The 115,116-nt window shown below is 35.9% G+C and carries 97 protein-coding genes; 56 read left to right on the forward strand and 41 right to left on the reverse strand.

Features of this window, described 5'->3' with window-relative positions; translation table 11 throughout:
• The first annotated feature begins 286 nt into the window (after positions 1-286).
• Positions 287-1,093, forward strand: coding sequence for a nucleoside triphosphate pyrophosphohydrolase (mazG, locus tag VB264_RS12115; RefSeq protein WP_323249702.1), 807 nt, complete (start codon positions 287-289; stop codon positions 1,091-1,093).
• A gap of 165 nt (positions 1,094-1,258) precedes the next feature.
• Here the strand turns inward: mazG and VB264_RS12120 are convergent, their stop codons facing one another.
• Both VB264_RS12120 and VB264_RS12125 read right to left on the reverse strand, forming a co-directional pair.
• Positions 1,259-2,647, reverse strand: coding sequence for an alpha-L-fucosidase (locus VB264_RS12120; RefSeq protein ID WP_323249703.1), 1,389 nt, complete (start codon positions 2,645-2,647; stop codon positions 1,259-1,261).
• 63 nt (positions 2,648-2,710) lie between these two features.
• Positions 2,711-3,574 (reverse strand): glycoside hydrolase family 16 protein, encoded by an 864-nt coding sequence (locus VB264_RS12125; RefSeq protein ID WP_323249705.1) that lies wholly within the window; start codon positions 3,572-3,574, stop codon positions 2,711-2,713.
• Between the two features lie 175 nt (positions 3,575-3,749).
• Between VB264_RS12125 and uvrB the strand changes: the two genes are divergently transcribed.
• From uvrB to VB264_RS12165, 8 genes are all read left to right on the forward strand, one after another.
• Positions 3,750-5,780 (forward strand): excinuclease ABC subunit UvrB, encoded by a 2,031-nt coding sequence (uvrB, locus tag VB264_RS12130; RefSeq protein WP_323249707.1) that lies wholly within the window; start codon positions 3,750-3,752, stop codon positions 5,778-5,780.
• 215 nt (positions 5,781-5,995) lie between these two features.
• Entirely contained in the window at positions 5,996-7,426 is a 1,431-nt protein-coding gene (locus VB264_RS12135; RefSeq protein ID WP_323249708.1) for an amidohydrolase, read from the forward strand.
• Between the two features lie 113 nt (positions 7,427-7,539).
• Positions 7,540-8,085 carry a hypothetical protein gene (locus VB264_RS12140; protein WP_323249710.1) on the forward strand — a complete coding sequence of 182 codons (546 nt, stop codon included), beginning with the start codon at positions 7,540-7,542 and terminating at the stop codon, positions 8,083-8,085.
• 43 nt (positions 8,086-8,128) lie between these two features.
• Positions 8,129-8,470 (forward strand): ArsC family reductase, encoded by a 342-nt coding sequence (locus VB264_RS12145; protein WP_323249711.1) that lies wholly within the window; start codon positions 8,129-8,131, stop codon positions 8,468-8,470.
• A gap of 1 nt (position 8,471) precedes the next feature.
• Positions 8,472-8,966, forward strand: coding sequence for an MOSC domain-containing protein (locus VB264_RS12150; RefSeq protein WP_323249713.1), 495 nt, complete (start codon positions 8,472-8,474; stop codon positions 8,964-8,966).
• A 472-nt stretch (positions 8,967-9,438) separates the two neighbouring features.
• A complete protein-coding gene (locus VB264_RS12155; protein ID WP_323249715.1) occupies positions 9,439-12,006 on the forward strand; it encodes a TonB-dependent receptor in 2,568 nt (855 codons plus the stop codon).
• A 573-nt stretch (positions 12,007-12,579) separates the two neighbouring features.
• Positions 12,580-13,377, forward strand: a complete 798-nt coding sequence (locus tag VB264_RS12160) for a Rossmann-like and DUF2520 domain-containing protein (protein WP_323249717.1) — start codon at positions 12,580-12,582, stop codon at positions 13,375-13,377.
• Positions 13,374-13,889, forward strand: coding sequence for a KdsC family phosphatase (locus VB264_RS12165; protein ID WP_323249719.1), 516 nt, complete (start codon positions 13,374-13,376; stop codon positions 13,887-13,889). Before VB264_RS12160 ends, VB264_RS12165 begins: the two co-directional genes overlap by 4 nt.
• A 200-nt stretch (positions 13,890-14,089) precedes the next feature.
• Here the strand turns inward: VB264_RS12165 and trpB are convergent, their stop codons facing one another.
• The 4 genes from trpB to VB264_RS12185 all read right to left on the reverse strand — a co-directional run bounded on the left by trpB (position 14,090) and on the right by VB264_RS12185 (position 17,320).
• The gene (trpB, locus tag VB264_RS12170) at positions 14,090-15,280 is read right to left on the reverse strand and encodes a tryptophan synthase subunit beta (protein ID WP_323249721.1); all 1,191 of its coding nucleotides are present in this window, start codon (positions 15,278-15,280) and stop codon (positions 14,090-14,092) included.
• Complete coding sequence (locus VB264_RS12175) at positions 15,277-15,924, reverse strand: phosphoribosylanthranilate isomerase (RefSeq protein ID WP_323249723.1); 648 nt, start codon at positions 15,922-15,924, stop codon at positions 15,277-15,279. The genes trpB and VB264_RS12175 overlap by 4 nt, the downstream gene beginning before the upstream one ends.
• A gap of 245 nt (positions 15,925-16,169) precedes the next feature.
• Positions 16,170-16,628: a MaoC family dehydratase gene (locus VB264_RS12180; protein WP_323249725.1), complete on the reverse strand. Its 459-nt coding sequence runs from the start codon at positions 16,626-16,628 to the stop codon at positions 16,170-16,172.
• A gap of 311 nt (positions 16,629-16,939) precedes the next feature.
• Entirely contained in the window at positions 16,940-17,320 is a 381-nt protein-coding gene (locus VB264_RS12185) for a DUF6249 domain-containing protein (protein ID WP_323249727.1), read from the reverse strand.
• A 145-nt stretch (positions 17,321-17,465) separates the two neighbouring features.
• Here VB264_RS12185 and VB264_RS12190 point away from each other — a divergent pair, with 145 nt between their 5' ends.
• Positions 17,466-18,035, forward strand: a complete 570-nt coding sequence (locus VB264_RS12190; RefSeq protein WP_323249729.1) for an RNA polymerase sigma factor — start codon at positions 17,466-17,468, stop codon at positions 18,033-18,035.
• Positions 18,036-18,064: 29 nt separating this feature from the next.
• Positions 18,065-18,541, forward strand: coding sequence for a hypothetical protein (locus VB264_RS12195; RefSeq protein WP_323249730.1), 477 nt, complete (start codon positions 18,065-18,067; stop codon positions 18,539-18,541).
• 143 nt (positions 18,542-18,684) lie between these two features.
• Here VB264_RS12195 and VB264_RS12200 read toward each other — a convergent pair whose 3' ends face one another.
• Complete coding sequence (locus tag VB264_RS12200) at positions 18,685-20,133, reverse strand: rubredoxin (protein WP_323249732.1); 1,449 nt, start codon at positions 20,131-20,133, stop codon at positions 18,685-18,687.
• Positions 20,134-20,590: 457 nt separating this feature from the next.
• On the opposite strand from VB264_RS12200, the gene VB264_RS12205 reads away from it, so the two are divergent.
• Positions 20,591-20,989, forward strand: coding sequence for a hypothetical protein (locus VB264_RS12205; protein ID WP_309923703.1), 399 nt, complete (start codon positions 20,591-20,593; stop codon positions 20,987-20,989).
• A 102-nt stretch (positions 20,990-21,091) separates the two neighbouring features.
• Here the strand turns inward: VB264_RS12205 and VB264_RS12210 are convergent, their stop codons facing one another.
• The 7 genes from VB264_RS12210 to cobA form a co-directional block, all read right to left on the reverse strand.
• A complete protein-coding gene (locus VB264_RS12210) occupies positions 21,092-24,721 on the reverse strand; it encodes a molybdopterin-dependent oxidoreductase (RefSeq protein ID WP_323249734.1) in 3,630 nt (1,209 codons plus the stop codon).
• Between the two features lie 475 nt (positions 24,722-25,196).
• On the reverse strand, positions 25,197-26,054 hold the full coding sequence (locus VB264_RS12215) for an ABC transporter ATP-binding protein (protein WP_309923698.1): 858 nt from the start codon (positions 26,052-26,054) through the stop codon (positions 25,197-25,199).
• Positions 26,055-26,106: 52 nt separating this feature from the next.
• Complete coding sequence (ntrB, locus tag VB264_RS12220) at positions 26,107-26,895, reverse strand: nitrate ABC transporter permease (RefSeq protein ID WP_323249736.1); 789 nt, start codon at positions 26,893-26,895, stop codon at positions 26,107-26,109.
• Positions 26,896-26,968: 73 nt separating this feature from the next.
• Positions 26,969-28,177, reverse strand: a complete 1,209-nt coding sequence (locus VB264_RS12225) for a CmpA/NrtA family ABC transporter substrate-binding protein (RefSeq protein WP_323249737.1) — start codon at positions 28,175-28,177, stop codon at positions 26,969-26,971.
• 160 nt (positions 28,178-28,337) lie between these two features.
• The gene (locus tag VB264_RS12230) at positions 28,338-29,957 is read right to left on the reverse strand and encodes an alginate export family protein (RefSeq protein ID WP_323249739.1); all 1,620 of its coding nucleotides are present in this window, start codon (positions 29,955-29,957) and stop codon (positions 28,338-28,340) included.
• A 236-nt stretch (positions 29,958-30,193) separates the two neighbouring features.
• On the reverse strand, positions 30,194-31,489 hold the full coding sequence (locus tag VB264_RS12235) for an MFS transporter (RefSeq protein ID WP_323249741.1): 1,296 nt from the start codon (positions 31,487-31,489) through the stop codon (positions 30,194-30,196).
• 115 nt (positions 31,490-31,604) lie between these two features.
• A complete protein-coding gene (cobA, locus tag VB264_RS12240) occupies positions 31,605-32,363 on the reverse strand; it encodes a uroporphyrinogen-III C-methyltransferase (protein WP_323249744.1) in 759 nt (252 codons plus the stop codon).
• Between the two features lie 398 nt (positions 32,364-32,761).
• Between cobA and nirB the strand changes: the two genes are divergently transcribed.
• The 4 genes from nirB (at position 32,762) to VB264_RS12260 (ending at position 38,114) form a co-directional block, all read left to right on the forward strand.
• Positions 32,762-35,269 carry a nitrite reductase large subunit NirB gene (nirB, locus tag VB264_RS12245; RefSeq protein WP_323249746.1) on the forward strand — a complete coding sequence of 836 codons (2,508 nt, stop codon included), beginning with the start codon at positions 32,762-32,764 and terminating at the stop codon, positions 35,267-35,269.
• Between the two features lie 79 nt (positions 35,270-35,348).
• Positions 35,349-35,696 (forward strand): nitrite reductase small subunit NirD, encoded by a 348-nt coding sequence (gene nirD / locus VB264_RS12250; RefSeq protein WP_323249747.1) that lies wholly within the window; start codon positions 35,349-35,351, stop codon positions 35,694-35,696.
• 164 nt (positions 35,697-35,860) lie between these two features.
• Positions 35,861-37,339 (forward strand): ATP-binding protein, encoded by a 1,479-nt coding sequence (locus tag VB264_RS12255; RefSeq protein WP_323249748.1) that lies wholly within the window; start codon positions 35,861-35,863, stop codon positions 37,337-37,339.
• 130 nt (positions 37,340-37,469) lie between these two features.
• Positions 37,470-38,114: a response regulator transcription factor gene (locus tag VB264_RS12260; protein ID WP_309923678.1), complete on the forward strand. Its 645-nt coding sequence runs from the start codon at positions 37,470-37,472 to the stop codon at positions 38,112-38,114.
• Here the strand turns inward: VB264_RS12260 and VB264_RS12265 are convergent, their stop codons facing one another.
• The 5 genes from VB264_RS12265 to VB264_RS12285 form a co-directional block, all read right to left on the reverse strand.
• The gene (locus VB264_RS12265) at positions 38,115-38,813 is read right to left on the reverse strand and encodes a DNA alkylation repair protein (RefSeq protein ID WP_323249749.1); all 699 of its coding nucleotides are present in this window, start codon (positions 38,811-38,813) and stop codon (positions 38,115-38,117) included.
• Positions 38,773-39,459 (reverse strand): hypothetical protein, encoded by a 687-nt coding sequence (locus VB264_RS12270; protein ID WP_323249751.1) that lies wholly within the window; start codon positions 39,457-39,459, stop codon positions 38,773-38,775. The genes VB264_RS12265 and VB264_RS12270 overlap by 41 nt, the downstream gene beginning before the upstream one ends.
• A 34-nt stretch (positions 39,460-39,493) precedes the next feature.
• Positions 39,494-40,864 carry a DEAD/DEAH box helicase gene (locus VB264_RS12275; protein ID WP_323249754.1) on the reverse strand — a complete coding sequence of 457 codons (1,371 nt, stop codon included), beginning with the start codon at positions 40,862-40,864 and terminating at the stop codon, positions 39,494-39,496.
• A gap of 363 nt (positions 40,865-41,227) precedes the next feature.
• Positions 41,228-42,229, reverse strand: a complete 1,002-nt coding sequence (locus VB264_RS12280) for a hypothetical protein (RefSeq protein WP_323249756.1) — start codon at positions 42,227-42,229, stop codon at positions 41,228-41,230.
• 200 nt (positions 42,230-42,429) lie between these two features.
• A complete protein-coding gene (locus VB264_RS12285) occupies positions 42,430-43,113 on the reverse strand; it encodes a hypothetical protein (RefSeq protein ID WP_323249757.1) in 684 nt (227 codons plus the stop codon).
• 600 nt (positions 43,114-43,713) lie between these two features.
• On the opposite strand from VB264_RS12285, the gene VB264_RS12290 reads away from it, so the two are divergent.
• From VB264_RS12290 to VB264_RS12310, 5 genes are all read left to right on the forward strand, one after another.
• Positions 43,714-44,112, forward strand: coding sequence for a hypothetical protein (locus tag VB264_RS12290; protein ID WP_323249760.1), 399 nt, complete (start codon positions 43,714-43,716; stop codon positions 44,110-44,112).
• 262 nt (positions 44,113-44,374) lie between these two features.
• Positions 44,375-44,986, forward strand: coding sequence for a hypothetical protein (locus VB264_RS12295; protein WP_323249761.1), 612 nt, complete (start codon positions 44,375-44,377; stop codon positions 44,984-44,986).
• A gap of 169 nt (positions 44,987-45,155) precedes the next feature.
• Positions 45,156-45,986 carry a 5-dehydro-4-deoxy-D-glucuronate isomerase gene (kduI, locus tag VB264_RS12300; RefSeq protein ID WP_323249763.1) on the forward strand — a complete coding sequence of 277 codons (831 nt, stop codon included), beginning with the start codon at positions 45,156-45,158 and terminating at the stop codon, positions 45,984-45,986.
• Positions 45,987-46,022: 36 nt separating this feature from the next.
• Complete coding sequence (locus VB264_RS12305; protein WP_323249765.1) at positions 46,023-47,198, forward strand: glycoside hydrolase family 88 protein; 1,176 nt, start codon at positions 46,023-46,025, stop codon at positions 47,196-47,198.
• A 247-nt stretch (positions 47,199-47,445) separates the two neighbouring features.
• The gene (locus VB264_RS12310) at positions 47,446-50,823 is read left to right on the forward strand and encodes a ThuA domain-containing protein (RefSeq protein WP_323249766.1); all 3,378 of its coding nucleotides are present in this window, start codon (positions 47,446-47,448) and stop codon (positions 50,821-50,823) included.
• A gap of 92 nt (positions 50,824-50,915) precedes the next feature.
• On the opposite strand, the gene VB264_RS12315 is transcribed toward VB264_RS12310, so the two are convergent.
• Complete coding sequence (locus VB264_RS12315) at positions 50,916-51,569, reverse strand: thioredoxin family protein (protein ID WP_323249767.1); 654 nt, start codon at positions 51,567-51,569, stop codon at positions 50,916-50,918.
• Between the two features lie 95 nt (positions 51,570-51,664).
• Entirely contained in the window at positions 51,665-52,195 is a 531-nt protein-coding gene (locus tag VB264_RS12320; protein WP_323249769.1) for a TlpA family protein disulfide reductase, read from the reverse strand.
• Positions 52,196-52,458: 263 nt separating this feature from the next.
• On the opposite strand from VB264_RS12320, the gene rplU reads away from it, so the two are divergent.
• The 3 genes from rplU to VB264_RS12335 all read left to right on the forward strand — a co-directional run bounded on the left by rplU (position 52,459) and on the right by VB264_RS12335 (position 53,705).
• Positions 52,459-52,770 carry a 50S ribosomal protein L21 gene (gene rplU, locus VB264_RS12325; RefSeq protein WP_309923648.1) on the forward strand — a complete coding sequence of 104 codons (312 nt, stop codon included), beginning with the start codon at positions 52,459-52,461 and terminating at the stop codon, positions 52,768-52,770.
• Between the two features lie 79 nt (positions 52,771-52,849).
• Positions 52,850-53,104 carry a 50S ribosomal protein L27 gene (rpmA, locus tag VB264_RS12330; protein WP_323249771.1) on the forward strand — a complete coding sequence of 85 codons (255 nt, stop codon included), beginning with the start codon at positions 52,850-52,852 and terminating at the stop codon, positions 53,102-53,104.
• A gap of 451 nt (positions 53,105-53,555) precedes the next feature.
• Positions 53,556-53,705: a hypothetical protein gene (locus VB264_RS12335; RefSeq protein ID WP_309923646.1), complete on the forward strand. Its 150-nt coding sequence runs from the start codon at positions 53,556-53,558 to the stop codon at positions 53,703-53,705.
• A gap of 52 nt (positions 53,706-53,757) precedes the next feature.
• Here VB264_RS12335 and pdhA read toward each other — a convergent pair whose 3' ends face one another.
• The gene (gene pdhA, locus VB264_RS12340) at positions 53,758-54,765 is read right to left on the reverse strand and encodes a pyruvate dehydrogenase (acetyl-transferring) E1 component subunit alpha (RefSeq protein ID WP_309923645.1); all 1,008 of its coding nucleotides are present in this window, start codon (positions 54,763-54,765) and stop codon (positions 53,758-53,760) included.
• Between the two features lie 257 nt (positions 54,766-55,022).
• Here pdhA and recF point away from each other — a divergent pair, with 257 nt between their 5' ends.
• Positions 55,023-56,108 (forward strand): DNA replication/repair protein RecF, encoded by a 1,086-nt coding sequence (gene recF / locus VB264_RS12345; protein WP_309923643.1) that lies wholly within the window; start codon positions 55,023-55,025, stop codon positions 56,106-56,108.
• A 30-nt stretch (positions 56,109-56,138) separates the two neighbouring features.
• Here the strand turns inward: recF and VB264_RS12350 are convergent, their stop codons facing one another.
• Genes VB264_RS12350 through VB264_RS12360 form a run of 3 tightly spaced genes read right to left on the reverse strand, consistent with a single transcriptional unit; the run spans position 56,139 to position 58,687 of the window.
• On the reverse strand, positions 56,139-57,467 hold the full coding sequence (locus tag VB264_RS12350) for a hypothetical protein (RefSeq protein ID WP_323249773.1): 1,329 nt from the start codon (positions 57,465-57,467) through the stop codon (positions 56,139-56,141).
• 26 nt (positions 57,468-57,493) lie between these two features.
• Positions 57,494-58,069 carry a hypothetical protein gene (locus VB264_RS12355; RefSeq protein ID WP_323249775.1) on the reverse strand — a complete coding sequence of 192 codons (576 nt, stop codon included), beginning with the start codon at positions 58,067-58,069 and terminating at the stop codon, positions 57,494-57,496.
• Positions 58,070-58,123: 54 nt separating this feature from the next.
• Entirely contained in the window at positions 58,124-58,687 is a 564-nt protein-coding gene (locus VB264_RS12360; RefSeq protein WP_323249777.1) for an RNA polymerase sigma factor, read from the reverse strand.
• A gap of 234 nt (positions 58,688-58,921) precedes the next feature.
• Between VB264_RS12360 and parS the strand changes: the two genes are divergently transcribed.
• The 3 genes from parS (at position 58,922) to VB264_RS12375 (ending at position 60,454) form a co-directional block, all read left to right on the forward strand.
• Positions 58,922-59,371: a type II RES/Xre toxin-antitoxin system antitoxin gene (gene parS / locus VB264_RS12365; RefSeq protein ID WP_323249779.1), complete on the forward strand. Its 450-nt coding sequence runs from the start codon at positions 58,922-58,924 to the stop codon at positions 59,369-59,371.
• A gap of 119 nt (positions 59,372-59,490) precedes the next feature.
• On the forward strand, positions 59,491-59,958 hold the full coding sequence (locus tag VB264_RS12370; protein ID WP_323249781.1) for an RES family NAD+ phosphorylase: 468 nt from the start codon (positions 59,491-59,493) through the stop codon (positions 59,956-59,958).
• On the forward strand, positions 59,945-60,454 hold the full coding sequence (locus VB264_RS12375; protein ID WP_323249783.1) for a cupin domain-containing protein: 510 nt from the start codon (positions 59,945-59,947) through the stop codon (positions 60,452-60,454). The genes VB264_RS12370 and VB264_RS12375 overlap by 14 nt, the downstream gene beginning before the upstream one ends.
• Positions 60,455-60,468: 14 nt before the next feature.
• On the opposite strand, the gene VB264_RS12380 is transcribed toward VB264_RS12375, so the two are convergent.
• Positions 60,469-61,053 (reverse strand): DUF4136 domain-containing protein, encoded by a 585-nt coding sequence (locus tag VB264_RS12380; protein WP_323249785.1) that lies wholly within the window; start codon positions 61,051-61,053, stop codon positions 60,469-60,471.
• A gap of 237 nt (positions 61,054-61,290) precedes the next feature.
• Here VB264_RS12380 and VB264_RS12385 point away from each other — a divergent pair, with 237 nt between their 5' ends.
• Positions 61,291-61,986: a DsbA family oxidoreductase gene (locus tag VB264_RS12385; protein ID WP_323249787.1), complete on the forward strand. Its 696-nt coding sequence runs from the start codon at positions 61,291-61,293 to the stop codon at positions 61,984-61,986.
• Positions 61,987-62,066: 80 nt separating this feature from the next.
• Here VB264_RS12385 and VB264_RS12390 read toward each other — a convergent pair whose 3' ends face one another.
• From VB264_RS12390 to mutL, 4 genes are all read right to left on the reverse strand, one after another.
• Entirely contained in the window at positions 62,067-62,771 is a 705-nt protein-coding gene (locus tag VB264_RS12390) for a 2-phosphosulfolactate phosphatase (RefSeq protein WP_323249789.1), read from the reverse strand.
• Positions 62,772-62,799: 28 nt separating this feature from the next.
• Complete coding sequence (gcvT, locus tag VB264_RS12395) at positions 62,800-63,897, reverse strand: glycine cleavage system aminomethyltransferase GcvT (protein ID WP_323249791.1); 1,098 nt, start codon at positions 63,895-63,897, stop codon at positions 62,800-62,802.
• A 294-nt stretch (positions 63,898-64,191) separates the two neighbouring features.
• Complete coding sequence (locus VB264_RS12400) at positions 64,192-65,202, reverse strand: M28 family peptidase (protein ID WP_323249793.1); 1,011 nt, start codon at positions 65,200-65,202, stop codon at positions 64,192-64,194.
• Between the two features lie 37 nt (positions 65,203-65,239).
• A complete protein-coding gene (gene mutL, locus VB264_RS12405) occupies positions 65,240-67,129 on the reverse strand; it encodes a DNA mismatch repair endonuclease MutL (RefSeq protein ID WP_323249795.1) in 1,890 nt (629 codons plus the stop codon).
• A gap of 440 nt (positions 67,130-67,569) precedes the next feature.
• Here mutL and VB264_RS12410 point away from each other — a divergent pair, with 440 nt between their 5' ends.
• From VB264_RS12410 to VB264_RS12425, 4 genes are all read left to right on the forward strand, one after another.
• Positions 67,570-68,160 carry a NifU family protein gene (locus VB264_RS12410; protein ID WP_323249797.1) on the forward strand — a complete coding sequence of 197 codons (591 nt, stop codon included), beginning with the start codon at positions 67,570-67,572 and terminating at the stop codon, positions 68,158-68,160.
• An 89-nt stretch (positions 68,161-68,249) separates the two neighbouring features.
• The gene (gene recJ, locus VB264_RS12415; protein WP_323249799.1) at positions 68,250-69,974 is read left to right on the forward strand and encodes a single-stranded-DNA-specific exonuclease RecJ; all 1,725 of its coding nucleotides are present in this window, start codon (positions 68,250-68,252) and stop codon (positions 69,972-69,974) included.
• Between the two features lie 90 nt (positions 69,975-70,064).
• Positions 70,065-70,796, forward strand: a complete 732-nt coding sequence (gene lptB, locus VB264_RS12420) for an LPS export ABC transporter ATP-binding protein (protein WP_323249801.1) — start codon at positions 70,065-70,067, stop codon at positions 70,794-70,796.
• A gap of 27 nt (positions 70,797-70,823) precedes the next feature.
• Positions 70,824-71,693, forward strand: a complete 870-nt coding sequence (locus VB264_RS12425; RefSeq protein WP_323249802.1) for a hypothetical protein — start codon at positions 70,824-70,826, stop codon at positions 71,691-71,693.
• A gap of 73 nt (positions 71,694-71,766) precedes the next feature.
• Here VB264_RS12425 and recO read toward each other — a convergent pair whose 3' ends face one another.
• Positions 71,767-72,468 (reverse strand): DNA repair protein RecO, encoded by a 702-nt coding sequence (recO, locus tag VB264_RS12430; protein WP_323249804.1) that lies wholly within the window; start codon positions 72,466-72,468, stop codon positions 71,767-71,769.
• Positions 72,469-72,472: 4 nt separating this feature from the next.
• Positions 72,473-73,285 carry a lysophospholipid acyltransferase family protein gene (locus tag VB264_RS12435; RefSeq protein ID WP_323249806.1) on the reverse strand — a complete coding sequence of 271 codons (813 nt, stop codon included), beginning with the start codon at positions 73,283-73,285 and terminating at the stop codon, positions 72,473-72,475.
• Positions 73,286-73,484: 199 nt separating this feature from the next.
• On the opposite strand from VB264_RS12435, the gene VB264_RS12440 reads away from it, so the two are divergent.
• A complete protein-coding gene (locus tag VB264_RS12440) occupies positions 73,485-74,390 on the forward strand; it encodes a TIGR01777 family oxidoreductase (protein WP_323249808.1) in 906 nt (301 codons plus the stop codon).
• A gap of 28 nt (positions 74,391-74,418) precedes the next feature.
• On the opposite strand, the gene VB264_RS12445 is transcribed toward VB264_RS12440, so the two are convergent.
• Complete coding sequence (locus tag VB264_RS12445; protein ID WP_323249810.1) at positions 74,419-75,510, reverse strand: acyltransferase family protein; 1,092 nt, start codon at positions 75,508-75,510, stop codon at positions 74,419-74,421.
• A gap of 545 nt (positions 75,511-76,055) precedes the next feature.
• Between VB264_RS12445 and VB264_RS12450 the strand changes: the two genes are divergently transcribed.
• Positions 76,056-76,637 carry an LOG family protein gene (locus VB264_RS12450; RefSeq protein WP_323249812.1) on the forward strand — a complete coding sequence of 194 codons (582 nt, stop codon included), beginning with the start codon at positions 76,056-76,058 and terminating at the stop codon, positions 76,635-76,637.
• A 119-nt stretch (positions 76,638-76,756) separates the two neighbouring features.
• Entirely contained in the window at positions 76,757-78,346 is a 1,590-nt protein-coding gene (locus VB264_RS12455) for an OmpA family protein (RefSeq protein ID WP_323249814.1), read from the forward strand.
• Positions 78,347-79,424: 1,078 nt separating this feature from the next.
• Here the strand turns inward: VB264_RS12455 and VB264_RS12460 are convergent.
• The 3 genes from VB264_RS12460 to VB264_RS12470 are packed head-to-tail and all read right to left on the reverse strand — an operon-like array spanning position 79,425 to position 81,366.
• Positions 79,425-80,234, reverse strand: a complete 810-nt coding sequence (locus tag VB264_RS12460) for a sensor histidine kinase (RefSeq protein ID WP_323249816.1) — start codon at positions 80,232-80,234, stop codon at positions 79,425-79,427.
• Positions 80,216-80,854, reverse strand: a complete 639-nt coding sequence (locus VB264_RS12465; RefSeq protein ID WP_323249818.1) for a hypothetical protein — start codon at positions 80,852-80,854, stop codon at positions 80,216-80,218. Before VB264_RS12465 ends, VB264_RS12460 begins: the two co-directional genes overlap by 19 nt.
• Before the next feature lie 11 nt (positions 80,855-80,865).
• A complete protein-coding gene (locus VB264_RS12470) occupies positions 80,866-81,366 on the reverse strand; it encodes a hypothetical protein (protein WP_323249820.1) in 501 nt (166 codons plus the stop codon).
• Between the two features lie 254 nt (positions 81,367-81,620).
• On the opposite strand from VB264_RS12470, the gene VB264_RS12475 reads away from it, so the two are divergent.
• The 3 genes from VB264_RS12475 to gldJ all read left to right on the forward strand — a co-directional run bounded on the left by VB264_RS12475 (position 81,621) and on the right by gldJ (position 89,059).
• Positions 81,621-84,122 (forward strand): S9 family peptidase, encoded by a 2,502-nt coding sequence (locus VB264_RS12475; RefSeq protein ID WP_323249822.1) that lies wholly within the window; start codon positions 81,621-81,623, stop codon positions 84,120-84,122.
• A gap of 148 nt (positions 84,123-84,270) precedes the next feature.
• Positions 84,271-87,627, forward strand: a complete 3,357-nt coding sequence (gene mfd / locus VB264_RS12480; RefSeq protein WP_323249865.1) for a transcription-repair coupling factor — start codon at positions 84,271-84,273, stop codon at positions 87,625-87,627.
• A gap of 208 nt (positions 87,628-87,835) precedes the next feature.
• Positions 87,836-89,059, forward strand: a complete 1,224-nt coding sequence (gldJ, locus tag VB264_RS12485) for a gliding motility lipoprotein GldJ (protein ID WP_323249824.1) — start codon at positions 87,836-87,838, stop codon at positions 89,057-89,059.
• A 50-nt stretch (positions 89,060-89,109) separates the two neighbouring features.
• On the opposite strand, the gene VB264_RS12490 is transcribed toward gldJ, so the two are convergent.
• Positions 89,110-89,787 (reverse strand): ComF family protein, encoded by a 678-nt coding sequence (locus tag VB264_RS12490; protein ID WP_323249826.1) that lies wholly within the window; start codon positions 89,785-89,787, stop codon positions 89,110-89,112.
• 88 nt (positions 89,788-89,875) lie between these two features.
• Here VB264_RS12490 and VB264_RS12495 point away from each other — a divergent pair, with 88 nt between their 5' ends.
• The 12 genes from VB264_RS12495 (at position 89,876) to VB264_RS12550 (ending at position 106,274) form a co-directional block, all read left to right on the forward strand.
• Complete coding sequence (locus VB264_RS12495) at positions 89,876-90,223, forward strand: carboxymuconolactone decarboxylase family protein (protein WP_323249827.1); 348 nt, start codon at positions 89,876-89,878, stop codon at positions 90,221-90,223.
• Positions 90,224-90,384: 161 nt separating this feature from the next.
• Positions 90,385-90,732 (forward strand): hypothetical protein, encoded by a 348-nt coding sequence (locus VB264_RS12500; RefSeq protein WP_323249828.1) that lies wholly within the window; start codon positions 90,385-90,387, stop codon positions 90,730-90,732.
• On the forward strand, positions 90,729-91,493 hold the full coding sequence (locus VB264_RS12505) for an exodeoxyribonuclease III (protein WP_323249829.1): 765 nt from the start codon (positions 90,729-90,731) through the stop codon (positions 91,491-91,493). Before VB264_RS12500 ends, VB264_RS12505 begins: the two co-directional genes overlap by 4 nt.
• Positions 91,494-91,641: 148 nt before the next feature.
• Entirely contained in the window at positions 91,642-94,992 is a 3,351-nt protein-coding gene (locus tag VB264_RS12510) for a DUF4175 family protein (protein ID WP_323249830.1), read from the forward strand.
• Between the two features lie 167 nt (positions 94,993-95,159).
• Positions 95,160-95,579 carry an rRNA maturation RNase YbeY gene (ybeY, locus tag VB264_RS12515; RefSeq protein ID WP_323249831.1) on the forward strand — a complete coding sequence of 140 codons (420 nt, stop codon included), beginning with the start codon at positions 95,160-95,162 and terminating at the stop codon, positions 95,577-95,579.
• 498 nt (positions 95,580-96,077) lie between these two features.
• Complete coding sequence (gene mnmG / locus VB264_RS12520; protein WP_323249833.1) at positions 96,078-97,940, forward strand: tRNA uridine-5-carboxymethylaminomethyl(34) synthesis enzyme MnmG; 1,863 nt, start codon at positions 96,078-96,080, stop codon at positions 97,938-97,940.
• Positions 97,941-98,036: 96 nt separating this feature from the next.
• A complete protein-coding gene (locus VB264_RS12525; protein WP_323249835.1) occupies positions 98,037-98,921 on the forward strand; it encodes a class I SAM-dependent methyltransferase in 885 nt (294 codons plus the stop codon).
• A gap of 182 nt (positions 98,922-99,103) precedes the next feature.
• Positions 99,104-100,738, forward strand: a complete 1,635-nt coding sequence (locus VB264_RS12530; RefSeq protein ID WP_323249837.1) for an Ig-like domain-containing domain — start codon at positions 99,104-99,106, stop codon at positions 100,736-100,738.
• A 10-nt stretch (positions 100,739-100,748) separates the two neighbouring features.
• On the forward strand, positions 100,749-100,883 hold the full coding sequence (locus tag VB264_RS12535) for a hypothetical protein (RefSeq protein ID WP_323249839.1): 135 nt from the start codon (positions 100,749-100,751) through the stop codon (positions 100,881-100,883).
• Between the two features lie 293 nt (positions 100,884-101,176).
• Complete coding sequence (locus VB264_RS12540) at positions 101,177-103,009, forward strand: tetratricopeptide repeat protein (protein WP_323249841.1); 1,833 nt, start codon at positions 101,177-101,179, stop codon at positions 103,007-103,009.
• Positions 103,010-103,212: 203 nt separating this feature from the next.
• The gene (locus VB264_RS12545) at positions 103,213-104,286 is read left to right on the forward strand and encodes a hypothetical protein (RefSeq protein ID WP_323249843.1); all 1,074 of its coding nucleotides are present in this window, start codon (positions 103,213-103,215) and stop codon (positions 104,284-104,286) included.
• Positions 104,287-104,501: 215 nt separating this feature from the next.
• Positions 104,502-106,274: an AMP-dependent synthetase/ligase gene (locus VB264_RS12550; protein WP_323249845.1), complete on the forward strand. Its 1,773-nt coding sequence runs from the start codon at positions 104,502-104,504 to the stop codon at positions 106,272-106,274.
• 448 nt (positions 106,275-106,722) lie between these two features.
• Here VB264_RS12550 and thrC read toward each other — a convergent pair whose 3' ends face one another.
• Positions 106,723-108,030, reverse strand: coding sequence for a threonine synthase (gene thrC, locus VB264_RS12555; protein ID WP_323249847.1), 1,308 nt, complete (start codon positions 108,028-108,030; stop codon positions 106,723-106,725).
• A gap of 252 nt (positions 108,031-108,282) precedes the next feature.
• On the opposite strand from thrC, the gene VB264_RS12560 reads away from it, so the two are divergent.
• From VB264_RS12560 to VB264_RS12570, 3 genes are all read left to right on the forward strand, one after another.
• Entirely contained in the window at positions 108,283-109,266 is a 984-nt protein-coding gene (locus tag VB264_RS12560) for a ComEA family DNA-binding protein (protein WP_323249849.1), read from the forward strand.
• 311 nt (positions 109,267-109,577) lie between these two features.
• On the forward strand, positions 109,578-110,210 hold the full coding sequence (locus VB264_RS12565) for a LysE family translocator (protein WP_323249851.1): 633 nt from the start codon (positions 109,578-109,580) through the stop codon (positions 110,208-110,210).
• 67 nt (positions 110,211-110,277) lie between these two features.
• Positions 110,278-110,928: a tetratricopeptide repeat protein gene (locus tag VB264_RS12570; RefSeq protein ID WP_323249853.1), complete on the forward strand. Its 651-nt coding sequence runs from the start codon at positions 110,278-110,280 to the stop codon at positions 110,926-110,928.
• 4 nt (positions 110,929-110,932) lie between these two features.
• Here the strand turns inward: VB264_RS12570 and VB264_RS12575 are convergent, their stop codons facing one another.
• The 3 genes from VB264_RS12575 to VB264_RS12585 all read right to left on the reverse strand — a co-directional run bounded on the left by VB264_RS12575 (position 110,933) and on the right by VB264_RS12585 (position 112,842).
• Positions 110,933-111,205: an Ada metal-binding domain-containing protein gene (locus VB264_RS12575; protein ID WP_323249855.1), complete on the reverse strand. Its 273-nt coding sequence runs from the start codon at positions 111,203-111,205 to the stop codon at positions 110,933-110,935.
• Positions 111,202-111,909: a 2OG-Fe(II) oxygenase gene (locus VB264_RS12580; protein ID WP_323249857.1), complete on the reverse strand. Its 708-nt coding sequence runs from the start codon at positions 111,907-111,909 to the stop codon at positions 111,202-111,204. Before VB264_RS12580 ends, VB264_RS12575 begins: the two co-directional genes overlap by 4 nt.
• An 87-nt stretch (positions 111,910-111,996) precedes the next feature.
• Entirely contained in the window at positions 111,997-112,842 is an 846-nt protein-coding gene (locus VB264_RS12585) for a bifunctional helix-turn-helix domain-containing protein/methylated-DNA--[protein]-cysteine S-methyltransferase (RefSeq protein ID WP_323249859.1), read from the reverse strand.
• Positions 112,843-113,191: 349 nt separating this feature from the next.
• Between VB264_RS12585 and pruA the strand changes: the two genes are divergently transcribed.
• On the forward strand, positions 113,192-114,817 hold the full coding sequence (pruA, locus tag VB264_RS12590) for an L-glutamate gamma-semialdehyde dehydrogenase (protein WP_323249861.1): 1,626 nt from the start codon (positions 113,192-113,194) through the stop codon (positions 114,815-114,817).
• Positions 114,818-114,911: 94 nt separating this feature from the next.
• Positions 114,912-115,116, forward strand: a 205-nt coding sequence (locus tag VB264_RS12595) for a hypothetical protein (RefSeq protein WP_323249863.1), incomplete at its 3' end; no start/stop codon positions are given.

The raw sequence follows: 115,116 nt of genomic DNA on the forward strand, positions 1-115,116 counted from the left end.
AAAGTGGGTAAAAGTATATCAAACTTCTCAATACTTAGAGAGGTCAAAGATTTAAATTGCCGTGGGTTGTTGCGAGCTTTTTCGTAGGCTGTCATAGCTTTTTGTACAAAGTTCGCACGTACACACGACAATATAAATAATTAGTATTCAAAATGTCTATTGGTCTTTCACTTATAAAATACGAGCAACGAAAATACTTTGTATTCTTCTTAAACATTTATTGGTTTTAAAAAGCTTCAAATTTAATCCTCACAATCCCTTACTTTTGTATTCAAAAATATAGCACATGAATTTTGACACTTTATCAGCAACACGACAAAATCAATTAATAGCTTTCGACCGTATCCTTACTATTATGGACGAGCTCAGAGAGCAATGTCCTTGGGATAAAAAACAGACGATTGAATCTCTCAGACATCTAACGATTGAGGAAACTTATGAGCTTTCAGATGCCATTATTGAAGGCGATATGAAGGAAATTAAGAAGGAAATCGGAGATGTGATGTTGCATTTGGTGTTTTATTCAAAAATTGCTTCAGAAACGAATACTTTTGATATTGCAGATGTGTTGAATGGACTTTGTGAAAAACTAATTCATCGCCACCCACATATTTACGGGGATGTAAAGGTTGAAAACGAAGAACAGGTTAAGCAAAATTGGGAGGCTTTAAAGCTGAAAGAAGGGAATAAATCGGTGCTAGAAGGTGTCCCAAAATCATTGCCATCCTTGGTAAAAGCCATGAGGATTCAGGAAAAAGCAAGGGGTGCGGGCTTTGATTGGGAAGAAAAACATCAAGTGTGGGAAAAGGTAGAGGAGGAAATGGATGAATTCAAGAATGAATTTAATGTTATTGACAATCAAGCAATTAACATCGATAAAGCTGAAGCTGAATTTGGAGATTTACTTTTTTCTTTGGTAAATTACGCAAGGTTTATTAACATTAATGTAGAAACTGCTTTGGAGCGAACTAACAAAAAGTTTATCAAGCGTTTTCAACATTTAGAATTAAGAGCAAAACAACAAGGCAAAGCCTTACAAGATATGACCTTAGCTGAAATGGATGTGTATTGGGAAGAAGCCAAACGCCTATAATCAGCGAAGGACGAAGAGTCAAAATTTAATTTTGAGAGTGAAACAAACAAACCCGTCAGTCTTTGACCGACGGGTTTTTGATTGTTAACGTATATATACCTTTGTAAAACAATATGCTATCGCTATAAGTGTTTTTCATTTTTGGTCATCAACGTATATATACATTTACAATACTCCTTCAATTTTATATACCCACGCATAGTCTGAAGGGTTTGTCGCAGGCGAAAGTGCTGGGGGGATAATGGTTAATTTATCTCCTTTAATACTTGTTTTTATAGCTCCCTTAAAACCTAACATTTGTACTTTGCCTATTTTAATGCCTGCTACTACAATGGGACTATCTTGCCATTTCGTAGCAATTACATACAAATCTTTTCCTTTGGCTGTAAAATACACTTTTGTGTCTTTATCGACCTTCGGGCTATTCGCCCATTTTCTAGTACCATAAATAGCATCTCCGTTTACTTTCAGCCATTTACCAATGTCACGCAAACGTTGTTGCATAATTACGGGAATGGTACCGTCGGCAGCAGGGCCAATGTTTAATAACAAATTACCTCCACGTGCTACTTTATCTACCAAAATATGAATTAACTGTTCTGACGTAGAATAATCATCTAACATTTCATTTCTACTAAAGCCGAAAGATGAACCTATTCCTCTGCATTCCTCCCAAGGATGATTTATTTCCATACCTGTAGCGTTTTGGTCATGTACTAAATCATACTCTGTTGTATAAATCCCTCCGTGTTTGGCTCTTGTTTCTTTTCCCCAACGGTCGTTTACTACAATATCATTTTTGGCTGGCGATTCATTATATAGCCATGATAGAAATTCTGTACTTTTCCACGTTTCAGATGGATGATCCCACTCGCCATCTGTCCACAATACATCTGGTTTATAGCGAGTCACCAAATCTTTCATTTGCGGTATCATGTGGTCATCAACATATTTATTCACATTCGCTTTATAAAGCGGATTGAACCATTCGTACAATGAGTAATAATAACCCATGCGCAAACCTTTATTACGGACAGACTTCATCAAATCTCCTGCTAAATCACGATGAGGATTCAAATCAACTGAATTCCAATTCCATGATTCTTTACTTGGCCAAAGGGTATATCCTTCATGATGCTTCGACGTCAACACTACATATTTTGCTCCTGCATCTTCAAATACTTTTGCCCATTCGTTAGGGTCAAAAAGTTCGCATTTAAAATCCTTGGTAAAGTCTTGGTACTGAAAATCTTTACCATAAGTATTGTTATGAAACTTTGTGAAAGCCGCATAGCTTTTACGGTTTGGGTCAGATATTCCTTTCCAATACCATTCTGAATAACGGTCATAAATACCTACGCCATCTTTAGCAGTAGGTCCCCAAGCAGGTACTGAGAAAAGTCCCCAGTGAATAAAAATACCGAATTTAGCATCTTCAAACCAAGCAGGAACTGGTCTGGAATCGATGGATTCCCAATTGGCTTCATACTTTTTTTGGGCAAGTATGTTATTGGAAATCAGGGCGAATAAGCAAACGATTAATATTTTTTTCATAATTACGGTTGAGTAAGTTTTAGTTTTTACAATTGCTAAAGCCAAATGTTATTAAAAAATACCCTATTTCTTCAAAGCATAAATACGCACATAATCTACTTCCATGCGTTGCGGGAAAACACTTTCATCAACCCCTTTTACTCCTCCCCAATTTCCACCAACCGCTAGGTTGAGTAGTAGATGGAATTTTTTATCGAATGGATATTCTGCAAAACCTTTCCCAGTATTCTCAAAAGTAAAATATAGCTTAGCGTCTATGTACATTTCTATTTTATTGGGCGTCCAATCTAGCCTATACTCATGAAAAGCCTTATCGAAATCATCCACCATCATATTGGTTGTTACCTGTGTGCCAATTACATGGTTAAATGATTTTGTATGTATCGAGGCGTGTACTCTACCTGGGTCATAACCAACGTGTTCCATAATGTCTATTTCACCATTATCAGGCCAATACTTATCACTATAACTTTGCTCGGTTGCCAACATCCAAATAGCAGGCCAAGTACCCCTTCCTGCCGGTAGCTTGGCTTTGATTTCAAAACGACCATATAAAAAATCGCCCTTGCCTTTTGTTACTAATCGAGCAGAGGTATAACTATTGCCATTAAAGTTTTCTTTGATAGCTTCAATGACTAGCTTTCCATTTTCTACCCTAGCATTTTTAAGGTTTTCTTTGGTATAATATTCTAGTTCATTGTTGCCCCAACCGCTACCTCCTACGTCATAATTCCACTTTTTGCTATCGGGCAATCCATCTTTATCAAATTCATCTGCCCAAATTGGCGTACTTTCGAACTCGTAAACAATTGGGGCTGTTGGTGCGGGGGTGACAGGGGTGGGTACTTGTGCTACCGTGCTTTCTTTGGAACAAGCAGACACTATTATCAAAATACTGATAACAGAGTATAACGTTAATTTATTCATGAATTGAGTGTTTTTGATTTTATGAAGTTAATTTACTGATAAACTATCACATTACTATATGTGTTTGTTTTGTATGGCTATCTTTTGTAGGTGCTTTTTTGTAATTTTATAAATACTTTTTAAAGAGCATTACTCTTAAAAACTTCATCTAAAATCGTATTATCCTAAATAATATATGGACTTCAAACTTGTTTCAGAGTATAAACCTACTGGTGACCAACCCCAAGCTATTGCGAAATTGGTAGAAGGGGTTCAAAATGGCGAACAATCTCAAACATTGCTCGGTGTGACGGGCTCAGGTAAGACATTTACTGTGGCTAATATGATTACACAGTTGAATCGTCCTACCTTGATTTTGAGTCATAACAAAACGTTAGCCGCACAGCTTTATGGAGAATTCAAACAGTTTTTTCCAGAAAATGCGGTTGAATATTTTGTCTCTTACTACGACTATTACCAGCCCGAAGCCTTTATTGCTTCTACCAATACTTATATTGAAAAAGACCTTGCCATCAATGAGGAAATTGATAAACTTCGTTTGGCAACTACTTCTGCCTTGATGTCAGGTCGTAGAGATGTTATTGTTATCGCTTCGGTTTCTTGTATTTATGGTATGGGGAATCCAGAAGAGTATCGCAAAAGTATTCTTCGTTTTGGTGTGGGTGAAATCATCTCTCGTAATCAGTTTCTGTATCGCTTGGTAGAAATCCTGTACGCCCGCACTGAGGTAGAATTTACACGGGGTACTTTCAGGGTAAAAGGCGATACCGTTGATATTTGTTTGCCTTATGCTGATTTTGGCTATCGAATTATTTTCTTTGGTGATGAAATAGAGGCTATTCAACGCATCAATCCACAAACGGGCAAGAAGATTTCGGACGAAAAAATGATTGCTATTTTCCCTGCCAATCTTTTTGTGACTGGGAGGGATGTCTTGATGAATGCCATCAATTATATCCAAGATGACTTGGTATCACAAATCAAGTTTTTTGAAAGTGAAAGTCGAATGCAAGAAGCTGAACGCATTAAACAAAGAACAGAGTTTGATTTAGAAATGATGCGAGAATTAGGGTATTGCTCTGGTATCGAAAATTATTCTCGTTATTTCGACCAACGCAAACCTGGGCAAAGACCATTCTGTCTCTTAGATTTCTTTGCAGATGATTTCTTATTGGTCGTTGATGAAAGCCATGCTACCATGCCACAAATCAGGGCTATGTGGGGTGGTGACCGTTCTAGAAAAGAGGCTTTGGTAGATTATGGTTTCCGTTTGCCTTCGGCGATGGATAACCGTCCGCTTACTTTCCAAGAATTTGAGAATATCACGGGACAAACCATATTTGTATCGGCAACACCTGCCGACTATGAATTAAGGCGTTCGGAAGGGGTAGTGGTAGAACAAATTATTCGTCCGACAGGATTACTTGACCCAGAAATAGAAGTACGCCCAAGCTTGAACCAGATTGATGATTTACTAGAGGAAATTTATATCAGGATAGAGCGTGAACAAAGGGTTTTAGTAACGACACTGACCAAAAGAATGGCGGAGGAGTTATCTAAATATTTGGATAAAGTAGGCGTAAAATGTCGTTACATTCACTCTGAAATCAAAACTTTAGAGCGTGTTGAAATTCTTAGAGAATTGAGAATGGGTGTGTTTGATGTCTTAGTTGGGGTAAACCTGTTGCGTGAAGGGTTAGACTTACCAGAAGTATCTTTAGTAGCCATTATGGATGCTGATAAAGAGGGTTTCTTACGCGATATTCGCTCATTAATACAAACGATAGGTCGTGCGGCTAGAAATGACCAAGGCAAAGTATTAATGTATGCCGACCGTATTACAGGCTCAATGGAAAAAGCCATTGACGAAACCAATCGTAGAAGAACCATTCAGATGGAATACAATGCTGTACATGGCATTACACCAAAAACCATCTTGAAGTCGAAAGAGAAAATCATGGAGCAAACTTCTATTGCTGATGTAATGGGTAAATCTACCAAGAAAACCAATTATTATGAAGAATCTAAAGAAGTAGCCATGGCCGCCGACCCTGTAATGGCGTATATGAGCAAAGATGAATTACAAAAGCAGTTAAAGAAAGTAACATCAGATATGGAAAAAGCTGCCAAGGAACTAGATTTCGTTATCGCAGCCAAACTGCGTGATGAAATGCTGGGTTTGAAAAAGATGATTGCGGAGAAGTAGTCTGCTTTAAGCTTAGAATGATTAATTTGAGAAGAATAAAAGTTAATTGCAATAGGTTAAAGAAGTGTCTTTTCTTTAAAATTTAATCTAACACGATAATAAATGTCCCCTTACTATTAGGATGCGACTTAAGTCGCACCCTAATAGTAAATATTGTTTTTGATACCAAAAGGCATAATTTTTAAACATATTCCATCATCAACCAAAACTAAATCATGAAAAAATCCTTACCTCTTTTAATTATTTGTTTGTTGCTCTGTCGTTTGGGCTTTGCTCAGCAAGAAATCATTGATGAACTCAATCAGAAGTATAAACAATACACGGCTATTTCTGATAAAATCTGGCAATTAGCTGAACCTGGATATTTAGAGGATAAAACATCTGAATTATTAATCACAGAGTTAACCAATGCAGGCTTCCAAGTGAAAAGAGGCGTTGGAGAAATGAAAACAGCTTTTGTAGCTACTTATGGTTCGGGCTATCCTACTATTGGAATTTTGGCAGAAATGGATGCGCTCCCAGGTTTATCGCAGGAAGCTGTCCCTTTCAGAAAAGCAAAATATGTAAATGCTTATGGACATGGTTGTGGGCATAATCTTTTTGGCGTAGGTTCGGTTGCAGCGGCAATTGCCACCAAAAACTGGATGGAAAAAGCCAAAATCAAAGGCACGATTCGCCTAATAGGTACACCTGCCGAAGAAGGTGCTGGCGGAGGAAAAACTTATTTGGTAAAAGAAGGTGTATTTAAAGATATTGATGCTGTATTGCATTGGCATCCGGGTGATAATAATAATGCAAGTCCAAATTCGTCTTTGGCTTACAGGGTAGCCAATTTTAGTTTTTCTGGTTTAGCGGCACACGCTTCGGCTAGTCCCGAGAAAGGGCGTTCTGCACTGGATGCTGTAGAAGCCATGAACTATATGGTAAACATGATGCGTGAGCATATTTCACCAGAAACAAGGATTCATTATGTCATCAAAAACGGTGGACTTACGTCAAATATTGTCCCAGATTATGCCATGGTAGAATATACGGTTAGAAATCCATCAGCTCAAGGACTAGAAGAAGTATGGAAGAGGGTGATGAAAACTGCTGAAGCAGCCGCTTTGGGTACAGAAACCAAGATGACTTTTGAGGTATTAGCAGGCTTATACAATTTATTGCCTAATGATGTGTTAGCGAAAGAGATGCAAAAAAGTTTAGAAAAGGTAGGTGGCGTAAAATACACTCCTGAGGAAACAGACTTTGCTGAAAAGATACGTTTAACCGTTAATTCACAAAGCCTTGCACCACTAAAGGAGGCTCAAGAAGTTAGACCTTACACCTCGGGTTTATCTTTCCCTGCTTCAACAGATGTGGGCGATGTTAGTTGGGTAACGCCTACGGCGGGTTTATCAACCGCTACATGGGTAACAGGCATACCTGCACACAGTTGGCAGGCGGTAGCTTGCAATGGCATGAGTATTGGTCACAAAGGCATGATTAACGCCGCAGAGACAATAGCCCTTACAGCACAAAATCTATTCAAAGACACAAAGCTGATAGAAGAGTCAAAAGAAGAGTTATATAAAAGACGTGGCAGTAAAATATTTGAATATAAATCATTGGCAGGGGATAGGCAACCTCCGCTGGATTATAGAAAATAAGGAGAAATAGACAAATGATTATTAAATTTGTAAGCAATTTAACTGATAAACGTGAGGTTGATTGCTAAAATTTGAAAGTTTATTCTAAATAAAACCTTAGCTTTTGTTATAATATGTCAAAAAAGAACTTGCCTCAGGAGGTATATGGTAAAAAATACCTTGTCAAAAACGGCAGAAAATTGCCGATTTACAAATCTTTAATCAGTGTTAACGATGGATTAGTTTCTATTATCGTTGTCAGAAGATTACCTAATGGAAACTTTGTGGTAGGCAATTTTTTGATTGATAGATTTTGTTTAGGGTTAAAAAGTACCTCTTATAAAGTTGACTTATCCATGTCAGATTATACTGATTTTATTGATGAAATCAGTTTTAATTTAGGGCTATTACAAGAATGTACTTATGCAACGGCTCATAACTGGATTTATGGAGGCATTGCTTATGCTGAAGATTTGGGTTTCAAGCCAGACAGCGATTTTAATATCTCTAAATATATTTTAGAGGACGATACCGAAGACATTGAATTAATAGAATTTGAATTTGGGCGTAATGGCAAACCTTATTTTTTCCAAGGGCCTTATGATAATGCAAGAAGTGTGTTAGAAACCCTTCGTAAAAGTGTTGGAGAAGGCAATTTTGAATATGCTACAATGTATTAAAAAATCACTCCCTCACAATTCACTCAATCACCATTAAAAAAATATGTACAAAATTTACGGTATCGCCAACTGTGATACAATGAAAAAAGCCATGACTTGGCTAAAAGAAAATGATATTCCTTTCGAGTTTCATAATTATAAAAAAGATGGGCTTACTAAAGAGAAAGTGGAGGAATGGCTTATACAAAAACCTTGGGATGTATTAGTTAACCGTGCAGGGACTACTTGGAAAAAATTAAGTGACGAAGAAAAGGCAACCGATGCCCAAACAGCTACTGCATTAATGTTAGAGAAAACTTCAATCATTAAACGCCCTATTATAGAAGCCGACAATATTGTTGTTATGGGCTTTAATGCAGATACTTATCAAGAAATTTTCAAATAGAATGGCACTCCTCTCAGAAGAATCTCCTTTAAACGCGTTAATGAACAACTTTGTCCAAGCTGGAGAAGTCGTTTATATAGGCGTTCGCCCAGCCTCTCGTCAGCCTGTAATAGGAGTGGAACAAACGATGGCTCGTATCGGAACGGGTCTTGATGGCGACCGCTACAAAGGTAATGCGGATAGCAAAAGACAAGTAACGTTGATTCAAGCAGAACATTTGCAGGCGATAGCCTCTTTTTTAGGAAAATCCGAGATTGACCCTGCTTTAGTCCGCAGAAATATTGTTGTAAAAGGCATTAATCTATTGGCTTTAAAAGAAAAAAGATTCAAAATTGGAGAGGCTATTTTGGAAATGACTGGACTGTGTCATCCTTGCAGTAGGATGGAAAATATACTTGGCGAAGGCGGCTATAATGCCATGCTTGGGCACGGTGGTATTACTTGCAAAGTGATTGAAGAAGGCAATATTAAACTGGGTGATATCATAGTGGCATAGCTAAGGCTAAAAAGACAAAGTTCTTTTTATAGGAGGCTATCACGCTTTTTAGGAAATTACATTTTTCTTATAATATACAAAAGCCCTTATAGTAATGAGATATTACTATAAGGGCTTTATTATGCTCTAAAGTGCTAAAAAATCAACATTTTAAGCACATTGAACATCATTGAGACAGGGAATTATATATAATTTTTCAATTATCTACTAAATCGATAGGATATATTATTTCTATATATTAAATTTGAAACCAAATCATATAAAACCTCCCATTTATGAAAACAAAATGCCTCTTGACAAAGCAATTTTCGACAAATGTAAGCTCGAATATGCTCTTTAAAACAGCACAAAATATGCTTTTAGAAAGCTGTTGTTGTTGCTAAATCTATTAATAATTATACCACACAATCATCTGTTTTAGATGAAGATTCTTAAAGATTTTACAAGAAATATTATATAAAAAACAATTACAATGAAACATTTTTTCAAGCTAGCTTTATTAATTGGAGTAATTCTTATTCCCAAATTTTTATCCGCCCAAAACGCACCTACTATCAATGCTACTATATCAGGTAGAGTTGTTGATTCACGCACTAATGAAATTTTAATAGGTGCTACAGTATCAATTAAAGGAACTACTAATGGTGCAGCGACTGATGCAAATGGAGAGTTTGCACTTGTTACTGGTCAAAAACTTCCTTTTACTGTGGTTGTATCATTTGTGGGATATCAGAAAAAAGAAGTAATCGTAAGTGGAGATAAAATAGAAATCAGACTTGACGAAAACACCAATGAACTTACTGACGTTGTCGTGACTTCAAGACGTCGTCAAGAGTCTATTCAAGATATTCCTATTCCTATTTCAGTAATTAATGGTGCAAAAGCTGAAGATGCAGGAGCATTTAACCCTAACCGTTTGAAAGAATTGATTCCTTCGGTACAACTTTATTCATCAAATGGTAGAAATACAACGCTTAATATCCGTGGATTAGGTTCGTCATTCGGTCTTACAAACGATGGTATTGACCCGGGTGTTGGTTTCTATGTTGACGGTGTGTATTATGCAAGACCTGCTGCAACAGCGATTGACTTTGTTGATGTTGACCGTATTGAAGTATTACGTGGTCCACAAGGAACGCTATTTGGTAAAAACACTACTGCTGGAGCATTTAACATTACAACAAGAGCCCCAAGCTTTACCACAGGAGCAACTTTTGAAACCAGTTATGGAAATTATAATTACATTCAGACAAAAGCCTCTATTACAGGCCCTATCAGTAAGAAATTAGCAGCGAGAGTTTCATTCTCGGGTACGCAAAGAGATGGAACAATCTTCAATACTACAACTTTAAAACCTACAAATTCCCTAAATAACTTAGGTTTTAGAGCTCAGTTACTTTATACACCATCTGAAAATGTAAATATTACTTTTGCTGGGGATAACGCTCGTCAAAGACCAGATGGAAATGCAACGGTTGTGGCTGGTGTTGTTACTACTCAGCGTGCTGCTTATCGTCAATTCAATGCTATTATTGCTGATTTGAATTATAAATTGCCAACTACCAATCCATTCGATAGAATCACAGATGCTGATGCCCCTTTAAGAGTTAATAACGATTTCGGTGGTGCTTCGATTAACGTTGATGCTAAAATTGGAAAAGGAACTCTTACTTCAACCACAGCATGGCGTTACTGGATTTGGGACCCAACAAACGATAGAGACTTTATCGGTTTACCAGTATTAACAAAATCTCAAGGTAACTCAAGACATGACCAATGGACACAAGAGGTGCGTTATGCAGGACAGTTCTCTGAAAAATTAAGTGGAGTTGTAGGTGTATTCTTGATTGACCAAGTATTAACATCTGACCCAGTTCAAACTGAAGAATCAGGTTCGGCACAATGGAGATTTGCACAAAGTTCAACTTCTGCTTTATGGAAAACCCCAGGATTATTTGATGGTTTTGGTACAAAAACAACATCACGTCTTCACACGTTAGGTGCTGCTGTATTTGCTCAAGCTGACTGGTCTATTACAGATAAATTACACTTATTACCAGGTCTTCGTTTCAACTACGACAAAAAAGATGTTGATTACAAGCGTGAGGTTTACGGTGGCTTACAAACGACTGACCCTGCATTATTAGCCTTAAAAAATGGGCTTTATACCAATCAGGCTTTCAACTTTAGTGTAAATGAAAATAACGTTTCAGGACAAATAACGTTAGCTTATAAACCAACTAAGTCATTAAATGCATTTGCTACTTATGCCAATAGTTATAAGCCAGTTGGCGTTAACTTAGGAGGCTTACCAACAGCTAATGGTGTAACATTAATTGAATTGGCAAGAGTAAATCCAGAATATGTAACACACTATGAAGTAGGGATAAAAACAAGACCAACTCCTCAAACTTCTTTAAACGTTACTATTTACAACACAGACATCAAAGATTATCAAACACAAGTTCAAACGGCAGAAGTTGGTGTAAACAGAGGTTATTTAGCGAATGCTGAGAAAGTAAGAGTAAAAGGTGTGGAAGTTGACGGAAGTATTAGAGTAAGCGAACATTTATCTTTCACTGGTGCAGTTTCTTATACTGACGGAAAGTATGTTTCATTCAAAAATGCGCCAATACCATTGGAAGAAACAGGAGCAGCATCTGCTTTCAAAGATATTTCTGGTGGTGATTTACCAGGAATTTCAAAATGGGCTGGTTCATTAGGTGGTGAAATTACTGGAAATGGTAAATTCTTAGACTTAAAAGGTAAATATTTCCTTGCGCTTGATGCTTATTATCGTTCTTCATTCTCTTCAAGTGCCTCACCATCAAAATATTTGAATATCGATGGTTATACCTTATTGAATGCTCGCGTTGGCTTCCGTGCATCAAACGGTATCTCTGTAATCATTTGGTCTCGTAATTTAACAAATACAGACTATTTCGAACAATTATTACCTGCGGCTGGCAATGCTGGTCAATATGCGGCTGTGTTAGGTGACCCACGCACATACGGTGTAACACTTAGATACGCTTTTTAATACAACTGAATAATAAATACTTTAAGTAAAATAGACCTTCACCTTAGGAATACTTCCAAAAGGTGGAGGTCATTTTATTGTTATTAACATTCCCCCGATAGCCTGACTCACACCTTCAAAAATGCATTAAAATGGACAATGTTTTTAATCTCTAACATTCCAATGCCTTATAAACAGTAAATCCATAGCAGGTATTCAAACCGATGTTATCTTAATATTACATTATTATTTTACCATGTTATTGCTAAAATAAGACCTTTATAGCTAAAATTTTATCAATTCTATTCCCTTAATAAATACTAGAAGTAAAGAATTATTAAGTTATAGCTGTTAATATACTATCAATGTAAATGATATACTGCTCTTAATCAGTTGTATAAAAGCTTTAAAAATTACAACGCCACATTATTTTCTTTATTAAAATACGAATAGTGATTGCTGTTTTTGATAAAATTGAAAAGATAAACTTATAAAATTGAGTTTTTTTAGGATTTCCTTGATTAATATTGTGAATAATTATTTAGTAACAGTAGTAAAACCGCCAAAATAACTTTAATCTTATTTCTGAATATTTTGAAAATCTCATTTATTGGTTCTGGAAACGTAGCTTGGCATCTATCTCAAGCACTAGAAAACATTGGTCATAGTGTAGAGGAAGTATATAGTCGCAACCCCAAACATGCTGAAGCACTTACTAAATTGCTTTACAACGCGTCTGCCCATCATTCTCTTGATTTCAGGGATTCAGCGGCACAAATATTTTTTCTTTGTGTTTCAGACGATGCCATCTCTGAAGTAATCAAGCATTTAACCCTTCCACTAGACGCAATACTTATCCACACTTCTGGGAGCAAGTCGCTTCATGAAATGGATGAAATGCTTCGGGTATATAGCGATATTCCTATCAAAACAGGTGTATTTTACCCCGTTCAGACCTTTTCTAAAGTGTTCCACGTGAATTTTAGTACAATTCCCATCTGTATTGAGTCTGATAATGAGAGTGTGGAAAACTTGTTGATAACTCTTGGACAAGAGCTTTCGGACATTACTTATGCCGTTAATTCAGAAGAAAGAAAAGTACTCCATGTGGCGGCCGTATTTGCTTGTAATTTCACCAATCACTTATTAGGAGTGGCTCAGGAGTTGATGGAAGAGAACGACCTTGAGTTTGATTTATTGAAACCGCTCATTCACGAAACCGTTAGAAAGGCACTAGATTCTAAAAATATATTCAATGTTCAGACAGGCCCTGCCGTTAGGGATGATCAAAAAATAATTAATCAACATTTACTTTTCTTGAAACAATTGCCCGATTATCAACATATATATCGTGCTTTATCAGAAGGGATTTCTCATCAAAAACACAAATGACTTTAGACGCTTTTAAGCAAATCAATACTTTCGTATTTGACATTGATGGTGTAATGACCGACGGTTCGGTACACGTTTTAGAAACGGGAGAACATTATCGTACTTTTCATATCAGAGATGGCTATGCAATAGAACGCGCCGTGCAAGCTGGCTATCGCCTTTGTGTCATCACAGGCGGTAAACATGAAGGCGTACGCAAAAGATTACAGAACTTAAAAATTCATGATGTGTTTATGGGTTCTGGCGGTAGAAGTAAAATCCAGATTTACCAAGATTGGTTGACAACATCTGGTATTCCAGAAGAAAATATCTTGTATATGGGCGACGATTTGCCCGATTATGAAGTAATGATTCGCCCAGCAGTGCTTTCAACTTGTCCTGCTGACGCTTGTGATGAAATTCTAGCGATTGCTAAATATATTTCTTCACAAAAAGGTGGAAAAGGTGCTGTTAGAGATGTGATAGAACAAGTAATGCGTGCAAAAGGAGAATGGATGAAGTTTGAGCAATAAAGAATAGTAATGGTTAACCTTTGGGTATAAACCGTGGTTTGGAGCAAAAGTGATATAGTCCAAAATCCTTTAGTCCTCCAAACAAAAAGCGGTAACCACAAGGGTTACCGCTACAAATATTCTAATGTAAAAGTCAAATGAGTTTCCTAAAGTCATACAGTCCAAAGTCCTTTAGTCTTCCAAGGAAATAACCCCAAAAATTACTTTAAATGCTTTTGATAAGTCTCTAAATCTTTATCTCCACGACCAGAAAGGTTAATTACGACTACTTCGTCTGGCTTTGCACCCAATTTTGATAACACTGCCAAAGCATGAGCAGATTCCAACGCTGGAATAATTCCTTCTAATAATGAAAGCTCCATCGCAGCATCAATCGCTTCTTGGTCAGTTACATCAAAAAAAGTAGCTCTTTTACTTTCAAATAAATGCGCATGCATTGGTCCAATTCCTGGGTAATCTAATCCTGCTGAAATAGAATGAGGCTCAACTACCTGTCCATCTTCTGTTTGCATCAGAATACTTCTGCTACCATGTAATACTCCTGGCTTGCCTAAAAAGGTAGTAGCTGCCGACAGTCCAGAATTAACGCCATGTCCTGCTGCTTCTGCCGCAATCAATTTTGTTTCTTCGTCGTGCAAGAAATGATAAAAAGCACCCGCCGCATTAGAACCTCCGCCGACACAAGCAATTACATAGTCTGGATTGGTCTTACCTGTTTTCTCTTTCAACTGTACTTTTATCTCTTGTGAAATAACCGACTGAAAGCGTGCTACCATATCTGGGTAAGGATGTGGCCCCACTACCGACCCAATGATATAATGGGTATCTACAGGATTATTAATCCAGTGACGCATCGCTTCATTTGTTGCATCTTTTAACGTTTTTGAGCCACTTGTTGCTGGTACAACTTTAGCACCTAACATTTTCATACGTGCTACATTAGGTGCCTGACGTTGAATGTCTATTTCACCCATGTAAACAATACATTCTAAGCCCATTAAAGCACACACTGTAGCGGTGGCTACACCATGCTGACCAGCACCTGTTTCTGCTACAATTTTGTGTTTGCCCAAACGTTTTGCCATTAATATCTGACCAATCGTATTGTTAACTTTGTGTGCACCCGTATGGCAAAGGTCTTCTCTCTTTAAATAAACTGTCGTATTATATTTTTCAGAAAGACGTTTCGCTAAAAACAAAGGCGTTGGTCGCCCCACATAGTCTTTCAAAAGTGCTTCAAATTCTTGTTTAAACGAAGGCTCAGCCATAATGCTGAGGTAGGATACTCTTAATTCTTCAACATTAGGATATAGCATTTCAGGAATAAATGCTCCGCCAAATTGTCCGTAATATCCTTTATCATTTACATTAAATGTTTCTGGTACTATCATATCGATGTTAAGATTGCTTCTGTTGGTTTTAATATCTTGATTAATTCACTGATTTTTTCGATGTCTTTCAAGCCCGGCGCTAGTTCAAATTTACTGTTTACATCTAAAGAATGAATTTTTAAGCCTGTTAATTCCATGGCTTTAGAGGCATTGTCTAGGTCTATCCCTCCGGCTAAAAAAAATGGTTTGTCGTTATCATATCGGCGGAGCACCGCCCAATCGAACATAGTGCCGTTTCCTCCTTTTAAATCCCCTTTGGTATCAAACAAAAAATAATCACAATAAGGCTTATAATTCAAGAGTTTCCCAAAGTTGAATTGACTATCGATTGAAAAGGCTTTAATGATATTAACACCTTTGAATTTGAGGTTTCTACAAAAATCTGGCATTTCCTCGCCATGCAATTGAACATAGTCTAAGGCATACCTCTTTACTTTATCTAAAATATATGCTTGGGTTGCATTGACAAAAACACCTACTTTCTTTACAGTATGTGGAAATGATTTCAATAACTCTTCATCTAGTTCCTCTCCGACAAAGCGGCTTGATTTTTCGAAAAAAATAAATCCCATATAGTCGGGACCAAGTTCAAGTAACTCTTTGATATTTTCAGCGTTACGCATTCCACAAACTTTTAGTCTCATCTTATCAAGTGGTCAAATACATTTTATTCATTTTGCTTAATTACTTAACAAAGTTAGTGAAAATCAGCGATTTTTATTACTCAACAATATAGAGAATCACAAGGTATTGCCCTGTTTTTCTCATAAAATTGGAATTATAATATTAACCTGATGTATATCTTGAAGGTTTAGGCTTTCTTCAAAAAAAAACTTTTTCCTAATTTATCCTTTCATAAGATGCTCGTTATTGGAGGCACAAACTAACGTTATTCATAAAAAACTGAAATCAATTCTGCTACACAAGCAGGCTTTTCTTGCCCTTCTATCTCAAAAATACAGTTCATCGTTACTTTCAATCCTTTTGGCTGTACTTCTTCTGCTTCCAATACACTCGCTTTCATGCTCACTTTGCTTCCCGCTGGCACAGCCGTAGTGAACCTTATTTTATTGGCACCATAATTCAATCCCATTTTCACCGATTCAACCTTGAAAAGCTCGGCCATAAATTTGGGCGCTAATGATAATGTTAAGAACCCATGCGCTACAGTTTGTTGAAAAGGAGAATATTTCTTAGCCATCGCTTCGTCCACATGAATCCACTGAAAATCGTGGGTAGCTTTGGCAAAATCATTAATCATTGCCTGTGTAACAGTTGTGAAAGAGGTTGTACCGATTGTTGTACCAATACTATCTTTTAATGCGAGAAGGTCTTTAAAAATTACCATTGTGAATAATTGGGTTGAAAATGATTGTCACAATTTACGGTTTTTGAACGAACAATAAAAAAAGCCTCCATTCCCGTAGGTTGGAGGCTTCGTATCGCTAGAGGTTAAAAATTCAGTTAGTATTTCAGGCTGTCAGCAATTTTAAAAGGATTGTTGCTGATTTGTTGATTCAAAATAACAACAAAATTCTGAGGCATTATCTCAATGAAATGTTAATACTTGTTAATGAAATGTTAAAGTTATTACTGTAAAAGAACAAAGCCTCAGCAATACGATTTACTGAGGCTTTATTAGCATATTGCTAGGATATTTTAGTCTTTATTATTGCTATTTTTCTTATCAAGACTCATTTGATAGAAGTAGGAAGCTAATAAACCCAACCCTCCAAAAACGAAAATCATTGAAAAATGAGCGGTGTCGTCATCAATGTTTACAAGGCTTTCTAAAAGGCTTCCCATTAATAAACCTATTCCAAAACCAATTAACACAAATCCCCAACGCAAAGAATGACTTGGGTTTACGTTAAAGCTTTTAGAGCTTCTTTCAGGTGGAGCAATTCCTTTGGCTATCATCGCCATTTTTTCGTCGTTATCATACTTACGCAAGAACACAATCATTGTAAAAGTACCTATGATTGCTACAATTGGCACCATAATGCCAACGATGGGTACTAGGCTATCTAAATTTTCCATTGTATAAAAAAGTTTTTTGTTTTTCGTGAATTTTTAAATTTTGCCGATATGATGTGATAAAATAGATTTAGGTTACAGGTATTTTAAAAAATAAAAAAAAGTTATCTTAGTGTAACCTTTTTAGCGAATGTAGCATCCTATTCATGTGAAAATCAAAGAAACAGATAATTCAATCATTCAGCGCATTTTGTCAGGTGACAAGTCGGGCTATAGAGAGCTCGCCAATCGTCATAAAGACTATGCCTTTACGGTTGCCTACAAAATTGTAGGTACACGTGAGGATGCGGAAGAGGTTGCTCAAGATGCTTTCATTCAAGCTTTTCATGCGTTACCTAGTTTTAATCAGGAAGCGAAGTTCACTACTTGGTTTTACAGAATTGTATTTAACGCAGCGTTGATGTTTAAGCGAAAGAAAAACATTATAGCAGAAGATATTACTTTATCTGAAGCTGCCCAAGAAGCTACCGCTGATACGAGCAATGATTTAAAGACTAATGAGCAGAAAAAGTACATTCAGCAGGCCTTGAACAAGCTTTCGCCCGATGATGTTACGATGATAACGCTCTTTTATTTGAAGGAACAATCTTTGGAAGAAATAGCCCAAATCGTCGGAATTTCAGCAGAAACAGTAAAAGTAAAACTTTGTAGGGCTCGCAAGCGACTAGGAGAAGAAATGAAAAGGATTTTAGGAAATGAAGTAAGAACATTAATCTAAGTTTGGAAGATTTTCAAACGAACAATAATATGAAAGAGGAAGAGATTTTTGACATTCTCGATGGCTTGGCTTCTGAGGAAACAATTATTCGCCATCAAGCTTTGCTGATAAACGACGAGGCATATCGCTCGCTTTTTCAGGAATATGCCGATACCCACGCTTTGTTAGAAGCAATGCCTATTGAAAAAACTGCCGTTAATTTTACGGATAAGTTGATTGACCAATGGGAATTATCGCAAGTACAAGTATTGGAAAGAAAGCCAAGTAGACTACCTTTTTACTTTTTAATTGGTGCAGGTGTTATCTTGATAGCATCTTTACTTGTTTTGTTCTCTGTGAGTAACTTATCAACAGTGCAAGTGGATTTGAATCCTACGTTGTCAATATTGAGAAATAAACTCTTCATTAATAGCTTATTGACTATCAACTCGATATTAATTTTAAAGTTTCTTGATAAGAAATTCTTGAAGCCCTATTTTGAGAAGAAATATCATGTTAGTTTGTAGGTTAGAGTATTAAAAAACCCTTTCTATTAGCAGGTGAATTAATTCACCTGCTAATAGAAAAAATAGAAATTAACACTCTTAATTATCACTAGAGAGGGACTTAAGTCCCTCTCTAGTGATAATTAAGAGTGTTTTAATATAGCTTATACCAATAATTTATCCGCTTTCACAGCCTCAAATTCACTCTTTTCGCTTTCGCACATTGGACAACAATAATTATCTGGTAAGTCTGCAAATTTTATTCCTGCCACAATACCATTTACGGAATCTCCAAAACGACTATCATATATCGTAAAACAGGTTTTACATTGAAATATCTCTACTTCTGCTTCTCTATTTACTGTTGTCTTTTTCACAACAGGAGTATCTATTTTATGGACTGCATAAAAACGCTTCGATAAGCGTTGTAACATTTCAGGAACGTGGGCTTTGTTTACTCCCTTTTCAAACAATGTTAAGGCACGCGTATTAGGATTAAAATCTACGGTATGATAAATATCAAATACGCTAGAAAGTCCTGCAAAAATCTTTCGCTTTTTGATGACTACCGACCCAAACACTTCTGATTTGGAGCGTGTTTGAATGGCGAAACTCAGCCCAAAAGTACGTACATCTTCATCATCAAATTCACGAATGATGGCTTTTTTCAAGGCTAGTCCTTCGGGTGACAAATCTTCTACTTGCCAGTTTAGCTCATTCGCTGCATGCCGAACGTTGATACCATATTTGCCCAGTAATTTATCCCAAAGGTTACGGTGTTTGTTCTCAATGGCTTTGATGATTAATGATTTCCAAGGCGTTGTACAAATCTGCCCAACTTTTGTTTCAAGACATAAGTCACAAATTTCTATGAGAAAATCAAGTGGAAAGGTTTCGTTTCTACGATAAATGCCCAACCATGTTTTTTCACCGTAGCGATTGAAGCCCTCATAATAGGGTAGAGAGAATTTGGGCAATATCAGTTCTTCACGAATGACTTGCGAAATGATTTCTCCCTTCGCAATTACTTTTTCATACACTTCGTTTTCGTCCATTTCGCCTGCTTCTACGATTACTTCTTCTATTCGCTGACAAACTTTGGGGATTTCTAAGGTATAAATCAATATCGGAAAACAAAAAACTTTGTTCGATTGCTTAAAACGCACATATAAATACCAGAAATTTTGAATAGGAGAGGCGATGAAATTTAAATTACCTGTAAAGAAGGGCGTGAACGACTGCTGAGAATCAGAAATATTGATTTTTAGCTGTGGTTCGTAATCAAATCCGTCAAAAATATCTTTATAAATTCCTTCTGATATCCACTGACCCGTTGGGAATACTTCTTCTGCACAATACGAAGAAATAATATTAGGTTTTTTATCTGAATCCTCCTCAAATGCAATATTAGTTTCGTCCAATTTTTTCTTAAATTCTACTATACCACTTCCACGAACGATTTCAGACTTGACATACATCAGTAATTGTTGTCTTGCTCCGAAGCTCACTTCCCTAACTCCAGCAGTTTTAGCTGCTAAAAGAATACTTTGTAAAGTGCCTGGCGATACTATTCCGCCAGTTAGATTTATTTTAAGTAATGAGTAATCTTTCATGATTGATATTTTTTAAAAAATAAATCAAATATATAAATATTTAGCACAACCCCATAGTCATTTATACTTAATATACTGAAAATCAAAGCTATATTATAAGTAAAAACTTCGTATAACTATTTTGATATTTTATATAAATACATTTTCCAAAATTGTATTATTCCCACAAATATGATTTTTTTTAGAGGAACTTTCTTGAAAAAGTGAAAAAACTTGTTATTGTATGATTGAGTTATCGAATTCCTTTTATAAGTTTACATCGTCAAACGAATGACACGAATAAAATTCTAAGAGCTAAGTTGAAAATTAAATTCAATTTCATTTTTCTAACAAAAGCATCTTTTATTGAGTGACGTCCAGATAGAAAATACTTTTCGATACTGAAAATAAATCTTAGAAAAATACAAATTATCCTTTTAATAACTTTCATCATTAATAACAATTAAATAATAAAGTCATGAACAAGAACACAGTTAAAGCATTTATCGTAGCAGTTACTATGGTTTGCTTATCAAACGTAAATACATTCGCTTCAAATCTTGATGAATCTGCTAGCCTAGTAAAAAGCAAAATCGCTCAAGTAAATAACTCATTAAGCTTCAACGTTTGGGTAGATAACGTAGCTAGCAAAAAAGTAGTAGTAGTAGTTACTGATGCTGACAAAAACGAAATTCACCGTGAATATGTTGATACTAAAGGTGGTAAATTCGCTAAAACTTTTGATTTCTCTAGCTTAGCTGACGGAAAATATACTATCGAAGTAATTAGCCAAAATGTTAACGTTGTTGAATCAAAAACTTTTGAGATCAAAACAAACCTTATCACAAACCGTGACGTAGTTGTAGCTATCCGTTAATCTTAAAACATTAACGACTATGGCAAAACAGCATTTTAACCTCTGTACAATGAATTTAGGGAAGTATGTCTAGCGATATCTTCCCTATTTTTATGTCCAATATTATGCTTCTGCCAATACTTCCTTTAATGCATTTTCCAAAATTGCTCTTACTTCGGGTCTGCAACTTCCGCAACCCATGCCTGCTCCCGTTTGTGAACACAATGCTGTAAAATCTTTACAGCCACCAGCAATGGTATTTTTCAGATTGCCTTCGCCTACATTATTGCAAGAACAAACTAACTTACCCATTACTGGGTCTGCTTTTTTGCCACTTCTCAATAATTCCAAACGCTTATCCGATAGCTCTATTTCGTTAGCAATCAACCCTTTGAATTCTAAAAATTCAGATTTGTCGCCAATCAGAATTGCGCCTACCAATTTATCTTTGTGGATAATACATTTTTTGTAATATCGCTTGGCCTTATCTATAAAAATAACCTCCTCATACTCTGATGACTTAGGCGTATCAATCATCCCTAATGAACATAACTGAACCCCTTGAATTTTCATGATGTTCATCGAAAGCGAACCTTTGTAATAACTTGCATAGTCTCCTGCAATGTATTTCGCAATTACGTCTGCTTGTTGTTCGGCAGCAGCTGTAATACCCCACATTTGTCCACGCCACTGTGCAATTTCGCCAGCCGCAAAAATACTTTCGTCAGAAGTTTGTAGATAATCGTTTACGACTACTCCACGATTTACTTCTATGCCTGCGGCACGGGCAATCTCAACATTCGGTGAGGTTCCAATCGCAAATACTGCAACCTGAGCATCGATTTTTCTACCCGATTTTAATCTTACACCCTCAAATTTCTCTGTACCATACAATGCAGAAACCTCGTCATTGAAATAGATGTCTATTCCCAAGTTTAAAATTTCTGATGTTAGTAACTCAGACCCTAGTTGATCTAGCTGTCTATCCATAAAACGGCTTGTACGTTGTACAATGGTCACTTTGATGTTCATTTCGCGCAAAGATGCGGCCAGTTCAAGCCCCAACAAACCTCCGCCAACTATTAAAGCATGCGGGTTATCTTGTTTTAAAAATGGCATTAAACTATCCGCATCTATTCTAGAACGCATATTGAATATGCCGGGAATCCTCGGAATCGACGGTGGCATAAATGCTCTTGAGCCCATGCCTAGAATCAGGCGGTCGTAAGTATGTTCATTTCCTTCTGAATCTACAATTACTTTATTTTTGCGGTCGATATTGACTACTTCAATGCCTTTATGAACATGAATGTTTGATTCCACAAACTGGTCTTCACGCAATTTTACCAATTGAGACCAGTCTTGAGCGCCCGAAATGTAATCAGGCAACATTACTCTGTTATAAAAAGGATATATTTCTTTGGAAAAAACATGGATTTCGTCGGTCTGATTCAATTCACGATACGACTTGATAAAACCTAACCCTGCTGAACCTGCACCAATAATGATGATTTTCTCATGCGGTTTTACATAAGCACGCACCTCAACGGCGGTAAATTTAAAATCAGGTTCTTTAGAACGTGGGTCATAAAGACTATTGGTTAAATTGTTGGTTCGCCCAAAATCATTTCCTAAAATTTTGCCAAAGTGCATCGGCATAAAACACACTCCCTGCTTTATATCTGTGGTAATTTTTGCTTTTACTTGTGCTTTCCCTCTTCGTCCTATTATTTCAACAATCTGATTATCAACAATCTGTCTCGCTAGTGCATCCTCAGGGTGAATTTCCAGATAAGGCTGAGAAATGTGCTGATTTAGTTTATTTACTTTCCCTGTTTTAGTCATTGTATGCCATTGGTCACGAATACGACCAGTAGTCATAATCAAAGGGAAATCTTCATTGATACTTTCAGAATTATTTTCATCTGGCACCGCATGAATTTTTGCTTTTTGATTGAAGGTGTAGAACTTGCCGTCTGTAAACAAGCGTTTTGTTCCTCGAACATCAACATTAGGATTATCAAGATTTGAGCTTAGGTTTTTTGGTAAAGCCACAACATCCTTTACAAAGTTTGCTGTTTCTTCATTTGTCTCAAAGCTATTTTTTCCTACTAATTGATTCGATGGGTAAGGCCACTGAACACTCCGATTTTCTTTTAAAATCTCGTAATTAAGCCCCGAAATATCAATGTTTGTTCCTTTAGTTGAACGACAATGTTCGTCGTAAACATCGGAAAGGGAAGTGTAATGAAAGGCGTCACCAAAGCCCATTTTTTTAGCGAAAAGATTAATAATTTCTGTATCTGACATCGCCTCTCCTGGTGCATCCACCATCTTAGGCAAATAAGTAATGCGTCTTTCAGAGTTGGTCATTGTCCCTTCCTTTTCTAGCCAAGCTGCCGCAGGCAACACTACATCGGCATATTTTAAGGTATCCGAACGACTAGAAATATCTTGAACAACCACAAATTTGGCTTTCTCTAAAGCCTTTTCAACCAACGTAACGTCGGGCATACTGACTAACGGATTCGTACATACGACCCATATCGCTTTCATTCGTCCATCTGCCAAGGCATCAAACATTTCTGTCGCAGTAAAGCCGGGTTTATCCGAGATTTTTGTCCCACCCCAAAATGCCTGTACTTCATCACGATGAGTAGGATTTAATAAATCACGGTGTGCAGGTAACATATTTGCCAAACCGCCAACCTCACGACCACCCATCGCATTCGGCTGTCCTGTTAATGAAAAAGGGCCATTGCCTTCTTTGCCAATTTTACCTGTAATTAAATGTAAATCTATTAAGGACAGGTTTTTATTCACACCTACAACAGACTGGTTCAAGCCCATTGTCCACATCGACAAAAAGCCTTTGGCTTCGTGAATATATTGTGCTGCTAATTCAATGTCTTCCACAGCTACGCCACAAATCTCAGCCGCTTCTTCCAACGTCCTTTGCATTACCTGTGTTTTATATGCCTCAAAGCCATCGGTATTGTTCGTGATAAAGTCTAGGTCAATCCAACCCTTTTCAATCAATACTCTTCCAATGGCATTGGTCAATGTAATATCTGTTCCTGGTTGGAGTTGCAAGTGCAAATCTGCTTGAGAGGCTGTTTGCGTGCGTCGTGGGTCAACCACAATTATTTTCACAGCAGGATTGGCTTGCTTGTGAGCCTCGACCCTACGCCAAATAATAGGATGACACCATGCAGGGTTAGCCCCTGTTACAAAAAAACAATCTGCCAATTCTATATCATCATAACAAACAGGTACGGAGTCTTCACCCAAAGTAAGTTTATACCCTACTACTGCCGACGACATACACAAACGAGAATTAGTATCAATATTATTAGAACCAATAAACCCTTTGATAAGCTTATTGATTACGTAGTATTCTTCGGTAAGGCATTGTCCAGAAACATAAAAACCGACAGAGTCGGGACCATATTTTTGGATAAAAGTTTTAAAAATAGCAGCAGTACGGTCTAAGGCAGTATCCCACGACACCCTTTGCAGCGGCATGTTTCTATTAAACCTCATTTCTGGATAAAGCAATCTATCCGATTTATCCATTACGGTATAATGTAAATTCATCCCTTTTGAACACAGCATTCCTTTGCTTGAAGGATGGTCTTTGTCTCCTTCAAGGTTCAGCCTACCATTGCCCAAATCAGTTACTTCAACGCCGCATCCAACCCCGCAGTAAGAACAGGTAGATTTATACTTTTTAAGATTCGATTTACTGCTCATTGCTCCTGATGATTTACAATATTTACTTTAATTTCAATTTTTCAGCCCCTCGAATAATACTACTTATAAGGGTCTTAACATCCTATAAGTAAGTATTTTAGTGCCAATATTATTAATATAGTTAAAATTTTAATTTACATAGTGACATTTTTACCTTTTTAGGCTAATCTAAAAAACTTTGTTTCGGCATCTCAAACATTTTTTCCTAACCAATCATGAATAAAAAGCACTCATTGAAAAGTAAAATGATTTTTATTCTTTTTTATTTGCGAAAATGGCTTACGTTACTTAGATTTGTCTAAGCCTAATGAAAAAAGGCTACACAAATTTGCCTGTGAAAAGGCAATTTTGGAATTCTTAATTAATCATATAATTTGATTGTATTAATACTTAACCATTCCAAAATCTTATCTCCTTCACTCCTCCGCCAAGGACTAGGGACAAATCCCGAAGCTAAAACTTCGGGATTTTTTATTTAATCCTCTATAGAAAATTTATCAAATAATAAGCTCAGTAACTCATCGTGTACTCTGATATATTCAGGGTCATGCGTGATGTCTTTTTTGTTTCTAGGTCTTTGCAAATTGATGTCAACTATTTTTTTAATTGTTGCCGCTGGGCCATTGTTCATTACTACTACCTTATCTGCTAAGAAAATAGCCTCTTCAATATCATGCGTAACCATGACGATGGTTTTGTTACGATTATCCAAGTTCCAAAGCTTCAATAATTCAATGTGCATCGAACCTTTGGTCAGGGCATCTAACGCACCGAAAGGTTCATCTAACAAAAGGATACTTGGATTGATAGCAAAAGCACGAGCAATGGCTACACGTTGTTTCATTCCGCCTGATAGTTGACCTGGTAATTTATCTTTATGAGGGGTTAAATTCACCATTTGGATAAAGTGATCTACTATCTCATGTTTCTCTTTCGAGTTTTTATCTTTAAAAACAGAGTCAACAGCTTCATAAATGTTTTTGTAAACCGACATCCATGGAAGCAATGAATAGTTTTGAAAAACGATTCCTCTGTCTGGCCCAGGACCTTTTACGATATTTCCATTGGCAATTACTTCGCCAGATGATGGCGTTACCATTCCCGAAATAGTATTCATCAAGGTTGATTTCCCACATCCTGAGTGACCAATTAAGGCTACTATTTCTCCTCTTTTTACGGTTAAACTAATGTCTTTTACCGCTGTAAAAGTACCTTTGGCTCCTTTGAATGCTACTGTTACGTTTTTGATGTCGATAGCAGTCTCACGGTTACTTATTTTATGGAAGTCGTTGGCTGAATCAGCTAACTGACTTGTATTTAATATGTTAGTCATGATGGAATAATAATTTTGACGTTAGAATGAATATTCAAAATACAACTTCAGATTACTTTTTGTCCCAAGAGAAAGCATTTTGCAAGCCATTGAAAGCTTTATCAAATAATAAACCGACCGTTCCGATAATCAGAATTGCTACCAGAATTCTTTCTAAAGAAAGACCATTCCAACTATCCCATACAAAAAAACCAATTCCTACGCCTCCCGAAAGCATCTCGCCCGCTACAATCACTACCCACGCAATACCAATGGATAAACGCAAGCCCGTAATGATATGAGGAATAGCAAAAGGCAACATTATCTTGGTCAAGTATTTCCATTTAGAAAAACCAAAGGCTTTGCCTACATTTTTATGGTCGTCTGGAATACTTGATACGCCAAAAGCGGTATTAATAACTGTTGGCCATAAAGAGGTAATAGCAATGATAAAAATAGTAGCTCCATCTGAAGCCTTGAAGGCTAATAAACCTAATGGAAACCAAGCCAAAGGCGACACTGGACGAAGGATTTGAACGATTGGGTTCAATAATTTCATCCCAATTTTTGTTGAACCCATCAATAAACCCATTGGAATGGCAATTAAGCTTCCTAAAGCAAAACCTGTTGATACTCTTCCCAATGAGCTTAATAATTGAATGCCTATTCCTTTATCGTTAGGACCATAATCATAAAAAGGGTCTGCAACTAGTTCTTTAAAAACAACCCACGTAGAAGCTGGACTAGGAATTTCAGCCTTGGTAATCACTGAAATAAGATGCCATATTCCCAATAGGATAGTCATACTTGCCAAAAAATAAAGAGTATTGATGGCTATATCTTTGATAGAAATTGATTTCATGATTTTGGTGTCTGCTGTCACTTATCGGTCAACTATCTGTAAAATTTAGTCAACCGATAAGTGCTGACAAACTTTATTTTTTAGTTGCTTTTAAGTAATCGTCGATATTAGCTGGGTCGAAAACAACATCATAAGTAGTTTTGAAAGGCTTCATATCTACCTGAACAGGCACGCTCATTTCTTTGGCTACTTCTGCAAACAAATCATCAAGAATCAATTTTTCAGCAATGGCTTTATAATTAGGTTCTGTTTTTAAATATCCAAAACGAACATATTGGGCTAAAAACCACATGGCGTGAGATTTATGAGGCGTATTTACAACACCATTGTTATAAAACGTCATGTAATCTCCTTTGTATTTCTGCACGCCTAGCTCACACCCTAAATCACTTGAACCTAACAAACGTGCCTCAATTACTTGTAACGGAGCATTTACATAATAAGGTTTCGTTAACCAGCTAGCCGCTTTTTTACGATTGCCCATATTATCCAACCATTTGCAGGCCTCCAAAATGGCTTTCATTACTTTCTTCAAATCTTCTCTTTCTTCAGCAGCAAACTTTGCATTAACGACCAACGCCTTTTCTGGGTGATGTTGCCAAATATCCTGCGAAGCAATGTGTGTAAAGCCAACGTTTTGAGCCGCCGCAACACCATTCCAAGGTTCGCCAACACTAAAGCCTTCCATGTTATCTACACGCATATTAGCAACCATTTGTGGCGGTGGAATTGTGATGATACCTACCGATTTTTGATTTACCCCAGCGGCTGCTAACCAGTTTCTCAACCAAATATCATGTGTTCCTCCCGGGAAAGTCATGGCAAAGGTTACTTCTTTTCTAGTCTTAACGTCTTTGATGGCTGCCGCTACTTTGTTCATTTCTTTGTAGCCTACTAAACCACAAAAGTCTTTAGAAAGCGTAATGGCCTGACCGTTATTATTCAACACCATGGCGATTTTCATTTCTGACCCTGCTTTTCCACCAATGCCTGTATATACAGAAAGTGGCATCGAGAACAAACAGTGTGCACCGTCTAATTCACCATTCAATACTTTATCACGAATATTTGCCCAAGAGGCTTCTTTTGAAAGTTCTACATCAACGCCATATTTAGCAAAAAGCCCTAATTCTTTAGCTGCTACAAGTGGCGCACAGTCGGTAAGTGGAATAAATCCTAATTTAATTTTTCTCACTGGTGGATTCACTCCTGAGGCTGAAACAGCCATAGAAAGTACCATTAAACACAGTACAGTGATTGATTTTTTTAACAGAGTTTTCATGTTTTTTTGTTTTAGTATTGTAAATACTCCCTGTTTCGACCCCCATCGAAGCAAGAAGGGATGTTATTGAGTGATTTAGCGAATGAGTGATTTAGTGATTATTTTTTGAAATATTGTTAAAAAAACAATCACTAAATCACTCATTTACTCAATCACTAAATTATTTAATCGCTACTGGTTTAGTATAAAAGAAATCTGGACGGATATTAATCATGGCATAAAACCATGTTCCCGTTTTGTTAAAACCAGCCGCTGCGACATCGGTAGTCGCTTGTCCTTTAGCAAATGGCATATTGGCGGTTGCCATCATTACAGAATAGCCTAATTCAAGATTGGTAAACTTGTTCATGTTGTAATTCAATGTGAAGTCTATTTCGTTACCCAAATCTGTCCCTACTAATGTTCCATCACCCTTTGTCGTTGCTTTGTTTAAAGCAAATGTGTGAAAGTCAGCTCCTAATGTTAAAACATTCGTCGTGTATTTTGCTTTAAAATATCCATTATTCAAACCTCCAGCAGGCGAATTAGTACCTACATAAAAGTAATCCATATATCCCCAGTGTTTGTGTGGTGTTCCGTATAATGGGTCAAAACGATTATTTTTTCCTGACGAGCCTTTATAGTTGTTTGTCCCACTTGATCCATCATTGCCCGAAAGCACATCATATCCTAATGTAAAGGCCCATCTGCTTTTTTGATAAGTGGCTGCCAACGTATAGTGATAAGCATCCATGTCATTTCCTTCGCGGTCTTTACCTGTTTGTCCGTAGTAGGCTCCTTGTAAAGCGATTTTTCCGAAACCAGAAGCATTACCAATGGTATGATTAATCATCAAACCATAAGTTGTACGGCTACGTGACTGGCTATAATCGAATACATCGCTCGCACCCGACGAAACAAATCTTCTTCCATACACATATCCTGTTGAGGCACTCCCTACAGAATCTAAGCGATAAGCACTGAAATCGTCTTGAAAGAATAAACCAGAAAACTTCGTTTGGTTAAACTTACGACTGATGTAAACACTTTTGAAAGACTGATAGTCTTGCGAGGCTCCATTGGTTGATGGAGGGTTTACCCATGCCAAAGCACCACCTGTTTTTACTGAATTTGCTCCAATTCCGCCACCTACTGTCAAAGGAATAATTCCTGCTGGTGTTGGCACTAAAACACCTGTTGATGTTCTGGTAGTAGCACTTAAGTTCGCTGGTACATAGCCTGTACCAGTAACACCAAAGGCATCTGAGTTTTGATTATAAGCAAGCCCAATATCAAACTGCCAGCCGTGGTGTACTCCTTTCAACAATACCATGTCGTGTCTGCGTCCTTGTTGTAACCAATCGAGGTTACCAATTAAACGAACATCATCATAAATCAATTCTTGACGACCAATTTTGATGCTTAATAAATCAACTAGTTTAAATTTAATGGTTGTATCGGCTTTGTTAGCTAACGTTACTTCTGCCCAACCTTCATGAAGCATTAGTTTCAAACCATCTCCATTAGAGATAGAAGAAGCATCTTGCCCCCAAACACGCACATCTTGAATAGCAGCACCAAAGGTTACTCTATCCCATTTATAACCAAAGTTTAATCTTGTTCTTTGAGAAGTAAAAGCTGCCGACTTAGCATCGTTAGCCACTAAATTTCCCAATCCATTACGTACTTCTGTACGTGTTCTCATTTGCCCTTGCAAAGTGAATTGTGCTTTTGCGACAAATTGGGTATAAACACCCAAAATTAAGACTAATGCAAGCTTAGAAATGTAAGATTTTTTCATACTTTTGTGATTGATTGTGAAAAATTTTAACAGAGTTTACGCAATTTCGCCCGAATCGAGACCCCCATCTCATTCGGGTTTTTTTATGATTTTGAGTCGATAGCCCCCACCATCGACCCAAAATTCTACTCACTATAGAATGGTTAATTAATACAATATTTCAAAAAACGTTTCCTCAAAAAATTTGAGCGATTGTTTGCAAGCACGTACTGCTTGCAACATTGGTTTAAAGAGGATTAAGCAATTTCTAGGGTTTGTTCTGTTACTGGTAAAGTCTTTTTCTCGAATTTAATAAGTGCTGTTAATCCACCAATCACCGCTACACTTATTCCGATATAAATGAATGCTTCTGCATAAGTAATGGTTTCTGATTTGAACAAAAACCCTGCTAATACACCGCCTAAATTTCCTCCTGCACCCACAATACCTGCTACCGAACCAACATTTTTTGAATCGATAAAAGGTACAATGGCATAAGTTGCTCCGTTAGCCATTTTCAAAAACATGGCAAAACCCAACATCGCTATTACGGCAAAACCTATTGAGCCTGTCTGAGCAAAAAGCATAATTCCTAAGCCTTCCATCACTAGTAAGCCTGCTAATAACCAGCCCTTGCCTTTCATTCCGTACACTTTACCTACTTTATCAGCCACAATCCCACCGATGGCTCTGGCAAAAAGATTCATAAATCCGAATGCTCCTGCTAACAGTCCTGCTGTTTTTAAATCGCACGAGAAGTTTTCTGTAAAATAAAGTGCCGCTACATTATCAAAGGTGATTTCGATACCAAAACAAGCACCGTATGCTAAAAACAAAATCCAAGTACGGTAGTCTGATGCTGCTGATGCGAAAGAACCTTTTTGAACGGCTTCTCTTTTGATATTTGCATAGTTGCCTGTTGGTGTATCCTGAGTGAATTTATAGTAAACAAAAGACATAATCAGCAAAATCACTCCCGGAATTATCATGGCGAATCTCCAAGCATTATGATTGGCATATCCTGCTCCGACAAAGGCCGCAAATACTAAAGGCATTACCATGTTGGTTACTCCTCCACCAAGGTTACCCCAACCTCCAGCTACAGCGTTAGCCGTTCCTTTGATGCTTGGTGCAAACATTGCTGAGGTGTGATATTGCGTAATGACGAACGATGCTCCAATAACACTAATAGCTAATCTAAATAATAAAAATGATTCATAGCTGTTTGCCAAACCGATGGTCATTACTGGTATAGAGCCTATGGCTAATAACCATGTATAAGTAAGTCTTGGTCCTAGTGTGTCGCATAGGCGACCGATGATTAAACGTGCAAAAATAGTGGCAGAAACTGAAGCAATAATGATGTTCCCGATTTGACCTTTTGTTAACCCTAAATCGTCTTTCACGATTTTCATTAAGGGTGCGATTCCAAACCAACCAAAGAAACAGAAAAAGAAAGTAAGCCAAGTAATGTGAAATGTTTGCATTTGAATGCCTTTGAAAGAAAACACATTCAAAGCATCAAGTGGCTTGTTTGTACTGATATTTTTCATAACCTTTTTTTAAAGCAGAGAAATTATCTTCATTAAAATTTCTCCGATTTGTAAAATCTATCGCCCCCACGATAGACTTTTTTCAACGGATGCTGAAGGGAAGAAAAAATTGTATTTATTTGATAACTAAATGATCACTGAACTTTTCGATAAATGAAGGGTGCAAACTCACCACTTCACCGATTACAATCACAGCAGGATTTGATATTTGCTGTTCTTTCACAATTGGAATAATAGTAGATACTGTGCCGATAGCAAAATTTACATTTTCACGCGTACCATTCTGGATAATCGCTATGGGTGTTTCGCCTTTACCATTCAACTGGAATAGCTCACAGATTTGACTTAGCTTGCTCATTCCCATTAAAATCACTACTGTTGCACTTGACTTTGTTGCTAATGCTATATCTTTTGATAATTCTCCTGATTTTGTTGTTCCTGTTATTACCCAAAAACTTTCTGAAAAACCTCTTGTGGTTACTGGAATCCCGATGGATGCTGGTGCAGCAATAGCCGAAGTCACGCCCGATACTACTTCACATTCAATATTGAAATTCCGAGCATATTCTACTTCTTCAAAGCCTCTTCCGAATACATACGGGTCTCCACCTTTCAACCTCACTACATGACCGTACTCTAAAGCTAGGCTTACTATTTTTTGATTAATCTCTTCTTGGGTATAAACATATTTCCCTAAGCGTTTGCCTACATAAATGCGAAGTGCTTTAGGATGAGCGAACTCCAATAATTCTTCGTTGGCCAGTGCATCATATAATACTACATCCGCCGATTTAATTGCACGAATACCCTTTACTGTAATAAGCTCTATGTCTCCGGGGCCGGCACCAATTAAAGTTAATCTTGGAATATTCATATTTTAGTATTTTATACCTGAACAATATTGATTATAAATACTTAGTTGTGATTTCGATACAAACATTGCATATAATTGTTAATAATCAAAATAAAAGTTTCAAAAATTATTAATTTTCTCAAAAAATTTGCAAAATCATAAAAAATAGGTTTAAATTTGAACATAAAATAAGCATTTTTACGTATTTTAATTAAAAACAAGTTTATATTTAAAGTACAATTATTCATAATCATATTTTTTCTATAAATAGTTATAAATACTCAGTTTTGTAAAATACACCAACATCTTTGATGTGATATAAAATAAATACTTAGTCAGCATCTACATAACTGAAAACATCAAAGCTTTTTGTATAAGTATTAATCATTAAAAGTATCAATCATAATCTTGTATCATTTATGAAAAAGAAAATTGTCGTAGTGGGGAACGGCATGGTCGGTTATAAGTTTTGCGAAAAACTTATTTCAAAAGATGTGTCTAAAAGTTTTGATTTGGTCGTTTTTGGCGAAGAGTCTCGCCCCGCTTACGACCGTGTACATTTGTCTGAATACTTCGCTGGTAAAACAGCTGATGATTTAACAATGGCACCAAGCAGTTGGTACACAGAAAATGGTATAACACTATACCTTTCCGACCCAGTTGTTGATATTGATAAAGATGAGAAAACGGTACGGTCGCACCACGGAATAGTAGTAAACTACGATTACTTGGTATTAGCCACTGGTTCTGCGGCATTTGTGCCACCCATACCTGGGGTAGAAAAAGATGGCGTATTCGTTTATAGAACCATTGAGGATTTGGATTTGATGCAAGCACATGCCAAAACTGCCAAAAAAGGGGCAGTAATTGGTGGTGGCTTATTGGGGCTAGAAGCCGCCAAAGCTTTATTAGATTTAGGTTTAGAGGAAACACATGTAATAGAATTTGCCCCAAGGCTGATGCCAAGGCAAATAGATGAAGCTGGTTCTAAAACACTTCAAACAAAACTAGAAGCGTTAGGATTGCAGATTCATCTGAATAAAAATACTCAGGAAATTGTTGGTGATGGTATCATTGAAGCAATGGCTTTTGCTGATGGCTCTAAGTTAGAGGTAGATATGTTGGTGATTTCAGCAGGAATTAAGCCTCGTGATGAAGTTGCCAAAATAGCAGGACTAGAAGTAGGTTCACGTGGAGGTATTATTGTCAATGATAAACTACAAACTTCTGATCCAAATATTTTTGCGATTGGCGAATGTGCTCTGGCACACCACATGATTTATGGATTGGTAGCACCCGGTTACGAAATGGCCGAAGTTGTAGCAACGTCTATCATTGGTGGCGAAAAAGAGTTTAAGCCATTTGATATGTCAACCAAATTAAAATTAATTGGTATCGACGTAGCAAGTTTTGGTGATGCTTTTATTCAAGAGCCTAATGCCCAAACTATCGTATTTGAAAATACGGCAAAAGGTGTTTATAAGCGAATCAATATATCCAACGATGGCAAGTATTTGTTAGGAGGTATTTTGGTAGGCGATGCCGAGCAATATAATATGTTGTTGCAGAACACTAAAAACAGCGTGCTGTTACCTGCTGACCCTGAAGATTTGATGTTAGGTTCAAGAGGTGGTGCTGAAAGTGCTAGTTCGGGAGTGATGGCTTTACCAGACGAAGCGTTGATTTGTTCATGTGAAGCCGTAACGAAAGGAAATATTTGCCATGAAATCATCGAGAATAAAGTAACTACGCTTGATGGCATCAAAAAATGTACAAAGGCGGGTACGGGTTGTGGTGGTTGTGTGCCAATGGTGAAAGACTTGATTAATGAAACAATGAAGTCGCAAGGGGTTTTTGTAAGAAATATTCTTTGCGAACATTTTGATTATACTCGCCAAGAATTATTTGATTTAGTAAAAATCAAAGGCTATAAAACCTATAATGATGTATTGGATCATTTGGGCAAGGGAGATGGTTGTGAGGTTTGCAAACCTGCGGTGGCATCTATCATTGCCAGTTTATGGAATGAGATGATTTTGGAAAAAGGCAATGCCACTGTTCAAGATTCAAACGACCGTTACTTGGCAAATATCCAGAAGAATGGTACGTACTCGGTAGTACCTAGAATTCCGGGTGGAGAAATTACGCCTGAGAAATTAATTGTAATTGGACAGGTAGCTCAGAAATACAACCTCTATACAAAAATTACAGGTGGACAAAGAATAGATTTATTCGGTGCGCATGTAAGCGATTTACCAGACATCTGGGAAGAGCTAGTGAATGCTGGTTTCGAGTCGGGTCATGCTTATGGGAAATCGTTGAGAACTGTCAAATCTTGCGTGGGTTCTACTTGGTGTCGTTTTGGCGTGCAAGATGCCGTTTCGTTTTCGATTGAGGTAGAAGAACGTTATCGTGGTTTGCGTTCACCACACAAGCTAAAATCAGCTGTTTCTGGCTGTACACGTGAATGTGCCGAAGCGCAATCAAAAGACTTTGGGATTATCGCTACTGAGAAGGGCTGGAATTTGTATGTCTGTGGTAATGGTGGTGTAAAGCCTCGTCATGCTGAACTATTGGCTACTGATATTGATTCGGAAACTTGTTTAAAATACATCGACCGTTTCTTGATGTTTTATATCAAAACTGCCGAACCGCTTACCCGAACTGCTCCGTGGTTGGATAAAATGGAAGGTGGTATCAATTATTTAAAGTCGGTAGTAATTGATGATGCCCTTGGTATGAATAGCCAGTTTGAACAAGAAATGCAATTTTTGGTAGATGCTTATAAATGCGAATGGAAAGAAGTAGTAAACAGCCCTGAGCTGCGTAAGCGTTTTACGCACTTTGTGAATGCTCCTAAAATGAAAGACCCTTATGCTAGATTTGAGCCAATGCGTGAGCAAATCAAAGCAGCGGAGTGGAAGTAAATGAAGTTTAACGTTTTATGGGCTGATAAGTTCAAACAAACTTATTAAGCTCATTCAAACCTCAATCATACATATAACAATGATAGCAGAAGAAACAATAACTTGGCACGTAGCGTGCAATATTGAAGATATACCAGAAAACGGAGGAGCTTGTGCCCTGATAGAAGGCGAGCAAATAGCTATTTATAATTTTTCGCGTCGTGGTGAGTGGTATGCTACCCAAAACCAATGCCCACACCGCCAACAGATGGCCCTTTCGAGAGGAATGATAGGCTCAACAGGGGCTAATAATGAACCGAAAGTGGCTTGTCCATTTCATAAAAAAACGTTCTCGTTACAAACAGGGGAATGTTTGAGTGGTGATGACTACACGATTAAGACTTACCCAGTAAAAATAGCAGATGGGCAAGTGTATGTTGGGGTATAGTATCGAAGATTTTACAAATTGATATTCGCAAAAACTTGCAAAATATCAATTTGTAAAAACGCAATACATAATTTTTCAAAGAAAAATTTTCAACAATCTCACAATCAACAAATTACTTGAAAACTATAAATGATTTTTTCCGAAAGTTTGGTATATTTCAAGTTATGAAGCCACTTGATAGTCAAATTTTCAACAGACTCACTCGCCTCTATGTGATTGCCCTCACGATGGTGGCGTTGCTGTCTATGTCTGGACAAATTATTATTCAAGTATTTCTGAATTCGTTGATAGACGATTCCCATGTAGTGAATATTGCAGGGAGACAACGGATGTTGAGCCAGCGGCTTTCTAAAACGGCTATTTTGTTGTGTCGCCCAGATATTTTTCAGGCTGATGCGGAGCATTATTCACAAGATATTAAGGAAATTATTACCTTATGGAAGCAAAGCCACGAGGGATTAAAGAATAAAAACCTAACAACAGACGGCAAAGCATATACCGTAAGGAATAGCCCAGTGATTGATAGTATGTTCAGAGAGATAGACCCTATCTTTCAGACCATCCTCACGAATGCGCAATTAATCAGCGAGCATATCGATAAACCTGTGGCGAATCAGGACGAAGCGATGCAAGCAGCCTTGAACCAAGTATTGGTCAACGAAAGGCTTTTTCTGAAAATGATGAACAAAATCGTTTTTCAGTACGATTTAGAATCAAGATCAAGGGTTGATTTGACCAAAAATATTGAGCTATTTTTATTCCTTGTTTTATTTAGTATTCTTATTTTGGAAGGAATCATCATCTTCCGTCCGATTGCCAATTATATTCGAATTGTCATTAAAAAACTGACGGACTCTGAAAGTGAATTACGCCTAACCAATGAAAGGCTTTTACAAACCCAACAGGCTTTAGTGCAAGCTACTGAAGAGAAATTCAAACTACAGCTAGCAGAAGAGAAGGTGCGTTCGGCATCATTGATGGAAGGGCAGGAAATGGAGCGTAAAAGATTAGCCCGCGAATTGCACGATGGCATCGGGCAAATGTTGACGGGTCTAAGATTGCATGGTGAAAAAGTAAAAAGCTTTTCATTCATTAATCCTAAGCAGGATAAATCATTTGAAGAATTACAAAAATTAATTCAAGAAACTATTGAAGCTACCCGAACAGTTGCTTTCAACTTAGCACCCTCTGTGTTAAGTGATTTTGGCGTTACGCCCGCTATCCGAATTTTAACGGAGCAGGTAGCCAAAATGTCGGGAATTAGTATTGAATTTCAAGAGAAAAAAATACAACGCTTACCAGAAAATTTGGAAGTGTGTCTTTATAGAATTACCCAAGAGGCGATTCATAATGCAGTAAAATATTCAAAGTCGGAAAAAATACAAGTAGAAATAGCGGAGAATGAGGGTTCTATTCGATTGACTATTTCTGACAATGGCATTGGTTTCGACTTACCAGCTATCCGAAAAACATTGGGTGGTAGTGGTTTAAAAAATATGCAAACAAGGGCCGAATTGTTGAATGGCTCGTGCAAAATACAATCAAAAGTAGGAAGAGGAACAAACATCATAGTGAGTATTCCTATTGGAGTCAACAACAAACTAATTAACAAACGGAAAAAAAATACCGAAAGGGTAGCGTAAGAGAGAGGTTGAATATCTTAAAAAAAATTAATAAATTCATATTCTCAAGCATTACTTAAATTTTGGTACTAAGTATTTTTAAAAACTTTATCTTTAAAAATCACTGTCTGTATATAATCAATTAAAAATTATGAACCCAATTACCGTATTATTAGCAGATGACCACGACGTTGTCAGGAAAGGCATGAAAATGCTATTGGAAGACGAAGAAAGTGTGAAAGTAATCGGAGAAGCGTCTGATGGGCTAGATGCTATCGAGAAAATAAAAGCTTTGTCGCCAAATGTAGTGATTCTGGATTTGACGATGCCCAAAATGACTGGTATAGAAGCAGCAAAAATTATTTCGGAAGAATATCCCGAAGTAAAAATCCTTATATTCTCAATGCACAACAACCGTGAATATATTATTAATTCGGTTGAAAATGGTGCAAGTGGTTATTTATTAAAAGATACTGGCAAAGACGAACTTATGCGGGCCATTAATGTGGTAGCTGAAGGAAGAAAGTATTTTCCACCTGAAATTTCAGAGGTCATTATCGACGAACTGCTTTCTAAAACTTCTGGAAACCAACCAGATACTAGCAGACCAATATTCCAAAAAATTACTCCAAAAGAAAAACAAATTCTTGAACATATTGTACAAGGCTATAATAGCCGAGAAATTGCAGATAAGTTGTTTTTAAGTATTCGTACGGTTGATAACCACCGTGCTAATATGATGAAGAAAACCAAAGCCAAAAACACAGCCGATTTGGTGAAGATGGCTATTGGCTAGTTATCGCTTTAAATACGACAAGCGTTTGTTTTCGTCCATTCGTTCAATGGCATAACGCAACATTGTTCTTGGCATTTTTGTGAGGTGTTCTTCCAAAAATTCTTCCAAAGCCAATTCATCTCGTTTACCAATCTCACGCAACATCCATCCACAGGCCTTGTGCATCAAGTCGTGTGGATGTGTGAGAAAAAGCGCTGACAGTCGGAAACAGTCTAAAAATTGCCCTTTTCTGATAAAAGCCATGGTAGAAACCACGGCGATTCTTTCAGTCCACAAATGCTTACTATTGGCTAAATCATACAATACCTGTCGGTCTTTATCCAATAGATACACGCCTAATATTTTATAGCACGAACAATCTACCAAATCCCAATTATTGATTTTAGGCAGATTATTCAAATAGAAATCAACTATTTCTGTCCTTTTCTCTTCATTAGCCTTCTCGAATTGTTCTACCAAAATCATCAATCCTGTAAACCTAAATTCATGGATATCATCATTTAGCAAAAGTTGTATATCGGCCAGACTAATTGTTTTCCAAAACTCTTTTACCAAGGCTCGGACTTCTGGGTTGGTAATACCGATAAAAATATCACCTTCGCCATATTGTCCTTTTCCTGTTTTGAAGAAACGAGCCGTTTGTATCGCCCTTTCAGGTTTAGCGTGGTTCAAGAGTGCTTGTTTTAGCTTTACTAACATGGCTAGAATCTATTATTACAATTTTACTGACATTATTGAAAGGGACTATTTCGGTAGCGTTGGTTTTGGGATAATACAAAAAAATAAAATTACTAGTAGTTCCCACCAGTGTTGGAAATGAATCTTTTGACGTCTGTGGTCCTGAATTATAGTATATTTGTACTGCTTGCCCTTTCCCTGCTTTTATTTCTTTGCTTTTATAGCGTGCATAAATATAAGCTGACTCGGGAATATATAACAGCAATACTAGCATATAGCTCCAGAAATAATAACTCCCTGTTTGTTTAAACCATCTAGTCATAATTTTTTCTTCTTGCCTAATAAAAAATTTGGGAAACTTAATCATCAACCATTTATTTAGATAGTAAATAGAAACGATTAAAATGACCGTCATTAGAGTAAACAGCAAATAAAAGGGGTCTTTGAAGGCAATTAGGATAAAATCACTTACTTGTGAATAATCTAAAATATTAATATCAAATATCAGAAAATAAGCACCACTAAAAATCATTCCGATAGCCGTCAGAAGCAAATAACTTACCGAAAAGAACAGTGTTTTATCATTTTCAAAGACCTTAAATAGGTTTTTTACTTTCTCTTCAAACTCTGTATGGGCTATAATAGTTTTTGATGGTGTTGGTATCATTTAGTTTAATTTTATTCCGAAACTAACATTTTTATTATCTTCTTCCTCTTCTTGGGTCTTCTCGTTTGGTTTTGCCAAAGGTTTTTTTACGAGCATCCTTTCCTGAAGATATGTGTAGTTTTTTATTTTTAACTTCCTTTTGTTTTGCTTTTACTTTATGGTCTTTCTTCTCATGGAAAGCCCCTTTAAAATCTGGGTCTTCACGTTTTTTCTGCTCATCTACTTCACGCAACATAATCTGTTTTTCAACAAACGGTGTTTGCAATACTTCCAGCTCAGCAGGTAATCGTTCACGAGGTATCGGCATTTTAATAATCTTCTCAATTTTGCCAATATGGTATTCCTCCGCTTCTGTCATGAAAGTGATAGCTTCGCCTTTGTTGTTGGCACGACCCGTACGACCAATGCGGTGTACGTAATCTTCATAAATTAAAGGCACATCAAAATTCACTACATGGCTTACCATCTGAATATCAATTCCTCGGGCTGCCACATCCGTTGCTACCAATACCTGAATGTTTCCTTCTTTGAAGTCTTCCATTGAGTTTATTCTGGTATTTTGCCCCTTATTAGCATGAATTACTCGAATTTTGTTTTCACCAACTACTTTTCTACCTAAGTATTTAAAAATATTATCAGCAATCTCTTTACTTCTGCAAAAAATAATGGTTCTGTTAAATGTCTCGTGGTCACGCATCAACATACCCAAAAGATTAATTTTGGTCATGAAGTTGGGCACTTCAAACAAGCGTTGCTTTACCATATCTGCTGTAGTAGCTTGCGGGCTTACTTCAACTTTGTGTGGAAATTCAAGGAACTCATGTGAAAGGTTTTCTACTCGTGGTGGAAAAGTAGCCGAAAACAATAGATTTTGTCTCTTCTTTGAAGGTATTACTTCCAATATCTTACGGATTTGTGGCATAAAACCCATATCCATCATTTTATCAGCTTCGTCTAATACCAATGTTTTTAATTCTTTTACGCCAATCTCGCCTTTCAGGTATAAATCCATGAATCTACCTGGCGTAGCAATCACTATATCCACACCTGCTTGTAAGGCTTCTATCTGTGTTTTAGGCCCTAATCCACCAAATAAAGCGATATGACGAATATCTGTATATTTTGCCAATTGTTTTACGGCTTCATCTATTTGCATCACTAATTCTCGGGTAGGAGCAAGGATTAATACACGCATCATTTTGCCTTGGGCATACTTTACCTTCATCAGGATGGGTAATAGATAAGCAGCTGTTTTTCCTGTACCTGTTTGGGCAATTCCTAGTACATCGTGCCCACCCATTACTAATGGAATGGCTTGCTCTTGAATAGGCGTAGGTGCTTGATAGCCAGCTTCTTCGATGGCATTATATAATTGGCGATTGAGTTGAAAATCTTCGAATGTCATAATTTGTAAACGTTAACTGTCGTCAGCTTTCTGACGATAGCTTTTGCTGAAAACATTTACAAAGGTACGAAAATAAAGTGTATCGGCTGTGTGAAGATAAAATATGACTCCTCTTGAATTTTCTCTATAATAATAAGTTTGCGAGATTTTGTATATATTATCGTCTTGTCCTTACTTTTCTTTTCTTGATAAAAGAAAAGTAACCGCGCGGCGGACCGCAAAAGAAAATCAAGAATTCCTAAACTCGCTCCGCTCAAACAGTAGGAATTCGGGAAACACCATTCATAAAAAAGCGGTCGAAAACCAATTTCAACCGCCTTTTTATAATTTTAAAATTTGGGATAACCCATGTTTTGAGCTATTTTAATCCAACAAACCCTTATAAGAAGAGTCTTTCGGAGGGTTGATTTCTTTTTTACCTGCGTCTGGAGAGCCGTCTAACGTAATCAAATTGAACTCGCCTTTATTATAGGCATCCAACATCGACTGCCCTTTATCGGTTAACACGCCATTTTGAATATCCACAGAATTAATAAAGTCCATTGAGTAATCCATTGCTCGCTTCATTTCACCCAATTTCTTACTCATATCGTCCTGAATGTATTCCATCGACTCATCAAAGTAAAACTTCTTGTCTGGATCACCTTTGAAAATACTAATCGCCGTTTTCAAGGCATTAGAACTAGCTTTTACAATTTCATATTCGGCCTCTTTGTGTTTTACTCTTATTTCTGTTTCCTTGATGATATAATCTGCCGACGACTGTACTTTTTCCATGAATCCTAAAATAGTTTTCATATTACGTTGAAGTGGCAACAATTTCTCATTCATTTCCTGTAATCCTGCCGCTTCTAAACTTGCTAAGGAAGCAGCTTCTCTCATACCGGGCTTGTCAGTCATGCTATTCGCCTTGTTAGCCTCAGCAAATTTAGCTTTGATATTCTCGTTGTTTTCACCGATTTTCTTATTCAGTTTTACTAACTGTCCTGCCAAAATATCTATTTGTTTAGACATCTGCTCGCGTTTCTCCCGTAAATCTGAAATATAGATTTTCATGATGGCAATCGGGTCAAGCTGAATGATTAAGCCTGTTATTTTTCGCATGAAGGTTTTAAACAAAAAGAATACCCCTGTACGAATGTCTTTGCTAGTAATTAGAAAGATAAAAAAACCTAAAACTGCTAATAATCCACCTAGATAAAGCGTATTAGAAGTAACTTTTATCAAGAATTCAACTACTATGTTGAAATAGTATAACCCAAAAGCACCAAGTGCTGCCAAAAAGAATAAAGAAGTAATACCTTCGGGTTTACTCCAAAACGATTTTGAAGGTTGAGTTCCTCCAATTTGTGATAAATCTGCCATTATTTTAGATTATTTAATATTTTGATTTAGAAGCTGTTTAAACTTTCCCTTTCGGGTTAAACTAAGTCTTTTAGAATAGCTTGTTCCAAAATTTACTCAACGTAGCTATGCTATGCTTCCCAAATTTTGAAAAAATCAATTCAAAAATACAATACTTTCACCTCAGAAACGGAAAGTTTAAACAGCTTCTTAGAATGAATTTATTTCAAATAGGCTACAATCTTTGCGATATCACCCTTTATTTGTTCGACAAACGTATGATAGGTAGTTTCATAATTACTTTTATTAATCGTAATTTTTCCACTCTGTTCTGAAATATCATCTGTCAATTTATTGATTTTTATCTTGTTTTCATCAATCTTACGCTGTAAATCAATTATTTGCTTCGCTATATTTTCATTTTCTTCTTCGGTTTTTTTCAAGTCATTCTTCAAACCGCCAACTTTTTGGCTAACTGCGTTCTCTACATCCTTCAAGAACCCTTGTCGGTCAGTATCCAAAATTCCGATATATTGTTTGGCCGTATCCGTTAATACTGCTACATCAGTAATACCACCCATTACTTTGAAACTAGCCCATGCAGCTTGAAATTGTTTTTCTTCCGAAAGCCCTAGTCCTGTCAAGCCTTTTAATGCCTGCATGTATTCAAAATAATCAGGTCCTTTTAAATTTGAATTTTCTAGCAACTGAACGAAGTGGTCTATAAATTTTTTATCGACTACGCCCTTCTCTATGCCTTGGGGTATTATCGCAGGTTCTACTGTTTTTTCAACCTTCGGAATAGGGGGAGGCATCAGACTGCTAGTATTTGCTGGAGTAGCAGTTTCTTCAGTAATAAAAAAACTTAATAATTTTCTTCCGATACTTTTTTCTTCTGCTGCCATTTTTTGATTTTTTCTGTTTTAGTATTTACTCTCAATCAATCATCATTAACCTATACAATATTAATATGCTTTTATCGAGAAACCCCATTCAGTTGTAAGAATGGTTACGGGACTTGATGATACCATAAAAAATTATGATAATTTTTTTAAATAGATGCAACATTATAATTCCAGCTTGCATCTTATGTCTGAGATTCAGAAAAACGATAGTTTTTTATATCTCAAACACTCATCAATTTTAAAGCATTCGCTTAAACCAAAAATCAGTTGTATATCAAGAAGATTTACCATTTAACTAGTAAAACAACCGATTATGGTATTTTGTATTGCAAGGTACTGGCTTTTACCCATAACTTTGATGCATCAAAAAGGAATTAAACAAAAAATACTCTAAACATTAATAAATATACTAAACCGAACAACTATTGTAATAAAAACGAACACCTCTAAATCTCGTTAACTTTACAAACAATTAATAATCAAACACTTATAAATTATGGCACAAAAATCTCAGTAAGTAACACAGTAAACAACAACAATGTAATTTCTAAACTTTTATTTATCATAAAATTTAATTTAAAATCTAAACAACTTAAAAAAATGAAAACTTTCGTTAAATCTTTCGCAATCGCAGTATTATCAGTAATGTCATTTGTAGCAAGCGCTACTAACACTAATGAGCCAGCAAATACTAAAAAACCTTTTGCTGTGGGAATGTACCAGACAATCAACACGATGAAAATGAATGTATTGATTGAGAAATCGACTAATAAGAATTTATATATTTCATTGAAAAATGAAAAAGGGATTGTATTGCACAAAGAAAGAGTAGGAAAAACTAATGAAAAATACCACGGCAAATTTGATTTGAGCGAATTGGAAGACGGAAAATACAGCTTCGAAATCACTGATGGCGAAAGCAAAATTGTCAAAACTGTAAACATTGGTACTAAAACTCCTGAGCCTTCTTCACAAGATCGTTTTATTTCTTTGAATTAGTAGTTATTTAACCTCAAGTCTATTTAAAAGCTATTTAATTTCTAAATCTGGCATATTAATTATATAAATCAGGCCGTGATACGATATTTGCTCGTATCACGGTTTTTTTGTTTTTTAAGGTGAAAAAACATTAACATATCATTAACACGCCTCCCTAAAATAGCGATTCACCCTAATGCGTTTTACTAATATATCATCAAAATGGTAAAAGTATTGATGCTAATACTAAAACTGGTGTAATCACAATAAACCGTCAAAAAACATGAATATCAAATTATTTAGCTTGCTAGTTTTAACAGTTGGATTAGCAAATTCAGGAAAAGCTCAAGATCGTAATTATTCAAATAGAGACTATCAGAACAGAGATAGAGACTACCAGCAACAACAAAATTATCCTGACCGAAATCGCGATAACCGTGATGATAGAAATGATGATAGATACGATAACAACCGTAACAACAATTACGGCAACAATGGCAATAATAACAATTATGATGTGTATGCCAGATGTGATGATGGTAGTTATGGAAGTTATAGCTTCGACAAAAGAAATCCTTTTGATACCCGTAATCCAAACTATGACCCTCGTAACCCTTTCGACCCTCGTCCTGTTTACGACCCATATCGTCACAGTCGTTGGAATGAGATAGATTTTCGTAGTAATGCCGACCCTTTTGATTTTTGTGACAATAGAAGAGTTTGGGCTAACAGATATTATCCAGTAGATCCACGTAATCCTTATGATATTCGTAATCGTTATCTAAACCGCTATAACGGTGGTTATGCTAGAAGAGCGCCATCTCGCCCAGTAATTGTTGTGACAGTGCCTATTTTTGGCCGTGGTCATGGCCATCATGGCAGAAGAGACTGGTAAGCATCATATTTTTTTCAGTAAAGCCCAAAGGATAAGCCTCCACAGCTTAACCTTTGGGCTTTAATATTTTATTTCTCTTCAAAATATAATGTCCAATTAGCAGTATAAATTTAAAAGTCTCGACTCTTTGCTATAAGTTATTTTTTCAAATTTACATCAAGTCTATTTTATGAAGATTTACCAAGCAATTAGTGAACGTGAGGCAAAGACCTTTACCACAGAGCAATTAAGAGAAAACTTCTTGATTGAAAGCATTTTTAAGACCAATGAGGTACATTTTGTATATACTCATTATGACAGAGTAATGGTAGGAGGTGCGACGCCTACGACGGTTGCTCTTAGTTTACAGACTTATGATAATTTGAAGTCTGATTATTTCTTAGAAAGAAGAGAAATTGGTATCATCAACGTGGGAGGTAACGGTACGATTGAAGTAGATGGCGAAGGCTTTAATTTATCAAAACTGGATGCGCTTTATATTGGCAAAGGCGTGAAAGAGGTAGTTTTCAAAAGCGATGATGCTGGTAGCCCTGCTCAATTTTTCTTGTTGTCAGCACCTGCTCATCAAAATTATCCTACCCGTAAAATGAGCAAAGAAGAAGCTTCTCCTGTTTCATTAGGTACTGTAGAAACTGCTAACGAGCGAACTATCTATAAGTATATTCATAGAGATGGCATTCAAAGTTGCCAAGTAGTAATGGGTTTAACTGTTTTAAAAACAGGTAGTGTTTGGAACACCATGCCAGCCCACGTACACGATAGAAGAATGGAAGCTTATTTGTATTTTGATTTGAACCCTGAACATAGAGTTTTTCACTTTATGGGACAACCGCAGGAAACTCGCCATATGCTTGTAGCTAATCATCAAGCTATTTTATCACCTCCTTGGTCTATTCACTCAGGTGCAGGTACATCCAATTATTCTTTTATCTGGGCAATGGCAGGCGAAAACCTCGATTTCACAGATATGGATTTTGTTAAAATCTCCGACTTAAAATAATTACCCATTTTACATTCTCAAACCATCGATTTAACTATGAAAAAAATCTTTTTATGCTTGTTATTAAACATTTGCGTGTTCGGAGCGTCGGCTCAGTCCAAAATTGATGTAAAAAAAGAATTTGAATTTGCAGCCAAACAATATGAGGGGATGCTAAAGGCACATCCAGATTATACCAAAACGCCCCAATCGACTAATGCAGATGGCAGTCCACGCGATATGCCTACTGAATGGTGGTGTAGTGGCTTTTTCGGTGGTTCGCTTTGGTATATTTTTGAAGAAACCAAGAGTCCTTTCTGGAAAGATGCTGCTCATCAGTGGTCTATGGCTGTTAAAAAAGAGCAATTCAATACAGGCACACACGATTTGGGCTTTATGCTGTATTGTCCCTTTGGCAATGGCTATCGCCTTACAAAAAATGCTGAATACAAAGATATTATGCTGACAGGAGCGAAGTCGCTAGCCACTCGTTTCGACCCTAAAGTAGGGGTTATTAAGTCTTGGAATAAATTTCGTCAATACACTTATCCAGTAATCATTGATAATATGATGAACTTGGAGTTTCTGTTTTGGGCGGCCAAAGCATCTGGCAACAATGAATTTTATAATATTTGTCTTTCGCATGCTGATAGTACACTGAAAAATCATTTTCGCCCCGATGGCAGTAGCTACCACGTAATTTGCTATGATGAAAAAGGGCAACCTTTGGGTAAATTCACTCACCAAGGCTATGCCGATGCTTCTGCATGGGCGAGAGGGCAAGCGTGGGCAATGTATGGCTACACGGTGATGTATCGCGAAACGAAGCAAAAGAAATACTTAGCGATGGCTGAAAAAATTGCTAATTTCTATTTGAACAACCCGAATTTGCCTGCCGATAAAATTCCTTACTGGGATTTTAACGCACCCAATATCCCTAATGAAGAAAGAGATGCTTCGGCTGGTGCTATTACAGCGTCGGCTTTGTTAGAATTATCGACCTATACTGGCAAAAAAGGCAAAGACTATTTCAAAGTTGCCGAAACGATGTTGACAAGCTTGGCTAGCCCTGCCTATAAAGCTAATTTAGGCGAAAATAATCATTTCATTTTGAAACATAGTGTAGGGGCAAAGCCCTTAAAATCAGAAATCGATGTGCCTTTGGTATATGCCGACTATTATTATTTAGAAGCATTGTTAAGATACCAATCACTGACGAAGAAGAAAAAGTAATCGTTTCATTTTCAAGCAATTAATCATAACGATATAAGTTATTTAGGAAACCCTTGATAATTTATATCGTTTTTTTTACCGAACTGTTCTATACTTGTCTATATTTACCGTACAAGGTAAGATAATAATATACCCATAAAAACTTATCTTTATCAAATATTTACTAATCTCTAGGTAAAGTACTATTTCTTCAACAAAGGGAGGCTTTATTTATATCATTCAACCAGTCCTAATTTTATTATAACTTATGAAACTTAAATTTCAGGCATTATTACTGTTGTTGTGCTTTTGTACAACAATTCTTTTTGCCCAAGGTTCTAATCCCCTCAAAGGGAAAAAGATTCTTGTTTTCTCCAAAACAGCAGGGTTTCGTCACTCCTCTATTCCATTTTGTACAAAAGCCATTCAAAAAATGGGCATTGACAATGGTTTTGAAGTAGATACTACCGAAAATGCTGATAATTTCAATGAAGCTAATCTTAAAAAGTACTCTGTTGTTGTTTTTAACAGCACTACGGGGAATGTTTTAACAGAGCCTCAGCAAATTGCTTTTGAGCGTTATATCCAAGCAGGTGGTGCTTTTATGGGTATTCATGCGGCTTCGGATACTGAATACGACTGGCCTTGGTATGGCAAGTTGGTGGGCGGATATTTTAATGGTCACCCTGGTAAAAATGTTTCGAATGTGCAGAATGGTAAATTTATCATCAAAGACCGTACGCATATTTCTACAAACTTTATGCCTGAGACTTTAGAGCGTAAAGACGAATTTTATAGCTTTAAAAATTTCAATACAGATGTAAAGGTTTTATATACTGTTGACGAAAACTCTTTTAAAGAAGGTAAAATGGGCGATTTCCACCCAATGGGCTGGTATCATGAGTTTGACGGTGGTCGTTCTTTTTATACTAACTGGGGACATACCAACGAGACGTTCTCTGAAGAGATTCCGCTTAAACACATTCTTGGTGGCTTACAGTGGGCGGCTAGTGGCCCTGCTTTAGATTATGCTAAAGTAAAAAGTGCTTTACCTCCTGAAGAAAACCGTTTTGTAAAAACTGTATTGGATGAAAAACTAGACGAACCAACTGAACTAGTAGTGTTAGACAACGGTAAAGTATTGTTCGGTGAAAGAAAAGGTATATTAAAAGTATATGACCCAAAGAAAAACGCAACTAAGGTTGTAGCAGATTTAAGCGTTTATTCAAAATTTGAATATGGCTTGATGGGCGTAAATATTGACCCTGACTTCAACAAAAACAAATGGATTTACTTGTACTACGCTCCTTCGGTAGGGATGGTTGGTGCTGATACGGCCAATCGTTTATCTCGTTTTGTGTATGATGATGTAAAGGATTCGCTTTATTTAAGTACTGAAAAAGTTGTTTTGCGTGTACCTGTAAAACGCACAGAATGTTGCCATACTGGTGGCTCTATAGCTTGGGACAGCAAAGGAAATTTATTCCTTTCTACGGGTGATGATACCAACCCTTTTGCTTCGCAAGGTTTTGCACCAATTGATAATAAAGTGGGTCGTTCGGGTTGGGATGCTCGCTATACTTCTTCAAATACCAATGATTTAAGAGGTAAAATTTTGAGAATTAAGCCTAGTGCTGATGGTTCTTATACGATTCCAGAAGGGAATTTATTCCCAGTGGGTACTGCAAAAACTCGTCCTGAAATATATGTAATGGGTAACAGAAACCCATACAGAATATCGGTTGACCAAAGAACAGGCTTTTTATATTGGGGTGAAGTAGGGCCTGATGCTGGCGAAAATTCACCGAAATATGGTCCTCGTGGACACGACGAAGTAAATCAGGCTCGTAAAGCTGGTTATTTTGGCTGGCCTCTTTTTGTGGCAGACAACCGTGCTTATAACCAAAGAGACTTTTATAAGGATAGTACTTGGACAAAATTTGATGCTGAGCATCCAATTAATGATTCTCCACACAACACAGGTTTACGTGAATTACCTGCTACTCAAAAAGCATTTATTTATTATCCTTACGCTGATTCTCCTGAATTTGGGGCAATCGTTGGTAAAGGTGGACGTAATGCAATGGGCGGGCCTGTATATTATTATGACGACTTCAAGGCTGATTCAAAGGTAAAATTCCCTAAGTATTTAGATGGAAAATTCTTTGCTTACGATTGGATGCGTGACTGGATTAACTTGGTAAGCATGAAACCAAACGGTGATTTTATTTCGATGGAACGCTTTATGCCAAACACCAAGTTTAGCCACCCAATGGATATGCAGTTTGCCAAAGATGGTTCATTGTATTTGTTGGAATATGGACAAAACTGGTTTGCTCAAAACGATGATGCTCGTCTTTCACGCATTACTTTCAATGCAGGCAACCGTAGCCCAGTAGTCGTAGCAAATGCTGATAAAAAAGCGGGAGCATTGCCTTTGAAAGTAAATTTCTCTTCGGCTGGTACATTAGACTATGAAAATGATGTGTTGAAATACGAATGGACTTTTGCCAAAGGAGCAGCCAAAAGCACTTTGCCTAACCCAAGCTTTACTTTTACCAAAGCAGGTGTTTATAAGCCTGTTCTGAAAGTAACAGACCCTGCTGGAAACGTTTCGACGACTACTTTAGAAATAAAAGTAGGGAATGATGTTCCGAAAGTAGAATTAGCCATAAAAGGTAATAAAACATTCTACTGGAACGATGAAAAAATAGCTTATGAAGTAAAGGTGTCGGATAAAGAAGATGGCTCGTTGGCTAATAAAAAAATTAAAGAAGACGAAGTACAAGTAAACATCGATTACTTAGAAGGTTTTGACAAAACCGTTATTGCACAAGGACATCAAGCCAATTTAAGCGTTTCAACAGGTAGACGTTTAATAGACTTATCAGATTGTAAATCTTGTCATTCACTTGATAAAAAGTCTATTGGACCAAGCTACAAAGAAGTTGCTAAAAAATACAAAGGAAAAAGTAGAGCTTTTAGTGAGTTGGTAGAAAAAGTAATCAAAGGTGGTGGTGGTGTTTGGGGCGAACAAGTAATGGCAGCACACCCACAATTAACAAAAGACGACACAAAGGAAATGGTGAAATATATTCTCTCGTTATCTGATGACAAAAAAGCAAGCAAACCTGTTAAAGGAGACTACATTACCAAAGACAACGGCAAGGCTGGCACTTATATTTTCTCAGCAAGCTATACTGACAAAGGTGCTAGTAACTTAGGTTCTTTGACAGATGCAACAACCCTTACTTTGAGAAGTGCGAAGTTTAAAGCGAATTCGTTTGATACGCAAAAAGAAACGATGAAATATACCCTTGAAGGACTAGGAGAAGCAGTTATTGCGATGTCTGACAATTCATATATTTCATTCAGCAACATAGACTTAACGGGTATCGCTCAATTTAAGTTAGATGCATTTGCTGCTGACGACCGTACAGCGGGTGGTTCGGTAGAATTGCACATTGATTCGCCTACGGGACAATTATTAGGTACTGCTGAGGTAACTAAAAATGCTAACACCCCCGTAAGTATTTCATTGAAAACACCTGTTGTTGGCGTACACAACTTATTCTTAGTATTTAAAAATGCTGATGCCAAAGGAAAACCATTATTTGCCCTAGTAGACATTACAGCCGGTAAATAAGCAAATTATAATACTATTTACAAACAAGAAGAGGTTGCCAACATTGGCAGCCTCTTCTTGTTAAAATATAAAATTGATTTTTTAAATGAATCTTAAACGCCCTTCCACTTAACAGCACAACCCACCGACTTGGTAAAGTTATTAACTACTGGTCTGCCCGCTAGAAGATTATTTACAGCATCATCCACATATCTTTTTGTTACCGCATTAGCATCCTGTGTATTATCATCAATACCACCGATATATTGTAAAGTATATTTGTCGCCTTCTTTCTTCACTACATAAGCCGATGGAGTTCTAGATACACCAAAAGCCTTTGAGGTAGCCTGAGTTTCGTCTTGAAGGTAAGCAAAAGTATATCCTTTGGCTCTGGCTACTGTTTGCATATTTTCAAAAGAATCTTCTTCATAAGCACTCGGGTCGTTCGGATTGATTGCCAATACAGGATACCCTTGCGAAGCAAACTTTTTATCCAATGCCATTATTCTACTTTCGTAAGCCTTTGAAAAAGGGCAGTGGTTACAAGTAAAGACAATAATATATCCCTTTACCGAACGATTATCAGCCATTGATACCATGTTGCCTGTGGTACTTTTTAATTTAAAATCAGCCACCACATCACCAATGGTATACCCTCTATCTGCACTTAATTTATGCTCTTCATTGGCTGGAGTAAACGCCAATAATCCCGTTAAGACTATTCCTAGTAAAAAAATCGTCTTTATATTTTTTATATGTGTTTTCATTGCTTGATATGTTTATTGTATCTAATATAATTTAGAAGTTATATTGCTTGTTTGATTTAATATTTAAATATAAATCTTGTTTGTTGCTACGGTATTCAGTTTTGTATGGTAACAGTCCACATTTTTTTTAGTTCCTCCATAAATATTTCAGCATTTACTTTACCTTCAAAAAACTTACGTTTCTGCATTTTTGTATTGATTATCAGCGTGGCAGGAATACTTCCCGACCATTCTTTGTCTATCAAATCTATCCAATGATTATAATCTGGTTCATCCAAAAGTACTACTTTCGATTGTACTTTATTTCGTGCCAAAAAGCCCTTTACACTCGTTTCCACATCTTTAGGGAAACCCATACTTATTAACAAAAATTTTACCTTCTTAGTGCTATATTCAGTATTCAATCCTTCAAAAAAGGGTAATTCTTCTAAACACGGTCGGCACCAAGTTGCCCAAAAATGCATGACAACGGTGGTATCTGATACTTGATTTAATACTTTTTGTAAATCTTCAAACTTCACAATGTCAACTTTCTTGGTTTGATTGAAAGCCTCAAAGTTAACTACGTAAATTAGGAATATAAGTATTATTCCAAATCGTATTGAAAAGGGGCTAATCTTCATCATGATTAACTTATAAAAATAGAACTTCCATGTTAATTTATTAACGTTAAACCTTCATAATAATGTACTTGGTATACATTGTTGTGGTAAAAGAAATATTATAATATTTTACCTATACACTTAACTACCTTACTATTAGATTATTATGAAACATACTAGCAAATAAAAATTTGCGATTTTTTTATAATAAATATACTTACTTCCTTTCTGTTTTCAAAACATAATGCGTATCTTTGCGACCCAATAAAATTATAACTAATAATAAAATGTACGCAATCGTAGAAATCGCTGGTCAGCAATTTAAAGTTGAGAAAGACCTTTTCCTCTACACCCACCGTTTGGCGGGCGAGGAAGGCGCTGCACTGGTTTTCGATAAGGTTCTTCTTGTCGACAATGACGGAGACATCAAAGTAGGTCTTCCAACTGTAGCAGGTGCTACTGTAACTGGTAAAATTTTAGCTCACGTTCGTGGAGAAAAAGTAATTGTTTTCAAAAAGAAACGTCGTAAAGGATACCAAAAACAGAACGGTCACCGTCAAAATTTAACTAAAGTCTTAATCGAAGGAATCTCATTTTAATATTTAATGATTAATTTTATTCGTTAAGAGTTTCCTCAAAGCGAAAATTAAAACGTTAAATCGATAAACTAACAAAACAATGGCACACAAAAAAGGTGCGGGTAGTTCGAAAAACGGTCGTGAGTCGCATAGTAAGCGTCTTGGAATCAAAATTTTTGGAGGTCAGCCTGCAATTTCAGGGAACATTATTGTTCGTCAAAGAGGTACAGCCCACAATCCTGGTCAAAATGTAGGTCTTGGAAAAGACCATACTTTATTTGCTTTAATTGATGGTACTGTTCACTTTAAAAAAGGATTTAAAGGACGTTCTTTTGTAGAAGTAGTTCCTGCTTAATAATGGCGCATAACTAAGGTTATACCATTAAAAATTCTTTAGAAGGGATTAACGTTTGAATAAATTCAAACGTTAATCCCTTCTTCATTTAGGTATTTAGCAGAAACGTGAAATTTAATATTACTTTCTTGTTAAACTCTTTTAAATTTGTCATGAAACAATCATCAATCCATTGACTTATAAACGTTTATTTGTTTATATGCAATGGCTTTTTTGTTTTGTACAATCAGGATTTGAAAGACATTCACCAATATGAATCCAAACCTTTAAAACATTTGGAATTTAGCATTAAATGCCATCCTCAATGAGGATGGCATTTTTTTTGTAATATTCTTTGAACTCATTATAATCGCTAATTTGTTAATAATCATATAATCAGGTGTTTAATTATCAATTATTAAAATATTTTACATTTGTATTATAATTTTTTCAATATATAAACAACAATAATATGAGACACAGCTTAGCCATTTTCCAACGGTATGATTGGAGAGACTTTCAGGCAAAGAAAAATGCCACAAGGAAGTATGCAAACAACAAAAAAGCACCAGAGGTTGCACATCCAGAACACGATAAGGTATCATTCGACTGGATAAACTAAAAAAGCCGTCCCAAACGAAATTGGAACGGCTTTTTTGTATCTTCTACTATCCTTATTCTACAGGGAATGGATATTCTTCTACATAAACATCTGTAAAAATCTCTGCTGGATCTGGCCAAGGAGATTCTTCTGCAAATTTAACCGAAGCTTCTACTCTTACTTTGATTTCAGCATCAATCGCTGCAAGTTCCTCTTCTGTAGCAAGACCATTATCTAAAATTGCTTTCTTTACTTGCTCGATAGGGTCACGCATTTTGTATTGCTCAACCTCCTCTTTCGTACGGTATTTCTGAGGGTCAGACATTGAGTGACCTCTATAACGATATGTTTTAAATTCTAAGAATGTTGGTCCTTCGCCAGCTCTAGCACGGTCAGCAGCACGAGAAACCGCTTCATGAACAGCCTCAACGCTCATGGCATCTACCGGTTCAGAAGGCATATCATACGCTTCACCGATTGTATAAAGGTCTGTAACGTTTGAAGTACGAGAAACCGATGTTCCCATGGCATAACCATTGTTTTCTACCACAAAAATGGCAGGTAATTTCCAAGTCATTGCCATATTAAATGCCTCATGCAAAGCACCTTGACGAACAGCACCATCACCGAAATAACAAATCGCTAAGTTTCCAGTTTTGTTATATTTTTCAGCAAAAGCCAAACCTGCTCCTAATGGAATTTGTGCGCCCACAATACCATGTCCACCCACAAAGCCAACTGATTTATCAAAAATGTGCATCGAACCACCTTTTCCTTTAGAGATACCAGTAGCTTTTCCGAACAACTCAGCCATGATAGTATTAGGGTCTGAACCTAAAGCTAAAGGAATACCGTGGTCACGATATGCTGTGATATACTTGTCGCCGTCTTTCAATGCAGATCTTGCTCCTGATGAACAAGCTTCTTGTCCGATGTAAAGGTGACAAAAACCTTTGATTTTTTGTTGTCCATACAACTGACCAGCACGTTCTTCAAATTTGCGTTGAAGTACCATTGACTCGTACCAGTACATATAGGTCTCCTTCGAGTATTTTACTTTGTTTTCAGCTTTATTTGCCATTTTCTACAATTATGAATGAGTGATTTGTGAATAAGTGAAAGTGTAAGCTTCACCTTGACACTGCTTATTCGGAGGTAAATCCGATGCTAAACTGCCTGTGATTTGCAATCCCATCAAACAGTCTTTAATTTGCACTACGAAATTAGTACAAAACAAAGAACACACAAAGTATTTTGTATTATTCATTGATGCTTAAATACATGTTTTGTCAAATTTTATCCACAATTTCCTATTCAATCCCTTTTTATTTTCTTTTCATGTATTTACAAAAACTTAGTTTGACCAATTTCAAAAGCTACGACTACAATACTTTCGAGTTTTCGCCTCGGGTAAATTGTATTGTTGGCGAAAATGGTATTGGCAAAACTAATTTATTAGACGCTATTTACTTTTTGGCTTTAACTAAAAGTTCTATCTCTAATCAAGATACCCTTAGTATCAATCATGACGCTGATTTTATGATGATTGAGGGCAATTTTGAAAGTGAAAAAAATACGCTCATTACTGTTGCTTTACAAAAGGGACAAAAGAAGGCTGTTTTGCATGACAAAAAAGCCTATGAAAAGCTATCAGAACATATCGGAAAATTCCCAGTGGTGTTGCTTTCTCCTAATGATACCGATGTGATTCGGGATGGGAGTGAAGAAAGAAGAAAATTCTTTGACGGGGTGATGGCGCAATTGGATGCTGAGTACCTTGAAAACCTATTGCAATACAACCGCCTGTTATTACAACGGAACTCTTTACTCAAACAGTTTGCCGAACGCCATTATGTGGATGATTTACTGTTAGATATTTATACAGACCCTTTGGTGGAGGTTTCTCTGAAAATATATCAGGCTCGTATCGTTTTTACGGAGAATTTTCTACCTATTTTCAAAAAGCATTATGAGGTATTATCTGATGCCAGAGAGAGCGTAGAAATGATTTATGAGTCAGAGGTAGGCAATGATGACTTTGTTGCCTTATTTCGAAGAAATAGGCACAGAGATTTGGCTGCACAGAGAACAACACTTGGAAGCCATAAGGATGATTTCATTTTTGAAATTAATGGCTTTACCTTGCGTAAATTTGGCTCACAGGGACAACAAAAATCTTTTGTGATTGCCCTTAAACTGGCTCAATTTGAAATGCTGAGTATTGCGAAGGGCTTCGCACCCATTTTACTCTTAGATGATATTTTTGATAAGCTTGATGACAAAAGAATCCAACAGCTTATTAATATGATGACTGATGGAACATTTAACCAAGTATTCATTACCGATGCTCGTCCTGAAAGGACAAGAGAATTATTGGAAAAGCTGGTTGTAGATATTAAGTATTTTGAAGTAAAAAAAGCCTAACGCATTGAATATTTACGTTAGGCTTTTTATTTATTTTTCTGTGAATTTCACTCCTGCATAATTGGTCTTGATGGTAATCTTGGTGGCTGAGCCTTTACCAATCTTTCCTTTATAAACCTTGGTAGATTTCCATCCCATCGTACGGTCGTCAACTTCTTTATTATCATCAGGATTTACTGTCAGCGTGCATTTTCCTTCTGGGTATCTAAAGTTAGCATACGTAGTCGTTACTTCAAAATCAGCATTACAATCGCCAGTTACTGGTAATTTTACCGCTGTATAATTTGAACGAATGTCTAGCGTCTTCAACGTCTTCGATAATTCTGCTAACTGAACGCCATCTGAATAACTGATTGATAACTTTCCTGTTTGGTTAATTTTACCAATTTTGCCACTTGAATACTGAATTGTTCCATCCAAATTATTAATGTCATCTAAAATCATCGAACCATAATTGTTAGTCAATTTTAGGTTGTCCGCCTTTTCGATATTCAGTTTTGAATAAGCAATGTGCAAATCGCCATCATCCATTTGTTTGATATTCCCTGAGCCATATTGCACAAAAATATCTTTCTCTCCACCCGTCAATCTATCAGAAACAAAGCTTCCATAATTAGACGTAATCTTCAAGGGAGCTGAAAACTGAGGAATAATCGTTTTGCCATATTTATTTGAAACAGTTAATGAATTAGACTTCGGCATATAAATCATATAGTTAATCTCTACGCCACGCTTTTCATTTACTTTTTTACCATTGCTACTACTCCAGTTAAAAGTATTTGTTAAGCTATTTGCCCAACTCCAGTTGCCATTACCATTGGTTCTTTCGTCTGTATCAATCATTGTTTTAAAGGCTATTTTGTCTCCTTCTTTTCTTTCAATGATTTCTACATTATCAATAAACGTTTGGGCTTGTGCTTCTGTACTGCCATAACCAATGATGGTAATATCTACTTTGATTTCATTTTTATTCCAAAGCTCTACTTTTACTTCTCCGTGTTGGTTGTTAATATTCAAAAAGTTTTTAGCATCTACAGGATAAGATTTACTAATTACTTTTTTCTTTTCTATGGCTGCCGTTTCCTGAATAGTTGCCTGACCATACTCTGAATTATAAGTGATTGCCCCTGGTGTTGGTGGTGTAGGAGGCAAAGGTGGCATTTCGATAGCTCTACCTACTATCGCAACGCTATTTAATGTTCTTGCCGTATTGCTTCTAGTTGTGGCAATACTTGCCCTTACATGGCTCTGGTATTCTTTTACTTCTACAGAATCATGTACATAAACGCTTACTTGTTGAGCAAAGGTGCTGTTGATTATTAAAACACACAATGCTACTATATTCAATACTTTTTTCATGACATTCTTCGATTAAACTGTTTACCTCAAATGCTTTTCATCGGATTATTCTGATAATCTTTAATTTTCTGAATAATTGATAATTGCCTGTTTAAAATATCTAATTGTACTTGTAAATTTTGAATCATCGCTTGAACTAGCTCTTCCTGATTAGGCGTTTGGGGTAATTCTGCTTTCAGGTTTTGATAGTCTTTGTTTAGCTTCTCAATTTCTGTGGCAAACTCTTTGTAAAGTACTGGGTCGTGAGCCTCAATTTGCCTGATTTCCTCACGTTTTGTTTCAATCAAACTTGCATACTGAACCATTTTATCGCCATATTCGGGGCTTACTGTGGCGATAATCTTATCTGTATTTTCTGATTTGAAACCAAGGTCATGTATAAAATAACAACCTATTAATATGGCAAGGCCTGCTGCTAATGCCCAATATTTTTGTTTGAAAACAATGATTTTTTTCTTTTCAACAAAAGGTGTTTCTCCCGGAAAGGCATCTAAATTCCCCAAGCCTTTGTCTATTTTATCCCATAAACCTACAGGGATTTCAAACTGATCAAAGTTTTCACGGTTATCACGAATGAATCTTTCTGTTTTTGTCTTTTTCATAACGCTCTAAGCCTCCTCTCTCTCTCTCTTAATACAAAGGAAAAGAAAAGGTCTTTATTGTTTTAAAATTTCCAACAATCGTTTTTTGGCTCTGATGTATTGTGTTCGCGAAGTAGACTCTGCCACGCCCAAAATCTCTGCGATTTCTTCGTGGTCATAGCCTTCTAATAAATACAAACAAAGTACTGTTCTGAAACCATCAGGTAACTGTTGAATGGCATTCTGTACTCTTTGAATATTTAGTTCTATTCCTTCTTCGTCGTACGTGGCATCGTCTGGAATATCTGCTGCTTCTTCGATATCGATTAATTGTACCTTTCTATTCCTTAAATGATTTAAAGCTCGATTAATAACAATCTGTTTCAACCAAGCACCAAAAGTACTTGTTTGTCGAAAATCATGGATTTTCTGAAAAGCATCTAAAAAGGCATCTTGCAGGACGTCCTCTGCTTCGCCAACATGATTTACTATTCGGACAGCAACATTGAACATAGCCTTTGCATAAAGCCTATAAATCTCGTACTGAGCCTTGCGATCACCCCTACGGCAAGCCTCCACGAGTGGCAAATGTTTGTCTATGTAATGTGTTTGTTCCAGTGCTAAAGGTTGAGGATTCATAGTGTTCAAACTTCTAACCTTCAAGTTAAGCAGTTTTCATCTATTGACAACCAATAACTTAAATTCAAACTAATGACACAGAACAATTTAGGAATGTTGCATTTTGTTGAAAATTCTTAAAATATTTTAAAAAATTTATCGTTTAACGCTCTTACTCAAAAATAATATGCCATCAATAGTATTACTTACGACAAATGTCGTTATATTTACGACACATTTACAATAATAGCATCCATGAAAAAACAAAATATTTTACCTATATCAACTTTGATTGTATTGCTAGGCGGGCAAACAATCATCAATCGTGAAATTAGACATGATTTCGACCTGATTGAAATTGCGAAAGAAGGTTTACCTAAACAAGCGTTAGACTGTCTGGCGAAACAAATTTCTTTTTCAAATAAAGAAATGGCCGACATCCTAAATATTTCAGAAAGAACTATTCAACGCTACAGAGAAGACCAACGCTTAGACAAAGATGCCTCTGCGAAATTGATACGCTTGGCAAAATTGTACGAGCTTGGTCAAGAAACTTTTGGAAGTCTTGAAAGATTTAATGGTTGGATGCACTCACACGTGCCTGCTTTAGGAGGAAAACGTCCTACTGAATTATTGGATACTTCATTAGGCTACGAAATCATTGAAAGAGAATTAATATATATTGAACATGGTTTGTTTTCATAAACACCTTGTTTAGGTAGTCTATTTAAAATAAATGACGTTAATGTGTGAAATAAAATGATGTATTCAACATCGGCTAATCGCTCAAAACTATCATTTAGCTACGCCCTAACACATTTAACATGGAAGTTTTTAGAATTAGTAAACTTATAAGAGCCCGAGATCTGTCGGGTTTCGGAGCAAGTTTAAAAGGACAGCGCTGGAATAGAAGAGGCACATCGGTGCTTTATACTGCTTCACACAGGTCGCTCGCTTTATTAGAAGTATTAGTACATTTAGGTGAATATTACCCACTAGACGAGTACGCTATCATTACGTTAGAAGTGCCAGATAACGAAATTACGTTGCTGGATGCAACAAGTTTACCCAAAGACTGGGCTAGAATATTTGAAGCAGGCATATTAGCTTCTTATACAGATGAATGGTTTAATACTGAGCAATCTATCGCTTTAGGCGTGCCTTCGGCGATTGTTGCACAAGAATATAACTACCTTATCAACCCTTTGCATCCAAATTTTTTGGATATCAAGATTAAACACATAGAACCATTCACTTTTGACGAAAGATTTTTTAAGGATGTCATCGACTAAAAACGCCCAATATTGGATTGAAAACTATCAAATGAATGCTCATCCAGAAGGTGGATACTTTGCAGAAACCTATCGGGCGAGTGAAAATATTCCTCAAACAGCTCTTCCTGCACGATTTAAGGGACATAGAAGCTATTCGACGGGTATTTATTTTTTGTTAGAGAGTCATCATATATCAGCGCTTCATCGGATTGCGTCTGACGAAATGTGGCATTTTTATACAGGTTGTGCGTTGAATATTTATGTGTTGGATGATAACAGTACTTTGGAAATAATTCGATTAGGGAATAATCCTGATAAGGGCGAGGTATTCCAAGCAGTAGTTCCTGCAGGAAAATGGTTTGGTTCAAAGCCCGTTGAAGAAAATTCTTATTGCTTAGTAGGCTGTACGGTTGCCCCAGGTTTTGACTTTGCAGATTTTGAAATGAAAGATAGAAAAGCATTGTTACAATTATTTCCTCAATACGAGGACATCATAACAATGCTTACTTATTAAATCTCTATCCAACATTATTTTAGGGCTATTACTTGTGTTGTGACAGGCTTACCTGCAATATAATCTTTGGCAAATATTCTGTAATTATCGAAAATCTGACGAGTAGCTATTCTTAACGCCTTTTCATCAATAGCATGTGTTTCTGGTGCTGCTATGCCCGCTGCATAGCCCATCCAAATAGGACGATTACTGTCGTTTTCAACAAATTGTAAGAGGAGGGTGCCCTTTCTGAGTTTTACTCTTCTAAGTTCTTCATTCATGCTTTCCTTACCTAATCCTCTAAAAGAACGTTGGAGTACCGAAAGGTTTACATCACTTGGAAATAGTGCATAGAATACAATCAGATTAGGCCGCTCTTTAGAGTCTTCATAGCCTCTTAATTTCATCTGATTACCTATTTCATCAATTACAGCTTGAAATTTATAGGTTGTATCAATCATGGTAAACTGTTTTTCAACCGTTGTGAATGACTGATAGTTTGGCTTGAATACCTCATCTTCGATTTCTCTATGACAAGCAGAACCAATTTGAAAACTGTTACGATTACAAGACACTAAAGCAAGGAGTGCGACTACTGCGAAAAGATAGATTTTTTTCATAACGTAAACATTAATTTGAAACTTATAACTATTTGATTTTTAGTTGATTTTCTGGAATCTAAAAACAAAAATGAATTTTCAAAGGCAAAAAGCCGTTCTAATAATAAGTACGTAAAAATTTAAGAATAGTCTCTCTAGTGGTGATTTAATCAGCAGTTATAAAAGTTTTGATTTAAAAGATTAAATCAAATTTTATAGCTCTTTGTTTGATAAGTAAGGAATTATAATTTTAAAAAAATGAATACAAAACCAATAATTCGTGTAGATGTTGTTTCGGACATCGTATGTCCTTGGTGTTATATCGGTAAGCGACGGTTAGAAAAAGCTATTGAAGATACACAAAGTTCTTGTAATCTGCAAGTTATCTACCATCCTTTTCAACTAGATCCTAGTGTGCCTACGGAAGGAATACCTTTTAGTACACACATGGAAAGCCGTTTTGGACCTAATTATGCACAAAAATTTCATCAGGTTGAACAGGCGGCCTCATCAGTTGATTTAGATTTCGACTTCGAGAATCTTCCAAAGGCTATCAATACTTTTGCTTTTCATAGAATACTTACGATTTCTTTGCATGAAGGGATGCAAGCCGAAGTAAAAGAAGCTTTGATGAAGGCATATTTTGTGGATAGAGTAGATTTAACCGAGCAAAGTGCAGTAGCAGAAGTGATGGCTCAATTCGGTTGGTCTACTGAAAAAACGTTGGGTATTCTTAATTCAGATGAAGCATCTGATGAAGTAAAAGAAGAAATGCACTATTTCCGCCAACAAGGCATATCTGGTGTCCCTTTCTTTATTTTTGATAAAAAATATGCTGTTTCGGGCGCACAGCCCTCAGAGGTTTTTAAAGAAATCTTTGAAAAACTAGCTCAGGAAAAACAAGTAGCGGCTATTTCGGGAGATGTTTGTGATGTAGATGGTGAGAATTGTTAGGGTAAGATATTAATTTGGTGGAGGTAATTTAAATACCTCCACCAAATTAATATTCGTTGGTCACGAGTTGAAAACTCGTGCTACATTTTTACTAATGTATTGCCACGCATAACGGGCAAAACATCGTATAAATCATGTTGTAAACAATAAGCAATATCTTTTTGAATACCCAAACGCTGTAGTCTTTTTACGTGAGACGACGAGGCAACAAATGATAATAAATCACTTTTTGATAATTCGTATTGACGTAACGCCATCAACGCAGAATCATCTTCTACCATAAATTCTTCTTGTAAACGTTCTACTAAAGCTCCTGCAAAAAGTGTATCTTCCAAGTTAGGCTTGCCTTTCCATCCCGCACATAATACCAAAATATCGTATTGTTGGTCTTTTAAATAATTGGCCAATGCCCCTAAATTCAAGAAAGAACCAACCATTACTTTTACAGCCGACTTAGATTTCGTGATAGCCAACGTACCGTTAGTAGTAGTAACACAGATGGTTGCACCATTTACTTTTTCAGTCATGTAGCTGAAAGGTGAGTTATCAAAATCAAACCCTTCTGGTGTTTTTCCGTCACGTTCAGCAGCGGCTAAGTATCCTTTTTGTTGATAACTAACACATTCGTCAATGCTAGACACTGGAATAATTGCCTCTACACCATTGGCAAAAGCAGTTGTCATGCACGAAGTCGCTCTAAAAATATCTACTACAACAACTATTGAATTTTCGATATTATATAAATGTAATAACTCGGGACTGATACAAACGTCAATTTTTTGCATAATTTCAAAAGAATCTAATACACTCTTATTACTTTAAAAAAGGCATTTTGGTCACTACAGCCTTTAAATATTTATTACGGATATTGATATATATTTCAGATCCTACTTTGGTATATTCCTTAGTAATATAGCCCATGCCAATACCTTTGCTTAAGGTTGGCGACTGTGTTCCTGAAGTTACTTCACCAATGATATTGCCAGCGGCATCCATGATTTCGTAATGTTGGCGAGGAATCCCTCTATCTATCATTTCAAAGCCTACTAATTTACGTGTTGGACCATTCTCTTTAATTTTTTGATGGAATTCTGAATTAATAAATTCTTTGTTGAATTTAGTAATCCATCCTAAGCCTGCCTCAATTGGTGATGTACTATCATCAATATCGTTGCCGTATAAACAGTAACCCATTTCTGTACGCAAAGTATCGCGTGCGCCTAAGCCCACAGGCATAATATTAAATTCAGCTCCTGCTTCAAAAATAGCTTTCCACATAGCCTCCGCATCTTTGTTCCAAACGTATACTTCAAAACCACCTGCACCCGTATAACCTGTTGAAGAAATCAATACGTCGTCTATCCCTGCTACAGTTCCTGATTTAAAAGAATAATATTCCATCGACTCCAAATCTAAATCTGTCAATTTTTTCAATGCATCAATGGCTTTAGGCCCTTGAACAGCAAAGAGACTCAATCTGTCTGAAATGTTTTCCATTTCTACACCGAATGTATTGTTCTGTTGTAGCCAATTCCAATCTTTTTCGATGTTTGAAGCATTTACTACTAAATAATATTCGTTTTCGTTCCAACGATATACCAAAAGGTCATCTACAATTCCTCCTTTATCGTTTGGCAAACATGAATACTGCACTTTTCCATCAATCAATACGGAAACATCATTAGAAGTAACATATTGTAAAAACTCAGTTGCTCGCTCACCTTTTACAACAAACTCGCCCATGTGCGATACATCAAAAACACCTACCGAAGTACGTACTCCAATGTGTTCTTGAATAAGATTTGAATATAAAACTGGCATCGAATACCCCGCAAAAGGTACCATTTTTGCACCAAGCGCTACATGAACATCATTAAGATGAACATATTTTAAAACTTCTGTTTGTTCCATTGGATGTTGATTGAAATTGCTAAATGAATCCAAAATTATATGGATAGTAAGAATATCTTTTGTTATATTTTTCACAAAAGTAACAAAGTATCCTGAGAGGTTTAAATAATGTGTGAAAAAGCTGTAAGCTTTGAGCAATGAGCGGTGAGCTTTGAGCAAACACGACACATCTTATTGTACAAAGCTGAATTGTAAACTATAAGCTTTGAGCAATGAGCTTTAAGCAAACACGACACATCTTATTGCACAAAGCTCAAAGCTCACTGCTCATCGCTCATCGCTTAAAGCCTACAGCTACTCCTGATACAAAACAGTCAAAACGGTTTGTCCCACTGCTTTTAAAGTATTTTTATCAATAACCGACATATTGTCTTGGTGTGTATGATGATACGCTCCAAATGTTTTAGGGTCGTTCGGGCGTAACTCTATGATATCAATCATTTGAATTTTTGCTACATCGTTTACAGGCACGTGGTCGTCAACCAATCCTCCGCCATCTGCATCTATAAATAATGTAGAATAGCCTAATCTGCTTGCGATGTCCCATACGTTGCGTACAATCATGGGTGCATATTGCATAGAAGTACCCTCATGTGGGAAAACAGCTCCTTTGGCTCCAACCATATCCAAATTAATTCCGTAGTAAGCCGTATAATTGTCTTTGTGTTTATGACTTGCCCAATATTGTGAGCCCAAACACCATGAGTTTTGTCCATGCTCGCCTTTATAGTCCTCTGGTTCGCCTACATCTTCAGTATCAAAAAAGATAATATCAATACCCACATTGGGTTTGGTTTTGGCTTGTTGAATATTTCTGGCTAATTCTAACAACACGCCTACGCCACTTCCTCCGTCGTTAGCGCCGTCTATGGCTTTATTTTTATTGATAGAGTCTTTATCTGCGATAGAACGAGCATCCCAGTGAGCAGTTAATAAAACCCTTTTTGTGGCTGTGGGATTAATTGAGCCGATGATGTTCTGAGAATTGAGTTTTTTACCATCGAAAGTAGTTGCTACAAAATTTTGAGTAGTTACTTCGCAACCAAATTGTTTTAATTTGGCAACCAACCAAGCAGCACATTCGTCATGGGCTTTGGTATTGTTTACTCTAGGTCCAAAAGCTACTTGCTTTTCAACAAAAGCATAGGCAGAGTCTGCATTAAAATCGGGAGCAGGATTAAGGGTTATTTCTTCCTGAGGAATGCTTTCTGAAGTACTTTTTTCTTGACAAGATTTAAAATAAACTGCAATGCCTGAAAAAACAAAAATTGCCAATAGGAGTAATGCTATTCGATTCGTTTTCATTATTAATTTCTGTAATAAGTCTTTTTAAAATTGATGATTAACGCAAGAATAAACTTGCCATTTCTGATAAAGAAACAATCTTCATCGTTAATTCGCCACTTGGCGTATAGCTTGGGTTTGAAGAAGCAAAAAGTTGCTCTACTAAGGTATTCATTTCTAAAATCGTCAAGGAATGATTCCCAAAGCGACCAGCCGAGCGTTTTGCCATTGCTCTAGCCAAGTTTTCTGCTTTATCAAGGTGTAGTTCAGATTCATTTTGCTTGAATTGCTCTAAAATACCTTCAATCATTTCCTGTTCATTTTCTTCGGGCGAGTCGGCAGGAATGCCATTGACCATAAAAGAATCGTGCTCTACTACGCTCAAGACAAAACCTAAGTTTCTGATTTCGTCTTGAATCTCCAACAGCAAATGGAAATCGGCTGTGGTCAATTTTACTTTTGTCGGAAACAGTAATTGCTGTGATGCCCCGCCATTTTTGCGTAAGTGCTGAGAGAATTTTTCATACAAAATTCTTTCATAGGCAGCACGTTGGTCTATTAACAACATCCCAGATTTTACCTGAGAAATAATATAGCGATTATGGATTTGAAAGGTACTAGCCTCAGAATCTTGCGAAGCTCTTTGTGGGCGGTCACTCCCAATATCATTTGCTTTGCTTTTCAACAAAAACGACGTGGCCTCGGTAGGTATGCCAAAATCTACTTGAGTTTGTTCAGTTGATGGCTCATTTTTCTCAAAATCATCTAGCTGACGGTTCAAGCCTTCGTATAACTTATTCCAATTTGTCAGATTTGTTCGCTCTCTAAAAGGTGCTTCGGGTCTGGTAAACCCATTTACTGTCGAAACCTCCTTCGTCTTTTCAAAAGGCGAGCCAGTGAACTGGAAAATATTATTGGTAAAGTTTACGTCAGTTTCAAAGTCTAAAGAGGGCATTAAATTATGCTGGCTCATCGATTTCCGAACAGCAGCTTGTACGATAGCATATACCGTGCGTTCGTCATCAAACTTAATTTCAGTTTTAGTTGGATGAACGTTTATATCAATATGAATTGGATCTATTTCAATGAAAAGCACATAAAAAGGATGCGAACCTTCGGGAATCAATCCTTCAAAGGAACTCATCACCGCATGGTTCAGATAGCTGTTTTTAATAAAACGGTTATTTGCAAAAAAGAACTGTTCTCCACGTGTTTTTTTGGCATACTCTGGTTTACCAACATACCCTCTGACACTTACGAAAGAGGTTTCCTCTTCGCAAGAAGCCAATTGTTCACGATAACCTTTACCGAATAAATCTACAATTCTTCGGCTTAGCTTTCCTGCTGGCAAATTGTACACTTCCGTATCGTTGTGATGTAATGTAAAAGAAATTTCTGGATTGGCTAAAGCTATTCGTTGAAATTCGTCGATGATATGACGCATTTCTACAGGATTTGACTTCAAGAAGTTTCTGCGGGCGGGTACGTTAAAAAATAAGTTTTTAACTTGAATACTCGTCCCTTCTGAAGTAGAAACTGCCTCTTGAGCTTTTAAATCAGAAGCATCTATTTTGATTAAAACGCCTAGTTCATCTGTTGCTCTGCGGGTACGCATTTCAACTTGTGCTACAGCGGCAATAGATGCCATGGCTTCGCCACGAAATCCCATTGTTCTGATTTTGAAAAGGTCTTCTGAGGAACGAATTTTGGAAGTAGCATGTCGCTCAAAACACATTCTGGCATCGGTTTCTGACATACCTAAGCCATTATCAATCACTTGCACTAAGGTTTTTCCTGCTTCTCTAACGATTAATTGAATGCTGGTGGATTGGGCATCTATGGAGTTTTCCAAAAGCTCTTTCACCACAGAAGCTGGTCGTTGTACGACTTCGCCGGCGGCAATCTGATTCGCTATCGAATCAGGAAGCAGTTGGATGATATCTAACATTTTCTATAAACGTATTTTAGGTTATTCTTTTAACAACGGTGATTACCCTAATTGTCCCTCTAAGTTCGTGATAAATGCAGGGAATGCCAACAAAAAATCTACTTTTGGTGTGGATAAGTAGCTAATTGGCTTATTATCAGGGCATAAAGTATCATGTTCGGTAAGATAGCTTTTTAGGGTACAATCAGATAAAGTAACTCATTAACAGACACTTGCCAATAATCAACCTAGAAGAAAACAAGTATATTTCAGTAAGTATTAAGCGATTTTTCAAGCAATAGTCTCATAAAATGTTATTTTTTTGAGGGTGTTCTAACATTTATACACTTCTTAAAACTAATTTTACATTTTAACTGTTCAATAATAGCTTGTTAGTGTAATAATTAACGAATCGTATTGATAAATTAGACCCCAACCAAGATACAAATTAAACAGAACTCATGTTAAAACAACAGATATTAATCTATACAGAATCAACGCCAAACCCAAATTCAATGAAGTTTGTTCTAAACTTTATTGTAGCACCTGAAGGCTTATCGTTCGACTATGCAACACCATCAGATGCAGTAGCAGAAGGTAAAGAATCGCCCTTGGCTGTAGCTTTATTTGGCTTTGATTTTGTAAAACGAGTATTCATTTCATCTAATTTCATCACCGTTACGAAAGATGAAGAGACAAAATGGGAAGATGAATTATTCGGCTTGAAACAATTTTTGAAAGGGTTCTTTGAAGAGAAAAAAGAAGTTTTCACAAAGTCGACAATTGCAGCAAATGATGTGATAGGAGGAGAGGAAGATTCTGAAACGGTAGTTAAAATCAAGGCTGTATTAGACCAATATGTTCGTCCAGCGGTAGAGTCTGATGGCGGTGCTATCAATTTTCACTCTTTCAATGAAGGAACAGTTAAAGTATTATTGCAAGGCTCATGCTCTGGTTGTCCATCATCAACGATGACGTTGAAACAAGGTATTGAAAATTTATTAACCCGTATGGTTCCAGAAGTAAAAGAAGTAGTAGCAGAAGGCGTATAAAGACGTGCTTTAAGCTTAATTTTTCTTAAATTACATAGATTAGACCTGCAAGGCTTCCGAAACCTTGCAGGTCTTTGTATTTTTGCGTCATGACAGAAAAACGTTGGATTTATAAACCCATTCCACCCACTGATAAAATCAAACAAGTAGCTGAGGCAATTAATGTTTCACCTGAAATCGCTACGCTCTTGGCTCAGCGAGGAATTAATACCTTTGATGAAGCCAAAGCATTTTTCCGCCCAGACCTTTCTAATTTGCACGACCCATTTTTGATGAAAGACATGGACGTTGCCGTTGAACGGTTGACAAAAGCGATTGCATCTGGCGAAAAAATAATGATTTATGGTGACTACGATGTAGACGGCACTACTTCAGTAGCTACTTTTTACGGTTTCTTGAAAAACCACGTTTATCAAAATGCGTCTGACTGTCCTTTAGAATTTTATATCCCCGACCGCTATGCTGAAGGCTACGGGGTTTCGCAGGCAGGTGTTGAAAAAGCTGCTAACGAAGGCTTTGGTTTGATTATTAGTTTAGACTGTGGTATTAAATCAAAAGAGAAAATAACTTGGGCCAAAGAGCATGGCGTTGATTTTATCATTTGCGACCATCACCGTCCAGATGACAACGACTTGCCTCCAGCCGTGGCGATTCTAGACCCTAAGAGAGCTGATTGTTTATATCCTTACAAAGAATTAACAGGCTGTGGCGTCGGTTTTAAGTTATTACAGGCTTATTGTAAGACGCAGAATATTTCAGAAACATTGTTATTACCTTATCTAGACCTTGTGGTTACTTCTATTGCTTGTGATATTGTACCTATTACAGGCGAAAATAGAATTATGGCTTATTATGGTTTGCAACAATTGAATTCAAATCCCAGAACGGGATTAAAGGCATTGATGCAATCGGCAAGTTTGGCAGGGAAAATGGATATTACCAAAGTGGTTTTTGGACTAGGACCAAGAATTAATGCTGCAGGTAGAATAAAGCACGCTTATGATGCCGTAAATTTATTATTGACCGACAACGAAGAAGAAGCCACCAATTTTGCCAATATCATCGCCAAACATAATACAGATAGAAAAGGTTTTGATACTGATATTACCGCCGAAGCGTTGGCTATTATTGAAGACAATATTGGGTTGAAGAATGCTAAAAGTACCGTATTATTCAAAAACGATTGGCATAAAGGCGTTATCGGAATTGTAGCGAGCAGATGTATTGAAAAATATCATCGCCCTACTATCATTCTTACAGAGTCACATGGTCATGCTGCGGGTTCGGCTCGTTCTGTACCAGGCTTTGATGTGTATGATGCTATCGAAGAATGTGCAGAGCATTTAATTCAATTTGGAGGACATACTTTTGCGGCAGGTTTAACGTTGGAAATCTCTGAGATAGAAAATTTTAGGCGTAAATTTGAAGAAGTTGTCAATCGAAAAATATTACCTGAACAACTTTCGCCCATGATTGATATTGATTTGAAATTGCCTTTAATAGAAATTTCAGATAAATTTCACAGAATCATGTGTCAGATGTCGCCTTTTGGTCCACAAAATATGACACCAGTTTTTGTTTCAGAAAATGTTTACTTGCATGGACAGCCGATTAAAATGAAAGAAAAGCATTTGAAAATAAATGTTTTTCAAGAAGGCTCGCCCGCTTATACTTGCGTAGGCTTCGGGATGGTAGAAGATTATTTCAATCATTTACACGAAGGCAAGCCGTTTTCGATTTGTTATACCATCGAAATCAATGAATGGCAAGGCAGAAAGTCGTTTCAGTTGATGTTGAAAGATATTAAGGTTTAGACTTAGTGATTGGTAAATAGAGATTAGAATGTTTAAATGCTAGCCTAAAATATTAAAATTAAAAGGAGGGTTACCCTTCTGATTCAAATCATGATTTTAAGAACAGAAAATTTAGTTAAAAAGTACGGACAGCGTGTCGTTAATGACAATGTTAGTTACCAAGTAGCTCAAGGTGAAATCGTGGGTCTTTTGGGGCCTAATGGTGCAGGAAAAACTACCTCTTTTTACATGGCTACAGGCTTGGTAAAACCAAATTCAGGTAAAGTGTTTCTAGATGATTTAGAAGTAACCAATCTTCCGATGTACAAACGTGCTAGGTTAGGTATTGGCTATTTGGCACAAGAGGCTTCTGTTTTCAGAACGCTTTCGGTGGAAGAAAACATTTTGGCCGTACTGGAAATGACTAAACTTTCTAAACAAGAACAACGTGAAAAAACAGAACAGCTTTTAGAAGAGTTTTCGTTGACACATGTTCGTAAAAACTTGGGACAAGTACTTTCGGGTGGCGAGCGTCGCCGTACAGAAATTGCGCGTGCCTTGGCAGTTGACCCAAAATTCATTTTGTTGGATGAACCTTTTGCAGGGGTTGACCCTATTGCGGTAGAGGAAATTCAAGGGATTGTAGCGAAGTTAAAATTTAGAAATATTGGTATTTTGATTACCGACCACAACGTGGATGAAACACTCTCTATCACCGACCGTGCATATTTACTTTTTGAAGGAAAAATATTAAAAGCAGGCACTCCACAAGAGCTTGCAGATGACGAGCAAGTAAGACGTTTATACTTGGGTAAACATTTTGAATTAAAGCGGAAAATTTAGCTATAAAGTATAACCAAAATACTACAAATGAACAAGATTGAATTCCTAAGTAGAGAACCTGTTCAAACTTTCATCAAATGGATTTCACCTAAATTAGATGGAGATGATAGCTTTATACATTCTTACATGATGAAACGCCCCAAAGGTTCTATTTGGGAATGTAATTCTATTTACTCTGCTTTTGAAAACTACAAATGGGGATTTACTTGTTATCATCCAGTTAGACAGATTAGATTTACAGGAAAAACCTTTGAAGACTGTAAAATCTTGTTGGAAGAGTTAGGTGATGGGTTGAGAAAAAGTGTAGATAATAATGATTCCGAATTATGTCAAAAATACTGTATTGCCATATTAGACTGGGGTGGGGTAATGAATGGAAATAAACAAAAAGTAGAGGCATTAGGAACAGATATTTCTTCATATTTTAAACACTGTACTGATAGGCTAAATCCTAATATATTTGATATAAAAAGTAGCTATTATGAAGATATAATAATGACTGCTGGTTTCACAAAAATATATTCTTTGCTAGTGAATGATTTTGTAATATATGATGGACGTGTAGGTGCGGCTTTAGGACTTTTGGTAAGAATGTTTTGCGAGGAAAAAGGTTTAAGTATTATTCCATCAGAATTATTATTCGCTTTCGGGAATGCAAAGGGAGATGTTTATGGAAAAAATAATAGAAGAAACCCAAGTAATAGTTTTTACAGCTTTCCTCTACTAACTCAAAATAAAAAGCATACTGAAAATAATATCAGAGCCAATTGGTTGCTAAAAGAAATTTTGGATAAAACAGAATCAAAATTTAGCAAAATTGACTCAAGAGAACAATTAAGAGCATTTGAATCTGCTTTATTTATGATTGGATATGATGTATCACAAGCAAAAATTTAAAATCAAAAAATTCTACACGATTTTTTAAATAACTTTTAGGAATACTAAATTTTATAAAAGTGAAAAACAGTTCCTACCTCATCACTTCCTTCAAAACCGTTAAAGACTTTATTTCCCCTAAAGTATCCACATGAAGTCTGTAAAATAAGATAATGGATTCTAATAATTGATTGCGAGAATGGCGGTCTATTTTAGGAGATTGGTGATAGGGCGTATTCAATAAAACATCTAATTGATTTTCGAGTGTTTGATTAAGCACAGGCAGATTATGAATCCTCAGTTCATTGGATATTTCATGCGCATTCTCAGGTGAAAAACCTAGATACGTACCCAATTGCAATAAAAATTGTAAATGGAAATTCTCAAAATGTTCTTCTACTTCATCTAGCCATACGATAGAATTATGGAGAAATTCAAACAAAAAATGATTCCCTGTTTCCTCTTTCAATGATTTTCCAAGAATTTCGGTAATAAAAAGCGCTATTGATGATTTATAAATATCATAAGGTAAGGTATGAAAAGGCGTATTACATTTAATCTCTGCTATCCGATGGATTTGTTTATTGGCTGCTGTGTTTTTCCCTTTCTGATAAATCACCAAATCTAATAAAGTGAGGGGTTGAAATAGTGCTATCTTATTTTTGGATTTGGCACTTCTAACACCATTTTCAATATACGTTTGTATCCCAAATTCTTCTGTAAAAATATTGACGATTACAGAAGTTTCTCGGTAACGAATATAATTTATTACGATGCCTCGTGTTTTATTTAACATGCTTTTATGCTTGGGGTTCTTCTCTACGCCAAACTAATTTATCTACAGGTATTTTCTGTTCTATTTTATCTCTTAAAATATCCATCATTTCTTCTACAGGCATTTCTGCATCAAAACGTATAGGCTCTTTAAAGGTAACAGATAGTGTAGTATTCCTTTTTTTAAACCGTAACCCTTTTTTATCGAACGCTCTACGAAAGCCATTAATTACAACGGGTACTACAATCGGGTTATGGGTTTTAATCAAATGAGCTGTTCCTTTTCTTAACGGAGCATAGGGGGTAGTTGTTCCTTGTGGAAAACTTACAACCCAACCATACGATAAACCTTTGCCTACTTTATCTTCTGCCGAAGTATCTACTTCTTTTTTAACATCTTTTCCTTTTTCTCTCCAAGAACGATTTACCAAAATAGCACCTGCCTGCGAAAAAACTCTTGGTATCAATCCACCATCTTTCATCGTTTCAGAGGCTGCCACATAAAATACTTTCGACCGTGGTGCTAATAAATAAACAGGAAAATTGACTGAATTTCTGAATCCCCATTTTACACTAAAGAAAATATGATAGAGGCAAATTACATCCATAAAATAGGTTTGATGATTCGATAAAAAAAGCACACCTTCTGTTGGAAGTCCCTCTAAATATTCAGTTCCGCTGATGCTGGTTTTATTGATGCCTCTGATACGAGAGTAAGTTACCCACCCCAATACAATCATAATAATGCGTTTTAAAAACATCGAATTACCAAAGGGATCTCGTTCAAAAAAACCGAAGACATCAATCATCGGAAGTAGTTTTTTTATATGTTCATTCATTGTTTATGGTTTATCAATAAGTCTTTTCCTAATCGTTAAATTCGATATATCCTTTCAAAAAATCAATACTTGTAAAATCGAAGATAGATAATTTTTGGTATATTGTTTAAAAAATTGTTCGTCTTGATAACCTATTGAAGCTTTTCATGTTATGTTTAACATAGGCTTTTTTCCTATTTTCTCAAATCTTGATACAATTATGAATGTACTCATCACTGGTGGCTCAGGTTTAGTTGGCACACGTCTTAGCGAAATATTACTGTCTAAAGGTTTCTCGGTTTCTCACCTTAGCCGAAAACCTACAGATGAAACAGGCAAGATAAAAATATATCATTGGGATATTGATAAAGGCATATTAGACTCAAAGGCTTTGTTGGAAGCCGATTATCTAATTCACTTAGCAGGTGCGGGCATAGCAGATAGTAGATGGACTGATGCACGAAAAAAGGAAATCATTGACAGCAGAACGGAATCTTTAAGATTGATTATCACTCATTTAAAAAATATTCCACATAAAATCAAAGCTTTCACTTCCTCCTCGGGCATTGGTTTTTATGGTGCTGATACTGGTACGAAACACATTACAGAAGAATCTCCTGTGGGTGACGATTTTGTAGCTGAATGTTGCATATTATGGGAAGCGATGGCCGATAACGTATCAAAGCTCGGCATCAAAACGGTAAAACTTAGAACGGGAATTGTATTAAGTACTAAAGGCGGGGTTTTAGCAAAAATTCTGGCACCTATCCGTTTTGGCATTGGGGCAGCTTTGGGAACTGGCAAACAGTATCAATCTTGGATTCATATAGATGATTTATGCGAGCTTTATATAAAATCTCTTCTAGATGATACCATGAATGGTGCTTATAATGCCGTTGCTCCTAATCCTGTTACTAATTTTGAATTAACCAAAACCTCTGCTGAGATACTGAAAAAGCCTTTTTTTATGCCCAATGTTCCTGCATGGGCTTTGAAATTAGTTTTTGGCGAATTAGCTGATGTGGTATTAGGCGGAAACTATGTCCTCAATCAAAGAGTATCCTCTGAAACCAATTTTCAATACAAGTTTATTGATGTAAAAAAGGCTTTAAAAGATTTGTTGTAATAGTATCACAGGGTTTTGTCCTTAATCCTCAAGTGGTAGGTTTCGTTATTTTTAAGCGATTGATAAATGAATAGCATAGCTTTTTTACATCCGTAATCACGCTGTTTTTTTGCCATATTAAACTGAATTTATCTTCTATTTTGGTAAAAATAGCTTTTCTTGACAATTCTATGAGCGAACCTATCGTAAAAATAGTAGCGATAGCACAAACGATATATAGCATCAAAAGAGAAAGGGATTCTTTTCCTCTGACCTGACTAATGAAATGAGCTATCTCTTTTCTAATCAGGGGGTGTTCATGTATCAGGTAAATTCCAAAAACTGCGCTTGAAATCAGGTTGATAAAATTGCTTTGGACTTTAATATTTTTAAAAGTAAAGAAAAGCATTATCGCTGCAAATATCAATAATGGATTGTTATAGGAGAATAGTCGCCAAACAAAAGCAAACTTATGAATATCCACACAAAATAATGTACTACAAAAAAGTACAAGTGCCGAGACTAGAAAGAAGTGAATGGGTTTTTTGATGATAATGTTCATCTTTCTTAGAAATCTGGCAAGGATGTAAATAGTAATAAAATGAAAAACTGTAAATCCATCGCCAGATACCGTTTTGAATATAAAACCCGCGAAACAGTCTAGGTATAATAACCCCAATAATAACAACATAAGTTGTTTATTTTCGATGCCATCAACACCTTTGTTGAGAAAAGGTGAAATAAAGTAGAGGGCTAAATATACGCCTAAATACCACCAAACATTACCAGAAATCGGGAAAATAGACCTCACTAAGTCTTTCCAGTCGAACATCGAATGATTAAAAACGGCAAATAGTAGAGAAATGAATAATGAATAGAAAAGTGCTTGAAATAAGATAGATACAAGTACTTTTAGTTTAAATTTCATTCCATAATATCCCGATATAAATACGAATGTATTTACGCCTACAATGACAAAACTATTGATGAATAGTCCAAAATAGAGTTTGTTTTTATCATGGTGAAAGAAATCATTCACCATATTTTCAAGGCCAAAACCATGAACAATAATGTGGTGAGTAATAATCATAATCATTAACACTATCCGCAATAGCTCAATGTTTGATTCTCTGTTTTTCATCTTTGGGTAATTAAAAAGGTCGTTATTTATCAAAGGTTTGGGTGTATTATTGATAGGTACTTTCCCATCAAATATTATTTGTCATAGTAATCTTAAACTATTGCCAACAATGGCATAGCCTTCGGTCTATTCTTTTTTTAATAAAAGCAATATTTCGATAAAGGGATTTTAATGAAAAAGGCGGTTGCTTAATATTGTAAAGTGAATTTTAATAAAGGAACTGGCACGTCATTTCCTCTTTTATCAATGAATTTGGGCGGTTCAATTGATACTTTTGTTTTCCTAGTAGTCTACAGATTTTTATGCATCAAAAGTAATCAAATTCTACAATTTTGCTATGGTTTTAGTTTTCTGAAAGCTATTTTATTTTATAATAATCTATCACATCTATTTATTGCCATATTCTGAATCTTCATCAGCGTTTTTTTAATGGTTATATAATTGCGGTTATTCTCACAGTTTTTTTATCTTTGAACAAATCTGAGATTTACATTTTAACTTATTCAATTGCTAGGAGCTTTTTGTTTTTTAGCTACATAATTCACATGAAAAATATTTTAATTTATTGTGGTTCTTCGTATGGTAACAATGAAATTTATAATAAAACTGCTCAAGAGGTAGGAGAAACACTAGCTAAGCAAGATTTACGATTAGTTTATGGAGGAGGCAAAGCTGGCTTAATGGGTACGGTGGCTGATGCTGTACTTGACAATGGCGGAGAGGTTATCGGAATCATTCCTTCTTTTATGGAAGCTTGGGAGGTACAACATACAGGTTTAACAGAGTGCATAGTGGTAGAATCAATGCATGTTCGAAAACAATTGATGGCTGAAAAAGCAGATGGTGTTGTTGCTTTACCTGGAGGTTGGGGAACGCTGGATGAATTATTTGAAATTCTTACTTGGCGACAAATTGGGCTTCATCGTATGCCAGTAGGGTTGCTTAACACGAATGGCTTTTATGACGATTTGATGATGATGATGAATAAGATGGTTTCTGAAGGTTTTGTAAGAGCCGTTAATCTTAACTTCTTGATTATCGACGATAATATTGAATCTTTATTAGAAAAAATGCGTAATGATGCTACGGAAGGCGAAATCATTGGCAAACGGATAGAACGTGCTTAAAACAATGTTTTAGGCTATTTTTCGTTGAAAAAGTAAATAAAGATTGCGCCACACAAGCTATGAAAAATATTACATTTCTTATTTTTTCCCTTATTGTCTTACAATGTTTGCCCAAATCGATGGCTCAAAATAAGCCTGAAAGTTTGGGGAGTGCTGTTAATTCTGAATACTCTGAATTAAATCCTGTGATTGCTCCAGATGGAAGGATTTTGTATTTCGGTAGAAAAAGTCATCCTCAAAATAAATATGGTGTAGCAGGCACAGACCAAATTGCGGGTTCACAAGACATCTGGTTTTCTGAAAATGTAATGGGGGCGTGGTCAACTGCTAGAAGGATGCCTGAGAGCTTAAACCGTGATCAATATAATTCTATTCTGAGTATCTCGCCCGACGGACAAACTATTTTATTAAAGGGGGCTTATGTGAATGGTCAATATGAAACACGGGGCTTTTCTATTGCCAAGAAATCTGCCAACGGCTGGGAAATTCCTAAAAAGGTAATTATTCCTAAATATGAACGCCTTAGTAAAGGTAAAAATGAATATGGTTTTCTTTCAAATGATGGAAAGGTGCTATTGATGGCTTTTTCAGAAAAGAAAAACTCTGATGAAGATGATATTTACGCTTCTTTTCTAGAAAACGATGGTACGTGGTCGGAGGTAATGAATTTGGGAGATGAAATCAATACTAACTTCACCGAAACTACGCCTTTTTTAGCTCCTGATGGCAAAACGCTTTATTTTTCGAGCAATAGAGCAGGAGGAAAGGGCAGTAATGATATTTGGGTAGCCCAAAGAAAGGATGATAGTTGGATTCATTGGACAGAAGCTATCAATATTGGTGAGCCTATTAATACGGAACAATACGATGCTTATTACACGATTTCGGCTGCTGGTGATTATGCTTATTTTGTTTCGGGTAATAATTCGTTAGGGAAAAAAGATATTTTTAGACTAAAATTAGACATTAATAAACCTGTAGAACCTAAGCCGAGTGAAAGTACACCAATTGGGGGAAATCCAACGAGGAAATCGCAAGATAGAAGACCTGTTCAGCCAGCTCCTACGAAATCAGATGCCGTTGTTTTAGTTTCTGGAAAAGTAATTGATGGTAAAACAGGTAAAATTCCACAAAATGCTCAAATCATTTATGAAGATTTAAGCACAGGTAAAGAATTAGGTATTGCTACACCTGACCCTGTAACGGGGATTTACAAAGTGGTATTACCTTATGGAAAGAATTATGGTATCAGTACTAAAATTGATGGCTATATTGGCACTTCTCAGAACATTGATTTAAGTAAAATTACGGGAAAATACCTTGAAGTAGAAGGCAAGGACATGACTGTAAAGCCTATTGAAGCAGGTACTAAAGTTGAAATGAATAATATTTTCTTTGAATTTGGTAAGGCTAGTTTAAAACCAGAATCGTATCCAGAGTTGAATAGAATAGCCAATTTCTTTAAAACGAATACTAAGCTGATTTCAGAAGTGAGTGGACATACGGATAATGTAGGTTCGGATGAAGTAAACAATAGACTTTCACAAGAACGTGCTGATGTAGTCCGCAATTATTTATTGACACAAGGCGTACCTGCTGAAAGAATTTCGGCAAAAGGCTATGGTAAAAATAGACCAAAAGTAGCGAATGATACCCCTGAAAACCAAGCTATTAACAGAAGGGTAGAATTTGAGATTTTGAAGAATTGATTTTATTGGTAGATTCTTTTTTATCTGCGATATTTATCTGTGAAAATCTGCGGGTAAAAAGAATCCCGCTGATTACTGCTGATTTTATCCGCTGATTTACGCCGATTCTTTTTATTCTGCTAAAATCTGCGATATTTATCTGTGAAAATCTGCGGGTAAAAAAAATCCACCTGATTGCCGCTAATTTTATTCGCTGATTTACGCAATTCTTTTTATTCTGCTAAAATCTGCGATATTTATCTGTGAAAAGCTGTGGGTAAAAAGAATCCCGCTGATTACTGCTGATTTTATCCGCTGATTTACGCCGATTCTTTTTATCTGCTAAAATCTGCGGGTAAAAAAAAATCCACCTGATTGCCGCTAATTTTATTCGCTGATTCTTTTTATCTGTTTATAAAAACAAAAAAATATTACACACAAGATTATTATTGATTTTAAACTAATTTTATTTAACTAAAACACATAAAACTATGTCAAAGGATAAAGGGGCCATAAAGGAAGTAAAAAAAGAGCCAACTAAAACGCTAAAAGAAAAAAGAGCGGCTAAGCAAGAGAAGAAGAATAGTAAAAGAGATTAATCTGTACTCATAGAAAATCGCCAGCAATTTAATTTGTTGGCGATTTTTTTGTTTCAAGCCCCCCAAAAACCATTATTTTGGTCAAGGTTTTTAATTTTTAAAACAGAAGCTGTTTAATTTTATACCTGTTTTCCTAAAATCTACTTATTTATTCTTCCTAAATCTCCTAACAAGAAATTACTCAATATCTCTTTATTGATTTTAAACTAATTTATTTTTACTCCTATATGCATATAAATTGCCCAAAGGAGTAAAAATGCTAATGGACTAAAAAAGTACTAACTAAAATCTGATATCTATTTCTTGTTAATAACAATACAAAAGATGTGTGTTTCTTTTTCAAAAAGCTACAAATTTGGTCAACATTTACTCATTTCACCATAAACACCATTTCATGTTCTCCTTTTTGTAAAAAAGCCTTCTTGGGGAAATTAAGATTGTCTTTTGTGCTTAATACTAATTGATAAGTAACAAATATTGAGGAGGTTTAAATGCAATTATTAAGTAGCTAAAGTTTGATTGGTAGTCAGTAAATAATAGGTGCCCTCTAAATTTTTAGAAAATATGTCACATTTGAAGCCAATAAGGTCTGATCTGCTGGTGATATTCCTTAAACCAGAGCCTGATTGAGTCATGTTTTTTTTGATTGTTTGTTCATAGTCAAACCCTTTCCCATTGTCTTCAACTTTTATGCTAAAGCTCTCATGTAAATAGTTGATAGAGACTTTTATTTTTTTTGCGCCTGAATGCTTCAGCGCATTATTCAAGATTTCTTGAACTATTCTAAAAAGAATTATTTCTCTATCATATCCAAGCGAATAGGTTTCGCCATAAACAATCATTTCTGTTTCAAATTTCTTTGTTTTCTGAATCCTTTCTAATTCATGTGAAATCATTTCTTGCAAACCAAATAAATTGACAAAATCGCTATCTAAGCTTTTTGATAGCAATCTGATTTCTTTGATGGTCTGTTCTATTAGTTCGTTGGCTTGCTTTATAAATATTAGATTTTCTTCGTCCTTTATAGCATCTTCTACTACATTTATGTTTATTCTAGCGACGGATAATAACTGCCCTATATTATCATGCAGTTCTTTTCCTATGTACTGCAATGTATCATTTTGAACTTCAATCTGTGATTTAAGCATTTCTTTTTCATACCTCTGTTTGAGTAATGATTGTTTTCTTTTTTCTCTTTTCCGTCTTAAATAAAACAGAACAAATAAGAAAAAAATAAAAGCAATCAACACTCCAATCACTCCAGAAACAATGATAATCGTTTCACTTATATCTACTTCTTCTTTTGACATAAAACACCAATAATCATAAGGACAAATAATAAAGTATTCACAACTTTGCTGATAATTGAAAGACTAGTTACCATAGAATCATGGTTCTGAAAAAGTACATTCAAAGAACTTAGGTATGGTAAATTACCCAAATAGCAAAATAAGATTCCTATTGATACCCAAAATAAGAAATTTTGAAATGGGTTGATAATATTTGTGCTGAGAATTACTATTTCAAATAAAAAATATAAACACAAAAACGACAAGAAAATACTTCCTAACGTATAAGTATATGAATTGAAGTCGTACAACGTTTGGTAAAATATTAAATTACCTATAGCAAATACCAAGAAGGCAATACTGAAATACAAAATAATTTGCTTTACAGATGATTTTGAGATAGCCTTGTAGAAAGTGTAGTAAAAAAAGCTTATCTCAAAAATCATCTGAAAGTTATATAAAGGAATATTATTTCCGTAATAGACCGTAAGTAGATGGGCAGTAGTTTCTACAAAAAACGTTACTACTAAATAAGCAATAAAGTTTTTATTATAGCTAGGCGTAAGTTTATGCCTATTTATCAATAGTACAATAAGTGTAATTAGTATTACAGTAGGCAAGAAGTAGGTTTTTAATGTCATTATTTTATTTATTAAGGCCTTTTGCTTGGGTCGCCACAGCATAGCATTTCATCTGCACCTTCGGTAGATTTTCCAAATGTTCTCGCCCCTAGTGTTGTTGAATCATAAGAGCGGAAACCTCTGGTAATTACATAACCATGGTCATCTGGGTAATTTATTTCAACAATTTTATCATTTACAGCTTCTGGGTTCTCTTTTCCAAGTAAAATAGCAATATTTAATTGATTTGATATATCTGTTTGAAAGTTATCAAAACAGCTATGCTGGTTAGGTAATGTAACCCCAAAGTGGATACTTACATAAACATCTGGCTCTTCTTCGTCAAATTTATCCAAAAGCCCTTGTAAAAGCTCTCTGCGCATTACAATTCTTCCAATTTTTTTAATTTCCCTTGCTGAGGAAGATTTTATTTCAACATAATCTTCAAAATCCTCAATGATTCTTTTTAAATCAAATTGATTAATTTCCCCTGTTGCAGGGTTAGACGGAGTGCTTACTATCTTAGTCGCCATAATGTTAGTGGGTATTTTGTTGGTTAATATTTCACAAGCAAGAACTAATACTATTTTCTCGTTTGCCTTAGTCAAAACTAGTAAAATCGTAAACACAATTACAAATTGGTCAACAAAAGCCACTAAAAAACTTATTATTCGGTTTGATACTCTTTTTAACCACTTGATAAGCTACATTCTGTTTGAAATACTTATAATTTCAGGTATAGCTTTTATCTTTGATGAAAGACTTCATTTAACAATTCTAAAACACCATGCGAAAGCTCTCCTTTATTTTGATGCTACTACTAGTAGCGTCTGTTTCGAGTTATGCTCAACATTCAACAGTAAAAGCTAACTATGCGTTAGCGGCCAAGTTTTCTGCTAAAAAATTAAACAAAATGATTTTCTCGACCAGCGTTGACCCTCACTGGCTAAAAAAATCAGACCGCTTTTGGTACGTTTATGAAACTACCGAAGGCAAAAAATGGTATATCGTCGACCCGCTGAAAGCAGAAAAGAAGCTTCTTTTCGATAATGAAAAATTGGCCGCAGCTATCACCAAAATTGTAAAAGATCCTTTTGATGCTCAGCATTTAGGACTGGATAGTATGCGTTTTGTACGAGATGAAAACTGGATTCAGTTTGAAGTAAAAAGCACCCAAGACATAGTTGAGAAAAAGGATTCAACCGCCAAGAAAGATGCTAAGGTTGTCAAGGAAAAACCAAAAGTAAAAAAGGTGTTTTATTTTGAATATAACCTTAACACAACTGAATTAGTAGAATTAAGTGATTTCAAAAAGCCTAAGAAAAAACCAGTTTGGGCTAGTATCTCTCCAGATGGCAATACCATCATTTTCGGTAAAAAACAGAATTTGTATTTGATGGATAAACTCAATTATGAGAAAGCCCTCAAAAACGAAGAAGATAGTACCATCGTTGAAATTCAATTGACAAAAGATGGTGTAGAAAACTTTGGGTACCATCGTGAATCTCTATCTTTTGGTGACAATGAAACCAATGTTGACAAAGAGAAAAATAAAAACAAACGCAAGCCTGCTTCTATTTTCTGGAGTCCTGATAGCAAAAAATTTGTAATGACTCGTACTGATAACAGAAAGGTAAAAGATATATGGGTAATCAACAGTGTGGCTGACCCACGCCCAACACTAGAAACATATAAATATTGGATGCCTGGTGAGAAAGACAGTCCGATAGAAAATATCATTCTCTTTGATGTAGCTAGCAAAAGTCAGTTAGAATTAAATGCCGATTTATTCAAAGACCAAAGCATTAGTATTTGGAATACTACTCCGCTTGCCAATACCCGAGATGATGATTATCGTGCTAATGTATGGTTGGGTACTAAAGATAAATTTTATTTGAGTCGTGCCAGTAGGGATTTAAAGAGTATTGATGTGATGGTTGCAGACGTAACGACGAACACTGTAAAGCCCATTATAGAAGAGCGAATGAATACTTATTTGGAAACTCGTAAGCTCGGTTTAGTAAGTGCTAGTAAAGAATTGATTCATTGGAGCGAAAGAGACGGATGGGGACATTTTTACTTGTATGATGAAACTGGTAAACTAAAAAATCAAATTACTTCGGGTGCTTTTCATACGGAAGAAATCATCGGCATTGACGAGAAAAAACGCATTTTATACTTCACTGCCAACAATCGCGAAAGCAATGAAGACCCTTATTATCTGCACACTTACCGCGTAAATTTTGATGGAACAGGCTTGAAACTCCTCAACGAAGGAAATTTTGACCATGCTTCTAGCATCAATGATAATCAGCTTTATTTTGTTGATAATTTTTCAAGGGTGAATACTACGCCTAAAGCGGTTTTATTCAACACTGAAGGCAAAAAAATATTGGATTTAGAAACTTCTGACTTATCGTCTTTACTATCAGCAGGTTATAAATTCCCACAAACTTTCAAAGTAAAAGCTGATGATGGCATTACTGACCTTTATGGCGTAATGTACAAGCCTTATGATTTTGATAGCACTAAAAAATACCCAATCATAGAATACGTTTACCCAGGTCCACAAACTGAAAGTGTTAATAAGTCTTTCAGTAAGGGGATGGATAGGATAGACCGTTTGGCACAATTAGGCTTTATCGTGATTACTGTGGGTAACCGTGGGGGTAATCCTGCTCGTAGCAAGTGGTACCATAATTATGGTTATGGCAACCTAAGAGACTATGGTTTGGCGGATAAAAAAGCGGCGATTGAACAGTTAACCGATAGGTTTTCGTTTATCGACATCAACAAAGTTGGTATTCATGGACATAGTGGTGGTGGTTTTATGAGTACTGCTGCGATGTTGGTATATCCAGATTTTTTTAAAGCGGCTGTTAGCAATGCAGGGAACCATGACAATAGTATTTACAACCGTTGGTGGTCTGAAAAACACCATGGTGTAAAGGAAATTATCTCTGAAAAAAATGATACGAGTTTTGTTTATAGCATAGAAAAAAATCCTGAGATTGCTAAAAACTTGAAAGGTAAATTATTATTAATTCACGGAGAAATTGATAACAATGTACACCCTGCCAATACTATTCGTGTGGTAAATGCCTTGATAAAAGCCAACAAGCGTTTTGAGATGCTTACGTTGCCTACTCAACGCCATGGTTTTGGAGATATGACGGAATATTTCTTCTGGAAAATGGCTGACCACTTCACTAAATATCTTTTGGATGATTTCAGTGATAGGAGTGTGGATATCGAAGAAATGAATAAAGAAATAGAACGAAAACGATAATTTCATTTTCTTAATCTTAAAATAAAGCTTTTACAAAACCAATTAGCTGATTTTAAGGTTAAATTTGTACCGAATTTTTCGCCACGAATTGCTCAGATTTTCACCAATCGGGCGGTTCGTGGCTATTGTTGTTATTGATGATAAGAATATGCTCGTAAAAGATTTCCTTACCCTGTATCGTGAAGATGGCTTTGTGCAGATGATTGCTGAACAAATTAAAGCTCCCAAAATCTACCCTCATATTCAAATAAAGGGCTTTATTGGTAGTTTGGACGCCGTAGTTGCGTCTGCTTTGCATTTACTTAACGAAAAGCAATCTCATCTTTTTGTGCTTTCCGACCGCGAAGAAGCTGCTTACTTTATCAACGATTTACAAAATTTAGTGGGCGAAGACCGAGTACTGGCTTTTCCGATGTCTTACAAAAAGGCTTATCAATACGAGGAGGTAGATAACGCTAACGTGTTGATGCGCGCTGAGGTATTGAACAAACTGAACAATAATACCGAAGGAGTATTGATTGTTACTTATCCAGAAGCCCTCTCTGAAAAAGTAATCAACAAGCGTTCCCTCACTAAAAATACTTTTACCATCAATGTATCTGAAAAATTGGATACTGCTTTTTTAGGGGAAGTATTGGCTAGTTATGATTTCGAGAAAACGGATTTTGTTTACGAAGCGGGGCAATATTCTATCCGTGGTGGTATTGTGGATGTTTTTAGTTATGCCAATGATTTGCCTTATAGAATTGATTTGTTTGGCGACGAAGTAGAAAGTATCAGAACCTTCGACCCTGAGTCTCAGCTTTCTGTTGAGTCTATTTCTCGGATTAATATCATTCCTGATGTACAAAACAGGTTGATTCAAGAAACTCGTGAACCTTTCTTTAATTTCTTACCCGATAATACCCGACTTTGGTTCAAAGATGTGGAGTTGACGCTTGAAATTATCGAAAAGTCTTTTGAAAAAGTTGAGGCTAATTTCCAAGAAATTATTGCCAAAAGTGGCGGTATCAAAGTCATTTCAGAACCTAATCAATTATTTGAAACTCGCAGAAGTTTCTTGAATCTGATTAAAGAATTCGGTACGATTGAATTTGGGAAGAGATTTTATTTTAAATCTGCTCATGAAAAAATTCAGTATCAGGTAAAAGTACAGCCTACTTTCAACAAGGATTTTAAAAGATTGGCTGATAATCTCCGTGAAAACCAAGCTTTTCATTATACCAATATCATTACAGCAGATTCTCCTAAACAGCTTGAACGACTAGCGACTATCTTTGATGAAATTGATAGAAATGTTCGTTTTCAAGCAATGAATATTTCTTTACGTGAAGGCTTTATCGACCAGCAAGCTAAAGTTGTTTGTTATACCGACCACCAAATCTTTGACCGTTTCCATCGTTTCAGAGAAAAAAGCAAGTATTCAAAATCAAAAGCACTGACTCTTAAAGAATTACGCTCTTTGCAAGTTGGTGACTTTGTTACGCACGTCGACTATGGTATTGGTCGCTTTGCAGGATTGGATAGGGTCATGGTGGGTGATTCAGAACAAGAAGCCATCCGATTAATCTATAAAGACAATGATGTATTGATGGTTTCAATACATTCACTTCATAAAATTGCGAAGTATTCGGGCAAAGAGGGTGGACCACCAATCATGTCGAAATTGGGCTCGCCTGAGTGGGAGAATCGTAAATCGAAAGTCAAGAAACAAGTAAAAGACATTGCCAAAGAATTGATTTCGCTCTATGCCAAACGTAGAATGGCGCCTGGTTTTGCTTTTTCTAAAGATACCTTTATGCAAGTAGAGCTAGAATCGTCTTTCTTGTATGAAGATACTCCAGACCAAGCAAAATCAACTGCTGATGTAAAAGCCGACATGGAAAAACCACATCCGATGGATAGGTTAGTATGTGGTGACGTGGGTTTTGGTAAAACAGAAGTGGCTATTCGTGCAGCCTTCAAAGCCGTGGCTGATTCAAAACAAGTGGCGATTTTAGTACCTACTACGGTTTTGGCAATGCAACACTTTAGAACCTTCCGTGACCGTCTGGAGAAATTTCCTTGTCGGGTAGAATACATTAACCGTTTTAAGTCGGATAAACAAATCAAGGAAACTTTGAAACGAGTAGCTTCTGGTGAAACAGATATACTGATTGGCACGCACAGAATTGTGAATAAGGATGTGGTTTTCAAGAATTTGGGCTTGATGATTATCGATGAAGAACAAAAATTTGGCGTAAAAGTAAAAGACCGTTTGAAAGAAATGAGGGTAAATATTGATGCCCTGACGCTTACGGCAACCCCTATTCCAAGAACCCTTCATTTTTCATTGATGGGTGCAAGGGATTTATCTATCATTGCAACTCCTCCACCAAACCGTCAGCCAGTTACGACTGAATTACAAATATTTAGTGAAACACTAATCCGTGATGCCGTAAGTTATGAACTAAAAAGAGGAGGACAAGTGTATTTCGTGCATAACCGAGTAGGAGAGTTGGAATCTATCGCCAACCTGATTTTACGCATGGTGCCTGATGCCAAAGTGGGCGTAGCTCACGGACAAATGGAGGGTGATAAGTTGGAAAAGGCGATGATGAATTTCATAGAAGGGCATTATGATGTACTGGTTTCGACCAACATTATCGAAGCTGGTCTTGATATTCCAAATGCCAATACGATTCTTATCAATCACGCTAACCATTTTGGGTTATCCGACCTCCACCAAATGCGTGGTCGTGTGGGACGTTCTAACAAAAAAGCCTTCTGTTATTTATTAACTCCTGCTCTTTCATTACTTACCTCTGAGGCTCGTAAAAGATTAAGTGCTTTGGAAGAGTTTTCTGATTTGGGTGATGGCTTTAAAGTAGCGATGCGTGATTTAGATATTCGTGGGGCAGGCAATTTATTGGGGGCAGAACAAAGTGGTTTTGTCAATGATTTAGGGTATGAACTGTATCACAAGATTTTAGATGAAGCCGTTCAGGAGTTAAAAGAGACAGAATTTAGGGCTTTGTTTGAAAAGGATTTAGCTGAAACTGCCGAAAAATTGAAGATTGATTGTCAGATAGAAACAGATATGCAAGTACTAATTCCTGAAAAATATGTATCAAGTATTTCTGAAAGACTTTCGTTGTATACTCAACTGGATGACATGAAAGATGAGGAGGAATTATTGAAATTTGAAGCCATGATTACTGACCGTTTTGGGCCTATTCCTCCACAAATGTCTGACTTGATTGAAATTGTCCGTGTCCGTTGGATTGCAGAATCATTGGGAATGGAAAAAATATTATTAAAAAGTAATAATTTGAAATGTTATTTCGTTCCCTCTGAGAATGAAAAGTATTATAAATCAGCAGTTTTCGGCAAGGTTATTGAATATGTCAAACAACATTCAAGAAAGTGCTCGTTGAAAGAAGTAAAAGGTAAACTGATGTTGTATTTCGATAAGGTTACGTCTATCGAAGAATTTAAATGGATTTTAAAAGAAATTGCTAAATAATAAAGTTTAATATTCATTATATGTGGCTTTTTATTCGTAATATTCCATTTGTAATCATAAAGATTAATAATCTTTGAATATAAAACCCGCAGAATTTAGACTGTTTAGCATAAATTTGTAGTCTTTTCTGTAAATTGCATCCTTCCTAACTCAGGATATTAACTAGTTTTAAAATTATTCTTATCACGACAATCAAATTAATTAACAGATGAAGTTGTCTCTCAAATTAATGACAATTCTTGTAGCAAGCCTTGCATTGGCAAGTTCTTGTAAATCAAAGAAGTCAACGAGTGTAAAAATAGGCAAGAAAAGTACTGCTACTGGTATTGCTTATAACAAAAAAGGAGGTTTTCAGATTGATAAATCCTTCAAAGGTCAACAAACAGGTCCGAACTTAGTATTTGTAGAAGGCGGACGTTTTACGATGGGGGCTTTAGAAGAGGATGTTATCAATTCAAGAGATAACTTAGAAAGAACCGTTTCTGTACAGTCATTTTACATGGATGAAACAGAAATTGGAAACGTTCACTATCTTGAATATTTGAATTCGGTCATGAAAGACTCTTCTCAAGAATTCTATGAATCAGCATTGCCTGATACATTGGTTTGGAAAGATGAATTAGCTTTTAACGACTCTTATGTAGAACAATATTTACGTTATCCTGGCTTCCGTATGTACCCTGTTGTGGGTGTAACATGGGTACAGGCTTCTGATTACTGTACTTGGAGAACCGCTGCCGTTAACAACGACATTGCGATGAAAAGCCAGAAGAAGAAAAAAGGTAAGAAAGGTGCCGAAAGTAGAACATCTCCTGCTTTCTCTGCTGGTCAGCGTTTACCTATTGAATCTGGAAAAGTATTACCTGCTTATCGTCTTCCAACTGAAGCAGAGTGGGAATATGCTGCTAAAGCCATGATTGGAACGCAGTATGAAGATGAGAACCAAACTAACCAAAGAATTTATCCTTGGGATGGCCCAAATATGCGTGCTTCGGTAGGCAAGAAAAAAGGCTCTATGTTAGCCAACTTCAAACGTGGACGTGGTGACTATGCGGGTATTGCTGGTAAATCAAACGATGGTGCTATCATTACTACTGAAGTTTATACTTATCCAGCTAACGACTTTGGTTTATACCAAATGGCAGGTAACGTAAACGAGTGGGTATATGACTTATATCGTCCATTATCTTATGAAGATTTCAACGATTTGAACCCTATTCGTAGAAATGATTATTTAGATAATGCTAAGAATTACGATAGAAAGAACAACAACTCGTTAGTAGACAATAAGTCAAGAGTTTACAAAGGTGGCTCATGGGCGGATGTTGCTTATTGGTTAGCACCGGGAACACGTAGATTTATTGATCAAGATTCTTCTACGTCAACGATTGGTTTTAGATGTGCTATGATTAGAGCAGGTTCTAACAAATAATATTTTCACCCATTTGGAAGGCGGCAGAATTTGATTCTGTCGCCTTTTTTTTATGCCATTGCTAGGGTGAGTATGGAAATGTCCTTTATATCGAATTCTTGCAGGCTTAAAACGCATGATTCGAGGGTAGCACCTGTTGTCAAGGTATCGTCAACTACTACTACTTTTTTTCCTCTTAAATATTCCTGATGCTTGACAGCAAAGACATTGTCCATGTTTTGGTATCGCTCTAATCTTGATTTCGTTACCTGCGAAGTCGTGTTAGTAGCTCTTACTAAAATATCATCTCGCCATTCAATTTTTAGGCTTTCGGATAATCCTTTCGCAAAACAATCTGATTGGTTATACCCTCTGCTAATTAACCTTTTTTTATGCAAGGGCACTGGAATAATCAAATCAAAAGCTTCTGCAAAACCATTATCCCTTAGTTCTGCTCCATACCATCTTCCCAACATTTCTCCTACTTCCTGATTACCCTTATATTTCAGCTCATGCATCAAGCGTTGAACTTTACCACCCTTTATGAATTTTAAATAGCTCATAACGTGTTTTAGCTCAACTTTGCCCAAAAATTTCTGCATCAATACATTATCGTTTTCAAGGTGCAAATTCGTCTTCGGTAAATCGAATCTGCAATGCGTACAAATTACGGCTTCGTTCAGTTGGAGCGGCTCTAAACAAGCGGAACAAATTCTAGGAAAAATTAAGTCTATAAATGCGTTGAACATGATTTGAGTAATGTTGTTAAGGTTAGAAACTGATTACAATTTTTTCTTTGTATTTTGCATACAATTTAACATCAATCAAACAATAATCATGAGTTTAGTCGCAGAATTTAATGAGTATAGAAGCAAGATGAACGATAAAATCTTGTCTTCGGATAATAAAGTAATTAAAAGAATTTTTAATCTGGATACCAATACTTACGCTGAAGGAGCTTTATCAGAAAAAACAAAGGAAATGATGGGGCTGTCATGTTCGATGGTTTTGCGTTGTGATGACTGTATCAAATATCACCTCGGAAAATGTTTTGAGTTAGGCGTAACTGATGCGGAAATGCAAGAGATTTTTTCTGTGGCTACCTTAATCGGTGGAACAATTGTTATCCCACATTTGCGTAGAGCGGTGGAGTACTGGGAAGAACTTCGGAGTGAGGAGTTTTGAGTGATGAGTTTCGAGTTTTGAATGTGGAGTATTCTGTCGAAAATGAAGATAATTTTTAACAAAATTTATCCATTCATAATTAAAATAAATCACAAACTCACTCATTCATTAAATTACAATCTCATGGCTAAGAGCTGAAAACTCAGAGCTATATAAAAAATATGGAAATAGAGAACCTAGCCCAGCAATGGGATATCTTATTAGATAAATTAGAACAATCTCTTGGAAAAAAACCTGCTGATTTAAATGCAGTGCTTTTTCTTATTGGTGTTCAAGAATTAGGGAAAGGACATCAGTTTTTTACCAAGGAACAAAAGCAAGATTTAATGCATATTGCTATCTGCAAAGTACTTAGCTACAGCGGTATTTATGAATTAGAAGGTATTGATCAAGACGGTTGGCCACATTGGAAATTGATTCAGCCTTTGCCTTTTGTAAATGTAATCGAACAAGAAAAATTATTGAAAGCTCAAGTTATAGAATATTTTGAAAGGGAAGTATTTGTATGAAAATCATCACTTATAATGTAAATGGCATTCGTGCTGCCATGAACAAAGGCTTTATCGATTGGTTGAAGGCAAGTAATCCAGACATGATTTGCTTGCAAGAAATCAAAGCTGAAGAACACCAAATTGATAAACTTGTTTTTGAAGACTTGGGGTATCATATCTATTGGTTTCCAGCCGAAAAAAAAGGGTATAGTGGGGTAGCAATCCTTACTAAGTTTAAACCCAACAACATTGATTTTGGTTGTGGCTTGCCCGACTACGACAGAGAAGGACGAGTACTCCGTACGGATTTCGATACCTTTTCATTGATGTCTGTTTATATGCCTTCAGGTAGTAGTGGGGACGAACGTCAGGGTTTTAAAATGAAATGGCTCGATGATTTTTATGGTTATACTGATGACCTTAAAAAGTCTATTCCAAACCTTATTATTTCTGGCGACTATAATATTTGTCATCATCCGATTGATATTCACAATCCAAAGTCTAATGCTAATAGCTCTGGTTTTTTGCCAGAAGAAAGGGCTTGGGTTACTAAATTTTTGGATAATGGCTTTATAGATACATTTAGGCATTTTAATAAAGAGCCGCATCATTACACATGGTGGAGCTATAGAGCAGGAGCAAGGGGCAAGAATTTGGGCTGGCGTATCGATTATCATTGTGCCACCGAAAGCATGACAGACAGACTGATTCGTTCGGCTATTTTGCCAGAGGCAAAGCATTCTGACCATTGTCCAGTACTATTAGAAATCGCTATTTAATACATAGGCGAATCAAGCAAGAGAGTATCCCAATGTTTGATTCGCTTTTTTATTATTAATTAATTTACCACAATTCTACATTTCATTACTTCTTTTTCGTTAGGTATTAAATATTTCATGAGAATCTTCAGGATTAAACCTTAACAATATGACTACTTCACCCATCGCAACCTTACTTATGCGGATTGAAGAATACAAGCAAAAGTATTATCTCAATCGACTTATCAAAGGCAGTATTTTTTCAGCGGCAGTTATCTTGTCCGCTTTTTTGGTTTTTAACGTCCTTGAATATTTCGGTCATTTCGGTACTACTTTCCGCACAATTTTATTCTTTTCTTTCCTCTTAGCTTTCTTGATTTCGTGTATTTTTTGGGTGATTAAACCCTTGGTATTTTTATACGGAAAACAGAAACCGCTTTCGAATGAACAAGCTGCCGACCAAATTGGAAAGTATTTCCCAGAAGTAGGCGACAAGCTAATCAATACCCTTCAGCTTACCCGAAATATTGATAAAGAGCAAAATGAATTGTTGATTGCTTCTATCAAACAGAAGTCTCAGCAATTGGGTATTGTCAAATTTACGGATGCTATCAAGATAAACGATAATAAAAAATACGTAAAGTTTGCGGCCTTACCTGCTATTCTAATAGTAGGTATCTTGATGCTATATCCTTCATTTTTCTCAAAAAGTACTGAAAGGATCGTCAACTTCAAAAACGAATATCAAGAAGAAGCACCTTTCAATTTCCTACTTGAAAACAGCAATCTACAGGCTTTTAAAAATGAAGATTTTACCCTGAATCTTAGCTTACAAGGTAATACTATTCCTGACGCTGTGTATGTAGTTTACAACGACAGAAAGCTTAAAATGGAAACGACAGATAAGCGTCATTATACCTACACCTTTTCTAAAATTCAAAATGGGTTCGATTTTCAGTTTGAAGCCGCTGGTTTCAAATCTGGTCAATATGAAGTAGAAATGGTCAACAAACCAAGTTTGGCTTTTTTTGATGTAAATGTAAACTATCCTGCTTATTTGAATAAACCTGATGAATCTTTTAAAAATGTTGGCAACCTAACTGTTCCAGAAGGTACGGCTATCGAATGGGATTTTAACGTTACCAATACCGATTCTATTTCGATGGTTTTTGAAGGTGATAAAAATACTTACCTTGCTGATAAAAAGTTATTAGGTGGCGGTTTTGACTTTAATAAACGAGTAAAAGCTTCGGGCACTTACAAAGTGTTTCTGAAAAATAAATATGCTTCAAATGCTGAAGGCATCAGCTTTTATTTAAATGTTATTCCTGATAAATATCCGCAATTAAGTTTAGAGCAATACAAGGATTCTACGCTTTATAATTTAATCGTATTAGGCGGAAACATTGCAGATGATTATGGGATTAGTCGCTTGGCTATTTTTTATAAAGTACTCAGGAATGGGCAGAACAACCAACAAAATTATGCTAGTTTGGGTTTGCCAGTAAATCCTAATCAAGCGATTCAAAGTTTTTATAAGCAATGGAATCTAGATAGTTTAAAGCTGAACCCTTCGGATAGAGTAGAATATTATGTGCAAGTTTGGGATAATGATGGAGTAAATGGTGCTAAGTCTACTCGTTCACAAGTCATGAATTATGCTATTCCCGACAAGCAAGCTATCGATAATCAAATAGAAAACTCTGTTGATAAAACGCAAGCCCAATTAGAAAAGACTTTCGAGAAAGCACAGAAATTACGTAAAGAAATTGCTGCTTTGGAAAATCGTTTAAAAAACAAAAAGGAGTTAGATTATCAAGACAAGAAATTGGCGGAAGAATTGATTAAGAAGAAAGCAGAGTTGATGAACGAAATTAAAAATCTGCAAGATGCTAATAAAGATTTGAATGAAAAGCAACAAAGATTCAATGAACAGAAGCCAGAAAATCAACAGAAAATGGAAGCACTCCAGAAAATGATGAATGATTTGATGGACCCTGAAACTCAGAAGTTATATGAAGAATTGAAAAAAATGCTTGAACAAAACCCTGATGATAATAAAATGCTTGAACAAATGGATAAGCTCAAAAACAAAGAGCGTAACATGGAAAAAGAATTGGAACGTATGCAGGAGTTATTTAAGAAATTACAATTAGAACAAAAGTTGGATAAGAGTATTAAGGATTTAGAAGATCAAGCTAATCAACAAGAAAAACTTGCTGAGAAAAACGAAGCCTTAGATAAGAATAATAAAACTGATGCTGATAAACAAAAAGAAGCTGATGCCAATAAAAAAGAACAAGAAAAACTGAGCAAGGCTTTTGAAGAGGTAAAGAAAGATTTAAAGGAAGCTGAAAAGATTAATAAAGAGATGAAAAATGCTGAACCTATGGACATGGGCAAAGAACAGCAAGAAGACATTTCACAAGATCAAAAAGAAGCGGAAGAGAAATCTGAAAAAGGGGACAACAAGGGGGCATCTCAAAAACAAAAGCAAGCGGCCAAACAAATGAAGAATTTGGCTCAGCAACTAGCCAAGGAAAAGCAAGAACAGGAGATGAAGCAAAACGAAGAGAATATGGATGACCTTCGTGATATTCTTGAAAATCTTGTGAAGATTTCTTTGAACCAAGAAAAGTTGATGAAAGACTTTAGAGGTATGAATCCTTCGGATCCTAGATTCATAAAACTTTCGCAAGAGCAAATAAAGATACAGGATGATGCAAAAGTGATTGAAGATAGTTTATATGCTTTATCAAAAAGGGTCTTACAAATTGAATCTTTCGTAAACCGTGAGATGAGTAATATGAAAGGTTTTATGGCTGAGGCTTCAAAACTTATCAAGGATAGAAAGTTACCCATGACTACATCGAAGCAACAATTTGCGATGACATCCATGAATAATCTTGCTTTATTGCTTTCTGATGTATTGAAACAAATGCAGCAAAATCAGCAAATGATGATGCAGAGTGCTGGTAAAGGGAAAACAAAAAGCAAAGGAAAAGGCAAAAGCCTAAGCGAAAGCCAAAAGGAATTGAACCAGCAAATGCAACAGACCATGCAAAAAGGTGAGAAAGGGCAAGGGGGCATTTCGGAGCAATTAGCTAAAATGGCCAGAGAACAAGCTCAAATCAGGAAGATGCTTCAAGAGTTTTTGGATAATAACAAAGGAACTGATAAAGGCAAGGGCTTGGGAAATGAAATAAAAGAGATGATGAAGAAAATGGAAGAAAGCGAAACAGACTTGGTAAATAAACGCTTGAATCCGAATTTGATGAAACGTCAACAAGAATTATTGACTCGTTTGCTTGAATCAGAGAAAGCGATGCAAGAGCAAGAAGAGGAGCAAAAACGAAAAGCAGAGTCTGCTCGACAAGATTTAGCAAGAAAGGTTCCTCCACAGTTTCAACAATACGTTAAAGATAAACAAAAGCAAACAGAGTTGTTGCGTACTGTACCACCCAACTTGAATCAGTATTATAAACAACAAGTTGATAATTACTTCAAACAAATTAATTAATGTAAACGGGTCTTGGATTTTATCCAAGACCCGTTTCTTTTTCTTCTACTATATCCTACCTTTCTCTTGATTCCTTCTTTCTCTCTAAGTAGCTGATATTCACAAGCTGAATTTTATATTGTATCTTTGTGAACGAATTATTTCAAACTTAATAATGTTATTACACAATGATTGTTTTTTTTAACGAGGATATTGATTTTAAATTTAGCCAGAAAAACCAGTTAAAAGCATGGTTAAAAAAAGTGGCTGAATTAGAGGGCTTTAAGGTAGGAGACCTCAACTATATATTTTGTTCAGATGAGTATCTTCATAAAATCAATGTTGAGTATTTGGACCACGATACCTATACAGACATTATTACCTTTGATAATTCGGAAGAAGAAGAAATGATTGAGGGTGATATTTTTGTAAGTATTGAAAGGGTAAAAGAGAATTCTCAAGAATTAAAAACCGAGTTTCTTGATGAATTTAAGCGTGTGCTAGTTCACGGACTTTTACATCTTTGTGGTTATGATGATCATTCCGATGAAGACGAAGCACAAATGAGAGAGATTGAAAGTAAATATATTTTAATTTTCAATAGTTGATATTTTATATTTTATTCAAACACTCCACGTGGAACACTTACAAAAAACACGTGTTTTTTACGACTCATTTAAAACCTTCAAATTTTCAATTATTTAGTTTTAAATAATCATTATTGTGGCTAAAGTATTTCTTTATAGATAAAAATATACAAAGCTCTAGTATTACTTGAAGAAGGTTCAGCTATAAAATTGAGCTGAAAGAACCCTAAAATTATATGGTCGAAATAATCATTATCAGATAATTAAAAATAGATTCAAGGTAATATAAAATTAATTATGGCTATAAAATCGCATAAAGTGAAGGAATAAGTAGGTGTTAAATATGTTTCACAAGCTAATGAATATTTGTGCTTGCTATTCGGTCTAGTAAGACTTAAGTAACCAAAACAAGCGCTTACTTTAATTATCATAAACAGCATACTATTTGCCATTATTAGAGAAAATAAAACAAGAAGATAAAAACAAGTGTAATAGTAGATTCAAATATCAATTAATAATATGTACAAAGAATATGATGTTATCGTAGTAGGAGCTGGTCATGCTGGTTGTGAAGCCGCTCACGCAGCAGCAACGATGGGCTCGAAGGTATTACTCGTTACGATGAATATGAATACCATAGCTCAAATGTCTTGTAATCCAGCCATGGGTGGTGTGGCTAAAGGACAAATTGTGCGTGAAGTAGATGCTTTAGGTGGAATGTCAGGAATTATTTCTGATAAAACAATGATTCAATTTAGGATGCTAAATCGTTCTAAAGGCCCTGCGATGTGGTCGCCTAGATGCCAATCGGATAGAATGAGGTTTGCGGAAGAATGGCGTTTGGCTTTGGAAAGAAACACTAATGTGGATTTTTGGCAGGAAATGGTTTCTGGTCTGTTAGTGGAAGATAATAAAGTAGTAGGTGTAAAAACTCAATTAGGCATTGAATTCAAAGCTAAATCTGTTGTATTAACCAATGGAACATTCTTGAATGGGTTGATTCATATTGGTGAAAAAAACTTTGGTGGTGGTAGAACAGCCGAAGGAAAAGCAACGGGTATTACCGAACAATTGGTACAATTAGGCTTTGAGGCAGGTAGAATGAAAACAGGTACGCCACCAAGAGTAGATGGTAGAAGCTTGGATTATACTAAAATGGAAGAACAAAAAGGAGATGAAAATCCAAGTAAGTTTTCTTATTTAGATACTCCTTCTTTAACTGAGCAAAGAAGCTGTTGGATTACTTACACTAATCAAGAGGTACATGATGTATTAAAAACAGGTTTTGAAAAGTCACCAATGTTTGCGGGTAGAATCAAGGGATTAGGACCAAGATACTGTCCTTCGGTGGAAGATAAAATCAATCGTTTTGCTGATAAAGACAGACATCAAATTTTTGTAGAACCAGAAGGCTGGCATACTGTAGAAGTTTATGTAAATGGTTTTTCAACTTCATTACCAGAAGATGTGCAGTATGCAGCGTTGAAAAAGATTCCTGGATTTGAAAACGTAAGAATGTTCCGTCCGGGCTATGCGATAGAATATGATTTCTTTCCGCCAACGCAATTAAAGCAAACATTAGAAACTAAGTTGATTCAGCATTTATTCTTTGCAGGACAGATTAATGGAACAACTGGATATGAAGAAGCAGCGTGTCAGGGATTGATGGCAGGGATAAATGCCCACCAAAAAGCCCAAGACTTACCAGAGTTTACTTTATCTCGTTCAGAGGCTTATATCGGTGTCTTAATTGACGATTTGATTAATAAGGGTACAGAAGAACCTTACAGAATGTTTACGTCAAGAGCAGAATATAGAACATTGCTTAGACAGGACAATGCTGATATTCGCTTAACAGAGAGGGGACATTCAATTGGGTTGGCTTCTGAAGAAAGATTGAATAACGTTAATAACAAGAAAGAGCAAACAGCGGTATTAATAAATGGATTGAAATCATTGAAAGTAAAACCTGAAGAGGTAAATCCTGTTTTAGAAACAATTGGTACGGCATTGTTAAGAGAGGGTACGCCAATCATTAATTTATTGAAACGTCCTGATATTGATGTTCAAAAGTTAAAAACATTATCTCCAGAAGTAGCAACTTATTTGGCTAATTTTAAAGATGAAATTTTGGAACAAGCTGAAATCAATGTGAAATATGAAAGCTATATTGAAAAAGAGCAAGTAATGGTTAATAAACTATTGAAATTTGAAAACCTTAAGATTCCAGCAACTTTTGATTATGCTAACTTAAAGGCTATTTCAAATGAAGGTCGACAAAAGCTTTCGAGGATAAGACCAGCCACTATTGGTCAAGCTTCAAGGATTAGCGGTGTATCGCCTTCTGATGTTTCTGTACTGATGCTTTATATGGACAGATAATATTGATGATAATAAATACAAAAGACTTGTAAGCAATGGTTATTGTAAACCAAAACCTTACAAGTCTTTTTTGTACCTTTGTGAAAATTAACAACCATGGAAAAAATAAGCACTTGCCCAATCTGTAAACAAAGTTCATTTAGTAAATATCTTACTGTTAAAGATTATACGGTAAGCCAAGAAACATTCGAAATCGTCAATTGTAATACTTGTGGTTTTAAATTCACCAATCCTCGCCCAGAGATAGATAAAATAGGCGCATATTATAAAGCTGAATCTTATATCTCGCATACTAATACTTCTAAAGGACTTATCGCTAAAATTTATCATTCTGTTAGAAAATATACGCTAAAAGGTAAATTAGAATTAGTTAATACATTGTATCCTTCAAAGGGTAAATTATTAGATGTGGGCTGTGGAACGGGTATGTTTTTGAATGTATGCAAAGAAAATGGTTGGAAAGTATTTGGCATTGAGCCAGACGATGATGCAAGGGCAATTGCAGAACAAATTAATCAATCTACTATCAAGACGGATGTGTTGAGTTCATTCCAAGATGAGCAATTTAACATCATTTCTCTATGGCATGTATTAGAACATGTGCATCAATTAAATGAAACGATTGATTGGTTATATGAAAGACTCGCTTTGGATGGTTCGCTAATTATAGCTGTTCCTAATCATGAATCAGAAGATGCCGCTATTTATGGCAATAAATGGGCAGCCTATGATGTTCCGAGACATTTGTATCATTTCTCTCAAAAGACAATAAAGCAACTTTTTGAACAACATAACTTCCGTTTGGAAGAAACCCTCCCTATGAAGTTTGATTCCTTCTATGTTTCAATGTTGAGTACTAAGTATCAAACAGGGAAAACTAACTATTTCAAAGCCTTTGTAGATGGTTTGAAATCTAATATAAAAGCAGAGAGTAATCAACAGAATTATTCAAGCTTAATTTACATATTTAAGAAGAATTAACATTTTTCAGACACTTTTCCACAACCCTCAGAGTTTAACAAACACTGAGGGTTTCTTTTTGTAAAATGGTCAACATTTCTATAAACCAATTTTTTTAAGCAATTTTGGGTTAAGTAATAGGAGTTTTCCAGAATTTAAGCCAATGGCATTTATTTTATCCACAAAGTTTTCAACATATTAACATGAAAGTGAAGAATTTAGTCTTGATAAGTTTTCTTAGTTTTATACTCATCGAAATCCTCTTTAGCTGTGCACAAATCGTAGCACCGACCGGTGGCAAAAAAGATACATTAGCTCCCGTTATCGTTAAAACATTTCCGAATAATCAAGCTACCAATTTTTCAGGAAAATTGATTCAATTAGAATTTAATGAATATGTAACGGTGGATAATATCCAACAGCAATTATTGATTACCCCTAATATTGAAGGAGCTTATCAAACCAAACCTTTGCCCAAAGGTGTAAGACTCACTTTCGATAAACCCTTCAAACCAAATACTACTTATAGTTTAAATTTCAGAAATGCCATAAAGGATATTACAGAAAGGAACATTGCTAAAAATATAAGATTGGTTTTCAGTACTGGAAAAATTATTGATTCATTGATTGTAAGCGGTAAAGTATTTAATCCACAAATCAATAAACCAATTTTGGATATGACTGTTGGTTTATATACCTATTCGGATACATTGAATCCTAAAAAAGAAAAACCTTATTACTTTACAAAAACAGATAGCTCGGGTATTTTCAAAATTGAAAATGTGGCTTCGGGGAAATACAGAATTTATGCCATTGCCGATGCCAATAATAATTTACTATATGAAGAAGCCAAAGAATTGATGGGTTTTGTAAAAGATACTATCGACTTAAAAAGTAATTTATCGAACCTAGAAATCAATATGGCTAAGATGGATAAAAGTCCAAACAAAGTAGCTAAAACCAGAAATACCGCTAACTACTATTATATAGAATATAGTAAAGGGATAAAAAATGTAAAAATTGACTTTTTAGGAAGAAAAGATACGTTGGCTTATCAACAAATTGACAGTAAAAACCTTAGAATATACAATACTATTAACAATTCTACCGATACTGTAAAAGTAAAAGTATCAGTTACGGATTCATTAGATAGGGTATTTACACATGACCAAAAAATCAAATTTAGGGTAAAAGGCAAAAAAGATGAAAGTGTGAAAGAAGAGTTCAGCACGAAAATAACGCCCACTAATAATGAGGATATAGATTTAAAAGATGTGGGTTATACCATCAATTTTTCAAAACCTATTATTCAATATGATATTAGTAAAATTGAAATCATGAATGATACCCTTATTAGGATACCTATTACAGAAAAAGACATTACATGGAGCCAAGGAAAAACGAAATTGCATATTCAGAAAAATGATAAAAAACCAAAGGAATTTGTAAGAGTGCGTATCCCCAAAGGGACATTCATTTCCCTCGAAAATGATACTACTTCAAACATTGAAAGTTTTCATCCAATCAGAGATCCTGAGAATTATGGTATCATCGAAGGGGAAGTTAAGAACCCCAACAAAAAGCATTTTATTATTCAATTATTGAATGAACGAAATGAGGTAGTTCAAAAAGTGGACAACGTATTGAAATACGAATTTGCCTTTCTTAAAGCGGGTATTTATTATGTAAGATTGATTGTGGATGAAAATCAGAATTCTCGTTGGGATGAAGGCGACTGGCAGACCAATACACTACCAGAAAGAATAATCTATAATCCGAACAAGATTAAATTGAAACAAAATTTCGTTCTATCTGGAAATGACTTTACAATTGACTAAATATCAAAAAATGGTCAACCTTCTGTGGATAAGTCCAGAAATAGGGCAAATAGCCTTTCAAAAAAGTGGAAAAGTAGGGGTTTTATACCCCTTATTTTTGTGGATAGAAATAGAGGCATTGTGGAAACAAAAAATGGACATTTAGAAACGTGGAAAACTATCGATTTAATCCATATTTTTATGACAAGTTAACAACATAAAAACTCATTGTGAATAATGTTGAGAAAAAGTTAAAAGTTATACACAAATATGTGGATTAAAATTAATGACATTGTAAATCAATTAGTTATATGTTGATAAGTACGTTTTTTATGTTGATAAAAAAAACGATATTAACAATTATCTGTGAAAATAATGTTTCACAATACTCATCCACATATCCACAGTATAATAGAAGTAATAGTTTTCTTTTTTATAAAAAATTAAATAAAAATTATTATGATTAAATATAAGATGTTGTTGAAAACTTTTTTGAAGGCTCTTTGCTTCGTCATTTTCGTAATGGGGTCTTTTAATGTTTTCAGTCAAGATGCTCAGTTGGGAATAGAATACCTGAAATCGGGTGAATATGAAAAGGCGAAAACCATTTTTCAAAAATTGGCTAAAAACAAAGACGCTGCAAAAGATATTTATAAACCATACTTGGAAACTTTGGTGAAGTTGAAAGAATGGGACGAAGCCGAAAAGTTTGTTAAGAAACAAATCAAAAATGGAGATGTTAATCAAGCTAAATATTTAGTTGATTTAGGACGACTTTATCAGTCAACTGATAAGAAAGACGAAGCTAAAAAAAACTATGATTTGGCGATTGATAAAGTAAAGGCGAGTGATGATGAAATGATAGATTTAGTGAATTACTTTGCCATGCAACATCAAACAGATTTAGCTATACAAACAATTGAGGTATCGAGGGCTTTTACAAAGACGGAAGATAAATATGCTGTACAGTTAGCAAATTTGTTCCGTATGGAAGGGAAAGTAACTCAAATGATAGAAGAGTACCTAAAGTTTGGTTTAGTGACTGATAATCAAGAAATGGTACAGTCAATCCTTCAGGATGAGTTGAAGGAAGATAAAGAAATAGAAGAATTAGAGAAAATACTCTACGCAAAAGTTCAACAATATCCACAGACGTCTTATTATACAGATATTTTGATTTGGCATTTGATTCAGAAAAAAGACTTTTATAAAGCTTTTGTTCAGGCTAGGGCGTTGGATAAACGCTATAAAAAAGAAGGTATTCAAGTGACAGACTTAGGCTTTATGGCGCATCAGAATAAAGACTATGTTAACTCAGGTAAAATCTTTGAATACTTAATCAAAGAATATCCTAGACATCAGAATTACCCATTGTGGAGAAGAATGTTGATTAATGCCAAGGAAGAAGTGATTAAAACCACTTACCCAATTAATCAATCGGATATTAGATTGCTCATTGGCGAATACACCAAGATGCTGGATGAACTGGGAACAAATCAAAGAACATTGGAAGCCCTAAGAAGCAAAGGGCTTTTGTATGCTTTTTACTTAAACGAAAAAGACACTGCCATTGCTGTTTTAGAAAAAGCCATCAAACTTGCCAACAATGATCAGTTTTTTGTGGATAAGTGTAAACTAGATTTAGGAGATATATACTTGTTGAAATCTGAACCTTGGGAAGCCACGTTATTATATTCACAAGTGGAAAAATCAGAGAAAGATAGTCCGATTGGGTATGATGCCAAATTAAGAAATGCAAAATTGGCGTATTTCAGAGGAGACTTTGAGTTAGCCAAAGAAGTATTGGATATTTTAAAACAAGCGACTACGCGCGAGATTGCCAATGATGCGATGGAGCTGAGTTTACTGATTCAAGAAAACACTGGTTTTGATAGTACAGAAGCTGCCTTAAAAGATTATTCTTCTGTTGAACTCTTACTTTTTCAACATCGTAATGAGGAGGCTATCGCCAAATTAGGAGAAATGGAAAAAGTATATCGTGGAAATCCTATTATGGATGATTTGGTTTTTCTAAGAGCGAATATCTATTTGAAGCAAGGGAATGTGGATAAAGGGGTAAAAGATTTGGAATTCGTCATCCAAAATTTCCCACACGATATTAAAGGCGATGATGCATTGTATCTATTAGCGAAAACATATCAGGATGTATTGAACCAATCCACAAAGGCGATGAAATTATACCAAGAATTGTTGATAAAGTATCCTGGCAGTATTTATGGGGCAGATGCTAGAAAAAGATTTAGAAATTTGAGGGGAGATACAATAAATTAATTACCTAAACGTATTACTATCAGGCCTGTAAGCTTATCCACTTACAGGCTTTTTTTGTGGATAAACCGCTAAATGTCATTGTATGGTTTGAAACTCTACTTGATTGCTTTAAATAAAATTTGCTAAGACCATTTTAATCAAAGTGGCCTGCTTTTTATTTTTTGTGTCTATCCTCTAATTATTCACAATCAAGTAAAATAGCCATGAAAAAACTCTTCTCTTTACTCTTCATTATTAGTCTTGCTTTTTGCAATGAGCTGTTGGCTCAACAACCAAAAATCGTTTTTGCCTGCAATTATTTTGGTAAGCAGGTATTACCTCAAGATATTTGTCCACAAACGATGGGATACATTTCTGAAAGTCATGCCGCAGAAGTAATCGGAAAATTTGCCAAAAAAATGGGACAAATTCATAGCAAGTTTAAAGTAATGCAATGTTCAAATACGGATAATTGTTTTGCGACTATCATTGAAGGACAACCCTATATTATTTATGACCGCGACTTTTTGGGCAGAGTAGAACGGACAGCTCAAACCGACTGGGCAGCGATTTCTATCTTAGCGCATGAGATTGGGCATCATGCCAATTTCCATACCATAGACGGAGAAGGAAGTCGTCCTGAAAAAGAATTAGAGGCTGATTATTTTTCAGGTTTTTGGTTACACCAAATGGGTGCTACTTTAGAACAGTCACAACAAGCTATTCAGCATTTTCAAGAAGAGTTTGTAACCACTACACATCCGCCAAAGTCGCAAAGATTAGAGGCTATCAAAAAAGGATGGCTAGAAGCTGATAGCGATAAGTTGGTGGAGGTATCGAGAGCATCAAAAAATGACCAAACAAATGTTCATTCGAATGTTGATAGAAAAATTGAAAATATAGAAGTTGTTGAAAATAAGTTACTTAGTGTCAATGAAGCTTCCTTCAAGAAAACAGGTTGTGTGACTGGGAATTGCAAAGATGGAGAAGGGCTATTTGTCCACAAAACACAGGGGAGTTATCAAGGAATGTGGAAAAGTGGTAAAAGAGATGGTTATGGAATACAGTATTATCCAAACGGAAATAAAATGTATGAGGGAGAATATCGAGCGGGCAAACGTGAAGGGAACGGTATTTATTATTTCCAAAACGGAGAGCGATTTGAAGGCAAGTTTTTAAATGATGGTACAACAGACGACGGATATTATATCTTGAAAGATAATGAAGTAAGTGAAATAGAATTAACTTATTTATATTCAGATGGTAGAAAAGAAATTATCCAAATTGTTAATGAATAGAAAGGAATGTGGATAAAAGTAAATTTTAGCAAAAAATAGTGATTAATAATCTACTGTTAAATTCTTTGTTTGAAATACTTAAAAAATACAAAATAATTATGCTTGCATACTATTTTCATTTATTTAAACTTGTTATCTTTGTTTAACGCTATTGTAAAATATAGGGTTTAATTTGTATTTTATTTTGAAAAGGCATCGAATAAACTAAGATAGTCATGAAGAGCAATCCTAACATTACCAGAGTATTTGATTTACTACCTAATTGTGTACAAGCAGTAAATAAAGAAGACACCTTCGCTAGTAAAGTAAAAGGTGAGTGGAAAAAATATAGTGCTACAGAAGTAATAGAAATCGTTAATAAAGTAAGCGTTGGCTTAATCAAATTAGGGGTTAAAAAAGACGATAAAATTGCGCTGATTTCTAATAACAGACCAGAATGGAATTTTATTGAGTTAGGAGTTCAGCAAGTAGGTGCTGTATTGGTGCCAATGTATCCAACCATCACGATTGAAGATTATCGTTATATTTTTACGGATGCAGAAGTGAAATTGATTTTTGTTTCTGACAAGGCCTTGCTAGCAAAAGTACTTGAAGCTACCAGTGTTTTGGAAGGCATAGAAGGTATCTATTCTTTTGATCCTTTTAAAGGAACAAAACATTGGACAGAATTATTATACTTAGCTAAAGGTGAGGATTTTGCTCAAATAGAACCTTATAAAGCAGCTGTTCATCCAGACGATTTGTTGACACTGATTTATACTTCGGGAACTACAGGGAAACCGAAAGGAGTAATGCTGACGCACGATAATATCGTTTCTAACATTGATGGATTGGTGATTGGAAAGCATTTAGAATTATCATCTGATGACAAAGCCCTTAGCTTCCTTCCGCTTTGCCACATCTACGAGCGTACCGATGTATATGTGTATATGTATTATGGCGTTTCGGTATATTATGCCGAAAGTATGGATACCATTGCCGATAATCTAAAAGATGTTAAGCCGCAAGTATTCGCAACGGTTCCGAGATTGCTAGAAAAAGTATATGATAAGATTGTAGCGAAAGGCTACGAATTATCGGGTATTAAAAAACAGCTTTTCTTTTGGGCATTGAACCTAGGATTGAAATACGACCCAATGAAGGATATGGGTTTTTGGTATAATACACAGTTGAAAATTGCGAGAAAATTAATATTTAGTAAGTGGAAAGAGGCCTTAGGAGGCAATATCAAAATCATTGCTTCTGGTTCGGCTGCTTTGCAACCTCGTTTATCAAGGGTATTTTGGGCTGCCGAAATACCGATTGCTGAAGGCTATGGATTGACTGAAACTTCGCCTGTAGTTTCATCAAGTATCTTATCTGATTTTAGAGTGGGTTGTGTAGGTACAGTATTACCAAATGTGGAGTTGAAAATTGCTGAAGACGGAGAAATTTGTGTAAAAGGGCCATCTATCATGAAAGGCTACTATAAAAGACCAGATGCTACTGCCGAAGCGATAGATGCGGATGGCTGGTTTCATACAGGAGATATAGGTGAACTTTTTGAAGGACGTTATTTGAAAATTACAGATAGAAAAAAGGAAATCTTCAAAACATCTGGTGGTAAGTATGTAGCACCACAGGTAATAGAAAATAAATTGAAAGAATCTGTATTGATTGAACAAGCAATCGTTGTAGGAGAGGGACAAAAATTCCCGTCAGCTTTGGTTGTACCTGAATTCAATGCCTTAAAAGAGTGGTGTACTAGAAACGGTGTAGACTGTAAAGATGCTACTCAGATGATTAAGAATGATAAGGTAAAAGAGAAAATAGATGAAGTAGTAAAAGACTTGATGAAGAATGTTGCTCAATATGAACAAGTAAAAAAGGTAGAATTATTACCTAAATTATTTACGATTGAATCGGGCGAATTAACACCGACATTAAAGCTAAAAAGAAAAATCATTCATAATAATTATAAAGAGTTGATTGAAGGAATATATAATTAAGCCCTTTATAATTTTCCAAATTGTGGAATCAAACATGAGTAATCCCGAATTTTAAAATCATAAAAAAGCGGTCTAAATTTGTTTTTCGACCGCTTTTTTATGATTGATGGGTAACGAATTCCTACTGTTTGAGCGAAGCGAGTTTAGGAATTCTTGATTTTTTTGTTACTTTTTGCATCAAGGCAAAAAGTAAGGACGAGAATAAATCCAAAAAACATTAAAATCTTTTAAAACTTGCTTTTCCAAGAGAAAATTCGGGATGACTCATGTTTGATTGATGATTTGAGTAAATGATTATAGTTCCTTAGGAACATTATATCAGTAGAAATATATTGTAACCCTACTGTCAGCCCCATCGGGGCGAAATATTTCGCCCCGATGGGGCTGACGGTAAATTGTTATTCAGCGACTACCGATATTTCGCCTCTACGAGGCTGTTAATTTTTTACTATAAAGAAAGCAAGTAATTTTTAAAGCTTGCAAAATCTTTCGTCATCGGTATTGCTACTTTTTCTTTAGATAACAATGCCGATAATCTTTTAGGAATTTCTACAGAAGTACCCAAAGTATCTTCTACTACATCTAAAAATTTAGCATAATGAGCAGTAGAAAGCAACACACCTGCTACTTCATCAGAAAGCGTATTTGTATAAGATTTCAGCCCTAAATAAGCCACGGCAGTATGTGGACACATGACATAATTGGTTCTTTCAAAAACATCTTTCATAGCAATTTTGGTTTGCTCATCATTGCTAGAATCTCCTGCGATATGTTTTACTACTTCTTCATAAGCATCACCTGCTAATAAACGCATCCTGATAAAATTGGATGGATTCCCCACATCCATTGCATTTGAAATAGTTTCTTTAGATGGCTTTGGTTCATAATTGCCAGTAGCTAAATAGCTCGGAACAATGTTGTTTACATTGGTTGCTGCTACAAACATTTTTACAGGCAAGCCCATTTTCTGAGCAATTAATCCTGCTGATAAGTTGCCAAAATTTCCACTTGGTACACAGAAAACAACAGGTTTGGTATTGCCTGCTTTCTTCAATTGGGCATAAGCATTGAAATAATAAAACGATTGAGGAATCAATCGGCTAATGTTGATAGAATTGGCAGAAGCCAAATTGATGGTTGAAGACAGTTCTTTGTCTAAGAATGCAGCTTTCACCATAGCCTGACAATCATCAAAAGTTCCATCTACTTCTAGAGCCGTTACGTTCTCGCCGAGGGTGGTTAATTGCTTTTCTTGAATATCCGATACTTTGCCAGTTGGATACAAAATAGTTACTTTAATACCAGGCGTTTTATAAAATCCCTGTGCCACCGCTCCACCAGTATCGCCAGATGTTGCTACAAGAATATGAATATCTTTGTGCGACTTTTGTAAAAAGTAGGACATCAATGATGCCATGAACCTTGCCCCAAAATCTTTGAATGCCATAGATGGTCCATGAAACAACTCTAATACATAAGTATCTTTTTCAAGAGTGACCAAAGGTGCATCAAAATCGATAGCTCTTTCAACAATCATTTTAATATCATCCTCAGGGATATCGTCGCCCAATAATGTTTTAGTTACTTCAAAGGCAATTTCTGAAATTGATAGTGTTTCTATTTTATCAAAAAAAGAAGAGGGTAAAGTCGGAATAACATGCGGCATATATAAGCCATTGTCTGGAGGGAGTCCTCTAAATACTGCTTCTTCCAAAGAAACATCATCACTTTGATGATTTGTGCTGTAAAGTATCATAATTATTTGGAACAGATAAAACCTTCAATTTCAAAACCTTCGTGGCAAGAAATCTTGTAAATTAGTATCATCAAAAGCTTAAAAAATGTTGATTCCTTTTTTTTGACAATGACTATAAAAAATGGCTTACAGCTTACAGCCTAAAGCTTATAGCGGTAAAACAATACAAAATTAGTTCAAAAGCCTGAATTACAGAATAAACATTTTAATTTCTGTTGTTTAACATCATATTCATTTTAATACCTAACACCCATGTATAAAAAACTACAAGCTTATCTACGTGATTTTTTCGCTTTTAATCAAACAGAAATAAAAGGCTTTGTTTTGCTTATTTTTTTAATCTTTTTGCTCATTATTTTTACTTTCATTTTTGATTATCTTCCTGAAAAACAAGTTGTTAATGATTCAGTGAATCCGAAGAAGATTGAAGCGTTAATGGCAAAGATTGAAATCAAAGAACGTTCTGAGCATCCGAGAGATTATGAAAATAATTTTTCCGATAAATACGCTAAAGAAAATGCCTTTAAAGAGGAGGCTAGGACCATTACATTATTCAAATTTGACCCTAACTTAGCTAATTCAGACGACTTACAAAAGCTAGGAATAGCTCCTTGGCTAGCCGAACGAATAGTCAATTATCGAAATAAAGGAGGAAAATTTAAAGCTAAAGAGGATTTAAAGAAAATATATAGTTTCCCGATATCCCTCTATGAAAAGCTAGAGCCTTATATCGTTTTAACAAATTCGCCAGTACTTCAACCAAATGTCAGTAGTACAAAAGTTGATGTGGTAACAGAAAAGAATTTGCCAACAACAAATGTTACTAAGGAAAATTTCAAGCCTGTGAGTTTTGATTTAAACAGAGCTGATACCAATGACTTAAAGAAATTAAAAGGTATTGCATCTAAGCGAGCTATTAGAATAATTCAAGAACGAGAGAAACTTGGAGGCTTTTATTCAGTAGAACAAGTACGCAATATTTGGGGATTAGATTCTATTTCAGTTGACGAACTATTGAAATATGGGACAGTTAAAAACCCTCAAATCAGGAAAATTAAGATTAACGAAGTGACCTTAGACGAATTCAAACATCCTTATTTACGTCCTTATGTTGCCAAAGCCATCATTGCATATCGCCAACAGCACGGAAATTTTTCGAGCCGAAAAGATTTAGAGAATATAAAGCTTTTGGATGAACAAACAATCAACAAGCTTTTACCATATCTGGCATTCTAAAACAGTAAAAAATGAGTTATCCCGAAGTTCAAAATCATAAAAAAAGCGGTCGAAAAACTAATTTAGACCGCTTTTTTATGATTGATGGGCAACGAATTCCTACTGTTTGAGCGGAGCGAGTTTAGGAATTCTTGATTTTCTTTTGTTACTTTTCTTTCATCAAGGAAAGAAAAGTAAGGACTAGACGATAATTAAGTAGAAAACCTCATAAATTGTCTCCAAAACGAATAATTTTAGGAAAAATTCGGGATGACTCATGTTAGAATTAAGTTACAAAAATTACGAGATGGAATCTCGTTTTACGGAATAATATGATACCACTTTCAGACTTACTCGTTTTTATCGTTGCCGCTTTTGGCTTGGTCATCACGCCAGGTCCCAACATGATATACCTAATATCACGTTCTATCTCACAAGGCAAACAAGCAGGAATGATTTCACTAGCAGGAGTCATTGTAGGTTTTCTATTCCATGTCATCATGGTCTCTTTCGGACTTACGGCTATTTTGATGGCTGTACCTTTTGCTTATTCCTTGCTGAAATGGCTAGGCGTTGGCTACTTATTGTATTTAGCTTGGAACGCCATCAAGCCAGGAAGTAAATCATTTTTTGAAACAACGACTTTGAAAGACGATAGTAATTTCAAACTTTTTCAGATGGGATTTCTTACCAATGTGCTCAATCCTAAAATTGCTGTTTTCTATATGTCGTTCTTTCCACAGTTTATTAAACCCGAATATGGCAATGTATTATTACAGAACTTTCAATTAGGACTTACCCAAATGACGGTCAGTTTTACGGTCAATTTAATGATAGTATTGTTTGCATCCAGAATAGCCATCTGGTTTGGTAGCCGACCTACTTGGATTAAAATTCAAAAATGGTTTATGGCGGGTATTTTAAGTAGTCTAGCCCTGAAATTAGCCTTTGATAAAGCCAAATGAATATTTATTCTAGTTATTGTTCAATGAGTTATGAAAACAAGGTAAATTTTACAATAAACAAATCTCTATGAAACAGATTATATTATTATCAATCGTATTATTTTTAAATTGTTCTGGTGCCGAGGATTGCCCACAAAATATAAATATTTTACCTATGTATGGAGGAGTAAAAAAATGCAAAGAGCAAATAGAAATCGATAAAGACTTCCTTAATGAATGTGACAGATTTTTTAAAAACAGAAATAAAGCTATATCGCATCATTTATATAGAGCGTGGGAGTATTATTATAAAAATGACTTTGATACTTCAATGAAAAGATTTAATCAGGCTTGGTTATTGGATAGTACCAATGCTGATGTTTATTGGGGTTTTGGAAATATACTTGGACGACAATTGAAGTTTGATGAGTCATTAATATACTTTAATAAATCCTTAAAATTAAATGCTAAAAATTCTAAGGTATGGCTTTCAAGAGGAACAAGTTATGCCCAAATGTTTATTAAAAACAATGATATTAAATTGTTGAATAAAGCAATTGATAATTTTAGAATATCTGTTGAATTAGATAATAAAAACGTAGAGGCGTATTCTCAATTAGCAATAGCTTATTCATATTATATGGAAAAAGATAGTGCTTTAGTTTTTTTGAAGATTACAGATAAATTAGACCCTAATGCAATTAATTCAGAAGCGAGAAAGTTTATTCTCGAAAAATGAAGTTTTAAAGTATCAATGAATATTTGACCTTTCTCCATTCCAAATACTCCACCCTCATACAATGCCCACAGGGACGAAAACCCAAAGCAACAGCTTCTTGAATATCTTTAAAGAAGACTCTGTTTTGGGTTTTCATTCTTTTGCCAGATTTACAATTGAGCTTTCCATAAATCTTTAATGACTTATTACCACCTATTGTAATTTGCTTGTCTTTTATAAAAGACAGCAGTAAACGGTTTGTTCCATTTTCGTCTAGTATTTCTTGATGTCTTATCATTTAGCATCATGAAAAATAATCCCGACTGTATAACGATTCCCACTATGAAGTTTACTAACACCATGTTTCATGGGCGAACGATAATATCCCCTTGTTCCTTTAGCAGCCCGAAAGTTTGTAGTGAAAATTACCATATCTCCACGGTTCGGTTGTAATACAATTGCCTGAGATTGTAACCTGGGTTTTTGTTCAATCAATACAAATTCACCACCAGTATAATCCTCTTGAGGTTGAGATAAAAACAACACTGCCTGAAAAGGAAAATACAACTCTCCATACAAATCTTGGTGGAGGGTATTAAAGTCGCCTGTTTCATATTTCAAAATCAGAGGCGTAGGTCTATATTGATTTTGTTGCTGACAAGCCTCTATAAAATCTTGGTGCTTTTCGGGATAAGTAAGATTAATCCCCAATTTTAGATTCCACTCATTTGCTACTGACGACAAAGGAGTATAAAGTTCATTCCTTAAATAAACAATGCTGTCAGGTAATGGATAGGCAAAATACTTGTATTCCCCTTTCCCAAAATTATAACGCTTCATGACAATAGTACTTCTGTATAAATCAGCTTGAGAATAAGAAGCTATCAATTGGTCAGAAACATCCCGAGGAATCACTGCCCGAATAACAGCATATCCCTGTTCATCTAAATCTTGTTTAATACTTTGCCAGTTAAGTGAGTTGATATTATTTGAAAGAGACATATGTTTAATTGTGAGTTAGTGAGTTGTGAATAATTCGACAATTTGATTTATAATATGGTAGCGTATAAATAACTCCGCATTCCAAACTCAAAACTCCGCACTTTTAGCTGCTTCCCATCCAACAAGCGCTTTCTTCCGAATACTTCCCCAATGATATTCGCCCAGCTTTCCTTCTTTTCTAATTACTCTATGACAAGGTATTAAGTAGGCGATAGGATTATTTCCTACTGCCGTGCCGACTGCTCTAACAGCCTTGTTATGTCCGATACTATCTGCTATTTGTTGATAAGTCGTTAATGAACCTTGTGGAATTGTCAATAAAGCTTCCCAGACTTTTAATTGAAAATTGGTACCTTGTACTAATAGATGTAGTTTGTCTAGTGAGCTAAGATGTGGTGTAAAAATGCGTTGCACATATTGTTCGGTAACAGAAGGGTTCTCTTCAATAGTCGCAAAATGCCATTTCTGTTTAAAGGTCTCTAAATCTTCATTTTTAGAAACCTCATTGGTAAAAGCCATTCCACAAATACCTCTTTCGGTCACAGCCATAAAGCATTCTCCGAAGGGTGTTTCATGATAAGCATAATCAATGTGTAAACCTTTTCCACCACTTTTGAATTCTTGAGGAGTAACAGCTTCAATACCCGTAAACAAATCATACACTCTGCTTTGGCTCGACAGCCCTGCTATCTCTGCTGCTTCTACTAAAGTAGCAGTATCCTTTATTTTAGCTTTTAAGTAATCAGCCGTTAAAAACTGTAAAAACTTCTTTGGACTCACACCTGCCCATTCAGTAAAAATTCTTTGAAAATGAAAAGGAGAGAGGTTTACTTTTTCGGCCACTTCTTCTAAGGAAGGTTGTGCAGTAATATTGTCGGTTATGAACTCAATCGCTTTAGCAATACGTTCATAATGGTATGTATCTGTTGTCATGTTCTTATAAATTAACAATACAAATGTCGATTGATAAAAGAACATCCTCAACCCGAAAGTTGCTTTTTTTTGAGGGGACTTTAAGACTTTAGGATTAGGAGACTTTATGACATAAAGATTTTGTGAATTGAATAATAAAAATTTAGGATTTAGAAAAGAGTACAACAAAATCACTTTTCATAATTTACAATACTTCAAGTCATTAAACTCCCCAGTCATAGTATTTGTAAAATCTTTAGTCTTTCAATCCTCCAGTCTTAAAGTCCACCAAGTCCAAAAATCCACCAGTCTTAAAGTCCTTCAGTCCAAAAAAATCCGTAATTTTACATCAAACCAAAAACTTCATCAAATGTCAACAGGATTTTTTAGCGTACCAACGCCCAAAAATGAGCCAATCAACTCATATGCACCTAATACAAAGGAGCGTGAAGCACTTATTGCCAAACTTACTGAAATGCGTGGTAAAGTAATAGACGTACCCATGTATATAGGTTCTGAAGAAATAAGAACAGGCAATAAACAGGCTTTGACTTCCCCACACGACCATCAGCATATTTTAGGATATTATCACGAAGGTGATGCTAGCCATGTAAATCAAGCCATAGACTCAGCACTATCAGCCAGAGAAGCATGGGCAAGTTTACCTTGGGAAAATAGAATGGCTGTCTTCTTAAAAGCAGCAGACCTTTCGGCTACCAAATATCGTAATGAGTTAAATGCATCAACGATGCTAGGGCAATCAAAGAATGCGTATCAGGCAGAAATTGATGCAGCTTGCGAATGGATAGACTTCCTACGTTTCAACGTACATTTCGCTACACAGATATATGCAGAACAACCTATCTCTTCTGAAAACGTTTGGAACAAATTAGAATACCGTCCCTTAGAAGGATTTGTATTTGCCGTAACGCCATTCAACTTTACAGCTATTGCAGGTAACCTTCCAGCATCGGCAGCCTTAATGGGAAATGTTGTAGTATGGAAACCATCGCCACAGCAAATCTATTCTGCTAATGTACTAATGAAGGTATTGAAAGAAGCAGGATTGCCAGATGGCGTGATAAACCTTATCTATACAGATGGACCACTAACAGGTGATATCGTATTCAAACATCCACAATTTGCGGGAGTACATTTTACAGGAAGTACTAAAGTATTTCAACATATTTGGAAAACAATCGGAGAAAATATCCATAAGTATAAGTCGTACCCAAGAATCGTAGGAGAGACAGGAGGGAAAGATTTTGTAGTAGCACACAAATCAGCCGATGCCAAAGCTCTTGCAGTAGGCTTGGTGCGTGGAGCATTTGAATACCAAGGACAGAAATGTTCTGCGGCTTCGCGTGCTTATATTCCTAATACCCTTTGGGAGCAAACGTGGGAATATATTCAAACAGACTTAGCAGAAATAAAAGTAGGAGGTGTAGACGACTTTTCAAATTTCGTGAATGCCGTGATTGATGAAAAGGCTTTTGACAAAATCGCAGGATATATAGATAATGCAAAAGCTTCGGACAAAGCCAAAATAATAGCGGGAGGGAATTATGATAAATCGAAAGGGTATTTTATTGAACCAACGATTATCTTGACAGAAGACCCTCATTATACTACGATGTCAGAAGAAATATTCGGACCAGTACTTACTATCTATATATATGATGCAGAAAAGTATGAAGCAACTTTAGATATCGTAAATACAACTTCTGATTATGCGCTTACAGGAGCAGTGTTTGCTCAAGATCGTTATGCTTTAGAGATTGCCAACAAAAAGTTAGTAAACGCAGCAGGTAATTTCTATATCAATGATAAGCCGACGGGAGCAGTAGTTGGGCAACAACCATTCGGTGGGGCTAGAGCATCAGGTACTAATGATAAAGCTGGTTCGATGTTAAATCTATTGAGATGGGTTTCTCCAAGAACGATTAAAGAAACATTTGTATCGCCAACAGACTATAAGTACCCTTTCTTGGGATAAATTGGATATAAATCTTGCTAAAATCACTAAAAGCGGTCAGTCATTTTAAAAATGATTGACCGCTTTTTATGTATAATTTAAAGTAGATTAAAGTTTGAGCATTTTTTCTCAAAAAAAATTCATTTTTTTTGTTGATAATAACTTATTGGTTTTCAGTGTAATTATGGTGGTAGTTATGGATTATTTTGTAAAAACTTCAAAAAAAGTTTTGATTAAGGTATTGTTATTAAAAAAAAAGCTTGCATCTTTGCACTCCCAAACGACGCCAACGGGCAGAGAGAGGGAAGTAATTAGGAAGA

The organism is Arcicella aquatica, from assembly GCF_034928825.1.
Classification (GTDB): domain Bacteria; phylum Bacteroidota; class Bacteroidia; order Cytophagales; family Spirosomataceae; genus Arcicella; species Arcicella aquatica.

Coding starts and splice junctions, on each gene's coding strand:
- mazG (WP_323249702.1), top strand. CDS start 287: ATGAATTTTGACACTTTATCAGCAACACGACAAAATCAATTAATAGCT.
- VB264_RS12120 (WP_323249703.1), bottom strand. CDS start 2,647: ATGAAAAAAATATTAATCGTTTGCTTATTCGCCCTGATTTCCAATAAC.
- VB264_RS12125 (WP_323249705.1), bottom strand. CDS start 3,574: ATGAATAAATTAACGTTATACTCTGTTATCAGTATTTTGATAATAGTG.
- uvrB (WP_323249707.1), top strand. CDS start 3,750: ATGGACTTCAAACTTGTTTCAGAGTATAAACCTACTGGTGACCAACCC.
- VB264_RS12135 (WP_323249708.1), top strand. CDS start 5,996: ATGAAAAAATCCTTACCTCTTTTAATTATTTGTTTGTTGCTCTGTCGT.
- VB264_RS12140 (WP_323249710.1), top strand. CDS start 7,540: ATGTCAAAAAAGAACTTGCCTCAGGAGGTATATGGTAAAAAATACCTT.
- VB264_RS12145 (WP_323249711.1), top strand. CDS start 8,129: ATGTACAAAATTTACGGTATCGCCAACTGTGATACAATGAAAAAAGCC.
- VB264_RS12150 (WP_323249713.1), top strand. CDS start 8,472: ATGGCACTCCTCTCAGAAGAATCTCCTTTAAACGCGTTAATGAACAAC.
- VB264_RS12155 (WP_323249715.1), top strand. CDS start 9,439: ATGAAACATTTTTTCAAGCTAGCTTTATTAATTGGAGTAATTCTTATT.
- VB264_RS12165 (WP_323249719.1), top strand. CDS start 13,374: ATGACTTTAGACGCTTTTAAGCAAATCAATACTTTCGTATTTGACATT.
- trpB (WP_323249721.1), bottom strand. CDS start 15,280: ATGATAGTACCAGAAACATTTAATGTAAATGATAAAGGATATTACGGA.
- VB264_RS12175 (WP_323249723.1), bottom strand. CDS start 15,924: ATGAGACTAAAAGTTTGTGGAATGCGTAACGCTGAAAATATCAAAGAG.
- VB264_RS12180 (WP_323249725.1), bottom strand. CDS start 16,628: ATGGTAATTTTTAAAGACCTTCTCGCATTAAAAGATAGTATTGGTACA.
- VB264_RS12185 (WP_323249727.1), bottom strand. CDS start 17,320: ATGGAAAATTTAGATAGCCTAGTACCCATCGTTGGCATTATGGTGCCA.
- VB264_RS12195 (WP_323249730.1), top strand. CDS start 18,065: ATGAAAGAGGAAGAGATTTTTGACATTCTCGATGGCTTGGCTTCTGAG.
- VB264_RS12200 (WP_323249732.1), bottom strand. CDS start 20,133: ATGAAAGATTACTCATTACTTAAAATAAATCTAACTGGCGGAATAGTA.
- VB264_RS12205 (WP_309923703.1), top strand. CDS start 20,591: ATGAACAAGAACACAGTTAAAGCATTTATCGTAGCAGTTACTATGGTT.
- VB264_RS12210 (WP_323249734.1), bottom strand. CDS start 24,721: ATGAGCAGTAAATCGAATCTTAAAAAGTATAAATCTACCTGTTCTTAC.
- VB264_RS12215 (WP_309923698.1), bottom strand. CDS start 26,054: ATGACTAACATATTAAATACAAGTCAGTTAGCTGATTCAGCCAACGAC.
- ntrB (WP_323249736.1), bottom strand. CDS start 26,895: ATGAAATCAATTTCTATCAAAGATATAGCCATCAATACTCTTTATTTT.
- VB264_RS12225 (WP_323249737.1), bottom strand. CDS start 28,177: ATGAAAACTCTGTTAAAAAAATCAATCACTGTACTGTGTTTAATGGTA.
- VB264_RS12230 (WP_323249739.1), bottom strand. CDS start 29,957: ATGAAAAAATCTTACATTTCTAAGCTTGCATTAGTCTTAATTTTGGGT.
- VB264_RS12235 (WP_323249741.1), bottom strand. CDS start 31,489: ATGAAAAATATCAGTACAAACAAGCCACTTGATGCTTTGAATGTGTTT.
- cobA (WP_323249744.1), bottom strand. CDS start 32,363: ATGAATATTCCAAGATTAACTTTAATTGGTGCCGGCCCCGGAGACATA.
- nirB (WP_323249746.1), top strand. CDS start 32,762: ATGAAAAAGAAAATTGTCGTAGTGGGGAACGGCATGGTCGGTTATAAG.
- nirD (WP_323249747.1), top strand. CDS start 35,349: ATGATAGCAGAAGAAACAATAACTTGGCACGTAGCGTGCAATATTGAA.
- VB264_RS12255 (WP_323249748.1), top strand. CDS start 35,861: ATGAAGCCACTTGATAGTCAAATTTTCAACAGACTCACTCGCCTCTAT.
- VB264_RS12260 (WP_309923678.1), top strand. CDS start 37,470: ATGAACCCAATTACCGTATTATTAGCAGATGACCACGACGTTGTCAGG.
- VB264_RS12265 (WP_323249749.1), bottom strand. CDS start 38,813: ATGTTAGTAAAGCTAAAACAAGCACTCTTGAACCACGCTAAACCTGAA.
- VB264_RS12270 (WP_323249751.1), bottom strand. CDS start 39,459: ATGATACCAACACCATCAAAAACTATTATAGCCCATACAGAGTTTGAA.
- VB264_RS12275 (WP_323249754.1), bottom strand. CDS start 40,864: ATGACATTCGAAGATTTTCAACTCAATCGCCAATTATATAATGCCATC.
- VB264_RS12280 (WP_323249756.1), bottom strand. CDS start 42,229: ATGGCAGATTTATCACAAATTGGAGGAACTCAACCTTCAAAATCGTTT.
- VB264_RS12285 (WP_323249757.1), bottom strand. CDS start 43,113: ATGGCAGCAGAAGAAAAAAGTATCGGAAGAAAATTATTAAGTTTTTTT.
- VB264_RS12290 (WP_323249760.1), top strand. CDS start 43,714: ATGAAAACTTTCGTTAAATCTTTCGCAATCGCAGTATTATCAGTAATG.
- VB264_RS12295 (WP_323249761.1), top strand. CDS start 44,375: ATGAATATCAAATTATTTAGCTTGCTAGTTTTAACAGTTGGATTAGCA.
- kduI (WP_323249763.1), top strand. CDS start 45,156: ATGAAGATTTACCAAGCAATTAGTGAACGTGAGGCAAAGACCTTTACC.
- VB264_RS12305 (WP_323249765.1), top strand. CDS start 46,023: ATGAAAAAAATCTTTTTATGCTTGTTATTAAACATTTGCGTGTTCGGA.
- VB264_RS12310 (WP_323249766.1), top strand. CDS start 47,446: ATGAAACTTAAATTTCAGGCATTATTACTGTTGTTGTGCTTTTGTACA.
- VB264_RS12315 (WP_323249767.1), bottom strand. CDS start 51,569: ATGAAAACACATATAAAAAATATAAAGACGATTTTTTTACTAGGAATA.
- VB264_RS12320 (WP_323249769.1), bottom strand. CDS start 52,195: ATGATGAAGATTAGCCCCTTTTCAATACGATTTGGAATAATACTTATA.
- rplU (WP_309923648.1), top strand. CDS start 52,459: ATGTACGCAATCGTAGAAATCGCTGGTCAGCAATTTAAAGTTGAGAAA.
- rpmA (WP_323249771.1), top strand. CDS start 52,850: ATGGCACACAAAAAAGGTGCGGGTAGTTCGAAAAACGGTCGTGAGTCG.
- VB264_RS12335 (WP_309923646.1), top strand. CDS start 53,556: ATGAGACACAGCTTAGCCATTTTCCAACGGTATGATTGGAGAGACTTT.
- pdhA (WP_309923645.1), bottom strand. CDS start 54,765: ATGGCAAATAAAGCTGAAAACAAAGTAAAATACTCGAAGGAGACCTAT.
- recF (WP_309923643.1), top strand. CDS start 55,023: ATGTATTTACAAAAACTTAGTTTGACCAATTTCAAAAGCTACGACTAC.
- VB264_RS12350 (WP_323249773.1), bottom strand. CDS start 57,467: ATGAAAAAAGTATTGAATATAGTAGCATTGTGTGTTTTAATAATCAAC.
- VB264_RS12355 (WP_323249775.1), bottom strand. CDS start 58,069: ATGAAAAAGACAAAAACAGAAAGATTCATTCGTGATAACCGTGAAAAC.
- VB264_RS12360 (WP_323249777.1), bottom strand. CDS start 58,687: ATGAATCCTCAACCTTTAGCACTGGAACAAACACATTACATAGACAAA.
- parS (WP_323249779.1), top strand. CDS start 58,922: ATGAAAAAACAAAATATTTTACCTATATCAACTTTGATTGTATTGCTA.
- VB264_RS12370 (WP_323249781.1), top strand. CDS start 59,491: ATGGAAGTTTTTAGAATTAGTAAACTTATAAGAGCCCGAGATCTGTCG.
- VB264_RS12375 (WP_323249783.1), top strand. CDS start 59,945: ATGTCATCGACTAAAAACGCCCAATATTGGATTGAAAACTATCAAATG.
- VB264_RS12380 (WP_323249785.1), bottom strand. CDS start 61,053: ATGAAAAAAATCTATCTTTTCGCAGTAGTCGCACTCCTTGCTTTAGTG.
- VB264_RS12385 (WP_323249787.1), top strand. CDS start 61,291: ATGAATACAAAACCAATAATTCGTGTAGATGTTGTTTCGGACATCGTA.
- VB264_RS12390 (WP_323249789.1), bottom strand. CDS start 62,771: ATGCAAAAAATTGACGTTTGTATCAGTCCCGAGTTATTACATTTATAT.
- gcvT (WP_323249791.1), bottom strand. CDS start 63,897: ATGGAACAAACAGAAGTTTTAAAATATGTTCATCTTAATGATGTTCAT.
- VB264_RS12400 (WP_323249793.1), bottom strand. CDS start 65,202: ATGAAAACGAATCGAATAGCATTACTCCTATTGGCAATTTTTGTTTTT.
- mutL (WP_323249795.1), bottom strand. CDS start 67,129: ATGTTAGATATCATCCAACTGCTTCCTGATTCGATAGCGAATCAGATT.
- VB264_RS12410 (WP_323249797.1), top strand. CDS start 67,570: ATGTTAAAACAACAGATATTAATCTATACAGAATCAACGCCAAACCCA.
- recJ (WP_323249799.1), top strand. CDS start 68,250: ATGACAGAAAAACGTTGGATTTATAAACCCATTCCACCCACTGATAAA.
- lptB (WP_323249801.1), top strand. CDS start 70,065: ATGATTTTAAGAACAGAAAATTTAGTTAAAAAGTACGGACAGCGTGTC.
- VB264_RS12425 (WP_323249802.1), top strand. CDS start 70,824: ATGAACAAGATTGAATTCCTAAGTAGAGAACCTGTTCAAACTTTCATC.
- recO (WP_323249804.1), bottom strand. CDS start 72,468: ATGTTAAATAAAACACGAGGCATCGTAATAAATTATATTCGTTACCGA.
- VB264_RS12435 (WP_323249806.1), bottom strand. CDS start 73,285: ATGAATGAACATATAAAAAAACTACTTCCGATGATTGATGTCTTCGGT.
- VB264_RS12440 (WP_323249808.1), top strand. CDS start 73,485: ATGAATGTACTCATCACTGGTGGCTCAGGTTTAGTTGGCACACGTCTT.
- VB264_RS12445 (WP_323249810.1), bottom strand. CDS start 75,510: ATGAAAAACAGAGAATCAAACATTGAGCTATTGCGGATAGTGTTAATG.
- VB264_RS12450 (WP_323249812.1), top strand. CDS start 76,056: ATGAAAAATATTTTAATTTATTGTGGTTCTTCGTATGGTAACAATGAA.
- VB264_RS12455 (WP_323249814.1), top strand. CDS start 76,757: ATGGCTCAAAATAAGCCTGAAAGTTTGGGGAGTGCTGTTAATTCTGAA.
- VB264_RS12460 (WP_323249816.1), bottom strand. CDS start 80,234: ATGTCAAAAGAAGAAGTAGATATAAGTGAAACGATTATCATTGTTTCT.
- VB264_RS12465 (WP_323249818.1), bottom strand. CDS start 80,854: ATGACATTAAAAACCTACTTCTTGCCTACTGTAATACTAATTACACTT.
- VB264_RS12470 (WP_323249820.1), bottom strand. CDS start 81,366: ATGGCGACTAAGATAGTAAGCACTCCGTCTAACCCTGCAACAGGGGAA.
- VB264_RS12475 (WP_323249822.1), top strand. CDS start 81,621: ATGCGAAAGCTCTCCTTTATTTTGATGCTACTACTAGTAGCGTCTGTT.
- mfd (WP_323249865.1), top strand. CDS start 84,271: ATGCTCGTAAAAGATTTCCTTACCCTGTATCGTGAAGATGGCTTTGTG.
- gldJ (WP_323249824.1), top strand. CDS start 87,836: ATGAAGTTGTCTCTCAAATTAATGACAATTCTTGTAGCAAGCCTTGCA.
- VB264_RS12490 (WP_323249826.1), bottom strand. CDS start 89,787: ATGTTCAACGCATTTATAGACTTAATTTTTCCTAGAATTTGTTCCGCT.
- VB264_RS12495 (WP_323249827.1), top strand. CDS start 89,876: ATGAGTTTAGTCGCAGAATTTAATGAGTATAGAAGCAAGATGAACGAT.
- VB264_RS12500 (WP_323249828.1), top strand. CDS start 90,385: ATGGAAATAGAGAACCTAGCCCAGCAATGGGATATCTTATTAGATAAA.
- VB264_RS12505 (WP_323249829.1), top strand. CDS start 90,729: ATGAAAATCATCACTTATAATGTAAATGGCATTCGTGCTGCCATGAAC.
- VB264_RS12510 (WP_323249830.1), top strand. CDS start 91,642: ATGACTACTTCACCCATCGCAACCTTACTTATGCGGATTGAAGAATAC.
- ybeY (WP_323249831.1), top strand. CDS start 95,160: ATGATTGTTTTTTTTAACGAGGATATTGATTTTAAATTTAGCCAGAAA.
- mnmG (WP_323249833.1), top strand. CDS start 96,078: ATGTACAAAGAATATGATGTTATCGTAGTAGGAGCTGGTCATGCTGGT.
- VB264_RS12525 (WP_323249835.1), top strand. CDS start 98,037: ATGGAAAAAATAAGCACTTGCCCAATCTGTAAACAAAGTTCATTTAGT.
- VB264_RS12530 (WP_323249837.1), top strand. CDS start 99,104: ATGAAAGTGAAGAATTTAGTCTTGATAAGTTTTCTTAGTTTTATACTC.
- VB264_RS12535 (WP_323249839.1), top strand. CDS start 100,749: ATGGTCAACCTTCTGTGGATAAGTCCAGAAATAGGGCAAATAGCCTTT.
- VB264_RS12540 (WP_323249841.1), top strand. CDS start 101,177: ATGATTAAATATAAGATGTTGTTGAAAACTTTTTTGAAGGCTCTTTGC.
- VB264_RS12545 (WP_323249843.1), top strand. CDS start 103,213: ATGAAAAAACTCTTCTCTTTACTCTTCATTATTAGTCTTGCTTTTTGC.
- VB264_RS12550 (WP_323249845.1), top strand. CDS start 104,502: ATGAAGAGCAATCCTAACATTACCAGAGTATTTGATTTACTACCTAAT.
- thrC (WP_323249847.1), bottom strand. CDS start 108,030: ATGATACTTTACAGCACAAATCATCAAAGTGATGATGTTTCTTTGGAA.
- VB264_RS12560 (WP_323249849.1), top strand. CDS start 108,283: ATGTATAAAAAACTACAAGCTTATCTACGTGATTTTTTCGCTTTTAAT.
- VB264_RS12565 (WP_323249851.1), top strand. CDS start 109,578: ATGATACCACTTTCAGACTTACTCGTTTTTATCGTTGCCGCTTTTGGC.
- VB264_RS12570 (WP_323249853.1), top strand. CDS start 110,278: ATGAAACAGATTATATTATTATCAATCGTATTATTTTTAAATTGTTCT.
- VB264_RS12575 (WP_323249855.1), bottom strand. CDS start 111,205: ATGATAAGACATCAAGAAATACTAGACGAAAATGGAACAAACCGTTTA.
- VB264_RS12580 (WP_323249857.1), bottom strand. CDS start 111,909: ATGTCTCTTTCAAATAATATCAACTCACTTAACTGGCAAAGTATTAAA.
- VB264_RS12585 (WP_323249859.1), bottom strand. CDS start 112,842: ATGACAACAGATACATACCATTATGAACGTATTGCTAAAGCGATTGAG.
- pruA (WP_323249861.1), top strand. CDS start 113,192: ATGTCAACAGGATTTTTTAGCGTACCAACGCCCAAAAATGAGCCAATC.